The 115,343-nt window shown below is 63.5% G+C and carries 90 protein-coding genes, 2 tRNA genes, 3 rRNA genes and 3 pseudogenes (2 of these 98 running past the window's edge); 51 read left to right on the top strand and 47 right to left on the bottom strand.

The genetic code is table 11. The features are described from left to right. Nucleotides 1–750, bottom strand: the 5' portion of a protein-coding gene (locus tag JYG36_RS26925; RefSeq protein WP_371128661.1) for a methyl-accepting chemotaxis protein. 30 nt of this gene lie to the left of the window's left edge; 750 of the gene's 780 nt are visible here — the first part of the coding sequence; the start codon lies at nt 748–750; its stop codon lies beyond the left edge, outside the window. Nucleotides 751–2,040: 1,290 nt separating this feature from the next. Then, complete coding sequence (locus JYG36_RS24340) at nt 2,041–3,657, bottom strand: diguanylate cyclase (protein WP_093376519.1); 1,617 nt, start codon at nt 3,655–3,657, stop codon at nt 2,041–2,043. A 283-nt stretch (nt 3,658–3,940) separates the two neighbouring features. Here JYG36_RS24340 and JYG36_RS24335 point away from each other — a divergent pair, with 283 nt between their 5' ends. The 4 genes from JYG36_RS24335 (at nt 3,941) to speA (ending at nt 8,187) form a co-directional block, all read left to right on the top strand. Beyond that, complete coding sequence (locus JYG36_RS24335) at nt 3,941–5,014, top strand: DUF2333 family protein (RefSeq protein WP_045197016.1); 1,074 nt, start codon at nt 3,941–3,943, stop codon at nt 5,012–5,014. Between the two features lie 3 nt (nt 5,015–5,017). Continuing rightward, on the top strand, nt 5,018–5,554 hold the full coding sequence (locus JYG36_RS24330) for an NUDIX hydrolase (RefSeq protein WP_213602563.1): 537 nt from the start codon (nt 5,018–5,020) through the stop codon (nt 5,552–5,554). A gap of 194 nt (nt 5,555–5,748) precedes the next feature. Continuing rightward, nucleotides 5,749–6,120, top strand: coding sequence for a translation initiation factor Sui1 (locus JYG36_RS24325; RefSeq protein ID WP_010221702.1), 372 nt, complete (start codon nt 5,749–5,751; stop codon nt 6,118–6,120). 153 nt (nt 6,121–6,273) lie between these two features. After that, complete coding sequence (speA, locus tag JYG36_RS24320) at nt 6,274–8,187, top strand: arginine decarboxylase (protein WP_045197019.1); 1,914 nt, start codon at nt 6,274–6,276, stop codon at nt 8,185–8,187. A 78-nt stretch (nt 8,188–8,265) separates the two neighbouring features. Here the strand turns inward: speA and JYG36_RS24315 are convergent, their stop codons facing one another. Continuing rightward, nucleotides 8,266–9,609 (bottom strand): MATE family efflux transporter, encoded by a 1,344-nt coding sequence (locus tag JYG36_RS24315; RefSeq protein WP_093376511.1) that lies wholly within the window; start codon nt 9,607–9,609, stop codon nt 8,266–8,268. A gap of 147 nt (nt 9,610–9,756) precedes the next feature. Here JYG36_RS24315 and JYG36_RS24310 point away from each other — a divergent pair, with 147 nt between their 5' ends. Further along, a complete protein-coding gene (locus tag JYG36_RS24310; protein ID WP_045197023.1) occupies nt 9,757–14,706 on the top strand; it encodes an alpha-2-macroglobulin family protein in 4,950 nt (1,649 codons plus the stop codon). Between the two features lie 50 nt (nt 14,707–14,756). Here JYG36_RS24310 and JYG36_RS24305 read toward each other — a convergent pair whose 3' ends face one another. Then, a complete protein-coding gene (locus JYG36_RS24305; protein ID WP_038997361.1) occupies nt 14,757–15,050 on the bottom strand; it encodes a hypothetical protein in 294 nt (97 codons plus the stop codon). A gap of 104 nt (nt 15,051–15,154) precedes the next feature. Between JYG36_RS24305 and pbpC the strand changes: the two genes are divergently transcribed. Together pbpC and JYG36_RS24295 are read left to right on the top strand one after the other, a co-directional pair. Continuing rightward, the gene (gene pbpC, locus JYG36_RS24300) at nt 15,155–17,509 is read left to right on the top strand and encodes a peptidoglycan glycosyltransferase PbpC (RefSeq protein ID WP_249744381.1); all 2,355 of its coding nucleotides are present in this window, start codon (nt 15,155–15,157) and stop codon (nt 17,507–17,509) included. Between the two features lie 98 nt (nt 17,510–17,607). Further along, nucleotides 17,608–19,275, top strand: a complete 1,668-nt coding sequence (locus JYG36_RS24295; protein WP_213602561.1) for a ShlB/FhaC/HecB family hemolysin secretion/activation protein — start codon at nt 17,608–17,610, stop codon at nt 19,273–19,275. A gap of 34 nt (nt 19,276–19,309) precedes the next feature. Here the strand turns inward: JYG36_RS24295 and JYG36_RS24290 are convergent, their stop codons facing one another. Both JYG36_RS24290 and JYG36_RS24285 read right to left on the bottom strand, forming a co-directional pair. Further along, nucleotides 19,310–19,717, bottom strand: a complete 408-nt coding sequence (locus tag JYG36_RS24290; RefSeq protein WP_045197030.1) for a response regulator — start codon at nt 19,715–19,717, stop codon at nt 19,310–19,312. A gap of 61 nt (nt 19,718–19,778) precedes the next feature. After that, entirely contained in the window at nt 19,779–20,000 is a 222-nt protein-coding gene (locus JYG36_RS24285) for a Flp family type IVb pilin (RefSeq protein WP_093376494.1), read from the bottom strand. A 319-nt stretch (nt 20,001–20,319) separates the two neighbouring features. Between JYG36_RS24285 and cpaB the strand changes: the two genes are divergently transcribed. The 8 genes from cpaB to JYG36_RS24245 are packed head-to-tail and all read left to right on the top strand — an operon-like array spanning nt 20,320 to nt 27,741. Beyond that, nucleotides 20,320–21,249 carry a Flp pilus assembly protein CpaB gene (cpaB, locus tag JYG36_RS24280; RefSeq protein ID WP_213602559.1) on the top strand — a complete coding sequence of 310 codons (930 nt, stop codon included), beginning with the start codon at nt 20,320–20,322 and terminating at the stop codon, nt 21,247–21,249. A gap of 20 nt (nt 21,250–21,269) precedes the next feature. Then, complete coding sequence (locus JYG36_RS24275; RefSeq protein ID WP_093376485.1) at nt 21,270–22,523, top strand: type II and III secretion system protein family protein; 1,254 nt, start codon at nt 21,270–21,272, stop codon at nt 22,521–22,523. Continuing rightward, entirely contained in the window at nt 22,520–23,710 is a 1,191-nt protein-coding gene (locus tag JYG36_RS24270; protein WP_213602557.1) for a CpaE/TadZ family protein, read from the top strand. Before JYG36_RS24275 ends, JYG36_RS24270 begins: the two co-directional genes overlap by 4 nt. Further along, nucleotides 23,707–24,975, top strand: a complete 1,269-nt coding sequence (locus tag JYG36_RS24265; protein ID WP_045197040.1) for a TadA family conjugal transfer-associated ATPase — start codon at nt 23,707–23,709, stop codon at nt 24,973–24,975. The genes JYG36_RS24270 and JYG36_RS24265 overlap by 4 nt, the downstream gene beginning before the upstream one ends. Further along, on the top strand, nt 24,972–25,853 hold the full coding sequence (locus tag JYG36_RS24260; protein ID WP_195885601.1) for a type II secretion system F family protein: 882 nt from the start codon (nt 24,972–24,974) through the stop codon (nt 25,851–25,853). The genes JYG36_RS24265 and JYG36_RS24260 overlap by 4 nt, the downstream gene beginning before the upstream one ends. 1 nt (nt 25,854) lies before the next feature. Next, the gene (locus tag JYG36_RS24255; protein WP_213602555.1) at nt 25,855–26,742 is read left to right on the top strand and encodes a type II secretion system F family protein; all 888 of its coding nucleotides are present in this window, start codon (nt 25,855–25,857) and stop codon (nt 26,740–26,742) included. 14 nt (nt 26,743–26,756) lie between these two features. After that, the gene (locus JYG36_RS24250; RefSeq protein WP_213602553.1) at nt 26,757–27,473 is read left to right on the top strand and encodes a tetratricopeptide repeat protein; all 717 of its coding nucleotides are present in this window, start codon (nt 26,757–26,759) and stop codon (nt 27,471–27,473) included. A gap of 7 nt (nt 27,474–27,480) precedes the next feature. Further along, the gene (locus JYG36_RS24245) at nt 27,481–27,741 is read left to right on the top strand and encodes a DUF3613 domain-containing protein (RefSeq protein ID WP_045197046.1); all 261 of its coding nucleotides are present in this window, start codon (nt 27,481–27,483) and stop codon (nt 27,739–27,741) included. A 19-nt stretch (nt 27,742–27,760) separates the two neighbouring features. Here the strand turns inward: JYG36_RS24245 and JYG36_RS24240 are convergent, their stop codons facing one another. Beyond that, nucleotides 27,761–28,543: a response regulator transcription factor gene (locus JYG36_RS24240; protein ID WP_045197049.1), complete on the bottom strand. Its 783-nt coding sequence runs from the start codon at nt 28,541–28,543 to the stop codon at nt 27,761–27,763. 138 nt (nt 28,544–28,681) lie between these two features. After that, nucleotides 28,682–29,152: an A24 family peptidase gene (locus JYG36_RS24235; protein WP_045197051.1), complete on the bottom strand. Its 471-nt coding sequence runs from the start codon at nt 29,150–29,152 to the stop codon at nt 28,682–28,684. A gap of 75 nt (nt 29,153–29,227) precedes the next feature. Between JYG36_RS24235 and JYG36_RS24230 the strand changes: the two genes are divergently transcribed. Both JYG36_RS24230 and JYG36_RS24225 read left to right on the top strand, forming a co-directional pair. Then, nucleotides 29,228–29,671: a TadE/TadG family type IV pilus assembly protein gene (locus tag JYG36_RS24230; protein ID WP_213602551.1), complete on the top strand. Its 444-nt coding sequence runs from the start codon at nt 29,228–29,230 to the stop codon at nt 29,669–29,671. Further along, nucleotides 29,668–32,364: a PAS domain-containing sensor histidine kinase gene (locus tag JYG36_RS24225; RefSeq protein ID WP_213602549.1), complete on the top strand. Its 2,697-nt coding sequence runs from the start codon at nt 29,668–29,670 to the stop codon at nt 32,362–32,364. Before JYG36_RS24230 ends, JYG36_RS24225 begins: the two co-directional genes overlap by 4 nt. Here the strand turns inward: JYG36_RS24225 and JYG36_RS24220 are convergent. The 7 genes from JYG36_RS24220 to JYG36_RS24190 all read right to left on the bottom strand — a co-directional run bounded on the left by JYG36_RS24220 (nt 32,349) and on the right by JYG36_RS24190 (nt 38,951). Then, entirely contained in the window at nt 32,349–34,286 is a 1,938-nt protein-coding gene (locus JYG36_RS24220; protein ID WP_249744380.1) for a pilus assembly protein TadG-related protein, read from the bottom strand. The genes JYG36_RS24225 and JYG36_RS24220 overlap by 16 nt on opposite strands. Before the next feature lie 103 nt (nt 34,287–34,389). Beyond that, entirely contained in the window at nt 34,390–34,950 is a 561-nt protein-coding gene (locus JYG36_RS24215; RefSeq protein ID WP_213602547.1) for a DUF4136 domain-containing protein, read from the bottom strand. A 19-nt stretch (nt 34,951–34,969) separates the two neighbouring features. Then, entirely contained in the window at nt 34,970–35,605 is a 636-nt protein-coding gene (locus JYG36_RS24210; RefSeq protein ID WP_213602545.1) for a DUF4136 domain-containing protein, read from the bottom strand. A gap of 23 nt (nt 35,606–35,628) precedes the next feature. Next, on the bottom strand, nt 35,629–36,378 hold the full coding sequence (locus JYG36_RS24205; RefSeq protein ID WP_093376449.1) for a methyltransferase domain-containing protein: 750 nt from the start codon (nt 36,376–36,378) through the stop codon (nt 35,629–35,631). Then, entirely contained in the window at nt 36,375–36,680 is a 306-nt protein-coding gene (locus JYG36_RS24200) for a MazG-like family protein (protein WP_045197063.1), read from the bottom strand. The genes JYG36_RS24205 and JYG36_RS24200 overlap by 4 nt, the downstream gene beginning before the upstream one ends. Before the next feature lie 61 nt (nt 36,681–36,741). Further along, on the bottom strand, nt 36,742–37,596 hold the full coding sequence (locus JYG36_RS24195; RefSeq protein WP_213602543.1) for a MaoC family dehydratase: 855 nt from the start codon (nt 37,594–37,596) through the stop codon (nt 36,742–36,744). Nucleotides 37,597–37,598: 2 nt separating this feature from the next. Further along, entirely contained in the window at nt 37,599–38,951 is a 1,353-nt protein-coding gene (locus JYG36_RS24190; RefSeq protein ID WP_213602541.1) for a 3-oxoacyl-ACP reductase, read from the bottom strand. A gap of 116 nt (nt 38,952–39,067) precedes the next feature. Between JYG36_RS24190 and JYG36_RS24185 the strand changes: the two genes are divergently transcribed. Beyond that, on the top strand, nt 39,068–40,345 hold the full coding sequence (locus tag JYG36_RS24185) for an acetyl-CoA C-acetyltransferase (protein ID WP_093376436.1): 1,278 nt from the start codon (nt 39,068–39,070) through the stop codon (nt 40,343–40,345). Here JYG36_RS24185 and JYG36_RS24180 read toward each other — a convergent pair. Then, on the bottom strand, nt 40,332–41,354 hold the full coding sequence (locus JYG36_RS24180; protein ID WP_213602539.1) for a bile acid:sodium symporter family protein: 1,023 nt from the start codon (nt 41,352–41,354) through the stop codon (nt 40,332–40,334). The two genes, JYG36_RS24185 and JYG36_RS24180, sit on opposite strands and share 14 nt — an antisense overlap. An 87-nt stretch (nt 41,355–41,441) precedes the next feature. Here JYG36_RS24180 and JYG36_RS24175 point away from each other — a divergent pair, with 87 nt between their 5' ends. Beyond that, nucleotides 41,442–42,230, top strand: coding sequence for an AraC family transcriptional regulator (locus tag JYG36_RS24175; RefSeq protein ID WP_213602537.1), 789 nt, complete (start codon nt 41,442–41,444; stop codon nt 42,228–42,230). Between the two features lie 3 nt (nt 42,231–42,233). On the opposite strand, the pseudogene JYG36_RS26920 reads toward JYG36_RS24175, so the two are convergent. After that, nucleotides 42,234–42,833: pseudogene (locus JYG36_RS26920) on the bottom strand (methyl-accepting chemotaxis protein); the annotation flags it as partial. Between the two features lie 306 nt (nt 42,834–43,139). Beyond that, nucleotides 43,140–44,024 (bottom strand): annotated as a pseudogene (locus tag JYG36_RS26915) (cache domain-containing protein); the annotation flags it as partial. A gap of 436 nt (nt 44,025–44,460) precedes the next feature. On the opposite strand from JYG36_RS26915, the gene JYG36_RS24165 reads away from it, so the two are divergent. Beyond that, entirely contained in the window at nt 44,461–45,354 is an 894-nt protein-coding gene (locus tag JYG36_RS24165; protein ID WP_045197075.1) for a PA4780 family RIO1-like protein kinase, read from the top strand. 5 nt (nt 45,355–45,359) lie between these two features. On the opposite strand, the gene cueR is transcribed toward JYG36_RS24165, so the two are convergent. From cueR to JYG36_RS24150, 3 genes are read right to left on the bottom strand one after another with little or no spacing between them, the layout of a single operon-like run. Continuing rightward, entirely contained in the window at nt 45,360–45,764 is a 405-nt protein-coding gene (cueR, locus tag JYG36_RS24160) for a Cu(I)-responsive transcriptional regulator (RefSeq protein WP_010221738.1), read from the bottom strand. After that, nucleotides 45,761–48,163 (bottom strand): heavy metal translocating P-type ATPase, encoded by a 2,403-nt coding sequence (locus JYG36_RS24155; protein ID WP_213602533.1) that lies wholly within the window; start codon nt 48,161–48,163, stop codon nt 45,761–45,763. The genes cueR and JYG36_RS24155 overlap by 4 nt, the downstream gene beginning before the upstream one ends. A gap of 54 nt (nt 48,164–48,217) precedes the next feature. Continuing rightward, the gene (locus JYG36_RS24150) at nt 48,218–48,604 is read right to left on the bottom strand and encodes a hypothetical protein (protein ID WP_045197115.1); all 387 of its coding nucleotides are present in this window, start codon (nt 48,602–48,604) and stop codon (nt 48,218–48,220) included. A 147-nt stretch (nt 48,605–48,751) separates the two neighbouring features. Between JYG36_RS24150 and JYG36_RS24145 the strand changes: the two genes are divergently transcribed. Both JYG36_RS24145 and JYG36_RS24140 read left to right on the top strand, forming a co-directional pair. Further along, nucleotides 48,752–48,949 carry a heavy-metal-associated domain-containing protein gene (locus tag JYG36_RS24145; RefSeq protein ID WP_045197079.1) on the top strand — a complete coding sequence of 66 codons (198 nt, stop codon included), beginning with the start codon at nt 48,752–48,754 and terminating at the stop codon, nt 48,947–48,949. Nucleotides 48,950–49,063: 114 nt separating this feature from the next. Beyond that, nucleotides 49,064–50,245 (top strand): multidrug effflux MFS transporter, encoded by a 1,182-nt coding sequence (locus JYG36_RS24140; RefSeq protein WP_123565040.1) that lies wholly within the window; start codon nt 49,064–49,066, stop codon nt 50,243–50,245. Here the strand turns inward: JYG36_RS24140 and JYG36_RS24135 are convergent. Both JYG36_RS24135 and JYG36_RS24130 read right to left on the bottom strand, forming a co-directional pair. Then, nucleotides 50,229–50,393, bottom strand: a complete 165-nt coding sequence (locus JYG36_RS24135; protein ID WP_176794194.1) for a hypothetical protein — start codon at nt 50,391–50,393, stop codon at nt 50,229–50,231. The two genes, JYG36_RS24140 and JYG36_RS24135, sit on opposite strands and share 17 nt — an antisense overlap. Nucleotides 50,394–50,518: 125 nt before the next feature. Beyond that, entirely contained in the window at nt 50,519–51,532 is a 1,014-nt protein-coding gene (locus JYG36_RS24130; RefSeq protein ID WP_195885616.1) for a zinc-binding alcohol dehydrogenase family protein, read from the bottom strand. A gap of 117 nt (nt 51,533–51,649) precedes the next feature. Here JYG36_RS24130 and vimR point away from each other — a divergent pair, with 117 nt between their 5' ends. Next, the gene (vimR, locus tag JYG36_RS24125; protein WP_045197085.1) at nt 51,650–52,567 is read left to right on the top strand and encodes a transcription regulator VimR; all 918 of its coding nucleotides are present in this window, start codon (nt 51,650–51,652) and stop codon (nt 52,565–52,567) included. 432 nt (nt 52,568–52,999) lie between these two features. Then, entirely contained in the window at nt 53,000–53,716 is a 717-nt protein-coding gene (locus tag JYG36_RS24120; protein ID WP_045197087.1) for an ArsR/SmtB family transcription factor, read from the top strand. A gap of 209 nt (nt 53,717–53,925) precedes the next feature. Here the strand turns inward: JYG36_RS24120 and JYG36_RS24115 are convergent, their stop codons facing one another. Further along, nucleotides 53,926–54,879 carry an adenosine deaminase gene (locus JYG36_RS24115; protein WP_045197089.1) on the bottom strand — a complete coding sequence of 318 codons (954 nt, stop codon included), beginning with the start codon at nt 54,877–54,879 and terminating at the stop codon, nt 53,926–53,928. A gap of 146 nt (nt 54,880–55,025) precedes the next feature. Here JYG36_RS24115 and JYG36_RS24110 point away from each other — a divergent pair, with 146 nt between their 5' ends. Further along, entirely contained in the window at nt 55,026–56,114 is a 1,089-nt protein-coding gene (locus JYG36_RS24110; protein WP_213602531.1) for a calcium:cation antiporter, read from the top strand. A 4-nt stretch (nt 56,115–56,118) separates the two neighbouring features. Here the strand turns inward: JYG36_RS24110 and JYG36_RS24105 are convergent, their stop codons facing one another. From JYG36_RS24105 to JYG36_RS24080, 6 genes are all read right to left on the bottom strand, one after another. Then, nucleotides 56,119–57,474, bottom strand: coding sequence for an 8-oxoguanine deaminase (locus tag JYG36_RS24105; RefSeq protein ID WP_093376407.1), 1,356 nt, complete (start codon nt 57,472–57,474; stop codon nt 56,119–56,121). A gap of 115 nt (nt 57,475–57,589) precedes the next feature. Continuing rightward, nucleotides 57,590–58,270, bottom strand: a complete 681-nt coding sequence (locus JYG36_RS24100; protein WP_213602529.1) for an SDR family oxidoreductase — start codon at nt 58,268–58,270, stop codon at nt 57,590–57,592. A 337-nt stretch (nt 58,271–58,607) separates the two neighbouring features. Beyond that, nucleotides 58,608–59,192 carry an IMPACT family protein gene (locus JYG36_RS24095; protein ID WP_093376399.1) on the bottom strand — a complete coding sequence of 195 codons (585 nt, stop codon included), beginning with the start codon at nt 59,190–59,192 and terminating at the stop codon, nt 58,608–58,610. A gap of 9 nt (nt 59,193–59,201) precedes the next feature. Beyond that, nucleotides 59,202–59,864 (bottom strand): TetR/AcrR family transcriptional regulator, encoded by a 663-nt coding sequence (locus JYG36_RS24090; protein ID WP_093376396.1) that lies wholly within the window; start codon nt 59,862–59,864, stop codon nt 59,202–59,204. Nucleotides 59,865–59,926: 62 nt separating this feature from the next. Next, nucleotides 59,927–60,841 (bottom strand): LysR family transcriptional regulator, encoded by a 915-nt coding sequence (locus JYG36_RS24085; RefSeq protein ID WP_093376392.1) that lies wholly within the window; start codon nt 60,839–60,841, stop codon nt 59,927–59,929. A gap of 48 nt (nt 60,842–60,889) precedes the next feature. After that, nucleotides 60,890–61,909 carry an AbrB family transcriptional regulator gene (locus tag JYG36_RS24080; protein WP_093376388.1) on the bottom strand — a complete coding sequence of 340 codons (1,020 nt, stop codon included), beginning with the start codon at nt 61,907–61,909 and terminating at the stop codon, nt 60,890–60,892. Nucleotides 61,910–62,146: 237 nt separating this feature from the next. Between JYG36_RS24080 and aptA the strand changes: the two genes are divergently transcribed. The 13 genes from aptA (at nt 62,147) to yfiB (ending at nt 82,669) form a co-directional block, all read left to right on the top strand. Further along, a complete protein-coding gene (gene aptA / locus JYG36_RS24075) occupies nt 62,147–63,493 on the top strand; it encodes an omega-aminotransferase AptA (RefSeq protein ID WP_093376384.1) in 1,347 nt (448 codons plus the stop codon). 72 nt (nt 63,494–63,565) lie between these two features. Then, nucleotides 63,566–65,059, top strand: a complete 1,494-nt coding sequence (locus JYG36_RS24070; RefSeq protein WP_093376381.1) for a CoA-acylating methylmalonate-semialdehyde dehydrogenase — start codon at nt 63,566–63,568, stop codon at nt 65,057–65,059. A gap of 631 nt (nt 65,060–65,690) precedes the next feature. Continuing rightward, nucleotides 65,691–67,227 (top strand): 16S ribosomal RNA (locus JYG36_RS24065). 85 nt (nt 67,228–67,312) lie between these two features. Beyond that, a tRNA-Ile gene (locus JYG36_RS24060) sits at nt 67,313–67,389 on the top strand. A gap of 10 nt (nt 67,390–67,399) precedes the next feature. After that, nucleotides 67,400–67,475 (top strand) — tRNA-Ala (locus JYG36_RS24055). Nucleotides 67,476–67,697: 222 nt separating this feature from the next. Further along, nucleotides 67,698–70,587 (top strand): 23S ribosomal RNA (locus JYG36_RS24050). A gap of 134 nt (nt 70,588–70,721) precedes the next feature. Continuing rightward, a 5S ribosomal RNA gene (rrf, locus tag JYG36_RS24045) occupies nt 70,722–70,837 on the top strand. The 16S, 23S and 5S rRNA genes sit together here with 2 tRNA genes alongside, the layout of an rRNA operon. 127 nt (nt 70,838–70,964) lie before the next feature. Further along, on the top strand, nt 70,965–74,444 hold the full coding sequence (recC, locus tag JYG36_RS24040) for an exodeoxyribonuclease V subunit gamma (protein ID WP_213602527.1): 3,480 nt from the start codon (nt 70,965–70,967) through the stop codon (nt 74,442–74,444). Further along, nucleotides 74,441–78,130: an exodeoxyribonuclease V subunit beta gene (recB, locus tag JYG36_RS24035; RefSeq protein WP_213602525.1), complete on the top strand. Its 3,690-nt coding sequence runs from the start codon at nt 74,441–74,443 to the stop codon at nt 78,128–78,130. The genes recC and recB overlap by 4 nt, the downstream gene beginning before the upstream one ends. Then, complete coding sequence (gene recD / locus JYG36_RS24030) at nt 78,127–80,208, top strand: exodeoxyribonuclease V subunit alpha (protein WP_213602523.1); 2,082 nt, start codon at nt 78,127–78,129, stop codon at nt 80,206–80,208. Before recB ends, recD begins: the two co-directional genes overlap by 4 nt. 113 nt (nt 80,209–80,321) lie before the next feature. Further along, a complete protein-coding gene (yfiR, locus tag JYG36_RS24025) occupies nt 80,322–80,897 on the top strand; it encodes a regulatory sequestration protein YfiR (protein WP_045195814.1) in 576 nt (191 codons plus the stop codon). Continuing rightward, entirely contained in the window at nt 80,894–82,165 is a 1,272-nt protein-coding gene (gene dgcN, locus JYG36_RS24020; protein WP_045195816.1) for a diguanylate cyclase DgcN/YfiN, read from the top strand. Before yfiR ends, dgcN begins: the two co-directional genes overlap by 4 nt. Before the next feature lie 12 nt (nt 82,166–82,177). After that, the gene (gene yfiB / locus JYG36_RS24015) at nt 82,178–82,669 is read left to right on the top strand and encodes an outer membrane lipoprotein YfiB (protein WP_371128691.1); all 492 of its coding nucleotides are present in this window, start codon (nt 82,178–82,180) and stop codon (nt 82,667–82,669) included. On the opposite strand, the gene JYG36_RS24010 is transcribed toward yfiB, so the two are convergent. Then, complete coding sequence (locus JYG36_RS24010) at nt 82,670–83,617, bottom strand: LysR family transcriptional regulator (protein ID WP_045195818.1); 948 nt, start codon at nt 83,615–83,617, stop codon at nt 82,670–82,672. It lies immediately after the preceding gene. 136 nt (nt 83,618–83,753) lie between these two features. Here JYG36_RS24010 and JYG36_RS24005 point away from each other — a divergent pair, with 136 nt between their 5' ends. Together JYG36_RS24005 and mmsB are read left to right on the top strand one after the other, a co-directional pair. Then, entirely contained in the window at nt 83,754–85,280 is a 1,527-nt protein-coding gene (locus JYG36_RS24005; RefSeq protein ID WP_213602521.1) for a CoA-acylating methylmalonate-semialdehyde dehydrogenase, read from the top strand. Between the two features lie 10 nt (nt 85,281–85,290). After that, on the top strand, nt 85,291–86,178 hold the full coding sequence (gene mmsB, locus JYG36_RS24000) for a 3-hydroxyisobutyrate dehydrogenase (RefSeq protein WP_045195822.1): 888 nt from the start codon (nt 85,291–85,293) through the stop codon (nt 86,176–86,178). Nucleotides 86,179–86,279: 101 nt separating this feature from the next. Here the strand turns inward: mmsB and JYG36_RS23995 are convergent, their stop codons facing one another. Beyond that, entirely contained in the window at nt 86,280–86,624 is a 345-nt protein-coding gene (locus JYG36_RS23995; protein WP_045195824.1) for a cupin domain-containing protein, read from the bottom strand. 105 nt (nt 86,625–86,729) lie between these two features. Beyond that, the gene (locus tag JYG36_RS23990; protein ID WP_213602519.1) at nt 86,730–87,638 is read right to left on the bottom strand and encodes a LysR family transcriptional regulator; all 909 of its coding nucleotides are present in this window, start codon (nt 87,636–87,638) and stop codon (nt 86,730–86,732) included. Between the two features lie 102 nt (nt 87,639–87,740). On the opposite strand from JYG36_RS23990, the gene JYG36_RS23985 reads away from it, so the two are divergent. Then, entirely contained in the window at nt 87,741–88,499 is a 759-nt protein-coding gene (locus JYG36_RS23985; RefSeq protein WP_045196566.1) for a sulfite exporter TauE/SafE family protein, read from the top strand. 3 nt (nt 88,500–88,502) lie between these two features. Here JYG36_RS23985 and JYG36_RS23980 read toward each other — a convergent pair whose 3' ends face one another. The 7 genes from JYG36_RS23980 to JYG36_RS23950 are packed head-to-tail and all read right to left on the bottom strand — an operon-like array spanning nt 88,503 to nt 95,216. Beyond that, nucleotides 88,503–89,435, bottom strand: coding sequence for a phosphatidate cytidylyltransferase (locus tag JYG36_RS23980; protein ID WP_213602517.1), 933 nt, complete (start codon nt 89,433–89,435; stop codon nt 88,503–88,505). A 1-nt stretch (nt 89,436) separates the two neighbouring features. Beyond that, on the bottom strand, nt 89,437–90,060 hold the full coding sequence (locus JYG36_RS23975) for a lysophospholipid acyltransferase family protein (RefSeq protein WP_093387795.1): 624 nt from the start codon (nt 90,058–90,060) through the stop codon (nt 89,437–89,439). Between the two features lie 11 nt (nt 90,061–90,071). Beyond that, complete coding sequence (locus JYG36_RS23970; protein WP_093387797.1) at nt 90,072–90,530, bottom strand: hypothetical protein; 459 nt, start codon at nt 90,528–90,530, stop codon at nt 90,072–90,074. Continuing rightward, on the bottom strand, nt 90,527–91,846 hold the full coding sequence (locus JYG36_RS23965; protein ID WP_213602515.1) for a phosphatase PAP2/dual specificity phosphatase family protein: 1,320 nt from the start codon (nt 91,844–91,846) through the stop codon (nt 90,527–90,529). Before JYG36_RS23965 ends, JYG36_RS23970 begins: the two co-directional genes overlap by 4 nt. Next, on the bottom strand, nt 91,846–93,600 hold the full coding sequence (locus tag JYG36_RS23960; protein ID WP_213602513.1) for a bifunctional alpha/beta hydrolase/class I SAM-dependent methyltransferase: 1,755 nt from the start codon (nt 93,598–93,600) through the stop codon (nt 91,846–91,848). The genes JYG36_RS23965 and JYG36_RS23960 overlap by 1 nt, the downstream gene beginning before the upstream one ends. A 30-nt stretch (nt 93,601–93,630) precedes the next feature. Beyond that, a complete protein-coding gene (locus JYG36_RS23955) occupies nt 93,631–94,236 on the bottom strand; it encodes a CDP-alcohol phosphatidyltransferase family protein (RefSeq protein ID WP_045195837.1) in 606 nt (201 codons plus the stop codon). 47 nt (nt 94,237–94,283) lie between these two features. Then, on the bottom strand, nt 94,284–95,216 hold the full coding sequence (locus JYG36_RS23950; RefSeq protein WP_213602511.1) for a LysR family transcriptional regulator: 933 nt from the start codon (nt 95,214–95,216) through the stop codon (nt 94,284–94,286). A 77-nt stretch (nt 95,217–95,293) separates the two neighbouring features. Here JYG36_RS23950 and JYG36_RS23945 point away from each other — a divergent pair, with 77 nt between their 5' ends. Beyond that, on the top strand, nt 95,294–96,058 hold the full coding sequence (locus tag JYG36_RS23945) for a sulfite exporter TauE/SafE family protein (protein ID WP_213602509.1): 765 nt from the start codon (nt 95,294–95,296) through the stop codon (nt 96,056–96,058). Here the strand turns inward: JYG36_RS23945 and JYG36_RS23940 are convergent. Next, nucleotides 96,048–96,362 carry a putative quinol monooxygenase gene (locus JYG36_RS23940; protein WP_093387814.1) on the bottom strand — a complete coding sequence of 105 codons (315 nt, stop codon included), beginning with the start codon at nt 96,360–96,362 and terminating at the stop codon, nt 96,048–96,050. The two genes, JYG36_RS23945 and JYG36_RS23940, sit on opposite strands and share 11 nt — an antisense overlap. A gap of 191 nt (nt 96,363–96,553) precedes the next feature. Between JYG36_RS23940 and mdaB the strand changes: the two genes are divergently transcribed. From mdaB to ggt, 3 genes are all read left to right on the top strand, one after another. Continuing rightward, nucleotides 96,554–97,144 carry an NADPH:quinone oxidoreductase MdaB gene (gene mdaB / locus JYG36_RS23935; protein WP_045195845.1) on the top strand — a complete coding sequence of 197 codons (591 nt, stop codon included), beginning with the start codon at nt 96,554–96,556 and terminating at the stop codon, nt 97,142–97,144. 67 nt (nt 97,145–97,211) lie between these two features. Beyond that, nucleotides 97,212–98,108 (top strand): LysR family transcriptional regulator, encoded by an 897-nt coding sequence (locus tag JYG36_RS23930; protein ID WP_045195847.1) that lies wholly within the window; start codon nt 97,212–97,214, stop codon nt 98,106–98,108. A 117-nt stretch (nt 98,109–98,225) separates the two neighbouring features. Next, complete coding sequence (ggt, locus tag JYG36_RS23925) at nt 98,226–99,893, top strand: gamma-glutamyltransferase (protein WP_045195849.1); 1,668 nt, start codon at nt 98,226–98,228, stop codon at nt 99,891–99,893. Nucleotides 99,894–99,962: 69 nt separating this feature from the next. Here the strand turns inward: ggt and JYG36_RS26910 are convergent, their stop codons facing one another. The 3 genes and pseudogenes from JYG36_RS26910 to ypfJ all read right to left on the bottom strand — a co-directional run bounded on the left by JYG36_RS26910 (nt 99,963) and on the right by ypfJ (nt 102,965). Further along, entirely contained in the window at nt 99,963–100,667 is a 705-nt protein-coding gene (locus tag JYG36_RS26910) for a methyl-accepting chemotaxis protein (RefSeq protein ID WP_502937523.1), read from the bottom strand. Between the two features lie 198 nt (nt 100,668–100,865). After that, nucleotides 100,866–101,747, bottom strand: a pseudogene (locus tag JYG36_RS26905) (methyl-accepting chemotaxis protein); the annotation flags it as partial. 333 nt (nt 101,748–102,080) lie between these two features. Next, on the bottom strand, nt 102,081–102,965 hold the full coding sequence (gene ypfJ, locus JYG36_RS23915; protein ID WP_093387823.1) for a KPN_02809 family neutral zinc metallopeptidase: 885 nt from the start codon (nt 102,963–102,965) through the stop codon (nt 102,081–102,083). Between the two features lie 200 nt (nt 102,966–103,165). Between ypfJ and pcaH the strand changes: the two genes are divergently transcribed. Further along, nucleotides 103,166–103,885: a protocatechuate 3,4-dioxygenase subunit beta gene (pcaH, locus tag JYG36_RS23910; protein WP_045195856.1), complete on the top strand. Its 720-nt coding sequence runs from the start codon at nt 103,166–103,168 to the stop codon at nt 103,883–103,885. A gap of 11 nt (nt 103,886–103,896) precedes the next feature. Beyond that, a complete protein-coding gene (gene pcaG, locus JYG36_RS23905) occupies nt 103,897–104,502 on the top strand; it encodes a protocatechuate 3,4-dioxygenase subunit alpha (RefSeq protein ID WP_045195858.1) in 606 nt (201 codons plus the stop codon). Nucleotides 104,503–104,557: 55 nt separating this feature from the next. Here pcaG and JYG36_RS23900 read toward each other — a convergent pair whose 3' ends face one another. Together JYG36_RS23900 and JYG36_RS23895 are read right to left on the bottom strand one after the other, a co-directional pair. Next, entirely contained in the window at nt 104,558–107,308 is a 2,751-nt protein-coding gene (locus JYG36_RS23900; protein WP_213602506.1) for a beta-eliminating lyase-related protein, read from the bottom strand. A gap of 107 nt (nt 107,309–107,415) precedes the next feature. Beyond that, nucleotides 107,416–109,128, bottom strand: coding sequence for an FAD-dependent oxidoreductase (locus JYG36_RS23895; RefSeq protein ID WP_213602504.1), 1,713 nt, complete (start codon nt 109,126–109,128; stop codon nt 107,416–107,418). A 172-nt stretch (nt 109,129–109,300) separates the two neighbouring features. On the opposite strand from JYG36_RS23895, the gene JYG36_RS23890 reads away from it, so the two are divergent. From JYG36_RS23890 to JYG36_RS23880, 3 genes are all read left to right on the top strand, one after another. Further along, on the top strand, nt 109,301–110,077 hold the full coding sequence (locus JYG36_RS23890) for an IclR family transcriptional regulator (RefSeq protein WP_045195862.1): 777 nt from the start codon (nt 109,301–109,303) through the stop codon (nt 110,075–110,077). A gap of 111 nt (nt 110,078–110,188) precedes the next feature. Then, complete coding sequence (locus JYG36_RS23885) at nt 110,189–110,995, top strand: sugar phosphate isomerase/epimerase family protein (protein ID WP_213602502.1); 807 nt, start codon at nt 110,189–110,191, stop codon at nt 110,993–110,995. An 18-nt stretch (nt 110,996–111,013) separates the two neighbouring features. Further along, complete coding sequence (locus JYG36_RS23880) at nt 111,014–111,892, top strand: DMT family transporter (RefSeq protein WP_045195866.1); 879 nt, start codon at nt 111,014–111,016, stop codon at nt 111,890–111,892. Here the strand turns inward: JYG36_RS23880 and JYG36_RS23875 are convergent. Next, complete coding sequence (locus JYG36_RS23875) at nt 111,889–113,229, bottom strand: MFS transporter (protein WP_045195868.1); 1,341 nt, start codon at nt 113,227–113,229, stop codon at nt 111,889–111,891. The two genes, JYG36_RS23880 and JYG36_RS23875, sit on opposite strands and share 4 nt — an antisense overlap. A 209-nt stretch (nt 113,230–113,438) precedes the next feature. Here JYG36_RS23875 and quiC point away from each other — a divergent pair, with 209 nt between their 5' ends. Further along, nucleotides 113,439–115,343, top strand: the 5' portion of a protein-coding gene (quiC, locus tag JYG36_RS23870; protein ID WP_213602500.1) for a 3-dehydroshikimate dehydratase QuiC. 6 nt of this gene lie beyond the right edge of the window; 1,905 of the gene's 1,911 nt are visible here — the first part of the coding sequence; the start codon lies at nt 113,439–113,441; the stop codon falls past the right edge of the window.

The following is a 115,343-nucleotide window of genomic DNA, read 5'->3' as shown; positions in this document are numbered from 1 at the left end:
CAACTCGCCACCCAGGCGAAGCAACTGCTCACCCTGCTCACGCCCTTCACCAATACGTTGCAAGTTGTCTTCACCCAAGCCATGAATCCGCTCGCTGTGGTCACGAATCTCGCTCACCGCGCCGCTCTGCTGGGCGGTGACATCGGCAATCCGTACCGCTGTGGCCGAGATGGTCTGGATTGCCGCGACAATTTCATCCAGCGCGCCATCCGCCGCCTGGGCCTGGTCAGCGGTGGCCTCGGCATGTTCGAGTTGCGCGCGCATGCCTTCAACCGATTCGCGGGCCGCCTGCTGCAGGCGCCCGATCAAGGTCTGGATCTCACCGGTAGCGCCGGTAGTGCGCAGGGCCAGGGAGCGTACTTCTTCGGCAACCACGGCAAAGCCACGGCCCATTTCCCCGGCCCGCGCCGCTTCGATCGCGGCATTGAGGGCCAGCAGGTTGGTCTGTTCGGCAATCGAGCGGATCACCGTCAGCACGCCGCCGATGGTCGCCGATTCCTCGGCCAGCTGTTCGATCATCTGCGCGTTGCCCTGCACCTCGTCGACCAGCGCCCGCAGCCCGGTCAGGCTCTGGCCTATCACTGCCTGGCCTTGCTCGACCGCACGCCCGGCGTCGTGGCTGGCGTCGGCCGCCTGGCTGGCGTCGCCGGCGACCTGGAGGATGGTCGCCTCCAGCTCGCCGAGGGCATCACGGATTTGCGCGGTGTCGCCGGCCTGGCGTTCGGCGCCATCGTGCAGGGCGCTGCTCATGCCGGCCAGGGCGTGGCTGCTGCCAGCGACCTGCTCGGCGTTGTGGCGGAGGGTGCCGACCAGCTCGACCAGGTAGACCCGCAGGCGGTTGAGCGAGTCCTGGATATCATGCATTTCACGGTTGCTGCGGCCCAGGGCAATGGCCTGGCTGAAGTCGCCCTCGGCCCAGCGCGAGAGTGCCGGCGCGAGGTTGGTCAGCACCCGCGCCAGGCGCCGCTGCAGGGTGTCGATAAGCAGTGCGATCAGCAGGATCAAACCGATCATCAGGCCCTGGATCACCCGCACTTCGCCCTGGATGGCGGCATGCTGGCTACGCACACTGGGTTCGAGCTCGGCGATGGCCTGCTGCACGGCGCCGATGCGCTCGAAGGTGCTGCTGGCCAGGGCGCTGCGTTGCTGGATCTGCTCGCGGGTGCGCTGCAGCTCGCCGGGGTAGCGCTTGATCAGGCTGTTGAGTTCGCGTTTGAGCGTCACCCCGGTGTCTTCGGTCGCTGTGCTGGCCTGGGTCTCCAGGCCCATCAGCGCGGCAAAGTCGTCGGCGCTCGAAGCGCTGCTGGCGGTCACCCCCAGCAGCGGCAATTGTTCGAGTAACTGCGCCTGGGCGGCGATCTGCGCAAGTTCGCGCTCGACTTCATCGGCCAGTTCGCTGCGGCCGCTGCTGACCATTTTGTCCCGCGCCAGGGATAGCCGCGACAGGTGCAGGGAGGCGTTGAACAGCAGCGGCGAATAGCGCCCGGCATCGCTGCTGGTGCTGCTCTGGGCATAGTTGGCCAGTTGCTCGAGGCTCGCACCCAGTTCGCGTTCGGCCTGCAGCAACAGGGCCTGCGGGTCGCCGGCCAGCTTGCCGGCGCCCAGCAACTCGTTGGCGGTGAAGCGCTGCAGGTTGTCCAGGCTCGGGCGCAGGCGCTCGGCAAGCTCTGCCGGCAGTTGCTCCAGTTCACCCTGCAGGGCGGCGGTGGTCTGCAGCGCCGTGGCGTGGCGCAGGGCGTCGCCGCTGCTCAGGTAGTCCTGGATATTGCGCGCCGCCTGGTTCTGGAATTGCTGCGACAGCGACAGATAGCGCTCCATTAATAAATAGGGGCGCTCCAGGGCGCGCTGCGACCACCACAGGGTCGCGCCCAGGGCGATGCACACGGTAACCAGCAACAGGGTATTGAAATTGGTGAGCAGCTTCAGGCGCATGTCCGGTGTCTACCAACGGCCGAATGGTAAGCGCCTGAAGTTATTGCGTTTTTATGACCGGGTTATGACGGGGCGGACGGTTCGGTGAAAAAAACTGGCACTTTGCCTTTATGCTTCGACCCGTTGCACGCAGTTGCGCCCGGCACCCTTGGCGCGGTACAGCGCCTCGTCGGCGGAGGTGGCCATGCTCAGGGCGTCCAGGCCTTCGCTCAGTTGCACCACGCCGGCACTGAAGGTGCAGGACAAGTCGCGCGGCTGGGCCGGGTAATGGATCTCGGCAAAGCGCCGGCGAATTTCGTCGAGCACCTTGTGCGCCGAGCCCAGGTCGGTGTTGGGCATGACGATGGCAAATTCTTCACCGCCGTAGCGGCCAATGAAGTCGGTCTTGCGCAGGCGCTGCTTGAGGAACAGCGCCAGGCTCTTGATCACCCGGTCGCCCATGGGGTGGCCGTGGCTGTCGTTGACCTTCTTGAAGTGGTCGATGTCGAGCATGGCGAAGCTCAGTGGCTGCGCTTCGCGGCGCGCACGGAAGCTGCAGTCTTCGAGCAATTGCAGGATATGGGTGTGGTTGTACAGCCCGGTGAGGCTGTCGCGCACCATCCGCGCCTTGAGGTTGCGCGCCCGGGCCGCGCGGTTGCGCACGGTGGTGATCAGGTGCCGCGAGCGGATCGGCTTGGTCAAAAAGTCATCACCGCCCTCGCTCATGGCGTCGAGCTGTTTGTCCAGATCGTCCTCGGCCGACAGGTAGATGATCGGCACGCTGACATAACGGTCGTTGTGGCGGATCACCTTGGCAAGCTCGGTGCCGGTGCAGGCCGGCATGTACATGTCGAGGATGATCAGGTCGGGCTGGAAGTCGGCAAGCTCGGCCATGGTCTGGATCGGGTCGATCAGGGTGCGGGTGACGATCCCGGCGCTGTTGAGCAGGCGCTCGGTGTGCAGGGCCTGGGCCCGCGAGTCGTCGATGATCAGCACCTTGAACGGTTCGTACTGGGTGACGCTGGTCAGCAGCTCGACCTTTTCCAGCAGGCTCGAGGCTTCCAGGGTGCCGGTAAGGAACTCCTGGCCACCGGCGCGCACGGCGGCCAGGCGCGTCGGCGTGTCGGTTTCGTGCAGGCTGAAGAACAGCAACGGCACCCGCTGCTCCAGGCCCTGCTGGGCCTGGGCGGCCAGTTGCAGGCCGACACCGGGGCCGGTGAAGTCGACGTCCATGACGATTGCCGAGGGCAGCCGTTCGCTCATGGTCGCCTGGAACGCGGCGGCGCTGTACAAGGCCTGTACACCGAGGCCGAAGAATTCCAGTTGCTGGGCCAGACGCTCGGCGCGGTCGTGGTCCTGGAGCATGATGTACACCGGCTTGCGCAGCGGCGGCAGCGGCACTTGCTCAAGTTGGTCGCCCTGGCGCAGGCCGGTGCGCGACAAACGTTGCATCAGCCGGTTGAGGTCGCTGATCAGCTGGCTGCTCAGGCGCGCGCTGTTGGCTTCGACCGCCTCCAGGGCATGGCCGATGGCCTCGGCCAGCTGGCTGTGCTCGGGCTGCTCGAAGCGCTCGGCATAGCGTTGCAGGCGCAGGTTGGCTTCGCACAGCTCACCCAGGTCGCCAGTCGACCACTCGCTGCGCTGCAGGCGCTGCCAGATCTCGAGGATTTGCCGGGCCTGATGAATGACCCGCTGGGCAAAGTGTTGCTTGAGGCGCTCACGATTGGGGTCTTCTGGCTCGGTCATGTCCTGACTACTTATAAGGGGTGAGGCTGAGTTCGAGTGATGGCTCTATGCTAGCACCACTTTCCCGGCAATCGAGTGCCTTGTATCAATTAACTGTACAAGTCCGTTTATTCATTTGCTGACCCAATAGTCGCTTATGCGAAGCGCCGTGCTTGATTTATAGTGCAGCGATACTTGCCGACCCCGGCAGGTGGCGCGCGGCATTAAAAGCCCATCGCGCTGGCACGAAGCCCGGGGGTTGCGGTCGAACCCCTTGAACCGACGTGACTGAAAGGACAACGCCATGCTGGACTGGAAAAACCGTACAGGCAAAGCCGAGGCGCGTGAGCGGGTCGAACCGCGCACCGCTGCCACCCGCAGTTATTTTGGCGGGTTGTTCTTCAGCCGCGCCCTGGGCTCGCTGATCGGCCTGTACCTGCTGGTGTGCGTGGGCCTGGGCTGGTACTGGAGCGCCGAGCCCGACCTGTTCCCGGTGCAGCAGAACGCCCAGGCGGCCGCCGAGAAAACCGGCAAGCAGATGGTCGTCGGCTACACCACCATCGAAACCCTCAAGACCGTGGCCGGCACCCTGCTCAACAAGCCCGGCGGCTATATTTCCAACGACCGCTTCCCGCCTGGCCTGTGGATGGACAACATGCCCAGCTGGGAGTACGGCGTGCTGGTCCAGGTGCGTGACCTGAGCCGCGCCCTGCGCAAGGACTTTGCCCGCTCACAGTCGCAGTCCACCGAAGACGCTGACCTGGCCAAGGCCGAGCCGCGCTTCAACTTCGACAACAAGAGCTGGATCCTGCCGTCGAGCGAATCGGAGTTCCAGGAAGGCATCAACTCGCTGACCCGTTACCAGAACCGCCTGGCCTCGCCGGATCAGCAGGGCGCGCTGTTCTACACCCGCGCCGACAACCTCAACAACTGGCTGGGCGACGTCGCCACCCGCCTGGGTTCGCTGTCGCAGCGCCTGTCGGCAAGTGTCGGCCGGGTCAAGCTCAACAGCACCCTGAAGACCGAGTCGGTGCTGCCGGGCCAGGTGCCGCAGCTTGACGAAGAAGTGGTCGAAACCCCGTGGCTGCAGATCGACAACGTGTTCTACGAAGCCCGCGGCCAGGCCTGGGCGCTGTCGCACCTGCTGCGCGCCATTGAGGTCGACTTCGCCGATGTGCTGGCGAAGAAGAACGCCACGGTCAGCGTACGGCAGATCATCCGTGAGCTGGAAGCCTCGCAGGAGCCGCTGTGGAGCCCGATGGTGCTCAATGGCAGCGGCTTTGGCATGTGGGCCAACCACTCGCTGGTCATGGCCAACTACATCTCGCGGGCCAACGCTGCCGTCATCGACCTGCGTCAACTGCTGACTCAGGGCTGATCGGTGTCGATCTCCGAGCAGGAGGCAGCGCACCGCGCCGCCTCCGACCGCGAACTGATTGCCTGGGTCGACGAAAGCGACCGCCTGCTCGGCGCCGTGGCCCGCGCCGAGCTGCGCGAGCGCGGGCTGATTGGCCGCGGCACCTACATCCTCTTGTTTAATTCCGCTGGCCAGCTGTGCGTGCACCGACGCACCCAGAGCAAGGCGATTTACCCCGGGTACTGGGATGTCGCCGCCGGTGGCATGGTCCAGGCCGATGAGAGCTATGCCGAATCGGCGGCCCGCGAACTGGAAGAAGAGCTGGGGGTCGGTGGGGTCGAACTCACCGCGCATGAATGTTTTTTCTTCGACCAGACCGGCAACCGGCTCTGGTGCGCGGTGTTCTCGGCGGTCTGGGACGGGCCTTTGTGCCTGCAGCCCGAAGAGGTCAGCGAGGCACGCTTCATCGCCGTCGAGCAGGCCCTGGCCGACAGCCAGCAACAGCCATATTGCCCCGATTCACTGGCTGCCTTGCGGCGCTACCTCGACCGTCGAGCCTGACGTCGCTAAACACATGCAAAATGGCGCAGTTTTGTACTTAGCATTCGCGACTTTTATCGTTACACTGCGCGGCCTTTAAAGGCTGCCGCACGCTTCATGCGGCAGTTGCGCTGCCCCTGCCAGAGTGGGGCTTCGCGGTCGGTGCCCCGCCAGGGGCGTCGACCAGTTTTTATCCTCACCGTAGAGGATCAAAAGTGGCCAAGAAAGCCGCATCATTCGCCGCCCTCGGTGGCCTGGTGTTCTCCACTGATGCAGGCCGGCATTGCCCGGACTGCAGCAAACCCATAGATGCCTGCATCTGCAAACAGACGCTCATCCCCGAAGGCGATGGCATTGCTCGCGTGCGTCGCGAAAGCAAGGGCCGTGGCGGCAAGACGGTGACGACCATCAGCGGCGTGCCGCTGCCCCTGGAACAGCTCAAGGATCTGGCCAGCACGCTCAAGCGCCGCTGCGGAACCGGCGGCGCGTTGAAAGACGGGGTCATCGAAATCCAGGGCGATCATGTCGAGCTGCTGCTGGCCGAACTGATCAAACAGGGCTTCAAAGCGAAAAAGTCCGGCGGCTGAAGACTGCATCGCGATTTTTTGCAATTCGCTTTCTAAACTCGTTCCCGTAGGAAGGGTCTATCCCTGAACACGGATAATCGTCACTTTCAGGTTTTACACTGCGCCCGCCCCATGCAGGCCGGTGTTTTTCGACTTTCTATATAGGGGACTTCAATGTCCGTACGACGCACACGCAAAGACGATGGCAGCCAATGGACAGTTGCGGACAGCCGCAGTGTTTACGGCATTCGCCATTGGGGGGCCGGCTACTTCGCAATCAACGAGGCCGGGCGCGTCGAAGTCCGCCCGAACGGGCCTGGCAGCGCGCCGATCGACCTGTTCGAACAGGTCGACGAACTGCGCAAGAGCGGCCTGTCGCTGCCGCTGCTGGTACGTTTCCCGGACATTCTCCAGGACCGCGTGCGCCAGCTGACTGGCGCTTTTGACGCCAACATCGCGCGCCTGGAATACCAGAGCCAGTACACCGCGCTGTACCCGATCAAGGTCAACCAGCAAGAAGCGGTGGTGGAAAACATCATCGCCACCCAGAACGTTTCCATTGGCCTTGAAGCCGGCTCCAAGCCTGAGCTGCTGGCCGTGCTGGCGCTGGCACCGAAAGGCGGCACCATCGTCTGCAACGGTTACAAGGACCGCGAGTTCATCCGCCTGGCACTGATGGGCCAGAAACTCGGCCACAACGTCTTTATCGTCATCGAGAAAGAGTCGGAAGTGGCCCTGGTGATCGAAGAAGCCGCCGAGCTCAAGGTCAAGCCGCAAGTTGGCCTGCGCGTTCGCCTGTCGTCGCTGGCCTCGAGCAAGTGGGCCGATACCGGTGGCGAGAAGTCCAAGTTCGGCCTGTCGGCGGCGCAACTGATCTCGGTGGTGCAGCGTTTTCGCGATGCCGGCCTGGACCAGGGCATCCGCCTGCTGCACTTTCACATGGGCTCGCAGATCGCCAACCTGGCCGACTACCAGCACGGTTTCAAGGAAGCCATCCGTTACTACGGCGAGCTGCGCGCGCTGGGCCTGCCGGTCGATCACATCGACGTCGGCGGCGGCCTGGGTGTGGACTACGACGGCACCCACTCGCGCAACGCCAGTTCGATCAACTACGACATGGATGACTACGCCGGTGTCGTGGTCGGCATGCTCAAGGAGTTCTGCGATGCCCAGGGCTTGCCGCATCCGCATATCTTCTCGGAGAGCGGCCGCTCGCTGACCGCGCACCACGCCGTGCTGGTGGTGCAGGTGACCGACGTCGAGAAGCACAACGACGAAGTGCCGCTGATCGAGAACAAGGAAAGCCTGCCCGAGACCGTGCAGTGGCTGGCCGACCTGCTCGGCCCGACCGATATCGAGATGGTCACCGAAACCTACTGGCGCGCCACTCACTACATGAGCGATGTGGCCGCCCAGTATGCCGACGGCAAGATCACCCTGGCCGAGAAAGCCCTGGCCGAGCAGTGCTACTTTGCCGTCTGCCGGCGCCTGCACAACTCGCTCAAGGCCCGCCAACGCTCGCACCGCCAGGTGCTCGACGAACTCAACGACAAGCTGGCCGACAAGTACATCTGCAACTTCTCGGTGTTCCAGAGCCTGCCGGACACCTGGGCCATTGGCCAGGTCCTGCCGATCCTGCCGCTGCATCGCCTCGACGAAGAGCCGCTGCGCCGCGCCGTGCTGCAAGACCTGACCTGCGACTCGGACGGCAAGATCAACCAGTACGTCGACGAGCAGAGCATCGAGACCAGCCTGCCGGTGCACGCGATCAACGAAGGTGAAGACTACCTGCTGGGTATCTTCCTGGTCGGTGCCTACCAGGAAATCCTCGGTGACATGCACAACCTGTTCGGTGATACCGACTCGGTGAACATCTACCAGAACCCGAACGGCAGCGTGTACCACGCCGGTATCGAGACCCATGACACCATCGAAGACATGCTGCGCTACGTGCACCTGTCGCCGGAGGAGTTGATGACTCACTACCGCGACAAGTGCGCCAGCGCCAAGATCACCGCCCGTGAGAAGACCCAGTTCCTCGACGCCCTGCGTCTGGGCCTGACCCGTTCGTCGTACCTGTCGAGCTGATCAGTGGTGCGGGTCGCGTGCAGTCGCTGGCTGCGCGTCGACCCTATCGCGGGTCAAGTCGGGTCGCGATGCTTTCAACTACCGACGCACAAACCACCCATCCCGCCGCTGCAACCGCCAGCCCATCACCCCCAGCGTTACCCCGCGCAAGGCCATGAACAGCAGAAAGCCCAGCCACAGGCCGTGGTTGCCCAGATCGCGAGCCAGATAGGCAACCGGCAGGGCGATGAGCACGCTGAGCAGCATGCCGTTGCGCATCTCCCGCGCCCGCGTGGCGCCGATGAACAAGCCATCGAGCAGATAGCTCCACACCGCGATTAACGGCAGCAAGGCCAGGTACGGCAAGTACTGGTAGGCGGTTTCGCGCACGTTGGCGATGTCGGTCTGCATGTTGATGAACAGATGCCCACCGAGCAAAAACAACACGGCAAAGCCGCTGCTGGCCAGCAGCGACCAGCCGCAGGCGACGGTCAGCGAGCGGCGCAGCGCCTGGCGATCGCCAGCGCCGATGGCGTGCCCGCACAGCGCTTCGACCGCATGGGCCAGGCCATCAAGGGCGTAGGCGGTGAGCAGCAGGCCATTGAGCAGCAAGGCGTTGGCTGCCACGGTCGCTTCACCCAGGCGTGCGCCTTGCACGGTAATCAGGAAGAACACCGCTTGCAGCGCCAGGCTGCGGATGAAGATGTCGCGGTTGACGCTCAGCAGCGGCCGCCAGCTCTGCCAGCGTGCCAGCAGTGCCCAGGCGATCTGCCCGGGGTAAGCGCGCAGGGCCGGGCGGGTCAGGGCCAGGCCGAGCAGGGCGGCGCTCCATTCGGCAATCACAGAGGCCCGCGCCGAACCGATCACGCCCCAGTCCAGGCCGAGCACGAACCACAGGTTGAGGGCGATGTTGAGCAGGTTGGTGGTCAGCAGGATCGCCAGCGGCGCCCTGGCGTTCTGGGTGCCGAGGAACCAGCCGACCAGGGCGAAGCTGGCCAGCGCCGCCGGCAGGCCAAGCAGGCGGGTCTGGAAGAAGTCGTGGGTCGACTGCTCCAGCGCTGCCGAGGGCTGCATAAGTTGCAGCGCCAGGTGGCTGAACGGCAGGGCCAGAACACCCAGCAGCAGGGCGAAAAACAGCGCCAGCAACAGGCCCTGGAGCAACACCTGGCGCAGTGCTGCGCCGTCGGCACGACCCGCCGCCTGGGCGGCGAAACCGGTCGAGCCCATGCGCAGAAAGCCCATCACCCAGGCCAGGAAGGTGTACAGGCTGGCGCCCACCGCCACCGCACCGAGCTGATGAGCATGGGGCAGGTGGCCAATCACGGCGCTGTCGACCAGGGCCACCAGCGGTACGGAAATGTTCGAAAGTATCATCGGCGCGGCCAGCGCCCAGACCTTGATATGGGTCGGGCGGTCGCGCCAGTCGGTCAGCAAACGGGACATGAAAGCTCCTGGCAAGCCGGCATTGTAGCCGCTGCGGGCACCAAATCGTGCGAAGGCGGTCTCACATCCGCTCGCCGCATCACTGTTGCGGCGCGGTTGATATATAGTGCACCCCTAAGATTCCGCTGCCCGAGAGTTACTACTCCCATGCTCAACAAAGGATTGTTGCTGGCCTGCGCGCTGGCCTTGCTCAGTGCCTGCGATTCGTCTGCCCCGGACAAACCGGCCCCCGCGGCCCCGCCTGCGCAGACCCAGGACCAACCCGCAGCCCCGGCCCCGGCCGCTCCGGCTGCACCCGCAGACGCGACCAAGCCCGCTGCGGCCAAGGACGATGCCGCGACCCTGGCCAAGCGTTATGCCGGTCGCGAGCTGAGCGTGGTGGATGTCTCGGAAGTGCAGGTCGATGGCGCCAGCGCCCTGGCCCTGACCTTCTCGGTGCCGCTGGATGACCAGCAGAACTTCGCTGACAAGGTGCACCTGGTCGATACCGTCAAAGGCAAGGTCGACGGCGCCTGGGAGCTTTCTGCCAACAAGATGGAGCTGCGTCTGCGCCACCTGGAGCCCCAGCGCAAGCTGGTGCTGACCATCGACGCCGGGCTGCTCGCGGTCAATGGCAAGCGCCTGCCCGCCGAGTCGATCAGCCGCCTGGAAACCCGCGACATGCAATCGACCATCGGCTTCGCCAGCCGTGGCTCGCTGCTGCCGACGCGACTGGCCGAAGGCCTGCCGGTGATCGCCTTGAACGTCAACAAGGTCGATGTCGAGTTCTTCCGCATCAAGTCGGACAAACTGTCGCCGTTCCTTGCTACCTGGGGCCGCAACAGCAGCCTGTACTACTACACGTCCAAAGAAATCCTGGACATGACCGAGCTGGTTTACAGCGGCCGCTTCGACCTCAACCCGGCGAAGAACACCCGCGAAACCGTGCTGCTGCCGATTGCCGGCATCAAGCCGCTGCAAGAGCCAGGCGTGTACCTGGCGGTAATGCGCGCCTCCGGAACCTACGACTACACGCAACCGGCGACGCTGTTCACCCTCAGTGACATCGGCGTCTCGGCGCACCGTTACCAGAACCGCCTGGATGTCTTCACCCAAGGCCTGGAAGGTGGCAAGGCGCTGAGCGGTGTCGAGCTGGAACTGCTCGACGGCGAAGGCCGCGTGCTGGCCCAGGCCAAGACCGACAGCGACGGCCATGCCCAGTTGCCGACGCCACCCAAGGCCGAAACCCTGCTGGCCCACCAGGGCGTGCACACCACCATGCTGCGCCTCAATAGCGCTGCCCTGGACCTGGCCGAATTCGACATCACCGGCCCCCAGGCCAACCCGCTGCAGTTCTTCGTGTTCGGCCCGCGCGACCTTTATCGCCCGGGTGAAACCGTGCTGCTCAACGGCCTGTTGCGTGACCAGGATGGCCGCCCGCTCAAGCCGCAACCGGTGACCGTGGAAGTGCGCCGTCCGGATGAGCAGATCAGCCGCAAGTTCGTCTGGGAAGCCGATGCCAATGGCTTCTATCAGTATCAGCTGCAACTGGCCGATGAAGCGCCGACCGGGCGCTGGCAGTTGCTGTTCGACCTCGGCGGCGGCAAGAAGCAGGTGTTCGAGTTCCTTGTCGAAGATTTCCTGCCCGAGCGTCTGGCCCTGGAGCTCAAGGGCAGCGACAAGCCGCTGAGCCCGGACCAGACTGCGCAGATCAAGGTCAACGGTCGCTACCTGTACGGCGCCCCGGCTTCGGGCAATCGCCTGAGCGGCCAGGCCTATGTGCGCCCGCTGCGTGAAGCGGTGCCGGCACTGCCGGGCTATCAGTTCGGTTCGATCACTGAAGAGGAACTGAGCCAGGACCTGGAGCTGGACGAAGTCACCCTGGACAGCAACGGCAAGACCACCCTGAACATCGAAAGCAAATGGTCCGAAGCCCGTTCGCCGCTGCAACTGACCGTGCAGGCCAGCCTGCAGGAGTCCGGTGGCCGGCCGATCACCCGCCGCCTTGAGCAACCGATCTGGCCGGCCGGGCGCCTGCCTGGCTTGCGCGGTCTGTTCGAGGGTGAAGAAACCGATGGCGAAGGCCCGGTGGAGTTCGAAGTGCTGGTGGCCGATCCGCAAGGCAACAAGCTGGCGGTCAACAACCTCAAGGTGCGCCTGGTCCGCGAGCGTCGCGACTACTACTGGAACTACTCGCAGAGCGACGGCTGGAGCTACAACTACAACGAGAAATTCCTCATCCAGAGCGAAGAGACGGTCAACGTCAAGGCCGGCTCCACCGCCCGGGTCAACTTCCTGGTTGATTGGGGCCCGTACCGCGTCGAGGTCGAAGACCCGCAGACCGGCCTGGTGTCGAGCGGGCGTTTCTGGGCCGGCTACCGTGCCCAGGACAACGCCGACGGCGGCGCCGTACGTCCGGACCAGGTCAAACTGGCCCTGGACAAACCGTCGTATGCCGATGGCGCTACCGCCAATATCACCGTCACTCCGCCTGCCGCAGGCACCGGCTACTTGATGGTCGAGTCCAGCGAAGGCCCGCTGTGGTGGGAAGAAATCGATGTACCGGCCGAAGGCAAGAGCTTTGCCGTCAAGCTCGATCCGAAGTGGGCGCGCCATGACCTGTATGTCAGCGCCCTGGTGATTCGCCCGGGCGAGCGCAAGGTCAATGCCACGCCGAAACGTGCCGTGGGTGTGCTGCACCTGCCGCTGGATCGCCACGAGCGCAAGCTGGCGGTAACCCTCAATGCCCCGGAAAAAATGCGTCCCAAGCAGCCGCTGACCGTCAAGGTGCAAGCGCGCAACGCCGACGGCAGCGTGCCCAAACAGGTGCATGTACTGCTGGCAGCAGTGGACGTGGGCATCCTCAACATCACCGAGTTCGAAACCCCCGACCCGTTTACCGGCATGTTTGGCCGCAAGGCCTATGGTGCTGACCAACTGGATATCTATGGCCAGTTGATCGAAGCCGGGCAGGGCCGTCTGGCCAGCCTGGCCTTCGGTGGTGATGCGGCCATGGCCAAGGGCGGCAAGCGCCCGAACACCACGGTGACCATCGTTGCCAAGCAAAGCGCCCCGGTAACCCTCAATGACAAGGGTGAAGGTGAAGCGACGGTCGATATCCCTGACTTCAACGGTGAGCTGCGGCTGATGGCCCAGGCCTGGACCGACGAGCGCTACGGCATGGCCGAAGGCAAGACCGTGGTCGCCGCGCCATTGATTGCCGAGCTTTCGGCGCCGCGCTTCCTCGCCGGCGGCGACCGCACGACCCTGGCCCTGGACCTCTCCAACCTGTCGGGCAAGGCACAGAACCTGACCGTGCGCCTGAGCACCGAAGGCCAGCTGAATCTGCTCGGCGCCGCCGAACAAACCCTGAGCCTCACCGAAGGCAAGCGCGTCACCCTGCTGGTGCCGGTGCAGGCCAGCGGTGGCCTGGGCCAGGGCAAGGTCAAGGTCGAGGTGCAAGGGCTGCAACTGCCAGGCGAGTCGGCCACGGCCTTCAGCCGCGACTGGACCCTGGGCATTCGCCCGGCCTACCCGGCAATGCTGCAGCACTATCGCGTCGCTCTCAAAGACCAGCCCTGGACCCTGCCGGAAGCTGACCTGGCGCTGTTCGAGCCGGTGGGTCTTGAGGCCTCACTGGCGCTGTCGAGCCGTCCGCCGCTGAACCTGGCCGAGCAGATCCGCGCCCTCGAAGCCTACCCGTACGGCTGCCTGGAACAGACCACCAGTGGCCTGTACCCGTCGCTGTACGCCGATGCCGCGACGCTCAAGCGCCTGGGCATCAAGGGTGAGCCGGCGGACGTGCGCAAGCGCAAGATCGAGATGGGCATCGAGCACCTGCTGGGCATGCAGCGCTACAACGGCAGCTTTGGCCTGTGGAGCGCTGATGACGAGGAAGAGTACTGGCTGACCGCCTATGTCACCGACTTCCTCCTGCGTGCACGCGAGCAAGGTTATGCCGTGCCGCCCGAGGCCCTGAAAAAAGCCAGCGAGCGCCTGCTGCGCTACCTGCAGGAGCGCAACCTGATCGAGATCAGCTACAGCCAGAACGCCGAGCACAGCCGCTTTGCCGTGCAGTCCTATGCTGCCCTGGTGCTGGCGCGTACCCAGCAAGCGCCGCTGGGCGCCCTGCGCAGCCTGTTCGAGCGGCGCAGCGATGCGCGTTCCGGCTTGCCGCTGGTACAACTGGCCATCGCCCTCGACAAGATGGGCGACAAGCCGCGTGCGCAACAGGCGCTGCAGGCTGGCCTGGCGGTCACCCGTAGCGAGAACAGCTGGCTGGCCGACTACGGCAGCCCGGTGCGTGACCAGGCGCTGATCCTGTCGTTGCTGACCGAGAACAACCTGGCCAGCGACAAGCTCGATGCACGGCTGTTCGAGCTTTCCGACCAGATGGCGGGTAACCGCTGGCTGTCGACCCAGGAGCGCAACGCGCTGTACCTTGCCGGTCGTGGCCTGCTGCGCAAGCCTGAAGGCAACTGGTCGGCACGCCTGGACAGCGCCGGTGAAGTGCGCGAATTCAACAACGAGCAATCGGGGATGAAACTCGAAGGCCCGCTGCTGGCCTCGCCGCTGACCATCCAGAACGAAGGCAGCGAGACGCTGTTCCAGCAACTGACCCTGTCCGGTTATCCGCGCCAGGCCCCGGTTGCCCGCGGCAGCGGCATGACCATCCGCCGCGAGTTCCTCGGCATGAATGGCCAGGCCCTGGACATCAAGGCGCTCAAGAGCGGTGACCTGGTGCTGGTGCACCTGGCGGTGACGGCCAATACCCAGGTGCCGGACGCGCTGGTGGTCGACCTGCTGCCGGCGGGCCTGGAGCTGGAAAACCAGAACCTGGCGCAAAGCGCGGCAAGCCTTGAGAACGCCAGCAGTGCAGTGAAGCAATGGCGCGAGTCGATGCAGAACGCCGCGGTCGTGCATCAGGAGTTTCGTGATGACCGCTACGTGGCGGCGCTGAGTATCGACCAGTACTCCACCACCCACCTGCTGTACCTGGCCCGCGCGGTAACCCCGGGGACCTACAAGGTACCGCCGCCGCAGGTCGAGTCGATGTACCGGCCGAACTACAACGCGGTGGGCGAATCGCCTGCCGAGCTGGTGGTTAAAGGCCGCTGACACAGGGCGTTGTGGGAGCGGGCTCATCCGCTCCCACACCTTCTATTTAGTCAGTGAATGATCCAGCTCAGCACCCACAAACCCAGCACCAGCCAGATGATGCCGAGTATGATCGAGGCGCGCATGAAGGCGCGGATCGCCGAGTACAGCAACATCAGGCCGATGATCAGGGCGAGGATGCTGACCAGCGAAGTGTCCATGCCCAGGGTGCGTGACAGGCCCTCGATGAAATTGCCACCGGCGTTGGCCAGCAGGTTGAACAACCCGCTCAGGCCGTCGACGATAAACCGGATCACCGCCCCCAGCGCCTGGCCGAGCCACTCGAAAAAACCTTCTACATGCATAGTTGCTTCCTGATGATCAATTCGGCGAATGCGCCGTTGCCAAGCCTTTGGCCATGCCAGGGCCGGGTCGGTTCCCTGCGTAGCTGCTACGCCAGGAGGGCCTGATGCACATCTTAGCTCGCCTGCGTGGCGTCATCGGCAAACCCCTGGGTTTGCTGCTCGCCATCCCCTTGCTGCTGATTGCCTTGCTATGGCTTGCCGACCGCATCTGGCCGTTGCCGATGCCGGCCGATGACCTCGCCCGGGTAGTCCTGGCCGAAGACGGCACGCCGCTGTGGCGCTTTGCCGATGCCGACGGGGTGTGGCGCTACCCGGTCACTGCCGAGCAGGTTTCGCCTTATTACCTGGAGGCGTTGCTGACCTACGAGGACCGCTGGTTCTACCATCACCCCGGTGTCAACCCGCTGGCCCTGGGCCGCGCGGCCTGGCAGAACCTGCGCGGTGGCCGGGTGCTGTCTGGTGGTAGCACCCTGTCGATGCAGGTCGCGCGCCTGCTCGACCCACACTCGCGCACGCTGCCTGGCAAGCTGCGCCAGCTGTGGCGTACCGCGCAACTGGAATGGCACCTGTCGAAGGCGCAGATCCTCGAAATCTACCTCAACCGTGCGCCGTTCGGCGGCACCTTGCAGGGTGTCGCCGCGGCCAGCTGGGCCTATCTTGGCAAGTCGCCGCTGCACCTGACGCCTTCAGAGGCGGCCTTGCTCGCGGTGTTGCCCCAGGCGCCCAGCCGCCTGCGCCCGGATCGGCACCCGGAGCGCGCCCAAGCGGCGCGGGACAAGGTCTTGCAGCGCCTGGCCGAGTACCAGGTGTGGCCGCAGCAACGGGTCGCCGAAGCAGAAGAGGAACCGCTGTTGCTGGCACCACGTCAGGAGCCGGCGCTGGCGCCATTATTGGCGCGACGGCTGAACCGCCCGCACAGCCCGCCGTTGATTCGCACCACCCTCGATGCCTCGTTGCAACGGCGCCTGGAAGACTTGCTGCTGGGCTGGCGTGCGCGCCTGCCCGAGCGGACCTCGGCGGCGATTCTGGTGGTCGAGGCGCAGAACATGGCAGTGCGCGCCTACCTGGGGTCGGTGGACCTGAATGACGAGCGCCGCTTTGGCCACGTCGACATGATCAGCGCCCTGCGTTCCCCCGGCTCGACCCTCAAGCCGTTCCTCTATGGCATGGCCATGGACGATGGCCTGATCCATTCCGAGTCATTGCTGCAGGACGTGCCGCGCCGCTACGGCGACTATCGCCCGGGCAATTTCTCCATGGGCTTCAGCGGGCCGGTTGCCGCCAGTTCCGCCCTGGCCCTGTCGTTGAACCTGCCGGCGGTGCAACTGCTTGAAGCCTACGGGCCGAAACGCTTTGCCGCGCAGATGCGCAGTGGCGGCGTGCCGTTGATCTTGCCGCCGCTGGCCGAGCCTAACCTGTCGCTGATTCTCGGCGGCGCCGGTAGCCGCCTGGAAGACCTGGTGGGCGGCTACGCCGCGTTTGCCCGCGATGGCCTGAGTGCGCCGATCCGCTTGCAACCCAATGACCCGCTGCTTGAGCGACGCCTGCTGTCGCCCGGCAGTGCCTGGATTATCCGGCGGATTCTCAGCGGCCAGGCGCGCCCGGACCGCGACCCTCACGCAGAGCTAGTGCAGCGCCCGCAACTGGCGTGGAAGACCGGCACCAGCTATGGCTTTCGCGATGCCTGGTCGATTGGCGTCGGCCCGCGTTACCTGATCGGGATCTGGATCGGCCGCCCGGATGGCACGCCGGTGCCCGGCCAGTTCGGCCTGGCCTCGGCGGCGCCGTTGATGCTGCAGGTGCATGATGTGCTGAGCAACCGCGACAGCCAGCGCGGGATTGCCACACCCGTGGCGGCGGTGCCGGCCAACGTCGGGGTTGCGGCGATCTGCTGGCCGCTCGGCCAACCCATGGCCCGCCAGGACCCCAATTGCCGGCGCCAGCGTTTTGCCTGGACCCTGGACGGTACCACGCCGCCAACCCTGCTGGCCCAGGACCAGCCCTTGAGTGTCGGCTTGCGCGAGACGGTCTGGGTCAACGATCAGGGCTTGCGTGTCGACGCTACCTGCGCCGGCGCCCAGGCCCGGGAAATCGCCCTCTGGCCGTCGCCACTTGAACCGTGGCTGCCAAGGGTGGAACGCCGCGAGGCGCGCTTGCCCAAGGTCGACCCGCAATGCCCGCCGCAGGTGCCGGCCAGTGCGCCGCCGCTGTCAATCGTCGGCGTGCGCCAGGGCGATCAGCTACGCCGCCCGGCCACCAGCAGCGAACCATTGCGTTTCAAGGTCTCGGCCCTTGGCGGTAACGGACGCCACTGGTGGTTCCTCAACGGTGCGCCGCTGGGCGAAACCAGCGGTCAGGAGAACCTCACGGCAAGCTTCGAGCAGGCCGGGCGCTTCGAGCTGAGCGCCCTGGATGAAAGCGGCGAAACCGCCCGGGTCGAATTCCAGGTCAATGACTGACGCTCTCTATTAGACGATGACAGGGCCAGCACCTACGCTTGGATTGACGAGGCCGCCGCCCTGGCGGCCTTGTACTGTTCGGGATCATGGAGTGTCCGATGCGTGCGTTGGCCGTCGCGATAGTGGGGTTGTCCTGGGTGAGCGTTGCCAGCAGCGAACCCCTGCCGCGTTTTCTCGACAGCCACGAAATCGAACGCAACCTGCCGGCCCCCAATCTGCCGGCCGATGCCTACCGGCCAAGCAACCCGGGAGTGCTGGTGCCGGTGCCGGTAACCCAGGCCCGGCCGTTGCTGCGCGACACGCGGATCTTTCTGCGCAAAGTGCGCTTCGAAGGCGGCAGCATCTACCCCTTGAGTGACCTGCGCGACAACTACCAGAGCCTGGTCGGCCGCGAGGTCAGCCTCGGCGAGCTGATCGACGCCACCCAGCGCCTGACCCAGCGCTACCAGCAGGACGGCTACCTGTTGTCGCATGCCTACCTGCCCGAGCAGGACTTCGCCGATGGCCGGGTGCGGGTGGTGCTGGTCGAAGGCTACATCGATGAACTCGAGCTGCACGGCGAGGTGGGCCCGGCGGCGGCCTACGTTGAGCAACTGGTGGGCCGGCTCAAGGCCGAACGGCCGCTGACCCGCGACACCTTCGAGCGCTACGTCGCGCTGATGAGCCGCCTGCCCGGCTTCAGCGTGCAGGCAAGCCTAGCGCCTGCCAACCCTGTCAGTGGTACCAGCCGGCTGATCGTCGAGGCCAGGCGCCGGCCGTTCAGCGGCAACCTGACCGTCACCGATGGCACCCGCGATGACCCCCAGGCCTTGCTCAGCGTGAGCAGCAACGCGCAGACGGCGCTGGCCGAACAGTTCAGCGTCACCGCTCTGGCGCCGCGCGGGGAAGATCACGAAAGCTATTTTCGCCTGGACTACTCCCAGTACCTGGACGATCAGGGCAGCCAGTTGCACCTGTCGGCCTCGCGTTACGACAGCGACCCCAGTGCCCAGGTGCTGCTCGGCGATGGCACCCAGCTCAAGGCCCATCGCGAGAACGACCGCTTTTCGGCGGGCCTCAGCCAGGTGCTGCTGGCCGCGCCCGGTGAGTCGCTCAACGTTGCTGCGCGTTTCTACATGGTCAATGACGATGTTGAGTATCGCGCGGTCGACGCGCCCTTGCGGCTGAGCAATCGCACCGATGTGCGTGCCCTGGGCTTTGAAGGCGAGTGGCGCAAGGCCGATGCCGACCAACTGCGGATTGTCAGTGGTGGCGCCTATCAGGGCCTGGATTACCTGGGGGCGAAAAGCAACAGCGATTTCGACCTGGATTTCCTCCGCCTGCGTTTGTCCGGTTTGCAGAGCGATCGCCTGTTCGGCAATTGGCAGGGGGTGGCGTCGGCGGCCTTGTACTGGAGCCGCGACAGCCTGCCCGACAGCGAGCGGGTGGTGTTCGGCGGGCAGAGCTTTGCCCGCGGTTACCCCGCCGACCAGGCCCTGGGCGACAAGGGCTGGGGCCTGGCCTATGAGCTCAATTACAGTTTCAACGGCGATGGCCGCTGGGTAAAGTTGCTGCAACCTTATGCCGTACTGGACACCGCGCGCACCTGGTTCAACGAGGTGGACCTGCGCGATGCACACTTGAGTTCAGTGGCTTTGGGGCTGCGCATCGGTGACGGGCGTTTCTACAACCTGGCACTGGAGCTGGCCAAGCCGCTGTCGGATGTTGCCCTCGACAGCTTTGACCGCGAGCCACGGCTGAGTGTGAGTTTCAGCGTGCAGCTGTGAACCGGCTCCTACAGGGGCCGTAGCCCCCGCAGGTTCATTGCACCAGTTGCATCCGCGGTTTGGGGAACAGGTTGTCGAGGGTTTCCAGCAGGCGGTTGTGGTAGATCGGCTTGCGGAACAGGTCCAGCACCTGCAGGCGCAGCAGGTCGCTGATGTCGTCCATGTCGGCATGCCCGGAGGTGACGATCACCGGCAAGTGCTGGCGCGAGGTGTGCTCGCGCAGGCGCCTGATCAGTGATATGCCGCTCTCCTCCGGCATGCGCAGGTCGGTGATGACCAGGGCCACGTCCGGGTGGCGGGTGAGTTGTTGCAGGGCGAGTTTCACCGAGGTGGCGGTGTAGCAGCAAAAACCCTCGCCCTCCAGCAATTCGGCAAGTTCCAGCAAGGCGTCCTCTTCGTCATCCACCAGGAGTAGCTGTTGACGGGGGGAAGAGGTCGGCATGGGGCGGTCCTGTGATGGGGGAGTTGATCAGTGCATTGGCGTGAACCGATGAAGCCACTCGTCAGCTACCACTGCCACCACTGCCACCGCCCGAAGCAGGCGGCGCTTTTAGCGCGTTTTCAATCTTGGTCATGACCCCAGACACATTGGTAGAAATGGGCGTAATGAACGCTGTCAGCGCTACAGCAACCATGGCCGCGACAATCGCGTACTCGATGCCCGAGGCACCATCCTTGCGGTAGAAGAATTCTTTGCAGCTCTTGAGGACTCGGGAAAGACGCATGGCATTTCTCCTTGCGCCGGAGGCGCAGATGGCAGGGGTATTCAGTGATTCCCCTTTGCCACCACAGCATCGTCAACGGGCCAAATCTCGGCAAATGTAAGAAGGTATTAATACTAAAGTTATAACCAAATACCGACGCCAATAAGCTGTTGTTTTATGGGGGTGTCGGCTTTGCGACGGAAAAAAATCTGACGGGTAATGGCATTTTGTCCTAGCTGCGCTACCGTCAAATAGCGAAATAGTTGTTTCCGACTGCAGTGCTGTGGGCCATTTCACAAAAGTGAGCCTGAAGGACAGCTTGGGGAGAAGGAGGGCCAGCATGAGCAGTCGCATTACCATCATCCTTGCAGGCCTCTTTTTGATCGGTGCGCTGCTGGCCGGCTACTGGGGGCTGATGCTCAGCCAGCCGCCAAGCGAGCCGGCGCCGGCAGCCGCCGTCGAACCCGCGCAGGCTCCGGTGACCCGGGTGGTCACGGAAGCAACAGACGAACTGCGCAAGCCGGTTGTCGTGCTGCGTCGCGATGTCAGTGCATATACCCCGCTGGTGGCCGAAGACCTGCTGATCGAACGCCTGCAGGTGGCGCCGCCGGGTAGTTTCCAGACCCTTGAACAAGTGCTCGGGCGCAGCAGTTGGCGCGCCTTGAGCGCCGGCACCTGGCTGGAGCAGGGCAGCTTCGAGGCCGGTGGCCCGCTGGCACGGATGATTCACCCCAGTGAGCGGGCGCTGGCGGTGGCGGTGGACGAAGTGGTCGGCGCCGCCGGGCAACTGCGCCCGGGTGACTATGTCGATGTGCTGGTGTTCCTGCGTGAAGACAACAGCAACCCGCAAGCCTCGGCCCAGGTAGTGTTGCCGGCCTTGCGCCTGCTCAGTGTCGGTGCGCAGCTGGGCCTGGCCAACGATGGCCAGCCTGCCGAGGCGCCCATGGATGACAAGGCCCGTCAGGAACAACAGCGCAACCCGGTGCGCACTGTGGTGCTGGCGGTCCCCGAAGCATTGGCCAGCCGCCTGCTGCTGGCCGCTCAGGCCGGCAGTCTGCGCCTGGCGGTACGCAGCGCCGAGGAGAAGCGCCTGGCCCAGTACTGGACTGACCCGAATGCCAGCGCCAAGGCCGTCGACAACGCCAACCGTGAACTCTATCGCTTCAGCCAGCTCGCCCAGGTACCGGCCGCCCGACCTGTGGCCAGCGCAGCGCCGCCACGCGGCATGGAAATCATCCGCGGTAATCAAGCCAACACGCCAACCCCCTGACCAAGCAAGGATGCCCTTCAATGAGCAGTCGTTCCGAGCGGGTAATCAAGCAGATGCTCTGCGCCCTGTTGTGCGCCGTGCCGCTCGCCCCAACGGCGATGGCGGCGTCCGGCTGCGCGGCGCTGGAGCAGGTGCCGGGCGTCATCGAGATCGATCAGGGCCTGCAGCAGGAGGTGCGCCTGCCGGTGGCAATCACCCGCGCGGCGATTGGCGAGCCGAAGATTGCCGACGTACATGCCAGTGGCACTGACGCGGTGCTGCTGACGGCGGTCGGCCCCGGCGCCACCAGCCTGATGCTGTGGACTGCCTGCGCCAAGACACCGCGCCAGGCCATGGTGTTCGTCAAGGGCATTGCCAGCAGCGAGATGGCTGCCAGTGCGCTGCCGCCGTCCGAAGATCCGCTGCTGCCCAGCCAGGTGCAGGCCGATATCCGCTTTGTCGAAGTCAACCGCACCAAGTACAAGGAGGCCGGCGCGCGGCTGTTCTTCAAGGGCTCCAACAACACCCTGATCGGCTCACCGAGCACTGTGCCGAACACCACCGTAAGCCCGGGGCAGGTGCCCACCGTGCCCGGCACGCCAAACATTCCCCTGGACAACGGCGTGTTCAACATCATCTGGGGCGGTGGCAGCAGTCGCTTCCTGGCCGCGATCAATGCCCTGGAAACCAGCGGTTTCGCCTACACCCTGGCGCGCCCCAGCCTGGTGGTGCTCAGCGGCCTGACCGCAAGCTTTCTGGCCGGCGGCGAGATCCCCATCCCGGTGCCCAGCAGCGGCAGCGACAGTGTCTCGATCGAATACAAGGAGTTCGGTATCCGCCTGACCCTGTCGCCCACCGTGGTCAGCCGCAATCGCATCCTGCTGAAAGTCGCGCCGGAAGTCAGCGAACTGGACTACAACAAGGCGGTGAATATCGCCGGTACCCAGGTGCCCGGCCTGACCGTCAGGCGTACCGACACCAGCATCTCCCTGGCCGATGGCGAGAGCTTCGTCATCAGTGGCTTGATCAGCAGCCAGTCGCGCTCGACCGTCGACAAGTTTCCAGGCCTTGGCAACCTGCCGATCATTGGCGCGCTGTTTCGCCAGTCCTCGGTGCAGCGCGACGAGACCGAACTGCTGATGATCGTTACCCCGCACCTGGTCCAGCCGCTGGCGGCCGATGCCCAGTTGCCGTCGCTGCCGGGTGAGGGCCTGCGTAACTACGACCCGAGCTGGGGCCGGCTGTTCTTTCTGGAAAACGGCGACTTTGAACGTCGCAGCGGGTTATCCCAATGAGTGAAAGCCTGAGCCAGACCTTCCTTGCCATCACCCGCAACGATGGTGACCTGCAGTGGTTGCAGGGCGCATTGGCGCCGCTGGGGCAGGTGGTGGGTGCCGGCAGTGGCAGCCTTGACGAGTTGCTGGCGCTGGTCGATGTCACCTTCGCCAGCCTGGTGTTCGTCGGCCTCGACCGCGAGCAGGTGGTCCACCAGTGCGCGCTGATCGAGGGCGTGCTGGAAGCCAAGCCGATGCTGGCGATCGTCGCCCTCGGCGATGGCATGGACAATCAACTGGTGCTCAACGCCATGCGTGCCGGGGCGCGGGATTTTGTCGCCTACGGCTCGCGTTCCAGTGAAGTCGCAGGCTTGGTGCGGCGCTTGAGCAAACGCCTGCCGCCGGTGACCAGCAACCCCAGCCTGGGCGGGCTGACCGTGCTCTATGGGGCCCAGTGTGCCGCCGACGGCGCCTTGCTGACCACGCACATGGCGCGGGTGGTGCAGACCAGCGGCCAGCAGACCCTGCTGCTCGACCTTGGCCTGCCGCGGGGTGACAGCCTGGCGCTGCTCGGCCTGGAAGCCTCGTTTCATTTCGGCGATGCCCTGCGCCACCTGCGCCGGCTCGACAACACCTTGATCGACAGTGCCTTCACCCGCGAAAGCTCGGGCCTGCGCCTGCTGGCTTATGCCGAGACCGACGAGCCGCTGGAGCGCACCAGCGCGGCAGAGCTGTACATGCTGCTCAGCGCCTTGCGCCAGCACTTCCAGCACATTGTCGTGAACCTCACCGGCCAGGCTGACAGCGAAGCCCTGCGCACCTTCGTCAGCCACTGTGACAAGCTGATCTGGTACACCGACCAGAACGTCCTCGATTGCCGGCGCAACCTCGAAGTGCTGACCCAGTGGCGCGAGAAGGGCATGAAGCTCGAACACGCAAGCCTGTTGGTCGACCGCTACCTGCGCGGTGTCGCGCCGGATTCCGAAGCCTTGGGCAAGCGCTACGGCCTGCCGGTTCTGCGGGTCTTGCCCTATAGCCCGGAGGTGCGCCTGAACGCCAAGAACCAGGGCCTGACCCTGTTCGAGCTGGCGCCGCGCGAGCCGCTTACGCAACAGCTGAAAAGCCTCGGTGAACGCCTGGCGCGGCGCTCGGAAAACAACCCGCCGGTGGTCGCCACCTGGCTCAATCGGCTGTGGGGGCACAAGTGAGCGGCGACGAGTTGTTCGGTGGCCCACGGCATAACCTGGGGGCCGACCCACAGGCGCTCAAACGCGCCCTGCACCGTTACATCATCGACGCCATCGAGGACAGCGGCCGCAACCTGCTCGAAGGTTCGCGCCCGGCCCTGGCGCAGTTCGTGGTGGAACAGGTCGGCGATTACATTGCCCGCCTGCACCTGGCGTTGTCGCGCTACGAGATGGAACGCCTGGCCGAGGAAATCGTCGACGAGCTGACTGGTTTCGGCCCGCTGGAAGTGCTGCTGCGCGATGCCAGCGTCACCGAAATCCTGGTCAACGGCCCGCACCGGGTGTTCATCGAGCGGGCCGGGGTGCTGCAACAGACCGACCTGCGTTTTATCGATGCCCATCATGTCGAGCGGGTCATGCAACGGATTCTTGCGCCCCTGGGGCGGCGCCTGGACGAGTCCTCGCCGATGGTCGACGCGCGCATGCCCGATGGCAGCCGGGTCAACGCCATCATCCCGCCGGTGGCGCTCGACGGCCCGTGCCTGTCGATCCGCAAGTTTCGCAAGGACATGCTCAAGAGCGCCGACCTGCTGGCCACCCGCACCATCGACCAGGGCATGCTCGACTTCATCCAGCTGGCGGTGGCGCGGCGCTGCAACATCCTGGTCAGCGGCGGTACCGGCACCGGCAAGACCACCCTGCTCAATATCCTCAGTCAGCTGATCAGCCCCCACGAACGCCTGGTGACCATCGAGGACGTGGCCGAACTGCAGCTCGATCACCCGCACGTGGTGCGCCTGGAAACCCGTCCGCCGAATGCCGAAGGGCATGGCGAGATCAAGGCCAGCGAGCTGATTCGCAACGCCTTGCGGATGCGCCCCGACCGTATTCTGCTTGGCGAGATTCGCGGCGTCGAAGTGCTCGATGTGCTGACGGCGATGAACACCGGCCACGATGGTTCGATGAGTACCGTGCATGCCAACACTGCCCAGGATGCCTTGCTGCGCCTGGAAACCCTGGTCGGCCTGACCGGTCGCCAGGTGGCCGAGAAAACCCTGCGGCAGATGATCTGCGCGGCGCTGGATGTGGTCATCCAGCTGACCCGCCTGGCCGATGGCCGCCGCTGCGTCAGCGAGGTGCTGGAGGTGGTCGGGGTGCGTGATGACGTGTACGTCACCAATACCCTGTTCCGGCTCGATCGGCGCACGGGCGAAGGCTTTTTGCGCGAAGCGCCGAACCCGGCCGGCGACAAGCTGCGCCGCGATTACTCGGAGCTCCAGCCGTGATCGCCGCGCTCCTCGGGCTGATTTGCCTGGCCTTGCTCGGCTTGTCGGTGCACCTGTTCTACCGCGGCATGCGCAAGTCTGCCCAGGAGCGCATCCTCCGGCGTCTGGGTCAGGTCGAGCAAGCCGCTGCGCTGGCGCCGGTCGGGCACGACTGGCTGGACCGCCTGCTGCAGCGTGCCGGTATCGAGCGGCGTAACGAGCTGTTGTGGCTTTGGCTGGCCCTCTGGCTGCTGGCCGCGCTGTTGACCGGGCGGGTCGTGGGCTGGGTGGCAGGCCTTGGCCTGTTGCTCATCGGCCCGCTGCTGGCCTGGTTGTACCTGGGCTGGCGCTATCGGCAGCGGCTGCAACGGATGATCGAGCAACTGCCGGTGCTGCTCGATCACAGCGTGCGCAGCCTCAAGGCCGGGCGCACCCTCAGCGATGCCGTGCTCGGTGCCATCGATGCTTCCCGCGAGCCGTTGCACGGCGCCTTGCAACGGGTGCGGCGCAATGTGCAGATGGGCGTCAGCCTCGACGATGCCATGGCTGAACTGGCCGAGTTGTATGACCAGGACGAACTGCGCCTGTTTGCCCTGGGCCTGCGTATCAACCATCGCTATGGCGGCAACGCCAGCGAGCTGCTGGAGAACCTGATCAAACTGATTCGCGAACGCGAGCAGGGCGCGCGGCAGTTGCGCGCCATGACCGGCGAAACGCGCATGACGGCTATGGTCCTGGGCCTGTTGCCGGTGGGCATGGCCGGTTACTTCCTGATCAGCAATCCCAACTATCTGCTGACCATGTGGCGCGACAGCAACGGCCAGTTCCTCCTGCTCGGGGCCTTCCTCCTGCAGGCCTTGGGCTGCCTGGCGCTGTGGCGCATGTTGCGGAGTATCTGAAATGGCCCTGTTGCTCAGTGCCCTGATGCTGTTTGCCGCCTTTGCCTTGCTGCTGGCTCAGTTCCTGCGCCAGCGGCATCGTCAGCGCCTGGTCGCCCAGCGCTTGCAGGGCCAGCTGGGCGCGGACAACCGCTTGGGCAACTGGCTGCAGCAGCTCGGCGCCAGCCGCCTGGGCCAGCGTTCGTTGAGTCTGGACGGCGAGACACGTTTGCTGCTTGATCGCATCGGCTGGCGGCGTAGCCGGCAACGGGCGCTGTTCGCTGCCTGCCAGGTGGGGGCGCCGCTTCTGGCGCTGGGAGTGGGGGTGATCGCGCAGGAAACCCTGTACCACACCAGCCAGACCCCGTGGCTGGTACTGCCGCTGTGCGCCATGGGCGCCGGTTACCTGTTGCCCAAGCGCTTGCTGGCCTGGGCGGCGGCGCGCCGTCAGCAGCAGGTGGCCCGGGAGGTGTCGACCTTTATTCCGCTGCTGCGGATCCTGTTCGAATCGGGCCTGGCGGTGGAGCAGGCCTTGCGCGTGCTGAGCCAGGAATCACGGCAACTGTTGCCGGTGCTGAGTGAGGAGCTGCGGGCGATTCTGCTGCGGGTCGACTCCGGCCTGGCCCTGGCCCCGGAGCTGGAAAAAACCGCGCAATTGCTCAGCGTCGATGAGTTCAGCGACAGCTGCGTGATCCTCCAGCAGTTGCTGAGCCAGGGCGGCGGGGCGATGAAGTCGTTGCTGGCACTCAAGCAACTGCTCGATGACCGGCGCCTGACGCGCATGCAGGAGCGAATTTCGAAGATGTCCGGGAAGATGTCGATAGTGATGATGGTGTTCCTGTTTCCGGCCTTGCTAATTGTGTTGGCCGGGCCCGGTTTTACGGCGTTGGCCAAGGCCTTGGGTTCATGAGCGGAGGGATGTGCATGAAAGCAGTCATGGTGATCATGAGCCTGGCGCTGCTCGCTGGCTGTACCACTCAGGACGGCGCGCAGTGGCTGGCCTTGCCGGGTATGCCGGTCAGTTGCAGCAAGCCGGATTCGGCCCAGGAGCTGGCCTTGAGCATGGCCGACGAGATGCTCGCCGAGGGCCGCCCGCATGCCAGCCTGGCGCACCTTGAGGCGTTGCCGGCGGACATGGCCCAGGTGCGCTTGCGCAAGGCCCGGGTGTCGCGCCTGCTCGGGCGCAGCGAAGCCGAGCCGTTGTACCGTAGCCTGCTCGGTGGCTGCCTGGCAGCAGAAGGCGAGCATGGCCTGGGGCAACTGGCCTCGGCCCGGGGTGACAACCTCCAGGCCCAGCGCCATTTGCTGCGTGCAGTGCGCCTGGCGCCGACCGACGAAAAGGTGCGCAACGACCTCGGCGTGGTTTACCTGAACCAGGGCAATGTCGAGCAAGCGCGTTTCGAGTTCCTTACCGCCATCGAGCTCAAAGACAACAACGCCCTGGCGGCGGTCAACCTGGTGAGCCTGCTGCTGTACCAGGACAAGTTCCAGCAGGCCGCCGACCTGGTCAGTCGCCTGCACCTGACGCCGGCGCAATTCAGTGAAGCCCGGGCGCGCGCCGAGCAACTGAAGAAACCCGCGGCGCGGACCGACCAGGTCGCGGTGATAACCCCAGAAGCCTCAAGCGTCACCCAACAGTGAGGTCGTGATGAACAGGTCATTGCTCCTGCTTGCCCTCAGCGCACTGCCCCTGGCCGCCCTGGCGCTGGAGGGCGGGCCTTCGTCCAAGGCCCAGCAAACCACCGAAGCCTGGCTGCAGCTGCAGGCACGCAACCTTGAAGCCTCGAAGATCCCGCAGACGGCCACGCCCAAGGAGCGCGACCAGAGCATGCAGCGCTGGCTCGACAGCTACAAATATGTGATCCCGGACTTCTACCGCTGGGAAAGTACCGGCGCGTCCGACAAGTGACTCAGCCGCCAAAGCGCACTCAGTGCGCCGTGACTCGCTGATGCAGGGGCGAGGAGCCGGGTGACAACGCCAGCGCCAGCTGGGTGCGGTTGTGCATGTGGGTCAGGCGCAGCACCTGCGACACGTAGAGTTTCACGGTGTTCTCGGTGATGCCCAGTTCGCAGGCGATCTGGTAGTTGGTCTTGCCCTTGCTGACCAGTTTGGCCACGTCCAGCTGGCGCGGTGACAACTTGTCGAACAGCGCTGGCAGGTTGTCGCTTTCAGCTTCCGGCTCGATATCGCTGGCGCGCCGGTGCGCACCGAGCCCGCGGGCCTTGTCCAGGTCCTGGTAGAGATCGTCGATCGACTCGGCGAGAAACTGCAGTTTCTGGTTCAGGTCACCCAGGTGCTGGTAGCTGCGGCGCCGCTCCAGCACGGCGGCCTCCTGGCGTTGTACCCCTTCAAGCAGCTCGTTGAGGTCGACCGGTTTTTGATAGTAGTCGGCAAAGCCTTCGCGCAGCGCCTTGATCACGTCCTGCTTGGCCGCGCGCCCGGTGAGCATGATCGCTTCGAACTGACGCTGCGGCCCGGCAATGGCCTTGAGCGCGCGCATCAGTTCGAGGCCATCGCAGTCGGGCATGTGCAGGTCGCACACCACCAGGGCAATCTCCTGATCGACACTGAACTGCTCGATGGCCTGGGTACTGGAATGACAGGGCAGGCAACGGTAGCCGCTGCCCTGGAGAAATTCGCACAACTCTTCGACTATCAGTGGCTGGTCGTCCACGACCAGCACCTTCAACTCACTGACTGGCTTGCTCACATGCAACTCCCTGCGCTATTCGCCTTGGTGTTCCCGCGGCCAGGTCGAGCCTGGATCCATTCCTGGCACACACTAGAAAGTAGTCGCACTTTTTGACTATGTACAAGGTTTGTACATCCTTTTGCGTGCGGTATTCGGCTAATTGATCCAGACCGCCGCCAGTAGAAAACCGACCAGCAGGAATGGCGCGAACGGCTGTTTTTTTGACGATTCTTCGCTCAATTGCTTCAGACGGTTCTTAACCTTCTGACTTAAAAGGGACCACAGCCAACGGCGGCTGAGCAGCCAGGCGACAACTGCGACCCCGGCACCGATAAATGTCCCCAACAGGTGCATGCGATCAGTGGCCAGGGCCAGGGCACCGAGCAATTTCACGTCGCCGGCGCCGAGGCGGCCAAGCATGTAGCCGGGCAGGGTCAGCAGCATGACGATGGCCAGCGCCAGGCCGCCTTCACTGGCGTCGGCGCCAATCCAGGTGTGTCCGGTAACGAACAGGTAGCCCAGGGCGCAGGCGGCGGCGCCGAGGGTCAGGGTATTGGCGATCTGGCGTTCGCGCAGATCTTGTTCAGAGCACAAGGCAAGCCACAGCAGCAGAACAATGCTTTGCATTGGCGAAAGGCCATCCCTTTGTGGTGAATGATTCTATGCTGTCTTTCAGGTGTCACTGTCAGGGTAGACGCGATCATGCAAGCAAGCCTGTGCAAGCGGCAAAAAGGCGCGGCAGCCCTCGAGTTTGTCGCGGTATTCGTGATCTTCTTCGCGGTCTTCTACGGGGTGGTCAGCTACGGTCTGCCGATGCTGATGCTGCAATCGTTCAACCAGGCCAGCAGTGAAGCGGTACGCCGCTGTGTGGCGCTGGATCCTGCCAGCGCCACTTACGGCGCTGATGTCGAGGCGCTGGCCAAGCGCGTGCTCGGCGAGCAACTGGCGTGGATGCCAGCGCCGTTGGCTTTCAAGGTCAACAGCGATGCCACGGTTGTCCTTACCCCGGGCAAGCTGCTGACGGTGAAGATCAACTACGCCAAGAGCAAACTGACCGCGGTATTGCCGGTACTGAAACTGCCGGGCATCGGTGAGGTGCCGCGCCTGCCCGACAGCCTCAAGGCCGAAGCGAGCCTGCAGCTGTGAGTGGCGGGCAAAGCCTGTTCGAGCGCTGGCGCGGGCGCGCGGCGCCAGTCGAAGAGCCCGTGGCGCAAGCCCCCGAGGTGCCGGCGGTGGGCCTGCAACTGTGGCTCGATGGCGCGGCCAGGGTGTTGCGCCAGGCCGGCCCGCTGCGCGCGGCGCTGGCGCTGCCGACCCAGGCCGGGGTACGTCTGCACGACTACGTACAGCCCTACAGCCTGCTGGTGCTCGAAGGCGAGCCGGCAGACTGGCAGGGGCAGCTTCTGGAACTGGACTTCAAGGCGGCCGGTGGCCACACCTTGCACACCCGCGGCTGGTTGCAAGCCCAGGGCGATGGCTGGTTGTTGCAACTATTCGATATCGGCGACCTGTTGCTGCACCGCCAGCAAGCCCTGGCTGCCGAGCGCCAGCAACACCTGACTGCGCACCTGGCCTGCGCCTTGCGCGCCTGCAGCATCGAACGCCTGCAAGCGGTGGCCGAAGAACAGCTCAACTGGCTGGTACGCCACTGGCGGGCCCGTGGCGCGGGGGTGCTGGTGCAAACCGAGCAGGGCTGGCAGATCTACGCCTGCAGTGGCGATGCGCTGCACTGGCTGCGTGACGAACAGCTTGCGCCGTTGCTCGATCGGCAGTTGCCGGCGAGCATGCTCAGCAGTGCCAGTGAGCCCGCGCTACAGGCCCTGTTTCCAGGGCTGGCGACTTACCTGTTGGCGTTTGCCCAGGGCCAGGTCAATCAGGCCTGGCTGATCTGCATCGAGCCGCAAGAGGTGCTGCAGGCCGAGGATGCCCTGCTGGTCGCCGCCGCCTTTGTCGAACCGCTGCTCGCTCGCCTGGCTGCGCACCAGTTGCACCAGCAGAGCGAGCGCCTGGACAGCCTGCAGCTGCAGTTGGGGGCCGGCTGGTGGCAATGGCGTCTGGACGAGCCGCAGTTGCATCTGGACCCGGCACTGGCCCAGAGCCTGGGCGTTCCGGCGGCGCTTACCCTTAACCAATGGCTGAGCCGCGTGCACCCGGCAGACCGCGAGGCGGTCCAGCTGGCGTTTGCCGAGCTGCAGCGCCAGGGCTGCGCCTTGCAACTGAGCCTGCGCCTGCTTGATCACAGCACCCAGGCGCAGCCGCGCTGGTATCGCTTGTGCGGCCAGGTGCACGGCAGCGGCGGCAATCGCCGGGTGCAGGGTTTTATGCTCGACATCAGCGACATCAAGGCGCAACAGCTGCAGGCCAGCGCTGCCCAGGCGCGCCTGGAAAACCTGATCGCCAGCTCGCCAGCGGTGATCTACATCCAGCGCTACGCCGAGGGCGCATTGCTCACCGAGTTCTGCAGCGCCAGCCTGACGCCGATGCTCGGCTGGCAGCCGCTGGCCGGCGAGCCCCTGCAACCGGGGCAGTGGCTGCACGCCGATGATCAGCTGCTGTGGCTGGAGCGCACGCGCATGCTCTTGCAGCACGGCCAGAGCCGCAGCCGCTATCGCCTGCGTGATCAGCATGGCGGTTATCACTGGGTACTGGATGAAGCGCGCCTGCTGCGCGATGACCTCGGTTTGCCGGTGGAGGTGGTGGGCATCTGGCTGGACGTCAGCGAGGCCACCGAGGCTACGGAAAAAATGCGCCAGAGCGAGGAGCGCTACCGGGTGCTGGTCGAGGATTCACCGGCGATGATCTGCCGCTACCGGCCGGACCTGAGCCTGGTGTTCGGCAATCAGCCTTTGGCGGATTACCTGGAATGCCCGCCCGCGCAACTGGCCGGCGTGAACCTCGGCCAGTGGCTGTCCGCGACCCAGCGCCAGGCCTTTGTCGAACGCCTGGCGGGCTTGACCCCGGAGCAGCCGGTGAGCAGCGCCGAGATCTGCCTGCAACTGCCAGGGCGCGAGCATGCCTGGTGGTTGTGGTCTGATCGTGGGTTATTCGACGAGCACGGCCAGTTGCAAGAAATCCAGGCGGTGGGCCGCGACAACACGCAAGTGCGGCGCACCCAGCAGCAACTGCTGCAAAGCGCGAAAATGGCCACCCTCGGCGAAATGGCCACCGGCCTTGCCCATGAGATCAACCAGCCGCTCAACGTCATGCGCATGGCCGTGGTCAACGCGCTCAAGCGTCTGGAAAACGGCAATGCCGAGGTCGACTACCTGCAAGACAAACTAAAACGTATCGATGCCCAGGTGCTGCGCGCCTCCAAAGTAGTCGACCACATGCGCGTGTTCGGTCGGCGTTCGGAGCTTGAGCAGCAACCGTTCGTGCCCTGGCAGGCGGTGGAGGGCGCCCTGTCGTTGCTGGCCGACGGCTTGCGCGGCAAGGGCGTGGAATTGCATGTGCAGGCACCTGGGCAGCAGGTGCAGGTCAGTGGTCATCAGGATCAGCTGGAACAGGTGCTGATCAACCTGCTGGTCAACGCCCGCGATGCCCTGTTGGCCCGACGCGAGCAGCACCGCGAGCTACAGCCGTGGATTGCCGTGAGGCTAGAGCAGGATGCCCGGCAGGTGCGGTTGCTGGTCGAGGACAACGGCGGCGGCATCGAGCCGCGTTTGCTCGAACGCATCTTCGAGCCGTTCTTCACCACCAAGCCGGTGGGCGTTGGCACTGGCCTGGGGCTGTCGGTGAGCTACGGCATCATCGACACCATGGGCGGCAGCCTGAGTGTCGAGAACGCCGAGCTGGGGGCGCGGTTCTGTATCGAGTTGCCGGTCTACAGCACCAGTTGAGCGCGGGAGCTGGAGCAGGTCAGGTTGGCACTGACCTCGACCGTGTTCAAGTCGATGCCGAGGACCTTGAGCAAGGCGTTGAGCAGGGGATCGACCAGCGGGCTGAGCAGGTTCTTGATCATCGGTTTGAGGATATTCGTCACCCCGGTCAGCACGCTGCTGGCAACACTGAGGATCTCGCCCAGCACATCACCGTTCTGTGGTTTGTAGACCTGCAAAGGAAGGGTATCGATGGTGGTGCTCAGGCTTTGCACCACGTTGATCGGTTGCATGCTCAGGTAAGGCGCAGGCTTGCCGATCTCCGGCAGGTTGGCGCCACTGAACAGCAGGTTCTCGTGGCGTGACAGTACCTGCAGCGGATCCGGCTTGATGCCCACGCCCCCGCCTACCCAGGGCACCCGGGTTGCGCATTTGGGAAACAGCCCGAGCACACTGGTGCAGATGTTGGTACCGATATCGATCAGCGGGATCGGGGTGACCGTGCCGCTACCGGTGCTGAAGAAGGTCGCCGGGTTGTCGATCTTGCCGATGGTGACCGTGGCTGCCGCGCTGTCGGTTGACGCAGTCAATTGCTTGTCGGGGCTGCAGCGGTAGGCGCTGACACGGCTGGTCGCCTTGACCGTGTCGATGCTGATATCAATGCGCGCAGCTTTGCTCAGGGCTTCGATGTCACTGACCTTGCACGGCACGCCGAGTGCGCAGGTCAGGGACTGTACGGTGCCCAGCAGGTTCAGGTGCAGCAGGTTGTTAAGGATATTGGTCAGCGGTGCGGCCAGCTTCAGCACCTCCGTGACGATACCGCCGAGGGTATCGACTACCGGCGTATTCAGCGACACCAGGGTGCGGATCTGTGCAGTCTGCACGCTGATGTCGTCGGTCTGCGGATTGCCGATGGCGGAAATTCGCGGCGGCTCGATGACCTTGATCTGCACCTTGCCGCTGACCAGCCCCAGGGCATTGAAGGGCAACTCGACCGAAGCGGCATTGTACTTGTCGGCCAGCAGGATCACCCCTTGCACCAGTTGCAGCAATTGCAGGCTGGTGTCCAGCCCGGCCTTGGCGGTGCCGGCCTGGATATCGAGGATTTCGTTGAGCTTGAGCACGCGGTTGTCATCGGTGGCGACGGTGAGCTTGCCCAGGTTGGTGGCGACGTCGATGGCGGTGTTGCTGCCTTGTTTGAATACGTCGATTGCCGCCTGGATCAGTTGCGTGGCCGACAGCTGCTTACCCAGCAGCTCGTCGTAGTTGCCGGCTTGTACACTGACGTTAATTGCCAGTTGGTCCAGGTACTTGAGCAGGTTGATATCCGTGTTGGCCAGGCCTTGCCAGCCCAGGGCATCCAGTTGCACCCGCCCACCCAACGGATCGAGCAGGGCATTGAGCAATGCCGATTTGCGTGAGTCGATGTCGGCCAGGGTTGTACGGATGCGCAATACGGCCAAGGGTGGCTTCGGCGTCGCCGCCACGGCCTGGGCCGTGAGGTTGGTGGTGGTAGGCAGGGTATTGCCGCGAACCAGCGCCTGCACCCCGGCGGCGATGCTGGTGGGCACGCTGTTCTGGGCGATAACCCTGATCGCATCGTTGCGTGCGGGGTTGACGGTAAAACGGCGCAGGCTGTCGACGCCGGTCTGCAGGGTGCCGCAAGCGGTGGCCAGGGTTCGCCCTTCGGCCAGGGTAAAACCATTGCGGCTGGCGCTGGTTTGGGCCAGGGCCGCGGCCTGGGGCCCGGGGCCGCTGCACACGGCGCTTTGCCCGGCTGCCTCCAGTGCCGCCATATCGACCACCCGCTGCAACTTGCGCTGCTCCAGGTAGAGCCGCCCGCTGTCGACCACCAACAGCCCGAACAATAAGGCCATGCCCAGGGTCAGGGCGGCGATCAAGCCGATGGCGCCACGTTGCCGTGCTGGAAAGCGAGTAGACACGAGCACTCCTTTGCCGGCCCAAGGCCGCGCGGGGCAGCAGCAGTGCAAAGGAGTGTAGACAAGATAATGGCCAGTCGCCTGCATGGCGACTGGCGGGTGGGGTTCAGCGTGGCGGGTAGTTGCCCATCAGCTTGGCGACGGTGTTCTGGATTGCCGAGTTGCGCTCTTGCGGGCTTGGCGGGTAGTTGTTCATGATCTGCTCGGCACTGCCGCGCCACACCAGCTTGCCGTCGCGGGCGTCGAACAGGTCGACCTGGATGGTTGCCACCTTGTAGTCGACGCTGCGGGTTTCGTTGTACATCGGCCCACCCCAGTAGCCGCCCCAGTAGCCACCCCAGGCGCCGCCATAATTGGTCGTGACTTGTTGCTGGCGGTTCTCGACGATCAGGTAGGACTGCACCCTGAGGTCCGGGCGGCTGTTGCCCTGGGCCGGGCGCAGGCCACGCTGGTCAAGCTGGCCGGCCACCGCCTGGCGGATGCGTTGTTCGGTGAGGTCGCTCTTGATCCGCGGGTCATCCGGGCGGTATTGCAGCCCCGGCTCCTGCCAGGCCCAGCTGCGGTAAGCGGCGAAGTCGCGGCTGGCGTCGAAATCCTGGGTGACATTGTTGCTCTGGCAGGCGCCGAGCAGCAGCGCGAGCGAGAGTAAAGCGAGACGGCGCAACATGATGGTTCTCCGATTACCTTTAACTGGGAGGATAGCTGGCCAGGGCCTTTTGCACCGATTCGCGCACCGCGTCCGCGCGCTTGCCCTGGGAGTCCTGGCTGGCGGTCTCGGCGCTGGCGCTCCAGACTGGCTGGCCGTCGCGGGCGTCATACAGCTCGACGTGCACCACCATCACTTCGACCTCGTATGTGCGCACCAGCGGCACGCTGGCGTAGGCCCCGTAGCCATTGTGATAGCGGCCAAAACTGCCGTAGCCGCCGTAACCACCATAGGGGTAGTTGTCGTAGGGGTAGTAGTCTTCGCGCACCTGGCGCAGGCGCCGTTCCAGGCGCAGGTCGGCGCTCACCAGCAGGTCGCCTGCCTGGCCATTGCGCGCCGGGCGCAGGCCGCGCTGGTCGAGGGCGTTGCTGACCGCATCGGCCAGCTGTGCAGGCTCTGCATAGGTGCTGCCCGCCGGCAACTGGCCGTTGAGCCAGGCCCAGCTGTGGTAGCGGGCGTAGTCGCGCGGCGCGGCCGGGTAGGCGCTGGCATCGAAGGTCGTGGCGGCCTGTGCGGGGGCCGGGGGCAACGGGCGGGAGCTGGCCACATACGGGTTGCTGCCCTGGCAGGCGGCCAAGGCCAGGCACAGCAGGCCCAGGGTCAAACGGTACGGCATGTCACCCTCCCGGCGGGTGCGCTTCAGCGCGGTCGGCAGATCCAGTGCAGGTAGCGGCCCAGGCCGGCGAAGGCCGGGTGACGACGATGCGCCAGCTCCATTTCCAGCAGGTCGAGCAGCTCGGCCTTGGCCTGGAAATCGCGGGGCATGTAGTCGTGGAAAACCCGCACGCCACTTTCACTTTCGACCTGCCACAAGCCTTCAAGTTGCGCCTTGAGCGTGCGTGGATCAAGTGGTTTTTGCGGGGTCAGGCTCTGCTTTTCACCGGCCAGCTCGTTGCTGCGCAACTTGCGGAAATGGCCCTTGAGCAGGTTGCGGTACACCAGCGCGTCGCGGTTGTAGAACGCCAACGACAGCAGGCCATCGGTGCGGGTCAATTGATGCAGCACCGGCAGGATGGCCTCAGGTTCGGCCAGCCATTCCAGTACCGCGTGGCACAGCACCAGGTCATAGGGCTCGGTCAACTGGCCGAGCAGGTCCTGCCACGGTGCCTGGATGAAGGTGGCTTGCTGGCCGGCTTCGGCAAAGCGCTCTCGGGCGCCGTCGAGCATCGGCGCGGCGGGTTCGGCCAGAGTCACCTGGTGCCCGCGCTGGGCCAGCCATAGCGACATATGACCCAGGCCCGCGCCGATATCCAGTACCCGCAGCGGGCGATCAGGGAGCGCTTCGGCGAGGTCCGCCTGGAGTACTGCCAGGCGGATCGCGCCTTTGGCACCGCCATAGATTTTTTCGGCAAAACGGGTCGCCAGCTCATCGAAGTGACGGTCGTTCATTTGGCAAAACGCCTTTCGCTGTCGGCCAGTTTGCTTCTGACCACCTGCTCCATGTCCAGGCCCAGCTCGCTGCACAGCAGCAACAGGTAGAGGACGATATCGCCGACTTCCTGGCCGGCGTGTTCCAGCTGCTCGGGCGGTAACTGGCGCGACTGGTCTTCAGTCAGCCACTGGAATATTTCCACCAGCTCGGCCATCTCGACGCTGGCGGCCATGGCCAGGTTCTTCGGGCTGTGAAAGCCGCGCCAGTCGTTGTTGTCGCGGATGCGGTGCAGGCGTTCGGTCAGTTCTTGCAAATTCATCGGGGCTCTCCTCAAGCGGCATAGCTTCAGGCGGGCGCCGTCGCAACGCAAGAGGATGCTGTCAGCTCAGTGGCTGCCAGGCGCCGCGCATGTGCACCAGCTCGCCATGGCCGTCGAGCTGCAACTGGCCCTCGGCCGCGGCCGGGCTGGCATTGAGGATCACCTCGCTGGGCAGGCGCACCGGTTTAACGAAGCCCACCCCTATCTCATAGCCACTGACCGGCAGGTGCCCGCGCAAGGCGGCCAGGGCCATGGCCTTGCTCCACATGCCATGGGCAATGGCGGTAGGAAAGCCGAATAGCCTGGCGCTGGCGGCACTGAGGTGGATCGGGTTGTAGTCGCCGCAGACTTTGGCGTAACGCCGGCCGATATCGCTGTCGGCGTACCAGCGGGTCAGTTCGCTCAAGGGCAGGGTTTCGGGCTCGTCTACCGCAGGCGCGTCGCCGCTCAGTTTCAGCCCTCGGCAGAGCATGCGGCTGGTTTCGGACCAGATCAGGCCGAGGCCGTCTTCGGCTTCGGTGATCAGGTCGCAGGTGGCGCCTTTTTCATGGGGCTGCAGGTTCTCTACATGCACGCTAAAACGCAGGCGACTGATGCCGCCCAGCGGGCGCAGCACACGAATGCTGTTGTGCAGGTGCACCAGCCCCAGCAGCGGCAAGGGAAAGTCCTTTGCGGTCAGCAACTGCATCTGCAGGGCGAAGGCCATGACATGCGGGAAGGTCGGCGGCAGGCGCCCGTCGTCGCTGAAATGGCAGAGTTTGCGGTAAGCCTCAAGCTGCTGCGGGTCGACGCTCAAGTGGCAGCGCAAGCCAGTGCCGGGCAGGCGGTCGCCGCTGATCTTGCGCTTGCGCGCGGCGCGCAGGTACAGCCCGGAAAGCGCCGCCGTGCTGCCCAACTCGATCCATGTGCGGCTCATGTTCAGGCCCCCATCACGGCTTGGCCGCAAACCCGCAGCACCTGGCCATTGACCGCGCCGCTGCCCGGTTGCGCCAGCCACGCCACCGCTTCGGCGACATCCTCGGGCAGGCCGCCCTGGCCCAGCGAACTCATGCGTCGCCCCGCTTCGCGCAGGGCGAAGGGAATTGCCGCGGTCATGCGTGTTTCGATAAACCCGGGGGCCACGGCGTTGATGCTGGCGCCGCGCTCGGCCAGCTTCGGTGCCCAGGCCTGGGCCAGGCCGATCAGCCCGGCTTTGCTGGCGGCGTAATTGGCCTGGCCACGGTTGCCGGCGATGCCGCTGATTGAAGCGAGCAGCACGATACGTGCGTTGTCGTGCAGGGCGCCGCTGTCGAACAGCGCCTGGGTCAGCAGTTGCGGAGCCTTGAGGTTGACCGCCAGCACTGAGTCCCAGAATTCCGGGGTCATGTTGGCCAGGGTCTTGTCGCGGGTAATGCCGGCGTTGTGCACGACGATGTCGATGCCGTCGGGCAGTCCTTCAAGCAACTGTGCCGCGGCGTCGGCAGCGCAGATGTCCAGGGCCAGGCTACGCCCGCCCAGGCGCGCGGCCAGGGCCTCAAGGTCGGCCTTGGCCGGCGGTACATCGAGCAGGATCACTTCGGCGCCATCGCGGGCCAGGGTTTCGGCAATCGCCGCACCGATGCCACGGGCGGCGCCGGTGATCAGCGCCTTGCGCCCGGCCAGCGGCCGGCTCCAGTCCTGGACCGCTGTGCCGCAGGCCTCCAGGCGCAGGACCTGGCCAGAGATGAACGCGCTTTTGGGCGAAAGAAAGAATCGCAGGGCGCCTTCGAGTTGATCTTCGGCCGCTTCGTTCACATACAACAGTTGCAGGGTGCCGCCGGCGCGCAGTTCCTTGGCCAGCGAGCGGCTGAAGCCTTCGAGGGCACGCTGGGCAACCTGCGCCAGCGGGTCATCGAGTTGTTCCGGGGCGCGGCCGAGAATGACGATATGGGCGCTGGGCGCCAGGCTGCGCAGCAGCGGCTGGAAGAATTCGCGCAATTGCTTGAGCTGGTCGATATCGTCCAGTTCGCTGGAATCGAACACCACCGCCTTGAGCTTGGGCCCCAAGCCCGCCACCCATTCGCTGGCCTCAAGGTCGGGGCTGGCAAAGCTGTACAACTCATCGGTCAGGCGCTTGGCGAAGGTTTCGACGGTCTTTGCCAGCGACCCGCCACCGAGCAGCAGGGCGCCCTCGATCGGCCGCAGGCGGCCGGCTTGCCAACGTTCCAGGCGCGCCGGGCTGGGCAGGCCGACGGCACCTACCAGACGGCGGCCAAGGTCGGAGTTGGCGAAGTCGATATAGCGGTCGCTCATGTGCGGTTCTCCCTGAAATAGCTTCAAAGTGTGGACCATGATTGGCCATTGGTCGTTCGACTGGGAAAAAAACACCTACGCTGTAGCGGACCGTTTCGTAAAAGAGGATGTTACGTATGCGCTCATTGCGCCGGGTCGCGATCATTGGCGGCAATCGAATTCCGTTCTCCCGCTCCAACGGCCCTTATGCCAAGGCCAGCAACCAGGCAATGTTCACCGCTGCCCTCGAAGGGCTGATCGAGCGCTACAGCCTGCATGGCCTGCGTTTGGGCGAGGTGGTGGGCGGCGCGGTGCTCAAGCATTCGCGTGACATGAACATCAGCCGCGAAAGCGTGCTCGGCTCGCGGCTATCGCCGCAGACACCGGCCTACGACGTGCAACTGGCCTGTGGCACGGGGCTGGAAACGGCGCTGCTGGTGGCCAACAAGATTGCCCTGGGGCAGATTGACAGCGCCATTGCCGGTGGCGTCGACACCACCTCCGATGCACCGATTGCGGTCAATGAAGGGCTGCGCCAGATACTGCTGCAAGCCAACCGCGCGCGCAGCACCGCCGACAAGCTCAAGGCCTTCTTGCACCTGCGCCCCGGGCATCTGAAGCCCGAGTTACCGCGCAATGGCGAAGCGCGCACCGGCCTGTCCATGGGCCAGCACTGCGAGCTGATGGCGCAGACCTGGCACATCCCCCGCCAGGATCAGGACGAACTGGCCCTGCGCAGCCACCACAACCTGGCCGCGTCGTTTGCCGAAGGCTGGCACGACGACCTGCTGACCCCGTTCCTGGGCCTGACCCGCGACAACAACCTGCGCCCGGACCTGACCCTGGAGAAACTCGCCAGCCTCAAGCCGGTGTTCGAGCGCAGTGACAAGGGCACGCTGACACCCGGCAACGCCACACCGCTGACCGACGGCGCCTCGGTGGTGCTGCTGGGCAGTGAAGACTGGGCCCGCGAGCGCGGCTTGCCGGTGCTGGCCTATCTGGTCGATGGCGAAACCGCCGCAGTGGATTTCGTCAAAGGCCATGAAGGGCTGCTGATGGCCCCGGCCTATGCCGTGCCCCGCTTGCTGGCGCGCAACGGCCTGAGCCTGCAGGATTTCGACTACTACGAAATCCACGAAGCCTTTGCCGCGCAGGTGCTGTGCACCCTCAAGGCCTGGGAAGACCCCGAGTACTGCAAGACCCGTCTGGGCCTGGATGCCGCACTGGGCTCAATCGACCGCAGCAAGCTCAACGTCAAGGGCAGTTCGCTGGCTGCCGGGCATCCCTTCGCCGCCACCGGCGGGCGCATTCTGGCCAACATGGCCAAGCTGCTGGCCAATGCCGGCAAGGGCCGTGGCCTGATCTCGATCTGCGCCGCCGGCGGTCAGGGGGTAACGGCGATCATCGAGCGTTGACCAGCGCCGCCGGGCTGGCTTGCCGGGCCGGGCGACTGGCGTAGTGCTCGGCCATGATCGAGCAGACGATCAGCTGCAACGGGTGGTAGATCATGATCGGCAACAGGATCAGCCCCAGCCCCGGGTGCCCGGCGAAAATCAGCGCGGCCATCGGTGCGCCAGCAGCGAGGGATTTTTTGCTGGCACAGAACACCGCCGCAATCTCGTCCGCCGGGCTGAAGTTCAGGGCCCGCGCGGTGCGGGTGGTCAGCAGCAGAATCAACCCCAGCAGCACGGCGCTGCCCACCAGGGCCATGGCGATTACCGAGGCGCCTTGCTGCTGCCACATGCCCGAAACCATCGAGTTGCAGAACGCCGCATACACCAGCAGCAGGATCACCAGCTTGTCCATGACATTGGTGTAGCGCTTGTGCCGGGCGAAAAAGCGCCCGAACCAGGGCCGCAGCAACTGGCCGAGCAGCAGCGGCAGCAACAGGAGTGCGCACAGGTCGAGCAGGGTTGCGCCCAGATCAATGCCGTCGCTGCCGCTGCCGAGCACCAGGCTCACCAGCCAGGGGGTGAGGAAGATGCCTAGCACGCTAGACAGGCTGGCATTGAGGATCGCCGCCGGCACGTTGCCGCCGGCACTGCCGGTCAGTGCCACCGACGAGGAAATGGTTGAGGGCAGGGCACACAGATAGAAGAAACCCAGCATCAGCAGCGCCGGCAACTGGCTGCCGAGCACTTTATTGCCCAGCCACCACAGCAGCGGGAAGACCAGGAAGGTAAAGCCCTGGACCATCAGGTGCAGGCGCCAGTTCTTCAGGCCGTGGCGGATCTGTTCACTGGACAGGTTGGTGCCGTGCAGGAAGAACACCAGGAACACGCCGACATTGATCACCACCTCGGCATGCAGCGCTCCGCCGCTACGGCCGAACTGCGGGAACAGCCAGGCGAGGAAGGTGGCGAGGAACATGCCGCAGAGGAACCAGTCGGTTACTACGCGTTTGAGGTGTTTGAGCGCTTGCATAGGCGGGCCTGCGAATCATTTTGTATTCATCGAGCCCAGAGGCTACGCTCGGCAAGTGCTTACCGTCTTGCGACATAAGGCCAACTGATGCCGAGTAACGGACAAAAACTCAACGCTCGGGCGATTCCCCAATTGGAGCGCTTGCCCCGGCCCCTGTATGCCCGCGCCGAAAGCCTCGGTGCCGGCTCGTGGACGCCACGCCACCGGCATGACTGGGTGCAGTTCTCGTATGCGATCAGCGGCGTGCTCGGGGTCTATACCGCTGACGGCAGCTACTTTGCCCCACCGCAGTGGGGGGTATGGATTCCGGCCGGAGTCGAGCATGAGGTGCTGACCTCGATGCAGGCCGAGATGCGCAGCCTGTATGTTCGCCGCGAAGAAGCCAGCTGGGCCCCGGGGCAGTGCCGGGTGCTGGAGGTGACACCGCTGGCCCGCGAGCTGATCAAGCAGTTCTGCCTGTTGCCGGTGGACTATGCCGAGGGCGACAGCGCCGAGGCACGGCTGGTCGCGGTGTTGCTCGACCAGTTGCGGGCGCTGCCGGAGGTGGGCTTTTCGCTGCCGTTGCCGCAGCACCCGCGCTTGCTCGAGCTGTGTAACGAACTGCTCGAACAGCCCGAGCAGGGCCAGACGCTCGCGCAGTGGGCGCAGCGCCTGAACACCTCGGAAAAAACCCTGACGCGCCTGTTCCAGCGCGAAACCGGCCTGAGCTTTCGCGGCTGGCGCCAGCGCATGCGCCTGTTGTCATCGCTGACTGCGCTGGAGGCCGGGCAGAGCGTCACCGAAGCCGCGCTGGGCTGCGGTTACGACTCCACTTCGGCCTACATCGCCGCCTTCAAGGGCCTGTTCGGCTTTACCCCGGGCGAGCTGCGCCTGTAGCCCTCAGGTGCGAAAGCGCCGTACCAGCGCATCCAGTTCGTTGGACAAGCCGGCCAGGCTCTGCGAGTCCTGGCGCGCCGAATTGGCCAGCTCCGCCACCAGCTGTGCATCACCATGGATCTGGCTGATATGGCGGTTGATGTCCTCAGCCACCTGGTGCTGCTCTTCGGCGGCGGTGGCGATCTGCGTGTTCATGTCGCGGATGATGTCCACCGACTCGCGGATCTGCCCGAAGCTGTTGCGCGCCTGGCCGATACGGCTGACCGACTGTTGCGACACTTCCAGGCTGGCGTGCATCTGCTGGGCCACTTCACTGGTGCGGTTGGCCAGGTTGCCGAGCAGGTGGTCGATCTCGGCCGTGGAGTCGGCGGTGCGCTTGGCCAGCGCCCGCACTTCGTCGGCGACCACGGCAAAGCCGCGGCCCTGTTCACCGGCGCGCGCAGCTTCGATGGCGGCGTTAAGGGCCAGCAGGTTGGTTTGCTCGGCAATCGAGCGGATGGTGCCGAGGATCGACTGAATGGCATTGCTGTCGCGCTCCAGTTGCTGCATCGACTGCGCCGACTGTTCGATCTCCTGACTCAGGCGATCAACGCTTTGCACTGCCGCGTCGATCTGCTGTTGGCCTTCGCGGGCCTGCTGCTGGCCGCTGTCGGCGGAATCGGCGGCCTGGCTGCAGGAGCGGGCGACTTCGTTGGCGGTGGCGACCATTTCGTGGAAGGCGGTCGAGACCATGTCCACCGCTTCGCGCTGGCGCCCGGCGGCTTCGGCCATGTCATGGGAAACCTGGGTCGAGCTGCTGGAGGTGGCGAGGATTTTGTTCGCCGCCTGGCCGATGCTCTGGATCAGGTTGCGGATCGCGGCCAGGAACTGGTTGAACCAGTTGGCCAGTTGCGCGGTTTCGTCGCGCCCGCGCACCTCCAGGCTGCGGGTCAGGTCGCCTTCACCCTGGGCGATGCCTTCCAGGCCGCTGGTGACGCTGTGGATCGGGCGCACGATGAGCTTGGCAAAAGTCGCACCGACCAGGGCGAACACCGCCGCCAGCACGATGGCGATAGCGGCGACCAGCCAGGTCAGCTGGGTGGCGGTGTGCATCACTTCGTCATGGCGGATCAGGCCGATGAAATTCCAGCCCAGTTGCTCCGAAGGCCAGATGTTGGCCATGTAGCGTTCGCCGTCCAGCTCGACTTCGACCAGGCCCTTGCCGGCCTTGGCCAATTGCGCGTAACCCTCGCCGAGGCTGCCCAGCTGCTTGAAGTTGTGCCCCGGATCGCGTGGGTCGACCAGCACGTTGCCGTTGTCTTCGAGCAGCATCAGGTAGCCGCTTTCACCGAGCTTGATCTGCTTGACGATCTCGGTCAGCTGCTTGAGCGAGACGTCGATATTGACCACGCCGCCGGGGTTGCCGAGCTGGTTGGCGACAGCGCGCACGGTGCTCACCAGCACGGCGTCATCGCCGGCCCAGTAATAGGCGTCGGTGCGCAGGGTCTTGCCCGGGGTGGCCATGGCCGCCTGGTACCAGGGGCGTTGGCGCGGGTCGTAGTTGGCCATTTTCGCATCGCCCGGCCAGAACGCGTAACCGCCATCGCTCAGACCGTAGGACACGTAGGAGTAGGCCGGATGACTGGCGGCGAGGCTGGCAAAGAAGTCGTAGAGTTTCTTGTCATGCTCGCCCAGGGCGATTTGCGCGGCATCGGCGCCCAGGTACTTTTTCACCTCGCCGCCGGTAGCGCTGACCAGTGGCTGGGCGGCCAGGTAGTCGACGTTCTGGCTGATGCCTTCGAAGAACAGTTGCATGGCGTTGGCCACCTGGCGGATCTCGCGGCTGCTGCCGTCGACGAAGCCTTCGCGGGCTTCACTGCGCAGGTTGAGGACCACCAGGGTGGCGACCAGAATCACCGGCAAGCCGGCGATTACGGCGAAGGCCCAGGTCAGTTTTTGTTTTATGTTCATCCGCGCTCCAGAATTTTTCTTGTAAACGTACGAGGCTGCTGCAGACTACATCGGCCGTGTGCTCTGGAAATAAAGTGTTACTTGGGGGAAATCCCCCGTGTTTATTGGTAATTGCCGAATTTTGTGACCGTTTGGTCGCCTTCGGGCAGAAAAAGAATGGCAAGTCAGGCTGATTGCCGTTACAACGCAGTGCGGTCTTGCTTCAGCGACAAGCAGGTTGCAGAACCTGTGACCTATAACAATCCCGTGTTTGGCCAGACAGGACCCCCGACAGAAACCGATGAAGACTCCAAAACGCATTGAACCGCTGGTTGAAGATGGACTGGTCGACGAAGTACTACGACCGCTGATGAGTGGCAAGGAGGCTGCGGTGTATGTGGTCCGCTGCGGTCGGGAGCTACGGTGCGCCAAGGTCTACAAAGAAGCCAACAAGCGCAGTTTCCGCCAGGCCGCCGAGTACCAGGAAGGCCGCAAGGTACGCAACAGCCGCCAGGCCCGGGCCATGGCCAAGGGCTCCAAGTTCGGCCGCAAAGAGGCAGAAGACGCCTGGCAGAACGCCGAAGTGGCGGCGCTGTTCCGCCTGGCCAACGCCGGTGTGCGGGTACCCAAGCCGTATGATTTTCTCGATGGCGTGCTGCTCATGGAGCTGGTCGCCGATGAACATGGCGACGCCGCGCCACGCCTGAACGACGTACACCTGGAGCCTGAACAGGCCCGCGAATACCACGCCTTCGTGATTCGCCAGATCGTGCTGATGCTTTGCACCGGCCTGGTCCATGGTGACCTTTCGGAGTTCAACGTGCTGCTCGGGCCAGACGGCCCGGTGATCATCGACCTGCCGCAAGCGGTCGACGCTGCTGGCAACAACCACGCGTTCAGCATGCTCGAGCGCGATGTCGGCAACATGGCCGCCTACTTCGGCCGTTTTGCCCCGGAGCTCAAGCAGACGCGCTATGCCCGTGAAATGTGGGCCCTGTACCAGGCCGGCAAGCTGTTGCCGGAAAGCCCGTTGACCGGGGTGTTCGCCGATGACGAGCACAGTGCCGACGTTGACGGTGTCATGCGCGAGATCGACGCGGCGCGCATCGATGAAGCCCGCCGGCGTGCGGCCAAGGCCGACGCCGAGCGGGGTACGGTCAAGGACGAAGAACCGGCGCCGCCCTGGCTCCAGTAAACGCGTCAGTGACAGCAACTGCCGCCGGCTGCCAGGTCCTTGAGGATCGGGCAGTCCGGGCGGTCGTCGCCCTGGCAGTGGGCAACCAGTTCGCTCAAGGTGTCACGCAAGCTCACCAGTTCCTCGATGCGCCGGTTGAGGTCATCGATATGCTGGCTGGCCAGGGCCTTGACGTCGGCGCTGGCGCGCTGGCGGTCCTGCCACAGGGTCAGCAGGCGGGCGACTTCTTCTAATGAAAACCCCAGGTCCCGCGAGCGCTTGATGAATGCCAGTTGGTGCAGGTCTTCCTGCTGGTACAGGCGATAGCCGCTGTCGCTGCGCAGGGCCGGCTTGAGCAGGCCGATCGACTCGTAGTAGCGGATCATCTTCGCGCTCAGGCCCGAGCGGCGGGCGGCTTGGCCGATATTCATTGGGCATCGTCCTCAGGCGGGGTGGTCGGCTTCCAGGTTTTCAGCAATAGCGCGTTACTCACCACGCTGACGCTCGACAGCGCCATGGCGGCGCCGGCGAGCACCGGGTTGAGCATGCCGAAGGCGGCCAGGGGAATGCCGATCAGGTTGTAGATGAACGCCCAGAACAGGTTCTGGCGGATCTTGGCGTACGTCTTGCGGCTGATCTCCAGGGCCGCCGGTACCAGGCGCGGGTCACCGCGCATCAGGGTGATGCCTGCCGCCTGCATGGCCACGTCGGTGCCGCCGCCCATGGCGATGCCGATGTCCGCAGCGGCCAGGGCCGGGGCGTCGTTGATACCGTCGCCGACCATGGCCACCACCCCGGACTGCTTGAGCGTGGCAACCGTGGCGGCCTTGTCGGCAGGCAGGACCTCGGCATACACGTCAGTGATGCCTAAGGCTTCGCCGACCACCTTGGCACTGCCGCGGTTGTCGCCGGTCAGCAGGTGGCTGCTGATGCCTTGCCCGGCCAATTGGCGAACCGCTTGCCCGGCGCCAGGCTTGAGGCTGTCGCCGAAGGCGAACAGGCCCAGCACCTGCGGCTGCGGGCTGCGCTCGAGCAGCCACGACAGGGTCCGGCCTTCGGCTTCCCAGGCCAGGGCATCGACGGCCAGCTCACCAGGCTGCAAGCCGCTTTCATCCAGCAGGCGGCGGTTGCCCAGGGCCAGCTCGCGACCGTCGAGGCTACCGGCGATACCCCGGCCGGTCAGCGACTGGCTGTTGCTGATATCAGCGACCCGCAGGCCTTGCTCTTCACAGGCATCGAGCACCGCCTTGGCCAGCGGGTGCTCGCTGCCGCGCTGCAGGGCGCCGGCCAGTTGCAGCAGCTGTGCCTGGTCACCGACCAGCGCACGGCTGTGGACGATGCGCGGGCTGCCGGAAGTCAGGGTGCCGGTCTTGTCGAACACCACGCGATTCACTGCATGGGCGCGTTCCAGAGCTTCGGCGTCCTTGATCAGGATGCCGTGGCGGGCCGCGACGCCGGTGCCGGCCATGATTGCCGTCGGTGTGGCCAGGCCCAAGGCGCACGGGCAGGCAATTACCAGCACGGCGACGGCGTTGATCAGCGCGGTTTCAATCGGCGCGCCGCTCAGCCACCAGCCCACCAGGGTAATCAGCGCCAGCACCAGCACGGCGGGGACGAACACCTGGCTGACCCGGTCGACCAGTTTCTGGATCGGTGCTTTGGCCGCCTGGGCGTCTTCGACCAGGCGAATGATGCGTGCCAGCACGGTTTCCGTGCCCAGCGCCAGGGTGCGGACCAGCAGGCGGCCTTCGCCGTTGATCGCGCCACCGGTGACCTTGTCGCCCGGTTGCTTCGGTACCGGCAGGCTTTCGCCGCTGATCAGTGCTTCGTCGGCGTGGCTCTGGCCCTCGACGACTTCACCATCGACCGGAAAGCGCTCGCCGGGCTTGACCAGCACCAGGTCATGCAGGCGCAGCTCGCTGATGGCGACATCGCGTTCCTGGCCGTCGACCAGCAACAGCGCGCGCTCCGGGCGCAGGGCCTCCAGGGCGCGGATGGCACTGGCGGTCTGGCGCTTGGCGCGGCTTTCCAGGTACTTGCCCAGCAGAATCAGGGCAATCACCACCGCCGATGCTTCAAAGTACAGGTGCGGCATGACCCCGGCGCTGGCTGTGGCCCATTCGTAGAGACTCAGGCCGTAACCGGCGCTGGTGCCGATGGCCACCAGCAGGTCCATATTGCCGGCCCCGGCGCGCACGGCTTTCCAGGCCGCGACATAAAAACGCGCACCGAGGATGAACTGCACCGGGGTGGCCAGCACGAACTGCGCCCAGGCCGGCAGCATCCAGTGGATGCCGAAGGGTTGCAGGACCATTGGCAGCACCAGCGGCAGGGCCAGCAGCACCGCCAGGGCCACCGACCAGCGCTCCTTGCGCAGGCGGCGTTCGGCGTCGGCCTGGTTGACCTTGGCGCTCTGCGGCAGGCTGGCGCTGTAGCCGGCCTGGCTGACGGCATCGATCAGCACGTTGCTGTCGACCTGGCCCCGCAGCTGCAGGTGGGCGCGCTCGTTGGCCAGGTTGACGGTGACTTGCTGCACGCCCGCGACCTTGGCCAGGGCGCGCTCGACGCGCCCGGCGCAGGAGGCGCAGGTCATGCCGCCGATCTGCAGTTCGAGGGTTTGCGCGGGCACGCTGTAGCCGGCTTGTTCGACGGCTTCGACCAGCGCCGGCAAGCTGTCGGCCGGGGCCTGGATGCGGGCCTGCTCGGTGGCCAGGTTGACACTGACCTGTTCGGCACCGACGACCTTGCGCAGGGCGCGCTCGACCCGGCCAGCACAGCTGGCGCAGGTCATGCCGGCAATCGGCAGGTCGAACGTGGTAGATGCGGACATGGGGCACTCCTCCTTGGACAGGCCTCAAGCATCAACCTTGCCATGCGGGGAAGGTCAATAGCCCAGGCCGGCCCTGATCAGCTTGAGGCCATTCTGGTCCACGGCGATGCGGTATTTATTGATCTCGCCGGCCTTAAGCGTGAGCTTCTGGTTGCGCTGGTTCTCCAGGCCGTTCTGGCAGCCCGGCATCTGTGCCGGCAGCAGGCGCAGGCGCACCGCGACCTTGCCCGGCGGCAGGTTGAACGAGGTCGACTGTTCCTGGAACAGCCGCGCCGAAAGCTGGTCATTAAGGTACACGCCGATCTCGCACGAGGTCGCCACTTCCAGGCGCTCGCGGGAAATGGTCAGAATGCTGTAGTCGGCGTTGCCCTCGGCACTGGCCGCGGGCACCAGGCCCATTACTCCCAGCAGGCCGAAAAGGCCCAAAGCTGCCCTGCGCATGAATTCAAACTCCTGCAAATCGATTCTCAGGCTTGCAGCTTGGCGGAGCGGCGCGCTGATTTCCAGCCCGGCAGGCAATCCTCGCACTTGACCTTGCCCCGATGGCAAGCTTGAAACTGCGCTCAAACCCCACAGGAGGCTGTTGCAATGCAAGTATTCACTGTTCAAGGAATGACCTGCGGCCATTGCGCCAAAGCTATCACGCGTGCCGTTCGCGAGCATGATGATGAGGCTGTGGTCGAGATCGATCTGGCGCGCAAGCAGGTCAAAGTGCAGAGCGATTTACCGGCAGACAATATTCTCAAGGCAATTCGTGCCGAGGGCTACGGCGCCGAGCCAGCCTGACCGCCGACGCCCGCGCGATGGATAAAAGATTCATCGCGCAGGCGTAACTCTGTCAGCGAAACCCCGGCAGGGCGGTTAGACTAGCGGACTTGCTTAGCCTGCTACGGATTTCCGATGAACCTGCGAACCATCCTGATTCTCGGCGCCTTGAGTGCGTTCGGGCCCCTGGCGATCGACTTCTACCTGCCCGGTTTCCCGGCCATGGCACTGGCCTTTGGCACCGACGAGAAGCACATCCAGACCACCCTCGCGGCATACTTCCTTGGCCTGTCGCTGGGCCAACTGGCTTATGGGCCGGTGGCCGACCGCTTTGGCCGGCGCATTCCGCTGCTGGTCGGGGTGACCCTGTTCACCCTGGCGTCGCTGGCCTGCGCTTTCGCCCCGAGCCTTGATGCATTGATTCTGGCGCGTTTCGTCCAGGCCCTCGGCGGTTGCGCCGGGATGGTGCTGTCGCGGGCAATCGTCAGCGACAAGTGCGATGCGGTGGGATCGGCCAAGGTCTTCTCGCAGCTGATGTTGGTCATGGGCCTGGCGCCGATCCTGGCGCCTATGCTCGGTGGCCTGATGGTCAACCTGTACGGCTGGCAGTCGATCTTCATTGCCCTGACCCTGTTCAGTGCCCTGTGCACCCTGGCCGTGGCCCTGGGCCTGCCGGAAAGCCTGCCGGCCAACCAGCCACGCCCGCCGTTGTCCGGTTCGCTGCGCCAGTACGGCCGGCTGTTCAAGGACCGTATCTTCCTCGGCCACGCCTTGACCGGCGGCATCGCCATCGCTGGCATGTTTGCCTACATCGCCGGCTCGCCGTTCGTCTTCATCAAGCTCTATGGGGTGCCGGCCGAGCACTATGGCTGGCTGTTCGGCAGTAACGCAGCGGGGTTCATTCTGGTGGCGCAGGTCAACGCACGGCTGCTGGCCAAGCGTGGCCCGGCCTTCTTGCTGGCCCGGGCGGTGTGGGTTTACCTGGCGGCGGGCCTGACCTTGCTGGGCATCAGCGCCCTGCACCCGGCAGCGCTGTGGCCATTGCTGATTCCGTTGTTCATTTGTATCGCCAGCCTCGGCTGCATCATCCCCAATGCCTCGGCCTGCGCCATGAGCGGGCAGGGCGCCCGTGCCGGCAGCGCTTCAGCCCTGCTCGGTTGCCTGCAGTTCAGTGTGGCGGCCGCGGCGGCGGCGCTGGTGGGGGTGCTGCACGACGGCACGGCGGTGCCGATGGCCATCGTCATCAGCCTGTGTGGCCTGGCGGTGGTGAGCGTGGCGATGCTGACCCGCAGGCTGAACCTCAGCCGCTCCGTTTGAGCGGGTGGGGTGCCTGGAGACGGGTTTGCAGGGTGTTGACGAAGGCGCGGGCCTCGGCCTCGCTGCGAAAGCTGACCACGTGCTGGTCGAGCTGGACCTGCCAGGGGCAGCCGGGCTTTTTTGCTGATGCACTGACCTGGATATTCATATCTGCATACCTGAGGTTGGCGTTGGCTGATGCATTGTAGCGCCGGCCACGGGCAGCGGAATGACCTGGGTCAGTTGTCGGACTGACGGTCGCGCCCACCCCGTAAACGAGGTGGGCGCGCCTTTTCAGAAGCCTTCGAGGACGATCTTGCCCTTGGCCGCACCGCTTTCCAGCAGGGCATGGGCGCGGCGCAGGTTGGCGGCATTGATGGTGCCGAAGTGCTCGCCGAGGGTGGTTTTCAGCGTGCCGCTGTCGATCAGTTCGGCCACCCGGTTGAGCAGCTTGTGCTGTTCGAGCATGTCGGCGGTTTCGAACAGCGAGCGGGTGTACATGAACTCCCAGTGCAGCGACAGGCTCTTGCGCTTGAGTTTGGTCACGTCCAGCTGTTTGGGATCATCGATCAGCGCCAGTTTGCCTTGCGGTGCCAGGGCTTCGACCAGTTGATCAAGGTGCTGGTCGGTCTGGGTCAGGCTGGCCACGTGGGTGACCTGCTCGATGCCCTGGGCCTTGAGTGCGGCGGCCAGCGGCTGGCTGTGATCGACGACGTTATCGGCACCTAGCTCACGGACCCAGTCCTGGGTTTGCGGGCGCGAGGCGCTGCCAATCACGCTGAGGCCGGTGAGTTTGCTGGCCAGTTGCGTGAGGATCGAGCCGACCCCGCCGGCGGCACCGACGATCAACAGGCTCTGGCCCAGGTCCTGCTGGCCTTCAGCGATTTGCAGGCGTTCGAACAGCAGCTCCCAGGCCGTGATGGCGGTCAACGGCAGCGCCGCCGCTTCGGCAAAGCCGAGGGTTTTCGGCATGTGGCCGACGATGCGCTCATCCACCACGTGCAGCTCGCTGTTGCCGCCGGCACGGGCGATGGAGCCTGCGTAGTAGACCTTGTCACCCGGCTGGAACAGGCTGACCTCGCTGCCCACCGCCTTGACCACCCCGGCCACGTCCCAGCCCAGCACCTTGGCGGCGCCAGCCTCTGGCTGCACGTTCTGGCGCACCTTGGTATCCACCGGGTTCACCGAGATCGCCCGCACCTCCACCAGCAAGTCGCGTGGGCCAGGCTCCGGGGCTGGCAGTTCGATGTCCTGCAGGGCTGCTGCATCGCTGATGGGCAGGGAGTGATAGTAGGCAATGGCTTTCATGGAGATTCCTCGGTGGGGTGGTCAATGCGGGCCATGATTGGTGCTTTCACTTGCGGTTAAAAGCCGCTAAAACTACAGATACTTTCAATATTATTTTGATAATGGCGGGTGTGTTGGGTGCGTATCGATGATCTGCAGTTGTTCGTTCGTGCCGCCGAACTGGGCAGCCTGTCGGCGGCGGCGCGCCTGCTCGACTTGTCACCGGCGGTGGCCAGCGCCTCGCTCAAGCGTCTGGAGCAGCAATTGGGCGTGCGCCTGCTGGCGCGTTCGACCCGCAACCTGCGGTTGACCGCCGAGGGCGAGGGATTTTTGCAGCATGCCCGTTCCGCCCTGGCGAGCCTGGAGGAGGGCCGGCGAATCCTGGCCCATGGGCAGGATCAAGTCAGCGGTACCTTGCTGTTGTCGGCACCGTCCGATTTTGGTCGCAACGTACTGTTGCCGTGGCTCGATGAACTGCAGCACGAACATCCGCAACTGAACCTGCGCCTGTTGCTGGGCGACCGCAATGCCGACCTGTTTCGCCAGCCGGCCGATATCGCCCTGCGCTATGGCGCCCCGGAAGACTCAAGCCTGGTGGCCTTGCCAGTGTGCGCGGACAACCGTCGGGTGCTGTGTGCCTCACCCGCCTACCTGGCCCGGTACGGCGCGCCGATGGAAGTCGCGCATCTGGCCCAGCACAATTGCCTGCTGTACCAGCTTGGCAACCGCGTGCATGACCATTGGCGCTTTGGCGAGGGCGCCAATGAGGTGGGCGTGAGCGTCAGCGGCGATCGCTTTTGTGACGATGCCGATGTGGTTCGGCGCTGGGCGCTGGCGGGTGTCGGCATCGCTTACAAGTCCTGGCTGGATGTGGCCTATGACGTGCAGGCCGGGCGCTTGAGGTTACTGTTGCCTCACGTGCATGGTGAAGCCGCGCCGTTGAACCTGATGTGCACGCACCGGGCGCAACTGGGCAAGCCGGTGCAGTTGTTGCGAAATATGCTTCGAGCTCGTTGTCAGGCATTGTTTGAGAAGTTGCCTGGTATTACAGGCTAAAGTAATTTGAATTTCCCACATTCCTACGTGGTTAGCAGGTAGCATTTGTGAGTTACAGTAAAATTTATTGTAGGTTTTATCTGGCGATATAACGTCAAGAATAATCCGCCAGTTGCGGGCAAGATATGTAACGTGGGGCTTGGGCTGCAGATGTGCAAACGTCTCTGCAGAGCCTTTGAAGACGGCCCCTGCCAAGGTTGCCCATACCATGGAGATCCGCCGGATTAAGTTCGCGCAACGCGGCTTATAATGGATCCAGCAGTCATTTCCAGCGAGAGATACTTCCATGTCCAGGGCGGCAACTGACGCCTCTCACACGACGTTCTGATAACTTCCACTTCCTGCTTTTCTGGCATCGGACACCTCGCAGTAAATGCTGCCGACATGGTTAATCAATCGATATCAGACATGATCTCGCAGGGAGTTTGAGATATGAAGCCAGTAACAAGTATCAGCCAGATCGCCAGCTTGTTGGCCGACCCGAAACGCAGTGCAATGCTATGGGCCTTGATCGATGGTATGGCCCGTCCTTCCGATGAGCTTGCCAGCATGGCCGGGCTGACGCCTTCTTCGGCCTGTGCCCACCTGGCCAGGTTGTCGGCCAGTGGCTTGTTGAAGCTGGAGCCGCGGGGGCGCAAACGTTATTTCAGGCTGGCCGCGCCGGAGGTCGGCGCGGCTGTCGAAGCGCTGGCCAGTGTTCAGGTCAAAACCCCCGAAGACAGCCGCGAACAAGAGGTGGGCGGCATCCCGTTGTCCATGCGCCGGGCGAGGCTGTGCGGTGATCACCTGGGGGGCGAGCTGGCGGCGGACCTTTATCAGCGCCTGTTCGATGCTGGCTGGCTGGAGGGCAGCGAGCAGCACATCGAAGTCACCCAGTATGGACGTAGCCAGTTCGCCACCTACGGCATTTTCATCGAGGCGCTGGCCCAGCATCAACGTCGAAGCTTCAGCAGTTGCCGCTGTTGCAGTGAGTGGAGTGATCATCGCCCGCATCTGGGCGGCGCGCTGGGCAGTAGCCTGCTCAAGCTGTTCTTGCAGTCTGGCTGGATCCGCGAGAGTGAAACCTCGCGCATGCTGCAGATCAGTGCCGCAGGTCTGGCTCACATCAACCGTATGGCCCAGGTTGCCGTGTTGAAGACTGCTGGCTGAACCCAGGAGGTACGGTGTCTGGCGAGGTCGCTGCTGACAATGCGCCCGAAGGCAGATGCCGTGACACTCGGGGTTGGCACAACTTCCGGGGGGCGGAGTGGGAGCAGATTCACCGGTACGTCGGATCGCCGCGAAGGACTGCATCGCAGTCCGGTCTGTGGGGCCGCTGTGCGACCCTTCGTGGCGAATCCGTTCCCACCTTCCGCCCGTCAGGGTTTGACCAACCGCGCATCCAGGCTGTTCTGCGCCAGGCGCCGTGCCTGTTCCTGGGTCATGCCCAGGTGTTCATGCAGGGCTTGGAAGTTCTCGGTGACGTAGCCACCGAAGTACGCCGGGTCATCGGAATTGACCGTGACCTTCACGCCACGCTCGAGCATGTCGAGGATGTTGTGCTGGCTCATATGGTCGAACACGCACAACTTGGTGTTGGACAGTGGGCAGACGGTCAGCGGGATTTGCTCGTCGATGATCCGCTGCATCAGCCGCTCGTCCTCGATGGCGCGCACGCCGTGGTCGATCCGCTGGATCTTGAGCAGGTCGATCGCTTCCCAGATGTACTCGGGCGGGCCTTCTTCACCGGCGTGGGCAACGGTCAGGAAGCCTTCACTGCGGGCACGGTCGAACACGCGCTGGAACTTGCTCGGCGGATGGCCCATTTCCGAGCTGTCGAGGCCGACGGCGATGAAGGCATCGCGAAACGGCAGGGCCTGGTCGAGGGTCTTGTGCGCTTCTTCTTCACTGAGGTGGCGCAGGAAGCTGAGGATCAGGCCGCTGCTGATGCCCAGTTGTTGCTGGCCATCCTTGAGTGCGCCGCTGATGCCGTTGAGCACCACTTCGAAAGGGATACCGCGATCGGTGTGGGTCTGCGGGTCGAAGAACGGCTCGGTGTGAATCACGTTCTGCGCCTTGCAGCGCTGCAGATAGGCCCAGGTCAGGTCGTAGAAGTCCTGCTCGGTGCGCAATACGTCGGCACCCTGATAGTAGAGGTCGAGAAATTCTTGCAGGTTGTTGAACGCGTAGGCGTCGCGCAGGGCTTCGACATCATTCCAGGGCAGGGCGATCTTGTTGCGCTCGGCCAGGGCGAACAGCAACTCGGGCTCCAGCGATCCTTCCAGGTGCAGGTGCAATTCTGCCTTGGGCAGAGCGTTAAGCCAGTCGTACATAGTGGTGAAATCTCATCAGGTGCGGTTGCCGCCATTCTACAGAGCTTGCGCTGCCCGCGCGGAGAAAGCTGACCAGGCGGTTGGCCGGGGAAACCTTCTACAGTGACTACAGTCACTAGCCAGTACCCACCTGCGCAGGGCCGCCGATGCTTGCACTTCTTAATCAGGAAAAGCCGCTGCTGCTCGCAGTGCTGCTGGCCGCGCTGGCCTGGCCGCTGCAGGGCCAACTGCTCGGACATGGCCATGGCGTGGCGCTGTTTGCCGGCGCGGTGCTGGTGGCGGCGATCATCTGTGCCTCGATGCGCGTGGCCCAGCACGCCGAGCTGCTTGCGGAAAAAGTCGGCGACCCTTACGGCACCATGATCCTGACCCTGTCGGCGGTGCTGGTCGAGGTGTTGATCCTGGCGATCATGATGAGCAACCAGGCGTCGCCGACCCTGGTGCGGGACACCATCTATTCGGCGGTGATGCTCGACATCAATGGCATCCTCGGCCTGGCCGCGCTGATGGGCGGGCTCAAGCATGGCGAGCAGTCGTACAACGATGATTCGGCGCGCACCTATAGCGTGATGATCATGACTGCCATGGGCGTGTCGATGGTGGTGCCGGAGTTCATTCCGCGGGCCGACTGGAAGCTCTATTCGGGGTTCACCATCGCCGCGATGGTGGTGCTCTATGCCTTGTTCCTGCGCATGCAGGTCGGGCCGCACAGTTACTTCTTCAGTTACAGCTATCCACAGAAAAAGCGCCGCGACCCGCAGGGCGGTACACCGGCGCCGGTGAATAAAGTCCGCTCGATCGCGATTCTGGTCAGCGGCGTGGTGATCATCGGCCTGCTTGCCGAAGTCATGTCGCACACCCTGGACTACGGCCTCGAAGGCAGCGGCGCGCCGCCGGTGCTGATGGCTATTGTGGTGGCGGCCATTTCTGCCGCCCCGGAGATTCTCACTGCCTTGCGCGCAGCATTGGCCAACCGCATGCAGTCGGTGGTCAATATCGCCCTGGGCGCGTCGCTGTCCACGGTGATATTGACCGTTCCGCTGATGGAGGCGATGGCGCTCTACACTGGCCAGCCGTTCCAGATGGCCATGACACCGGTGCAAACGGTGATGATCTTCATCACCCTGATTGTCAGCGCGATCAACCTGAACGATGGCGAAACCAACGCGATCGAGGGCATGACCCACTTCGTGCTGTTCGCCACCTTCATCATGCTGGCATTGCTCGGCCTTTGAGCCTTCAGCCAGCGATCAACTGGGCGGCGGCCTGACGGTGATCGGCGATCAGTTTCTGCACGTCGAGGCCTTCGATCTGGCCATCGGTCACCCGCCACTGGCCGCCGACCATGACCCGGTCAGCGCGGTCGGCGCCGCATAGCAGCAGCGCCGAGAGTGGATCGTGGCTACCGGAGAAGCGCAGTTCATCGAGTTTGAACAAGGCCAGGTCAGCCTGTTTGCCCACCGCCAGTTCGCCGATGTCGGTACGCCCGAGCAACTGCGCCGAGCCGCGGGTGGCCCAGCCCAGCACCAGCTCCGGGGTGATCGCCTCGGCGCCATAGCGAAGCCGTTGCAGGTACAGGGCCTGGCGCGCTTCGAGGATCATGTTCGACGCGTCGTTGGAGGCCGAACCGTCCACGCCCAAGCCCACTGGCGCGCCGGCGCCGGTCAGTTCCAGGGTCGGGCAGATGCCCGAAGCCAGGCGCATGTTTGAACTCGGGCAATGGCAGATGCCGGTGCCGGCGGCGCCCAGGCGGGCGATCTCGTCCGGATTGAAATGGATGCCATGGGCCAGCCAGGTGCGCGGCCCGAGCCAGCCGACGCTGTCGAGGTAATCGACCGTGCGCAGGCCGAAACGCTGCAGGCAGAAGTCTTCTTCGTCGAGGGTTTCAGCCAGGTGGGTGTGCAGGCGCACGTCCAGCTCTGCGGCGAGGTCAGCGCTGGCGCGCATGATCTCAGGGGTGACCGAGAACGGCGAGCAGGGGGCCAGGGCGATCTGGATCTGCGCACCGTCGCCACGCTCGTGGTAGCTGTGGATAAGTCGCTGGCTGTCGGCCAGGATCACTTCGCCCTGTTGCACTGTCTGTTGCGGCGGCAGGCCGCCGTCGGCTTCGCCCAGGCTCATGGAGCCACGGGTGAGCATGGCGCGCATGCCCAGTTTGCGCACCGCTTCGACCTGCACGTCGATGGCGTTTTCCAGGCCATCGGGGAACAGGTAATGGTGGTCGGCGGCAGTGGTGCAGCCCGACAGTAACAGCTCGGCCAGGGCCACGCGGGTCGCCAGTTCAAGCTTGGCCGGGGTCAGCCGGGCCCAGACCGGGTAGAGGGTTTTCAGCCAGGGGAACAAAGGCTGATTGACCACCGGCGCCCAGGCGCGGGTCAGGGTCTGGTAGAAGTGGTGGTGGGTGTTGATAAGCCCCGGCAGCACCACGTGTTCGCGGGCGTCGAAGACTTGTCCACAGGGGCGGGCCGGGGCTTGCCCTAGGCCGAGAACTTCGTTGATACGGCCGTCTTCGATGACCAGGCCGCCACGGGCGTCGAGGGTGTTGGCGGTGAAGATGGCCAGGGGGTTTTTCAACCAGATACGGGTCGCAGGCATGGTGCCGGCTCCTCTGAAAGTGGGTTCAGGTTAGCCAGCTCAGTGTTGCCCTGTCTGCTGATCCAGGTCCGCCGCGGTGGGCGAGGTGTCGAGTCTACACCCACCGCGCAAGGTTTCACCAGATCAGGTTTTCGCCTTTGTAGTTGATGAATTGCAGGCCGCCTTTGCCGGCATTGGCCTTGATCTGCTCAAGCATGCCGCGGGTGCTGGTGAGCACGTCGATCTCGGCGTTTTCCCCACCCATGTCGGTTTTCACCCAGCCCGGGTGCATGGCCAGGACGGTTTGCTGTGGCTGTTGCAGAGTAACGAAGCTGTTGATCATCGAGTTCAAGGCCGCCTTGCTGGCCTTGTACAGGCACATCTCGCTGCCGTCGGGAATGGCGACGCTGCCAAGGATCGAACTCATGAACGCCAGCACGCCGTCTTCGCGCAGTCGCGGGGCCAGGCGCTGGGCCACGCGAATGGGCGATACGGCATTGGTCAGGAACAGCTCGCCCACATCGGCCAGTTGTGCGCGCTCAGGGTTCTGGTCACCCGGGCCCATGACCCCGGCATTGACGAACAGCAGGTCAAACACCTGCCCCTGCAAACGTTGCTGGAGGGCATCCAGTTGGCTGCCACTGTTCATTTCCAGGGTTTCGACCTGCACGCCGGGCAGGGCGCTGAGGATATCGGCCTTGGCCGGGTCGCGCACGGTAGCGATCACGTTCCAGCCGTCTTCCACCAGGCGTTGCACCAGGCCAAGGCCCAGGCCGCGCGAGGCGCCGATGATCAGGGCGATTTTATTCGTGGACATGGAGAACTCCTTTCGAGGGTTATCAAACGTTGATCAAAGAATAACCAGTCTAGCCAAGCCGTGGCCCGGCAAGCCGTTGGCGCAGGGGTGCACGGCTTATCCACAGCTTGCTCCACAGTATTTGTGTGCAAGCATGCAGGCTGGGTACAAGCCGTGTAGTGGTGGCTTGCATGCGCAATAACTGGGGATAACTTACTGATTTTTCGCCAGTTCAAGCGCTGTCATGAAATCTTGATCAAAATATGATCGTTCTTCTGCAGGCCCCGTGGTTAAAGGCTCGCAGGCGAATGCCCAGAGCTTATCCACAGCCGGGCCCACAGTGAATGTGGGCAAATGTTCAGGCCCGTTCCAGCAGGATGCGGCCACGGCTGAGGTCGGCCAGCTGGCGTTGCAGCGCCTCGATCTGTTCCTCGCCCAGGGCCAGACGCAGGTCGACGCCATTGGCGGTGAACTGTTCGTCCAGCACCAGGCCATCAGCCTCGGCCACGCGCAATTTGAGCAGTGCCAATTCGCTGAAGCTGCAACTGCAGGTCAGTTCGCTGCGGCTGACCAGCAAGCGCTTTTCTGCCTGCTGCAGGCACTTGTTGGCGCCGCCGCCGTAAGCGCGGGCCAGGCCGCCGGTGCCCAGTTGAATGCCGCCGTACCAGCGGATCACCAAGACTACCACCTGGTCGCAGTCCTGCGCCTCGATGGCCGCCAGGATTGGCCGCCCGGCGGTGCCGCCGGGTTCGCCGTCGTCGCTGCTGCGGTATTGCCCGCCCAGTTTCCAGGCCCAGCAATTGTGGGTGGCGGCGAGGTCGCTGTGGCGTTCGATGAAGCTCATGGCTTCGGCCGGGCTGCTGATTGGCGCAGCCAGGGTGATGAAACGGCTCTTGCGAATCTCTTCGCGAAACTCGCAGGTGTCGAGCAGGGTAAAAGGCATAAGGCAGGTTCAGTCGCGAGGTGTCAGGCCACAGCCTTTAAGAATGATTTGGATAAGATTGTTGCTGGCATCTTCCATGTCCTGCTTGGTCAGGCGGCTGCGGCCGGTGACCTGGCAGATCTGGGTGGCGAAGTCGGCATAGTGCTGGGTGCTGCCCCAGAGCAGGAAGATCAGGTGCACCGGGTCGACCGGGTCCATCTTGCCGGCGTCGATCCAGGCCTGGAACACCGCGGCACGGCCCTTGAACCAGGCACGGTAGTCTTCGCTGAAATAGTCGCTCAGGCACTGACCGCCGCTGATGATCTCCATGGCGAAGATCCGCGAGGCTTGCGGGTTGCGCCGGGAGAATTCCATCTTGGTGCGAATGTAGCTGCTCAAGGCCAGGGCCGGGTCGTCGTCGACGGTCAGGGCGTTGAAGGTGCTGTCCCACAACTCGATGATGTTGCTCAGCACCGCCACATACAGGCCGAGCTTGTTGGTGAAGTAGTAATGCAGGTTGGCCTTGGGCAGCCCGGCCTTGAGGGCGATGGTGTTCATGCTGGTGCCCTTGAAACCGTGGCGGGCGAATTCGTCCTCGGCGGCCTGGATGATGGCCTGCTCGTTCTTCTGGCGAATGCGGCCGGCGGGCTTGCCCGAGGCTTGGAGGCGATGCGCAGGGACTTCAAAGGTCATGAACGATTCCAGACAAGGCAATGGGTATCTCTTATGACTGGCTAACCTACCAGCATTAGCCCTCAGCGAGTAGCCGCCAGGCTTTCGAGGAAGCTTTCCAGGACCAGGTGCGGGCGCCGGCCCTTGCGCGTTACCCAGCACAGGCTCAGGTCATAAAAGCGCTCGGCGGGCTTGAGTGCCCGCAGCCGGCCTTGTTGTACCCAGAAGGTCGCGTAGTGGTCGGGCAGGTAGCCGATGTAGCGCCCGGTCAGAATCAGGAAGGCCATGCCTTCGCGGTCCGAGGCACTGGCGGTGCAGTTGAGCGCCTGGTAATGGGCCTGGACATCGGCGGGCAGGCGGAAGGTCGGGGCGATGGCGTCCTGGCTGTTGAGGCGCTCATCGTCCAGTTGCCGGTCGTCGGCGTAAAACAACGGATGACCGACCGCGCAGTACAGCAGCGAACGTTCGCTGTACAGCGGCTGGTACTCAAGGCCCGACAGCGGGCTGGTCTGCGGCACCACGCCAACGTGCAGGCTGCCATCGAGCACGCCTTGCTCGACCTGGCTGGGGGCGATCATGCGGATCTGGATCCGCACGTCCGGGCCGCGGTCCTTGAGCTGGGCCAGGGCGTGGGTGATGCGCATGTGCGGCAGGGTCACCAGGTTGTCGGTCAGGCCGATGTTCAGTTCGCCACGCAAATGCTGGTGCAGGCCGTTGACCTCGGTGCGAAAGCTTTCCAGGGCGCTGAGCAATTGCAACGCCGATTGATACACCTCGCGGCCCTCCTCGGTCAGCGAAAAACCGGCGCGCCCGCGCTGGCACAGGCGCAGGCCCAGGCGCTGCTCAAGGTCGCTCATCTGCTGGCTGATGGCCGAGCGGCCGATGCCCAGGACGTTCTCGGCGGCCGAAAAGCCGCCGCACTCCACCACGCTGCGGTAGATCTTCAGCAGGCGGATATCGAAATCGCTGACCTGGGCCAGGGGTTGTGGACGTTTCACGCGATGCCTTTGCGTTGAGGAACATGAAAGGCAGACAACATACGCTGATCAGACATTCTCGCGCCAGCGGCGCGCCTGGACGAGCAGGGCCGGGGCAAAGTGCAACAGCAGCATGCGCACCAGGTGGTGCGACAGCACCAGCACCACGTTCAGCCCACCGCTGAAGGCGACGATGGCAATGGTTTCGATGGCCCCGGGCATGTAGGCCAGCCACAAAGTGAATGGATCACTGCCTAGCACCTTGGCGGCCACCCCGGCAAAGACGGCAGCGACCAGCAGCATCAGGCCCACCGACATCAGCCCGGCGCCGCCGTGACGGACCAGCTCCTTGAGGCTGATTTCCCTGAACCTGGCGCCGATCAGCACACCGAGGATCAGCGCGGCAAAATCGACGCTCCAGCCGGGCAGATGAAACGCCTGGAGCAAGCCCATCTTTACATAGGCCGCCGTGGCGATGATCGCCGTGAGCATGAAGGGCGCAGGAACACCAAGCTTGAGCAGCAGGCGCCCGAGCAGGATGCACAGGGCAAGCAGCGACGCCAGGGTCAGCAACAGGCCTGGATTAAGCGCGGTGCTCGCGCTTGCAGGGACATCGCTACCGGCGCGAATGCTCAGGCTGACCAGCAGGGTAATCGACACCAGGCGCATCAGGTGCACAACGATCACCTTGCTCGAAGCCCGTTCCGACTCGAGCAAGTCGAACACCGCAGCCAGGGCGCCGGGGTACACCGCCAGCAGTGAATCCTTGAGGTTCCAGCCGCACCCCCTGAACAGCCACAGGCCGGCGATGGCAATCTGCGCACTCAGGCACAGCAGCAGAAAACCCAGGCTCGGCAGGATGCTGGCCACCGTGTCGCTGTCCCAGGCTTCGAACATCAAGCCGGTGGCGATACCCATGACCAGTTGCACGTATTCCAGACCAAAGCGCAGGTCGGGGGTAAAGCGCAGCCGGCTGACCAACATGGCGCTGGCGACGATGGCGCCCAGCAACAGCCCGTGAGGCACACCGGCAAACTGTACGGCGGCGCCAACCAGGGCGCAGATCAGTAAACACAGGATGGTTTTCATGGTGAGTGTGCTTGCGCGTCCTGCGCCAAGTCTCCTGAAGGGGCCGCCCGCATCATGCGCCTTGCCGGGGTGCATGGAAACACTTTGTAACATCGTTGCGGCTGGATGTTGTGAATTAATGTTTAGCCGGTGGTGATCTGAAGATTAGAAAAGCCAGATTTTCCAAACCTTAAGCCCATGCCAATTTAGGCACAACAACACTTGTCGCTGCCCAATTGCCTTGCGAGGACTTGTCCGATGAATCTGCCTGAAAACGCTCCTGTCGGTCTGGCCAGCCAGCTCAAGCTGGACGCCCACTGGATGCCCTACACCGCCAACCGCAATTTTCAGCGCGATCCACGGCTGATCGTCGCCGCCGAAGGCAGCTACCTGACCGACGACAAGGGCCGCAAGATTTATGACGCCCTGTCCGGCTTGTGGACTTGCGGCGCCGGTCACACCCGTAAGCAGATCCAGGAAGCAGTATCGCGCCAATTGGGCGTGCTCGATTACTCGCCGGCTTTCCAGTTCGGCCACCCGCTGTCGTTCCAGCTGGCCGAGAAAATCACCGACCTGACCCCGGGCAACCTCAATCACGTCTTCTATACCAACTCCGGTTCCGAGTGCGCCGACACCGCGGTGAAGATGGTCCGTGCCTACTGGCGCCTGAAAGGCCAGGCCACCAAGACCAAGCTGATCGGCCGTGCCCGTGGCTATCACGGGGTGAATATCGCCGGTACCAGCCTGGGTGGCGTCAACGGCAACCGCAAGCTGTTCGGCCAGTTGCTCGACGTCGATCACATTCCGCACACCCTGCTGCCGGGCAATGCCTTCACCAAAGGCATGCCGGAGGAGGGCGGTATCGCCCTGGCCGATGAAATGCTCAAGCTGATTGAGCTGCACGATGCTTCGAACATCGCCGCGCTGATTGTCGAGCCGCTGGCCGGTTCCGCAGGTGTACTGCCACCGCCGAAGGGCTACCTGAAGCGTCTGCGGGAAATCTGCGACCAGCACAACATCCTGCTGATCTTCGACGAAGTCATCACCGGCTTTGGCCGCATGGGCTCGATGTTCGGTGCCGATGCCTTCGGCGTCACCCCGGATCTGATGTGCATCGCCAAGCAAGTCACCAACGGCGCCATCCCGATGGGCGCGGTGATCGCCAGCAGCGAGATCTACCAGACCTTCATGAACCAGCCGACCCCGGAATACGCGGTGGAATTCCCCCACGGCTACACCTACTCGGCGCACCCGGTCGCCTGCGCCGCCGGTCTCGCCGCGCTGGACCTGCTGGAGAAAGAAAACCTGGTGCAATCGGCCGCCGAACTGTCGCCGCACTTCGAGAAGGTGCTGCACGGGGTCAAGGGCGCGAAGAACATCATCGACATCCGTAACTACGGCCTGGCCGGCGCCATCCAGATTGCCGCCCGCGACGGTGACGCCATCGTGCGTCCATACGAGATCGCCATGAAGCTGTGGAAAGCCGGCTTCTATGTACGCTTCGGCGGCGACACCCTGCAGTTCGGCCCAACCTTCAACAGCCAGCCGCAGGAACTGGACCGCCTGTTCGATGCGGTCGGCGAGGCCATCAACCAGGTCGATTGATTGTCCCTCTATATATAAGCAGCGGGCGCGAGTGATCTCGCGCCCAGGCATACCCTCTTTCTGGAGTTCTGCATGAGCACTGTTCAACACCTGATCAACGGCGAACTGGTTGCTGCCGACACGCGCACCGCCGATGTCTTCAACCCGTCCACTGGCCAGACTATCCACAAGGTTGCCCTGGCCAGCAAGCAAACCGTGCAGCAGGCCATCGACTCGGCCAAGGCCGCCTTCCCGGCTTGGCGCAACACGCCGCCGGCCAAACGCGCCCAGGTAATGTTCCGCTTCAAGCAACTGCTGGAGCAGAATGAAGCGCGTATCTCCCAGCTGATCAGCGAAGAGCACGGCAAAACCGTGGAAGACGCCGCCGGTGAACTCAAGCGCGGTATCGAGAACGTCGAGTTTGCCTGCGCCGCGCCGGAAGTGCTCAAGGGCGAGTACAGCCGCAACGTTGGCCCGAACATCGATGCCTGGTCCGACTTCCAGCCGCTGGGCGTAGTGGCCGGTATTACCCCGTTCAACTTCCCGGCCATGGTGCCGCTGTGGATGTACCCACTGGCAATCGCCTGCGGTAACTGCTTCATCCTCAAGCCATCGGAACGTGATCCGAGCTCGACCCTGCTGATTGCCCAACTGCTGCATGAAGCCGGCCTGCCTAAAGGCGTGCTCAACGTTGTGCACGGTGACAAGGAAGCGGTGGATGCGCTGATCGAGGCGCCAGAGGTCAAGGCCCTGAGCTTCGTTGGCTCGACGCCGATCGCCGAGTACATCTATGCCGAAGGCACCAAGCGCGGCAAGCGCGTTCAGGCCCTGGGCGGGGCGAAGAACCACGCGGTGCTGATGCCTGATGCCGACCTGGACAACGCGGTCAGCGCGCTGATGGGCGCAGCCTACGGTTCTTGCGGCGAGCGCTGCATGGCGATCTCGGTGGCCGTTTGCGTTGGCGACCAGGTGGCCGATGCGCTGATCGCCAAACTCGAACCACAGATCAAGGCGTTGAAGATTGGTGCCGGTACCTCCTGCGGCCTGGACATGGGCCCGCTGGTTACCGCCGCAGCCCGTGACAAGGTGGTTGGCTACATCGACCAAGGTGTGGCTGCTGGTGCGCAGCTGGTGGTCGACGGCCGTGGCTACCGGGTTGCCGGTAATGAAGACGGCTACTTTGTCGGCGGTACCCTGTTCGACCGCGTGACGACCGAGATGAGCATCTATAAAGAAGAGATCTTCGGGCCGGTACTCTGCGTGGTACGCGTCGACAGCCTGGAAGAGGCCATGCGCCTGATCAACGAACACGAATACGGCAACGGCACCTGCATCTTTACCCGTGACGGTGAAGCGGCGCGCCTGTTCTGCGACGAGATCGAAGTGGGCATGGTCGGCGTCAACGTCCCGCTGCCGGTGCCGGTGGCTTACCACAGCTTCGGCGGCTGGAAGCGTTCGCTGTTCGGCGACCTGCATGCCTATGGCCCGGATGGCGTGCGTTTCTACACCCGCCGCAAAGCCATTACCCAGCGCTGGCCGCAACGTGCCAGCCATGAAGCGTCGCAGTTTGCCTTCCCGAGCCTTTAAGGCTTTAGCAGCGACTAGCTGCAAGCTGCAAGCTGCAAGTTGAAAGCGGTGCTGCCGCTTTTACTTGCAGCTTGCAGCTTGTGGCTAATAGCCAAAACGCCCCCGCTGAAACAAAGTTGAAATAAGTCCTTGACGCCCCCGCGGATGTGTCTATAATTCGCCCCACTTCCGGCGCAGTCGGAACTGAAAACTCCTTGAGTTTCAAAGAGTTAGCGGTTCCAGGGTCATCCGGAGGTGCTTCGATCGAAAGATCGGCAGCGGTGAAAAAGGCAGTTGACAGCGGTTTGAAACGCTGTAGAATTCGCCTCCCGCTGACGAGAGATCGCAGCGAGTCAAGTGGTTGAAGTTGAAAGGCTTTTTAATCGAAAGCAACTGAAAAACTTCAAAATAAACGCTTGACAGGCTCTGAGGAAAGCGTAGAATGCGCGCCTCGGTTGAGACGAAAAGTTCTTAACCAACCGCTCTTTAACAACTGAATCAAGCAATTCGTGTGGGTGCTTGTGAGCTCAGACTGATAGTCAAAAAGATTATCAGCATCACAAGTGGCTACACGAAAATCGAAAGATTTGAAAGTAAGTCATTTGAGATTGCTGAGCCAAGTTTAGGGTTTTCTCAAAACCCAAGCAGTATTGAACTGAAGAGTTTGATCATGGCTCAGATTGAACGCTGGCGGCAGGCCTAACACATGCAAGTCGAGCGGATGAGAAGAGCTTGCTCTTCGATTCAGCGGCGGACGGGTGAGTAATACCTAGGAATCTGCCTGGTAGTGGGGGACAACGTTTCGAAAGGAACGCTAATACCGCATACGTCCTACGGGAGAAAGCAGGGGACCTTCGGGCCTTGCGCTATCAGATGAGCCTAGGTCGGATTAGCTAGTTGGTGAGGTAATGGCTCACCAAGGCGACGATCCGTAACTGGTCTGAGAGGATGATCAGTCACACTGGAACTGAGACACGGTCCAGACTCCTACGGGAGGCAGCAGTGGGGAATATTGGACAATGGGCGAAAGCCTGATCCAGCCATGCCGCGTGTGTGAAGAAGGTCTTCGGATTGTAAAGCACTTTAAGTTGGGAGGAAGGGTACTTACCTAATACGTGAGTATTTTGACGTTACCGACAGAATAAGCACCGGCTAACTCTGTGCCAGCAGCCGCGGTAATACAGAGGGTGCAAGCGTTAATCGGAATTACTGGGCGTAAAGCGCGCGTAGGTGGTTTGTTAAGTTGGATGTGAAATCCCCGGGCTCAACCTGGGAACTGCATCCAAAACTGGCAAGCTAGAGTAGGGCAGAGGGTGGTGGAATTTCCTGTGTAGCGGTGAAATGCGTAGATATAGGAAGGAACACCAGTGGCGAAGGCGACCACCTGGGCTCATACTGACACTGAGGTGCGAAAGCGTGGGGAGCAAACAGGATTAGATACCCTGGTAGTCCACGCCGTAAACGATGTCAACTAGCCGTTGGAATCCTTGAGATTTTAGTGGCGCAGCTAACGCATTAAGTTGACCGCCTGGGGAGTACGGCCGCAAGGTTAAAACTCAAATGAATTGACGGGGGCCCGCACAAGCGGTGGAGCATGTGGTTTAATTCGAAGCAACGCGAAGAACCTTACCAGGCCTTGACATGCAGAGAACTTTCCAGAGATGGATTGGTGCCTTCGGGAACTCTGACACAGGTGCTGCATGGCTGTCGTCAGCTCGTGTCGTGAGATGTTGGGTTAAGTCCCGTAACGAGCGCAACCCTTGTCCTTAGTTACCAGCACGTTATGGTGGGCACTCTAAGGAGACTGCCGGTGACAAACCGGAGGAAGGTGGGGATGACGTCAAGTCATCATGGCCCTTACGGCCTGGGCTACACACGTGCTACAATGGTCGGTACAGAGGGTTGCCAAGCCGCGAGGTGGAGCTAATCTCACAAAACCGATCGTAGTCCGGATCGCAGTCTGCAACTCGACTGCGTGAAGTCGGAATCGCTAGTAATCGCGAATCAGAATGTCGCGGTGAATACGTTCCCGGGCCTTGTACACACCGCCCGTCACACCATGGGAGTGGGTTGCACCAGAAGTAGCTAGTCTAACCTTCGGGAGGACGGTTACCACGGTGTGATTCATGACTGGGGTGAAGTCGTAACAAGGTAGCCGTAGGGGAACCTGCGGCTGGATCACCTCCTTAATCGACAGACATCAGCTGTCTTATGAGCTCCCACACGAATTGCTTGATTCATTGAAGAAGACGATATCGGTAACAGCTCTTAACTGGGTCTGTAGCTCAGTTGGTTAGAGCGCACCCCTGATAAGGGTGAGGTCGGCAGTTCGAATCTGCCCAGACCCACCAGTTTCTTGTTGGGGCCATAGCTCAGCTGGGAGAGCGCCTGCCTTGCACGCAGGAGGTCAGCGGTTCGATCCCGCTTGGCTCCACCACCCCTTGCTACCGTGTCAAAGCTTAGAAATGAATATTCGCCTCGAATATTGATTTCTGAACTTTTTCAGAATCGTTCTTTAAAAATTTGGGTATGTGATAGAAAGATAGACTGGACAGCACTTTCACTGGTGTGTGTTCAGGCTAAGGTAAAATTTGTGAGTAATTACAAGTTTTCGGCGAATGTTGTCTTCACAGTATAACCAGATTGCTTGGGGTTATATGGTCAAGTGAAGAAGCGCATACGGTGGATGCCTTGGCAGTCAGAGGCGATGAAAGACGTGGTAGCCTGCGATAAGCTTCGGGGAGTCGGCAAACAGACTTTGATCCGGAGATCTCTGAATGGGGGAACCCACTCAGCATAAGCTGAGTATCTTGTACTGAATACATAGGTGCAAGAGGCGAACCAGGGGAACTGAAACATCTAAGTACCCTGAGGAAAAGAAATCAACCGAGATTCCCTTAGTAGTGGCGAGCGAACGGGGACTAGCCCTTAAGTGGCTTTGAGATTAGCGGAACGCTCTGGAAAGTGCGGCCATAGTGGGTGATAGCCCTGTACGCGAAAATCTCTTAGTCATGAAATCGAGTAGGACGGAGCACGAGAAACTTTGTCTGAATATGGGGGGACCATCCTCCAAGGCTAAATACTACTGACTGACCGATAGTGAACCAGTACCGTGAGGGAAAGGCGAAAAGAACCCCGGAGAGGGGAGTGAAATAGATCCTGAAACCGTATGCGTACAAGCAGTGGGAGCCTACTTGTTAGGTGACTGCGTACCTTTTGTATAATGGGTCAGCGACTTATATTCAGTGGCGAGCTTAACCGAATAGGGGAGGCGTAGCGAAAGCGAGTCTTAATAGGGCGTTTAGTCGCTGGGTATAGACCCGAAACCGGGCGATCTATCCATGGGCAGGTTGAAGGTTAGGTAACACTGACTGGAGGACCGAACCGACTACCGTTGAAAAGTTAGCGGATGACCTGTGGATCGGAGTGAAAGGCTAATCAAGCTCGGAGATAGCTGGTTCTCCTCGAAAGCTATTTAGGTAGCGCCTCATGTATCACTGTAGGGGGTAGAGCACTGTTTCGGCTAGGGGGTCATCCCGACTTACCAAACCGATGCAAACTCCGAATACCTACAAGTGCCGAGCATGGGAGACACACGGCGGGTGCTAACGTCCGTCGTGAAAAGGGAAACAACCCAGACCGTCAGCTAAGGTCCCAAAGTTATGGTTAAGTGGGAAACGATGTGGGAAGGCTTAGACAGCTAGGAGGTTGGCTTAGAAGCAGCCACCCTTTAAAGAAAGCGTAATAGCTCACTAGTCGAGTCGGCCTGCGCGGAAGATGTAACGGGGCTCAAACCATACACCGAAGCTACGGGTATCACTTAGGTGATGCGGTAGAGGAGCGTTCTGTAAGCCTGTGAAGGTGAGTTGAGAAGCTTGCTGGAGGTATCAGAAGTGCGAATGCTGACATGAGTAACGACAATGGGAGTGAAAAACTCCCACGCCGAAAGACCAAGGTTTCCTGCGCAACGTTAATCGACGCAGGGTTAGTCGGTCCCTAAGGCGAGGCTGAAAAGCGTAGTCGATGGAAAACAGGTTAATATTCCTGTACTTCTGGTTATTGCGATGGAGGGACGGAGAAGGCTAGGCCAGCTTGGCGTTGGTTGTCCAAGTTTAAGGTGGTAGGCTGAGATCTTAGGTAAATCCGGGATCTTAAGGCCGAGAGCTGATGACGAGTTGCCATTAGGCGACGAAGTGGTTGATGCCATGCTTCCAAGAAAAGCTTCTAAGCTTCAGATAACCAGGAACCGTACCCCAAACCGACACAGGTGGTTGGGTAGAGAATACCAAGGCGCTTGAGAGAACTCGGGTGAAGGAACTAGGCAAAATGGCACCGTAACTTCGGGAGAAGGTGCGCCGGTGAGGGTGAAGGACTTGCTCCGTAAGCCCATGCCGGTCGAAGATACCAGGCCGCTGCGACTGTTTATTAAAAACACAGCACTCTGCAAACACGAAAGTGGACGTATAGGGTGTGACGCCTGCCCGGTGCCGGAAGGTTAATTGATGGGGTTAGCTAACGCGAAGCTCTTGATCGAAGCCCCGGTAAACGGCGGCCGTAACTATAACGGTCCTAAGGTAGCGAAATTCCTTGTCGGGTAAGTTCCGACCTGCACGAATGGCGTAACGATGGCGGCGCTGTCTCCACCCGAGACTCAGTGAAATTGAAATCGCTGTGAAGATGCAGTGTATCCGCGGCTAGACGGAAAGACCCCGTGAACCTTTACTATAGCTTTGCACTGGACTTTGAATTTGCTTGTGTAGGATAGGTGGGAGGCTTTGAAGCGTGGACGCCAGTTCGCGTGGAGCCATCCTTGAAATACCACCCTGGCAACTTTGAGGTTCTAACTCAGGTCCGTTATCCGGATCGAGGACAGTGTATGGTGGGTAGTTTGACTGGGGCGGTCTCCTCCTAAAGAGTAACGGAGGAGTACGAAGGTGCGCTCAGACCGGTCGGAAATCGGTCGTAGAGTATAAAGGCAAAAGCGCGCTTGACTGCGAGACAGACACGTCGAGCAGGTACGAAAGTAGGTCTTAGTGATCCGGTGGTTCTGTATGGAAGGGCCATCGCTCAACGGATAAAAGGTACTCCGGGGATAACAGGCTGATACCGCCCAAGAGTTCATATCGACGGCGGTGTTTGGCACCTCGATGTCGGCTCATCACATCCTGGGGCTGAAGCCGGTCCCAAGGGTATGGCTGTTCGCCATTTAAAGTGGTACGCGAGCTGGGTTTAGAACGTCGTGAGACAGTTCGGTCCCTATCTGCCGTGGACGTTTGAGATTTGAGAGGGGCTGCTCCTAGTACGAGAGGACCGGAGTGGACGAACCTCTGGTGTTCCGGTTGTCACGCCAGTGGCATTGCCGGGTAGCTATGTTCGGAAGAGATAACCGCTGAAAGCATCTAAGCGGGAAACTTGCCTCAAGATGAGATCTCACTGGAGCCTTGAGCTCCCTGAAGGGCCGTCGAAGACTACGACGTTGATAGGTTGGGTGTGTAAGCGCTGTGAGGCGTTGAGCTAACCAATACTAATTGCCCGTGAGGCTTGACCATATAACACCCAAGCAATTTGAGCGAAAGCCAGATTGCGGTGTTGTGAAGACTGCACAGCCGAAGATTTGTAACTCACAAACATCACATACCCGATTCGCTGGAGTGTCTAACAAGACCTTCTGGCAACAGAATTTCTTGACGACCATAGAGCATTGGAACCACCTGATCCCATCCCGAACTCAGCAGTGAAACGATGCATCGCCGATGGTAGTGTGGGGTTTCCCCATGTGAGAGTAGGTCATCGTCAAGATTAAATTCCGAAACCCCTATCTGCGCATGCAGGTAGGGGTTTTGTCTTTCTGGCTGTTGCACAACACAGTCAGGCTCGCCGAGCATGATAAGGTTTCCCTCTGCCCGCACAGCCTCAAGGATGCCCAATGCCGCACACAAACCCACTCCTACCAGGTTTCATGGTGGTTCACGGCAACCGCCTGGATGAACTGCGCAGCCTGGTGGTGAGCTGGATGCGGCGTTACCCGCTGGCACCGTTGGAAAACGAAATCGCCCTGGTGCAGAGCAACGGCATCGCCCAGTGGTTGAAGCTGGCCCTGGCCGAAGATCCTGAAGATGACGACCAGGGCGGCTGCGGCATCGCTGCGGCGGTCGAGGTGCAGCTGCCCGGCAGTTTCATGTGGCAGCTGTACCGCAAGGTGCTGGGCCGCGAAGAAATCCCCGAGGTGTCGCTGCTCGACAAGGCGCCGCTGACCTGGCGCTTGATGCGCCTGCTACCAGAGGTCATCGACAAGCCGCACTTCGAGCCCTTGCAGCGCTTTCTCACCGACGACAGCGACCTGCGCAAGCGCTACCAGCTGGCCGAGCGCCTGGCCGACCTGTTCGACCAGTACCAGGTGTATCGCGCCGACTGGCTCAAGGACTGGGCCGCTGGCCGTCATGTGCTCAATACCGCCCGTGGCGAATCCAGGCCGCTGCCGCCCGCCAACTGCTGGCAGGCCGAGCTGTGGCGCGCCTTGTTGCTGGATGTCGGCGAAGAGGGCATGGCCCAGAGCCGCGCCGGTGTGCACCAGCGCTTCATCGAACGGATCAACAGCCTGGAGCAGGCGCCCGCTGGCCTGCCGTCCCGGGTTATCGTTTTTGGTATTTCGTCGTTGCCTGCCCAGGCGCTGGAAGCCCTCGCCGGCCTGGCGCGTTTCAGCCAGGTGCTGCTCTGCGTGCACAACCCCTGCCGTCACCATTGGGCCGACATCGTCGCCGACAAGGACCTGTTGCGCCATCAGTACAAGCGCCAGCAACGCAAGCAGGGCATGCCCAGCCTGATCGACGCCGAAACCCTGCACCAGCACGCCCACCCCTTGCTGGCTGCCTGGGGCAAGCAGGGCCGCGACTACATCAACCTGCTCGACAGCTACGACGACCCTGGCAGTTACCGCGCAGCCTTCAGCGACGGGCGTATCGACCTGTTCAGCGAAAGCGAGCCCAAGACCCTGCTCAACCAGTTGCAGGACGACATTCTCGAGTTGCGCCCGCTGGCCGAAACCCGCGAGCTGTGGCCTGACGTCGACCCCGGCAAAGATCGCTCGGTGCGTTTTCATATCGGCCACAGCCCGCAACGTGAAGTGGAAATCCTCCACGATCAGTTGCTCGCCCGCTTCAGCGCCGATCCGGCGCTGCGCCCCCGCGACATCATCGTCATGCTCCCGGACATCAACACCTACGCGCCGCACATCCGCGCCGTGTTCGGCCAGCTCGACCGCAACGACCCGCGTTTCATCCCCTTCACCCTGACCGACCAGGGCCAGCGTGGCCGCGACCCGTTGCTGATCGCCCTGGAGCACCTGCTGAAGTTGCCCGACAGCCGTTTCGCCGTCAGCGAGATCCTCGATCTGCTCGATGTGCCGGCCTTGCGCGCGCGCTTCGCGATCAAGGAAAGCGACCTGCCGACCTTGCACCGTTGGATCGAAGGCGCGGGCATTCGCTGGGGGCTGAACGCCGAGCAACGCGCCGGTCTCGGTTTGCCGGCGGACCTTGAACAGAACAGCTGGCGATTCGGCTTGCGACGCATGCTGCTGGGTTACGCCGTCGGTGTCGGCGAAGGCTGCGACGGGATCGAGCCGTTCGATGAGATTGGCGGCCTGGATGCCGCCTTGATCGGCCCGTTGGTGGCCCTGCTCGATGCCCTGGAAATTGCCCACGAGCAGCTCTCCCAGGCGGCGACGGCTGCCGAGTGGGGCGAGCGCCTGCATGCCTTGCTGCAAGTGTTCTTCCTCGCCGAAACCGAGCATGACGACTACCTGCTGGTGCAACTGCAGACCCTGCGCGAAACCTGGTTGCAGACCTGTGAGTCGGTCGGCCTGCAAGACTTGCTGCCGCTCACCGTGGTCCGTGAAGCCTGGTTGGCCGGGCTCGACCAGGGTCGGCTGTCCCAGCGCTTTCTCGCAGGTTCGGTGAACTTCTGCACCTTGATGCCCATGCGCGCGATCCCGTTCAAGGTGGTCTGCCTGCTGGGTATGAACGATGGCGACTATCCGCGTGCGCAGCCGCCGCTGGACTTCGACCTGATGGGCAGTGACTACCGTCCAGGTGATCGCTCGCGGCGCGAGGACGATCGCTACCTGTTGCTCGAAGCGCTGCTGTCGGCCCGTGATCAGTTGTACGTCAGTTGGGTCGGGCGCAGCATTCGCGACAACAGCGAACGCCCGGCCTCGGTGCTGATCGGCCAGCTACGCGATCATCTGGCGGCAGGTTGGCGCCTGGCCGGTGCCGAGGTGGGCGGCAAGCTCAACGCCGGTGAGCAGTTGTTGCATGCGCTGACCGTGGAGCATCCGTTGCAGCCGTTCAGCGCCCGCTACTTTCACAAGGGCAGCAGCCTGTTCAGCTATGCCCGTGAGTGGCGCTCCCTGCATCTGCCTGGCGAACAACAGCTCAAGCCTGAGGATGAGCTGCCGGCTTACAGCAGCGATGAACCGCTGACCCTGACCTTGCTGCAAGACTTCCTCCGCCATCCGGTACGACACTTCTTCAGCCAGCGTTTGAAGGTGTTCTTCGAGTCGGTGGAAGCGCCCCTGGCCGATGAAGAGCCATTCGTGCTCGATGCCCTGCAGCGCTACAGCCTGAGTGAAAGCCTGCTGGCAGCAGCCCTGGCCGACCCGCAAGACAGCGAGCGGGCGTTGACCACCCAGGCCAGGCGCCTGCAGGGCTACGGGCTGCTGCCGCTGGCAGGTTTCGGTGAATGCCTGCAGGCCGAACTGATCGAGCCGTTGCCCGACCTGCTGCAGCGTTATCAACAGCTGCTGCAGCAGTGGCCGTTGCCTGTGGATAACGCCGTGCCGATCCGCTTCGAGTATCGCCAGCTCAAGCTTGAAGGCTGGTTGGGCCGGGTCTACCAGCGCGAAGACGAGTCCTTGCTAAGCATCACCACCTTGCCCAATGGCATCAGCAGTGGCCGCACCCTCAAGTGGCACCGGCTGACGCCAACCTGGGTCATGCACCTGGCCGCCTGTGCGGTGGACCTGAAGCTGCACAGCGCCGTGGTCGCCACCGACGTTACGCTATTGTTGGCGCCGCTCGAACAAGCCCGTGCCGCTGAACTGCTGGGCGACCTGTTACTGGCCCGGCAAACGGGCATGAACGCACCGCTGCCGGTGGCGGTGAAAACGGCCTTTGCCTGGCTAGCCCAGAGCGATGCCGACAAAGCCCTGGCCGCAGCGGCCAAGGCCTACGACGGCGATGGCCAGAACAGCTTTGGCGAGCGCAGCGAAAGCACCGCGCTGGCCCGGCAGTTCAGCGATTTTGCTGCACTCAGTGCCAGTGAAGAATTCGAAGGCTGGTGCGAGGCCCTGTACCGCCCCATGTTCGAAGCGCCCTGGCAGACGCTGGGCAAAGAGGAGAGTGCTCGATGAGCCTTGGAGTTGCCCCTGCCCCCCTGGCCCTGACCTTTCCCCTGCACGGCAGCCAGCTTATCGAAGCCAGCGCCGGTACCGGCAAGACTTTCACTATCTCGGCGCTGTACCTGCGCCTGGTGCTCGGCCATGGCGGCGAGCAGGGCTTTGGCCGCGAGCTGTTGCCGCCGCAGATTCTGGTGGTGACCTTCACCGACGCCGCCACCAAGGAGTTGCGCGAACGCATTCGTACTCGCCTGGCAGAAGCTGCGCGCTATTTCCGTGGCGAGTTGAGTGAAGCCGACCCTTTGCTTGAGCAACTGCGCGATGACTATGAGCCGTCGCTGTGGGCAGCGTGCGCCAATCGCCTGGACGTGGCCGCGCAATGGATGGACGAAGCCGCGGTGTCGACCATCCACAGTTGGTGCCAACGCATGCTGCGCGAGCACGCTTTCGACAGCAGCAGCCTGTTTACCCAGACCCTGGAAACCGACCACAGCGACCTGCTCGGCCAGGTCATGCGTGATTACTGGCGGCGCTTCTGCTACAGCATGCAAGGCGATGCGCTGGCCTGGGTGCGGGCCCATTGGGTCAGCCCCGAAGCATTGTTGCCACGGGTGCGCGCGCTGTTCGGCCGCCAGCGCATCGAGAGCGACGAAGAAGAGCCCCAGGCCCTGATAGAAGCGGTGCTGCAACAGCGTACCGAGTTGCTGCAAACGCTCAAGGCACCCTGGGCGCAATGGTCCGACGAGTTGCTGCAGATCTGCCGGGACGGCCTGGCCGCCAAGCAGGTCGATGGGCGCAAGATGCAGGCACGCTATTTCGAGCCCTGGTGCGAGAAGCTCAAGGCCTGGGCCGAAGACCACCAGGCACTGGAGCTGGACCTGGGCACCGGCTTCAGCCGCTTTACCCGCGCCGGTATGGCCGAAGCCTGGAAGGGCGAACCGCCAGCGCACCCGGCATTGCAGGCAATGGAGGCGCTGCGCGACCAGCTTCAGGGCCTGCCCACGCCTGATGCCTGTCTGCTTGAGCACGCTGCGGCCTGGGTTGGCGCCCGCTTCGAGCAGGAAAAGCGCCGCCGCGCCGAAATGGGCTTCGACGACATGCTCCTGCGCCTCGACCATGCGCTGCACGGTGACGCCGGCGAGCGCCTGGCCGGGCTGATTCGCGAGCAGTTCCCGGTGGCGCTGATCGACGAATTCCAGGACACCGACCCGGTGCAGTACCGGATCTTCCAGCGCATCTACCGGATTGAAGAGAACGTCCGCGACACCGGCCTGTTCCTGATCGGCGACCCCAAGCAGGCGATCTATGCCTTCCGCGGCGCCGACATCTTCACTTACCTGGGGGCACGCCGGGCCACGGCCGGGCGCCTGCACAGCCTGGATACCAACTACCGCTCCAGCCAGGCCATGGTCACGGCGGTCAACCATGTGTTCATGCAGGCTGAAGTGCGTGAGTCGGGCCGTGGCGCTTTCTTGTTCCGTGACGGCAATGACAACCCGGTGCCGTTTCTCGAGGTCAAGGCCAAGGGCCGCAGCGAGCAGCTGCAGGTCGATGGCGTGCCGGTGCCAGCACTCAACCTCTGGCAACTGAGCAGTGAAGAACCGGTTTCCGGCGCCGTTTACCGGCAGCAGCAGGCTGCCAGCTGTGCCAGCCAGATCGTCGCCTTGCTCAATGGCGGACAGCAGGGGCGCAGCGGTTTCATGCAAGCCGATCAGTCGCTGCGTGGCTGCCTGCCTTCGGATATCGCCATCCTGGTGCGCGATGGCCGTGAGGCGCAGCTGATTCGCGGCGAACTGGCGGCTCGCGATGTGCGCAGTGTGTACCTCTCTGACAAGGATTCGGTATTCGCCGCCCAGGAGGCCCATGACTTGCTGGCCTGGCTCAAGGCCTGCGCCGAGCCGGATGCCGAGCGCCTGCTCAAGGCGGCACTTGCCAGCATCACCCTCAACCTGCCGCTCAGCGCCCTGGCGCAATTGAACCAGGATGAGCGGGTATGGGAGCGCTGGGTCATGCAGTTTCGCCAGTACCGGCTGATCTGGCGTAGCCAGGGTGTGCTGCCGATGCTGCGGCGCCTGCTGCACGATTTCGACTTGCCTCAAGTGTTGATGGCCCGCAGTGATGGCGAGCGGGTGCTGACCAACCTGCTGCACCTGGCCGAACTGCTGCAACAGGCGGCCACCGAGCTGGATGGCGAGCAGGCGTTGATTCGCCACCTGGGCGAGCACCTGGCCAGCTCGGGTCAGGCTGGCGAAGAGCAGATCCTGCGCCTGGAAAGCGACGAACAACTGGTCAAGGTGGTAACCATCCACAAATCCAAAGGCCTTGAATACCCCCTGGTGTTCCTGCCCTTCATCTGCACCAGCAAGCCGGTCGATGGCTCGCGCTTGCCCCTGGCCTGGCACGACGGCGAAGGCCAGGCGCACCTGACCCTGACCCCGGATGCCGAACAGATCGCCCTGGCTGACGACGAGCGCCTGGCCGAAGACCTGCGCCTGCTGTACGTGGCCTTGACCCGCGCCCAGCATGCTTGCTGGCTCGGTGTTGCCGACCTCAAGCGTGGCACCGGCAAGGCCTCGACCCTGCATCGCTCGGCCCTGGGTTACCTGTTGGGTGGCGGCACGCCCCTGGCGGCTTCGACCCAACTGGGTGATTGGCTGCAGGCCTTGCAGTCCGGCTGCCCGGCCATCGCCAGCATCGAATTGCCAGCGCCGGATGAACAGGCCTACAGCGCCCCGCGCAACCAGGCCGAACTGCTGCCTGCACGCCAGCCCAAACGCCGGGCTGCGGAGAACTGGTGGATCGCCTCCTACAGTGCTTTGCGCATCGGCGAAGAGGCCATGACCCTGGCAGCCGACAGCTCTCAGGCGCAACAACTGCTCGATGACGAGCGGCCTGACGCGCAGCAGCTGCGTGAAGTGATGCCCGGTAGTGGCGACATCCACCGCTTCCCGCGCGGGCCGAACCCCGGCACCTTCCTCCACGGCTTGCTTGAGTGGGCCGGGCACGAAGGGTTCGCCCAGGTCAGCGCCGACCCCGAGCAATTGACCCGCACCGTCGGCCAGCGCTGCAACCGCCGCGACTGGACCGGCTGGATCCCGACCCTCAGCCAGTGGTTGCAGCAACTGCTCGCACAGCCCATGGCCCTGGCACCTGATAGCTCACCGTTGTCCTTGAGCCAGCTAAGCCAGTACCAGATCGAAATGGAGTTCTGGTTCGCCAGCCACAAGGTCGATGTCGGCCGGCTCGACCAGCTGGTGTGCGAATACACCCATCAGGGCGTCGCGCGCCTGGCTGCGCAACCGGCGCTGCTCAATGGCATGTTCAAGGGTTTTATCGACCTGGCCTTCGAACACGACGGCCGTTATTACGTGGCGGACTACAAATCCAACTGGCTGGGGCCTGATGACCTGGCCTACAGCGAACTGGCCATGGAAGGCGCGATCCTCAGCCACCGCTATGACCTGCAATACGTGCTCTACCTGCTGGCCCTGCATCGCCAGTTGCGCGCGCGGCTGCCGGGTTATGACTACGACCTGCATGTCGGCGGGGCACTGTTCATCTTCCTGCGTGGCGTCGATTCGGCTTCTCGCGGCCTGTATTTCGTCAAGCCACCGCGTGAGCTGATCGAGCAGCTCGATGCGCTGTTCCGCGGCGTCAGCGCCCCGCAGCAACACGACCTGTTTTTCGGAGACGCCCCATGAGCCGTAGCCTCGACGACCTGTTGCCGACGCCGCTGGATGCCGGCCACCTGGCGGCACTGCAGCCGCTGAGCAAGGGCGCAGACCTGCTGGCCTTGCTTGATCGCTGGGTCGAGCGTGGCTGGTTGCGTGCCCTGGACCGGGCCTTTGTGAGTTTCCTCGGTGAGCGCGACCCTGGCGGCGAGCCCTTGGTGCTGCTGGCGGCGGCCCTGGCCAGTCATCAGCTGGGCCACGGGCATGTCTGCCTCGACCTGGGTGAAACTTTGGCCGAGCCGGATTTTGCCCTGTCGCTGCCGCCGGAGGGGGACGCCCTGGCCGGGCCATTGCTGTTGCCCTCGCAACTGCTCGAGCGCCTGACCCTCGACACCTGGCTGCAGCAACTGGGCCGCAGCCGGTTGGTGGCCCATGGCAGCAACAGCGAAGACAGCGCCCGCCCGCTGGTGCTCAATGGCCAGCGCCTGTACCTGCGCCGTTACTGGGCCTACGAGCGGCGTATCGACAACGCCTTGCGCGAGCGCCTGCAGCAGGTCGAGCCAACCCCGGCGGACCTCTCGGCGCGGCTGGCGCAACTGTTCGAGGGTGGCGTTCCTGGCGCTCAGGTGGACTGGCAAAAGCTGGCCTGTGCCCTGGCCACCCGCAGCGCCTTCAGCATCATTACCGGCGGCCCGGGTACCGGTAAAACCACCACGGTGGTGCGTTTGCTGGCCCTGTTGCAGGCGCCTGCGGTGGAGGCGGGGCGACCGCTGCGCATTCGCCTGGCGGCACCCACCGGCAAGGCCGCCGCGCGTCTGACCGAGTCCATCGGCCAGCAGGTCGAGCGCCTGGCGGTGGCTGCCGAGGTCCGAGACAACATTCCCACCGACGTCTCCACTGTTCACCGACTGCTCGGCAGCCGCCCGGGCTCACGGCATTTCCGGCACCATGCCGGCAACCCGCTGCCGCTGGATGTGCTGGTGGTCGACGAAGCCTCGATGATCGACCTGGAGATGATGGCCAACCTGCTTGGCGCCTTGCCGCCCCATGCGCGCCTGGTGCTGCTGGGCGACAAGGACCAGCTTGCTTCGGTGGAAGCCGGCGCGGTACTCGGTGACCTGTGCCGCGATGCCGAGGCCGGGCGCTACAGCCCCGAGACCCAGGCCTGGCTGGAGCAGGTCAGTGGTGAAACCCTGGCGGGCAGCGAACTGCTGCCGGGCAGCGCCGGGCAGTATCCGCTGGCGCAGCAAGTGGTGATGCTGCGCTACTCGCGGCGCTTTGGCGAAGGCAGCGGCATTGGCCAGCTGGCACGCCTGGTCAACCGCCAGGAGGCCGATCAGGCCCGGGCCCTGCTCAACCAGAAACAGGACGATGTGTTTGCCCTGACCCTGCGCGGTGAGCAGGACCGCAACTTCGATCGCTTGCTGCTCGAAGGCCTGGGCCGTGGCAGTGATGGCCCCCAGGGTTATCGCAGCTACCTGCAGACCCTTCGCCAGCGGCGCCCGCAACCTGGTACGCCGGTGGATGATCCACGCTGGGAAACCTGGGCCATGCAGGTGTTGCAGGGCTTCGAGACCTTTCAGTTGCTGTGTGCCGTGCGCAAGGGGGCCTGGGGTGTCGAAGGCCTGAACCAGCGGGTCAGCCGGGTGCTCGGCGCGGCGGGGCTGATCGACAGTGAGCAGCCCTGGTATGAAGGCCGCCCGGTACTGATGACCCGCAACGACTACAGCCTGGGTTTGATGAACGGTGATATCGGCATCGCCCTGCGCCTGCCCGATGAGCAGCATGAGGGGCAACAGGTACTGCGCGTGGCTTTTGCCCGCAACGACGGGCACGGCGGCGTGCGTTTCGTCTTGCCGAGCCGGCTCAATGAAGTCGAAACCGTGTTCGCCATGACCGTGCACAAGTCCCAGGGCTCGGAGTTCACCCACACCGCGCTGGTGCTTCCAGACGCCCTGAACCCGGTTTTGACCAAGGAGTTGATCTACACCGGTATCACCCGGGCCAAGACCTGCTTTAGTTTGATCGAGCCACGCCAGGGCGTGTTTGAAGACGCGGTGCGGCGTAAGGTCAAACGTATCTCGGGGCTGATGCTGGAGCAGGTTTAAGCACGGCGATTCGGCCTATTACCGGATCGCCGGGGAGGTGCTCCCTCGCTGGAAAATCGGCCTCTGTGCTATCGTTGCGGCATCATCCTGCGTGGTTTTAAGAGATTTCCCTCATGAATGTGGCCGCCCCGACATCGGGACGTGTGACGAGCCTGACGCGTTCGCTGCTGGCCGCGATGCTGTTGCTGTTCGCCGCGCAGGCCGGTGCCGAGGCTGAGGTCACGTCGAACCTGGCCGAGCAGCGAGCCAAGGCAGTCACCCAGGTTGTGCTGGGTATCCTCAGTTACGCACGCTGGCCGGTTGAGCCGGCACAACTGCGCCTGTGCCTGATCGGCCCGACCGAATATGCCGACGATCTGGTCAAAGGCACCACCCAGGCCACCGGTCGCCCGGTGCTGGTGCGCCGCTTGCTGGCCAGCGACCCGCGCATCGCCAATGAGTGCGATGCGATCTATATCGGCAAGCTCAGCCAGGACGAACGTAGCCGGTTGTTCACGGCGTTGAGCGGTCATCCGGTGCTGAGCATGAGCGAGGCCGATGACCCGTGCACGGTCGGCAGCCTGTTCTGCCTGCGGGTCGGCGATCGCCAGGTAGCGTTCGATGTCAACCTCGACTCGGTGGCGCGCAGCGGCGTGCGCATCCACCCCAGCGTGCTGCAGCTCTCGCGGCGGCGGGCGGCGCAACCATGATCGGCTTTGGCAAGGGGCGCGAGCGCCCGACCCTGCGTGCCGTGCTTGGTCGCCGCCACCTGAGCGTGGCGCTGCTTGCCGTCGGCCTTGCCGGGGTCTCGCTGACCCTGCTCGGCGTGCTGGCCTTGCGCGTTTACGCCAATCACAACCTGCACCTGATTGCCCGTTCGATCAATTACACCGTGGAAGCGGCAGTGGTATTCAACGACGCCGGAGCGGCCAACGAAGCGCTGGCGTTGATTGCCACCACGGAAGAAGTCGCCGACGTCAAGGTGTTCGACGACAATGGCGAGCTGCTGGCGCGCTGGCAGCGCAATGACAGCGGCCTGCTGGCGCAGACCGAGCAACTGATCGCCCGCAGCCTGCTGGAAGAGCCGATCATTCTGCCGGTGCTGCACCAGGGCCAGCAGGTCGGGCGTATCGAACTGGTGGGGCAGGGCGGCAGCCTGGTGCGCTTCCTGCTCAGCGGCCTGGCCGGGATCCTGTTGTGCACGGCGCTTAGCGCTTTCAGCGCGCTGTACCTGTCGCGGCGCATGTTCGGCGACATCGTCGGGCCGCTGCGCAGCCTGGCCAATGTCGCCCACGCCGCGCGCCGCGAGCGCAGTTTCGACCGCCGCGTGCCACCGGCGCAGATCGCCGAGCTCAACGAGCTGGGCAACGACTTCAACGCCTTGCTTGACGAGCTGGAGTCGTGGCAGAGCCACTTGCAGAGCGAGAACGAAAGCCTGGCCCACCAGGCCAGCCACGACAGCCTCACCGGCTTGCCGAACCGGGCGTTTTTCGAAGGCCGCCTGAGCCGCACTCTGCGCAATGCGCAAAAGCACAATGAACACCTGGCCTTGCTGTTTCTCGACAGCGACAACTTCAAGGAGGTCAACGACAACTTTGGCCACGCCGCTGGCGATGAAGTGCTGATCAGCGTGGCCACCCGGGTGCGTGCGCAGCTTCGTGAAAATGATCTGGTGGCTCGCCTGGGCGGTGACGAATTCGCCGTGCTGCTGGCGCCACTGCACGCGCACGAAGACGCCCGGCGCATCGCCGAGAAGATTGCCGCCAGCATGAAACTGCCAATCCGCCTGAGCGAAGGGCAGATCATCGTCACGTCGCTGAGCATCGGTATTGCCTATTTTCCCGACGACGGCGGTAATCCTTCCGACCTCCTCAATGCCGCTGATGCGGCGATGTATCAGGCCAAGCGCAACTTGCGTGGCCAGGGGCAAATGGCAGAGCCGGAGCGCTCTGCTCATCATGTAAAAAACAGGAGCTGAACCGTGATTCACTTGAGCCAACGACTACGTTTTCATTTTATCTGCCTGGCCCTGGCCTTGTTCGCCCTGGGCGGCTGCCAGAGCGTGCCACCCAAAGGGTTGACCGCCGAACAGATTGCCCTGCTCAAGCAGGAGGGCTTTCAGCTCACCGATGAAGGCTGGGAGTTCGGCCTGTCGAGCAAAGTGCTGTTCGGCAGCGATGTCGACACCCTCAACGCCCAGAGCCGGACGATTGTCGAGCGCATCGGCAAGTCGCTGCTGTCGGTGAATATCCAGCGCGTGCGGGTCGACGGCCATACCGATGCCTCGGGCCGCGCGGCCTACAACGAACAACTGTCCAAGCGCCGCGCACAGAGCGTGGCCAATGTGCTGGTCGGCGTCGGCATGCGCCCGGAAAACGTCGAAACCCGCGGCCTGGGCAGCAGCGAGCCGGTGGCCAGCAACGACACCCGCGCCGGACGCCTGGAAAACCGCCGGGTGTCGATCGTGGTCGCCTCCGACTGATCAGTCGGCAAAGCTCATCGCGCGCGACTCTCCCATCAGCAGCGGGGTGTTGCGCTCGGTGACATCGCGGATGTAATCCCACAACAGGGTGATCCGCTTCAACTTCCTCAAATCCTCCCGGCAGTACATCCAGAACTGCCGGGTAATCTCTACCTCCTCCGGCAGAATCGCCACCAGGCGCGGGTCTTGTGCGGCCAGAAAACACGGCAGGATCGCCAGGCCACGGCCCTGCTGCGCCGCTACATACTGGGCGATCACGCTGGTACTGCGCAGGTTGGCGCTGGCGGCCGGAATCAGGTTGGCCAGGTACAGGAGCTCGGAACTGAAGGCCAGGTCGTCGACATAACTGATGAACTGATGGCGGGCCAGGTCGCTGCTGCGGGTGATCGGCTCGTGGCTGTCCAGATATTCCTGGGTGGCGTACAGGCGCAGGCGGTAATCGCACAGCTTGCAGCACACGTAGGGCCCGTGTTCCGGGCGCTCGAGGGCGATGACGATGTCGGCCTCGCGCTTGGACAGGCTGATGAAGTGCGGCAGCGGCAGGATGTCCACCGAGATCGCCGGGTAGGCATCAACGAAATGGCTCAGTTGCGGGGTGACGAAGAAGCTGCCAAATCCTTCGGTGCAGCCCATGCGTACATGCCCCGACAACGCCACGCCGGAGCCGGAAACCTGCTCGCAAGCCATGTGCAGGGTGCTTTCGATGGATTCGGCATAGCTGAGCAGGCGCTGGCCTTCGGCGGTGAGGACAAAGCCGTTGGTCCGCGACTTTTCGAACAACAGAGTGCCCAGCGCCACTTCCAGCGAACTGATCCGCCGCGACACCGTGGTGTAGTCGACGCCCAGGCGTTTGGCCGCGCTACTGGCCTTGCGGGTACGCGCCACTTCAAGGAAAAACTTCAGGTCATCCCAGTTCAGCGACCCCAGGGAGGTGATGTTTTTTTGCATGTTGGTCCGGCTTTTATGTGCGTTCTTATTAGATGTTTGCACATCTATACTCCAAAAAAGCCCTGGACCCAAGCGCTCGCCGTGGCTGACCCGGTGGCGTCGATCTCTCCCTAACAACAATTTCAGGAGAACGCACATGAACGCATCCCTTACTCCCGGCCAGACCAAGGTCGAGCAGGTCAAGCTGCTGATCGACGGCCAATGGGTCGAATCGAAAACCAGCGAATGGCGCGACGTGGTCAACCCGGCCACCCAGCAAGTGCTGGCCCGCGTCCCCTTCGCCACCGCCGAAGAAGTCGACGCCGCCATCGCCGCCGGCCAGCGTGCGTTCAAGACCTGGCGCGACACCCCGATCGGCGCGCGCATGCGCATCATGCTCAAGCTGCAGGCGCTGATCCGCGAACACTCCAAGCGCATCGCCGTAGTCCTCAGCGCTGAACAGGGTAAGACCATTGCCGACGCCGAAGGCGATATCTTCCGCGGCCTGGAAGTGGTCGAGCATGCCTGCAGCATCGGCACCTTGCAGATGGGCGAGTTCGCCGAAAACGTTGCCGGTGGCGTCGACACCTACACCCTGCGCCAGCCGATCGGCGTCTGCGCCGGTATCACCCCGTTCAACTTCCCGGCGATGATCCCGCTGTGGATGTTCCCGATGGCCATCGTCTGCGGCAACACCTTCGTGCTCAAACCGTCCGAACAGGACCCGCTGTCGACCATGCTGCTGGTGGAGCTGGCGGTCGAAGCCGGTGTGCCGGCCGGCGTGCTCAACGTCGTCCATGGTGGCAAGCAGGTGGTCGATGCGCTGTGCACCCATACCGATATCAAGGCGATCTCTTTCGTTGGCTCCACCGAGGTTGGCACCCACGTCTATAACCTGGCGGGGCAGCACGGCAAGCGCGTGCAATCGATGATGGGCGCCAAGAACCACGCCGTGGTGCTGCCGGACGCCAATCGCACGCAAACCCTCAATGCCCTGGTTGGTGCCGGTTTCGGCGCGGCCGGCCAGCGCTGCATGGCCACCTCGGTGGCGGTGCTGGTGGGCAAGGCCCGCGAGTGGCTGCCGGAGCTCAAGGAGCTGGCTTGCAAACTCAAGGTCAACGCTGGCAGCGAGCCGGGCACCGATGTCGGCCCGCTGATTTCCAAGCGCGCCAAGGAGCGGGTGCTGGGCCTGATCGAAAGCGGTATCAAGGAAGGCGCCACGCTCGAGCTCGACGGCCGCGAGGTCAGCGTGCCGGGCTACGAGCAGGGCAACTTCGTCGGCCCGACCCTGTTCTCCGGGGTGAACACCGACATGCAGATCTACACCCAGGAAATCTTCGGCCCGGTGCTGGTGGTGCTGGAAGTCGACACCCTCGACGAAGCCATCGCCCTGGTCAACCGCAACCCCTTCGGCAACGGCACCGGCCTGTTCACCCAGAGCGGCGCGGCGGCGCGCAAGTTCCAGAACGAGATCGACGTCGGCCAGGTCGGCATCAACATCCCGATCCCGGTGCCGGTACCGTTCTTCAGCTTCACCGGCTCGCGCGGCTCCAAGCTCGGCGATCTGGGCCCGTACGGCAAACAAGTGGTGCAGTTCTACACTCAGACCAAGACCGTCACCAGCCGCTGGTTTGATGATGACAGCGTCAACGATGGCGTGAACACCACCATCAGCCTGCGCTAAGGAGCTCATCATGCGTATTGCATTCATCGGCCTTGGCAACATGGGCGCGCCCATGGCCCGCAACCTGATCAAGGCCGGGCATCAGCTGAACCTGTTCGACCTGAACAAGACCGTGCTGGCAGAGCTTGCCGAGCTCGGCGGGCAGATCAGCAGCTCGCCGCGCGATGCCGCGCAGCAGAGCGAACTGGTGATCACCATGCTGCCGGCCGCCGCCCATGTGCGCGGCGTGTACCTCAACGAAGATGGCGTGCTGGCCGGGGTAAAGGCCGGGACCCCGGTGGTCGACTGCAGCACCATCGACCCGCAGACCGCCCGTGACGTAGCGGCCGCAGCGGCCAAACAGGGCGTTGACCTTGCCGATGCGCCGGTGTCCGGTGGTACCGGCGGTGCCGCAGCCGGCACCCTGACCTTCATGGTCGGCGCCAGCGACACGCTGTTCGCCACCTTGCAGCCGGTGCTGGCGCAGATGGGCCGCAACATCGTCCACTGCGGCGAAGTCGGCACCGGGCAGATCGCCAAGATCTGCAACAACCTGCTACTGGGTATCTCGATGATCGGCGTGTCCGAAGCCATGGCGTTGGGCAACGCGTTGGGGATCGACACCAAAGTCCTGGCCGGGATCATCAACAGCTCGACCGGCCGTTGCTGGAGTTCGGACACCTACAACCCGTGGCCGGGCATCATCGACACGGCCCCGGCATCGCGCGGCTATACCGGTGGCTTTGGTGCCGAGCTGATGCTCAAGGACCTGGGCCTGGCGACAGAAGCCGCACGTCAGGCACACCAGCCGGTGATTCTCGGCGCGGTGGCCCAGCAGCTGTACCAGGCCATGAGTTTGCGCGGCGAGGGTGGCAAGGATTTCTCGGCGATTGTCGAAGGCTATCGCAAGCCCGAGTAAAAGAGCATCGCCAGCAAGGCTGGCTCCCACAGGTACTGCGCACACATCATTCTGTGGGGGCTGGCCTTGCCAGCGATGGGCTGCCAAGGCGGCCCCAACGGTCAGGCAAAAACGAAGTACTTGCGCACCGTCTCCACCACCTCCCAGGTGCCTTTCATCCCAGGTTCGATGACGAACACGTCACCGGCCTTCAAATGTACCGGCTGCTCACCTTCCGGGGTGATCACGCAGTAGCCGTCGAGGAAGTGGCAATACTCCCACTTCTCGTAATGGACCTGGAACTTGCCCGGCGTACAGATCCAGGTGCCCATGATCTTGCTGCCATCGGCCGACACATAGGCGTTGAGGTTGACGGTGTGCGGGTCGCCGCCGATGCGTTGCCACTTGGTCGCATCCAGCACGGGGGTAGGGCAGGTCTCGCGCAGCACGGTGATGAAATCGGACATTCCAGGCTCCAGAGGATGACTCAAAGGTCCATTACCATAGGCGCGATCGGCGCCGGGCAGATGTCTGGTCTCGACCTTTGGCTGTCTGGGAGCGCAAACCTTCGATTAGCGCTCGAGGCTGTCACCAAAACCGCGGATCACTTCCAGCAACGCCTTGACTCGCTGCGGCAAGCTGCCGGCCGGGTACACCGCGTGCATTTGTGGGCTGTCGCCGTTGCTGGCGGTCAGCCGGTACTCGGCACAAACCCGCTGCAAGCGCCCGGCCTGCACTTCGGGTTCGGCCAGCCAGTCGGCCAGGCGGGCGATGCCGACGCCGGCCAGGGCGGCCTGGAATACCGCGATCCCGGAGCTGAAGCGAAACCTCGGATGCACCCGCAGGCTGACGGCCTGGTCGGCGCTGCGAAACTGCCATTCCTTGAGGATCCGCGGCGCGGTATGCAGGATCAGCGCGTGTGCTTCCAGCGCCTCGATTGAGGCGGGCATGCCGTGTTTTTGCAGGTAGGCAGGGCTGGCATACAAGGAGCGCGAGTAGCGCCACAGCGGATAACCGATCAGTTCGCTGTCCTGGGCAAAGGCGCCACGAATGGCGAAGTCCAGTTTGCTCTTGGCCGGGTCGATCGGCTCGTCGCTGAAGATCACATCGACGTTCACCTGCGGGTAGCGTTCGCCATATCGCGCAATCAGACCAGGCAATACCGGCGCCAGTGATTCGGGGGCGCAGAACCGCACCCAGCCGGAGGCCAGGCCGCTGAGCCCGGCCAGCTCCTCATCGGCCTCACGTTGCAGATCAAGCATTTTGTCGGCATAGGGCAGCAGGCGCTCGCCGGCCTCGGTAAGGCTCACGGCATTGGCCGAGCGGTTGAACAGCTTGGCCCCGGCGTTTTCCTCAAGGGCCTGCACAGCGCGGGTTACAGCACTGGGCGAGCGCCCCAGAGCGCGTGCCGCAGCGACGAAGCTGCGCTTGCGGGCAACCATTGCGAAGGCTTCCAGCTCCGCGAGCATATCCAGGGCCATGCACTACCTCGTTGCAGTTTTTGCAATATGGCATTGCAACACAAAACCCGGCCGTTGGTTAACCTTGGCGCGCCCTTCTTTGACTGCCAGAGCCTGAAACCCATGGTCGATATCGTTGTGCTTTGCGTGTTTGCCTTTGCCGCCGGGCTGATCGATGCGGCAGTCGGTGGTGGCGGGTTGATCCAGATTCCGGCGCTGTTCAACGTGCTGCCAGCATCGCCCCCGGCTGCCTTGCTGGGCACCAACAAGGTTGCCTCGGCCTGCGGCACGGCGTTTGCCGCCCGCTCGTTCGTGCGCAAGGTGGTGATCGACTGGGGGCTGGTGGTTCCGGCGGCCTGTGCGGCCTTTGCCATGGCCTTCGTCGGCGCCGCCACGGTATCGCTGGTGCCGCAAGGGCTGATGCGCCCGGCGGTACTGGTGTTGATCGTGCTGATGGCGATCTACACCTTCTGGAAAAAGGACTTCGGTGCCCTGCACAAACCGATGCGCATCGGCACCCGCGAAAAATTGCTGGCGATCGTCATCGGCGGCGCCATCGGTTTTTACGATGGCCTGTTCGGACCGGGCACCGGCAGCTTTCTGATCTTCCTGTTCATTCGCTGCTTCGCCTTCGACTTCCTGCATGCCTCGGCGTCGGCGAAACTGGTGAACATCGCCACCAACGTCGCCGCACTGATGTTCTTCATTCCCACCGGCAACGTGCTCTACCTGATCGCCATTCCCATGGCCGCCTTCAACATCCTTGGCGCGCTGACTGGCACCTGGCTGGCAGTGCGCAAGGGCGTACCCTTCGTGCGCGCGCTGTTCCTGGTGTTGCTGCTGATACTGATCGGCAAGCTGTCCTACGATCTGTTGGTATAACGCTTACGCCCACCAGTAACGCACGAAGTGGAAGAACACCGGCGCGGCGAAGCATACCGAGTCCATGCGGTCGAGCATGCCGCCGTGGCCTTCGATCATGTGGCCCCAGTCCTTGACGCCGCGATCGCGCTTGATCGCCGACATCACCAGGCCGCCGGCAAAGCCCATGAGGTTGACGGTCAAGGCCATCAGCGCCGCTTGCCAGAAGCTGAACGGCGTGATCCAGCACAGGGTGGCGCCAATCAGGGTGGCCAGGGCCACGCCGCCAACCAGGCCTTCGACGGTCTTTGACGGCGACAGCTTCGGCGCCACCTTGTGCTTGCCGAACAGCTTGCCGCAGACGTACTGCAGCACATCGGAGATCTGCACCACGAGGATCAGCCAGGCGATCATCAGCAGGTTGCGGCCTTCGTATCCGGGGATGTCCAGGGTCATCAAGGCCGGTACCGAAGACAGGCAGTAGACCGCGATCATCAAGCCCCACTGCACCTTCGAGGCACGCTCGAGAAAACGCGTGGTGTCGCCGCCGAAGCTGGCGAGAATCGGCAGCAGCAGGAACAGGTAGACCGGGATGAAAATGCTGAACAGCCCGTACCAGTCCATGGCGATCAACAGGTACTGCACCGGCAGGGCGACGTAAAAGGCCGCGACCAGTGCCGGGTAGTCGCTGCGCCGGGTGGGTGTCAGGGTGAGGAATTCACGCAAGGCGTAAAACGACACGCAATAGAACAGCAGGATCACGCCCAGCTTGCCGAACAGAAACGCCAGGCCGATGACCAGGACCATCACCCACCAGGCGTTGATCCGCGCGTTGAGGTTGTCGATTACCGCGTGGGGGGCGGGGCCGGCGCGCCATTTGAGCAGGCGGCCGATCAGGCTGGCGAGCAGCAGCAGGCCGCCGATGCCGGCGAACAGCGAAAGAGTGTTGTTGTCCATCTCAGGATTCCTTCGGGGCCAGGGCCAACAGGGCCTGGCGGGCCCGGTCGAGAAACGCGTGCTTGCTTTCGTCCGCTTGCAGGTGCAGCGGCTCACCAAAGCTCAGGGTGCACAGCAAGGGCAGCGGCAGGGCGCGGCCCTTGGGCATGACCCGGTTGAGGTTGGCGATCCACACCGGGATCACCTCGACCTGCGGGTGGGCGCTGGCCAGGTGGAACAGGCCGCTCTTGAACGCCAGCAACGGTTCGTCGCTGAGGTTGCGCGTGCCTTCGGGGAAGAAGATCAGCGAATCGCCCTGGGCCAGCGCATCCTGGATAGGTTGCAGGGGATTGCTTTGGGCGTCGTTGTGCTGGCGATCGATCAGCACGCCATTGAACACCCGCTTGATCAGGAATTGACGAATGCCGGGTTTTTGCCAGTAATCGGCACCGGCCACCGGCCGCGTGTGCTGGCGCAGCGGCTGGGGCAGCGAGGCCCAGATCAGCACGAAGTCGCCGTGGCTGCTGTGGTTGGCGTAGTACAGCCGTTGCACCGGTTGCGGCGTGCAGCCCAGCCACAAGGCGCGGGCGCCGGTGATCAGGCGGGCGACCGAGGTGATGGCAAAGGCGGTGAGGGCAGCAAGCATGGGCAAGGTCCTTATCCGGCGAAATGAAGCAAGGGCAAAAGCAAAATGCCGACCAGCGCCAGCACGGCCTGTACGGCAAAGCACAGCAGTTGTTTGCGCAGCAGGCCCAGCGTCGCCAGGCCGCGTGCCTGCCAGTCGCGGTTATCGGCCGGGTTGGCTTTCAGGCCCAGGCTGAACAACGACTGGTCCAGCGCCTGGGTGTGTTGCCCAAGCTGATCGCTGCGCGTGGCCAGGTGCGCAAACAGGTCGGCGTCCAGCGCGACGCGCATGGCAAAGAACTTTTGCAGCAAGCCTGCCAGCAACAACAGGCCGCTCAGTACTGCGCAGTATCCCGGGGCAGGCGAGCCGATCAGCAGCGCCGCCAGGCCAAGCAGCACCGCCAGCAGGCTGATGCCGTCGGCCAGGCGCTCGACCTGGCGGCCGCGCTTGAGCAGGCTGGCAACCACGGCCAGGTGGATTTCATCGCTCACAGGCAAGGCTCCGTTTGCAGGCGTTCGATTACCCGCAGGTGCTGCGGGTGCAGGACCACCCCAGGGCGAGCCTGGCTGATGCGCTGTTGCGCTTGCCCGGCATCGGCGCAACGGCCGCTGAGCACCAGCCAGGCGGCTACGGCGCTGGCGCTTCGCGAATAACCGAGCGCGCAACAGACCAGCACCGGGCCCTGGGCACGCAGCTGTTCGATGGCCGCCGCCGCTTCCCGGCAGCGCTCGGCCGTGGGCACCACCAGGTCGAGGCTGGGCAGCGCACGATAAGCCTGGCCCGGGGCAACCGAGGCGGGTAGTTCGGCGCACAGGTCGACGATGGCGGCGAACTGCGCCGCTTGCCCCTTGCCCGGAATCCGCCCCAGGTACACGCCGTCGCAAACTTCATCCGCTTGCGGATGTCGCCGGGTCCACCAGCGCGAATTGAGCCAGGCGCCGATCAGGTAGGGCGCCAGCAGCCAGCGCGTGGCGTACGACAGCTGGCCGTCGGCGCCTTTCTGAAAACCTTCGGCGCCCAGTTGCGCGTAGTTGAGTGCCACCACCAGCAGCGCCACCGCCGGCCACAACAACCACAGGGCAACGCCTGCAAGGTACAACGCCAGACCACCCAGCAGGGCGGCGCCGGCGAAGTAACGCAAGGCCAGGCGCCAGCGCTGCGGATCACGGGCAAGTTGCATAGGGCGCAGTACCGGCTGACCCGCAACCGGCCACAGCCAGCAACACAGCACCCCCACCAGCGCGCCGCTGGGCAGGTCGATAAAGTGGTGTTGCCAGGTGGTCAGCACCGACACGCCGATCAACGCCATCCAGCCATGCACCAGCAAGCGCGGCAGCCTGGCGTGGATATGCCGGGCAAACATCGCCCAGATGATCACCAGCAAGGCGATGTGCAGTGATGGCGCCTGGTTGAAGGGTTTGTCAAAGCCCATCAGCACATCGAACAGCCAGCCGAACAGGCCATCCAGCGCGGGCCGCTCGACGGTAAAACGCAACGGCCAGAGCAGAAACCCGAGGATGCAGATGACTTGCGCACTGAGCAGGCGCAGGGCGTGGCGGTCCATCTCCAGGCGACTTAGCGGCAACAGGAACGACAGCCCGTAAAGCAGGTCGATCGACCAGTAGGGGATGATGGTCCAGGGCCACAGCGGGATATGGCCTTCCCAGGCGAACACCAGGCTGCCGACGTCGCTGCGCCCGGCGGTGTAGGTGTTGGTCAGGCCGTAGCTGAGAAAGAACAACGGCCCCAGCAACAGCAGCCAGAGCACCCCGCGCTTGATCAAGCCTGGCTCGCGTGCCGTGCTCATCAAACGACCCGCTGGGCCAGGCTGACGCTGAAGATGCCCCACTCATCAATACGCTGGCAGACCTTGCGAAAGCCGGCCGCCTCGATCAGTTGGTCCATTTCCACCTGGCTGCGCCGGCGCATCACCCAGGCCTGGCCGGCGCGGTGGCTGGTCAGGGCGCGGGCGATCATCTCCAGCTGCGGGTGCCAGGGCTGGCCGGTGTACACCAGGTAACCACCCGGCTCCACCGCCTGGGCCAGGCCGCTCAGGGAGTCGCCAACCATCTGGTTGCTGGCGAACAGCTCATACAGGCCCGAAACCACCGCCAGGGTCGGGCGTGGATCGAGGCTGGCCAGGCTCTGGGCATCGAAGGCATCACCCTGGACGAAGCGGGCAATGTCGGCCAGGCCCTTTTCGGCGATCAGCGCGCTGCCCTGCTGGACATTGAGCTCGCTGTAGTCGCGCAGCAGGATCGACTCCGGCTTGCGTTCCAGGCCCTGCAATGCTTCGAGGATGTAGCGGCCATGGCCGGCAGCGATATCGACGATATCCACCGGCTTGCCCTGTTCGCGCAGGCGTTCGATGGCCAGGCGCAGCAGCTCTTCGACATGCAGTTTGCGCTGGCGGATGCCGCGCCAGCCGATGGCGTTGAGGTAGTTCTGGTCGATCATGCGCCCGATCGCGCCCTTGCCGGTGGGCTGGTTGCGGTAGATGTAGTCCAGCGTGCTGCCCGAGTCGAAGCCGGTGTCAAAGCCCAGCTTGACCCCGTCCGACAAACCCTTGCCCAGCCGCAGGCCGGCGCGGGTGGCGCGCCAGTAAAGATCGGCCGGCGAGTTGCGCAGCAGCGGCGCGGCCAGGCTTTCGGCTTCGGCGCAGCTGGCGCCCAGTTGGTCGGCAGCGAGCAGAGAAGGGCGCTGCGGCGCCAGGCTGAAGCAGTGCTCGATAAACCGCCGGATCCGCGCCAGGGCATGGCTGCGGTCACGCTCGCCAAGGGTGTCGTGGAAGAATCCGGGGAGGATGTGTTTCTCTTTGTGCACGCTGCCCAGGCGTTCGAAGAACTGCTCCTGGGGTTTGCGCTTGACCACGAAATCGGCGCCGGAAATCAACAGCTGGGTCGGCACCTGAATCGCCTGGGCATCGGCCACCACGCGGTCGGCGGCTTCATACAGGCCAAGCAGCATGGTCACCGAAATCGGCCGGCTGATCAGCGGGTCGCTTTCGTACGAGGCGATGCGCTCGGGGTCGTGGCTGAGCAGGCGCGGCTTGACGTAGCTGTTGACGAAGAAGTTGCCGCGCCAGGCGCGCATCAGCTTCAGCCCCGGGCGGGCGAAAGGCACGTAGAGCTTGACCTTGAAGGCCGGCGAGGCCAGTACCAGGCAGCGTACCTTGGGCGCGTAGTCGTGGGCCCAGGTGGCGATCAGTACGGCGCCGACGCTTTGCGCCAGCACCGCCATGTCCTCTTCGGCGATGCCGTGCTCGCGGGCGATGTGCTCGATGAAAGTCTGCACGTCGCGCACGCTGCAGGCAAAGCTTGGGCTGTCGCCACGGGCGCCGGGCGACTGGCCGTGGCCACGGGCGTCCCAGGCGAAGAAGTCGTGGTCGGGCAGTTGCAGCTCATCGGCCAGATGGGCCATGCGCCCGCCGTGTTCGTGGCCGCGGTGGAACAACACCACGGCACGCCGTGGCTGGTCGTCAGCGACCTCGGCGGGCCAGTGGCGGTAATGCAGTTCGACGCCGTCGTGGGTGGTGAAGTGCAGCGATTGCGCGTTGCGCATGGCAAATATCCTTATCTGGCACAAAGTGCTTCAGCGGGTTTGCGCCAGACCGCGGCTGACCCGGTTGTAGAGGGTATAGAGCGAGAGCAGCAAGATCACCAGCAGCACGCCGTTGAGCCAGCTGGCCGGCAACAGGCCGCTGGCAACGCCGGCGCCGAGCACGCCGAAGGCAAAGGCCCGGTCGCTTTTGCCCATCGGGCCGTCGTAGCGGCGTTCAGCGCCGACCAACGGGCCCATGACCCCGGCGTATTCGCTGATCAGCGCCGCCAGCACGACGATCACCACCAGCGCCGACGACACCCCCGGCAGCAGCGCGAAGGGCAGGTACAGGGCGCTGTCGGCGACCAGGTCGCAGAGTTCGTTGTAGTAGGCGCCGAGCTTCGATTGCTGGCCGAATTCGCGGGCGAGCATGCCGTCGATGGCATTGAGGGCCATGCGCAGCAGCATCCATACCGGCACCAGGGCGAACAGCCAGGTGAGGTGTGGCAGCCAGGCCAGCAACAGGCCGAGCAGAACGGAAACCACGGCGGCGCTCAGGGTTACCTGGTTGGCAGTGACGCCGCGTTGGTACAGGCGCTCGACCGTCGGGCGCAACAGCGCCTGGAAGCGGGGTTTGAGCTGGTAGATCGACGGCACGGTGAAACTCCCTTTTACGACTCGGTTGGCGATCAGTGCAGCAACAGCTAGGTCCGCGGGGGCGATTGTCGGTGGATTGCCCCTGCCGGAGCAATAGCGCTGGCACTCAGGCAGTCGATCAAAGCCTGGGCATGCCCGGGCAGGCTGGCAAAATCCCGGCTGCACAGGCGCAGCTGGCGTTTTGCCCAGGGCTCGTTCAGCGCCAGGCTGTGCAACGGCAATAGCCCCTGCCAGCGCTGCACCGCGGCCATCGGCACGATGCCCAGGCCAGCGCCGTGGGCGACCATGCGGATCACCCCGTCAAACCCTTCGGCGCGCACCCGCACCTGCAGGCGCCGGCCCAGATGCAGGGCTTGTTCTTCAAGGTGCAGGGCCAGGGCGCAGTCGGCCTGCAGGCCAACGTAGCCGTGGCCGAGGGTGTCGGCAAAGCGCAGGTTGGGGTTGACGGCCAGCGGGTGGGCGGGCGGCATGATCAGCATCAGCGGGTCGTCGCGAAACGCCAGGGTTTGCAGGTGTTCGCTGGCCACCGCGCTGGAGATGATGCCGATATCGGCCACGCCCTGGGTGATGGCCTGGACGATGCGCAGGCTCGGCAGTTCGTGGATGTCGATATCGATGGCCGGGTATTGCCGGAGAAACCCGGCGAGCAATTCCGGCAGGTATTCGGTCAGCGCTGCGGTATTGCACAACAGCCGCACCTGGCCCTGCAGGCCCTGGGCGTATTGCCCGAGGTCGAACTGCAGGCGCTCGACCTGCTGGGCGATCAGCCGCGCATGCTGCAGCAGCGCCTGCCCGGCAGGCGTGGCCTGCACCCCGCGACGGTTGCGTTCAAGCAGCGGCGTACCCAGCGAACTTTCCATGGCGCGGATGCGCGCGCTGGCGGCGGGCAGCGACAGGTGGCTGCGCTGGGCGCCGGCGGTGATGTTGCCGCACTCCAGGGTGTGCTGGAACAGGCGCAGGTCAATCAGGTCGAAATGCATCAGCCTCTTCCTGGTCAATAGTCTGACTGAGTATATGGCAGATTTTCAGCCTGGGTGGCAGGGTGCAGGATAGTGCCATGACTACCTTCTTTGGCTTCTATCAGGATATCGGTCCAGCGCTGTCGCTGCTGGTCATTGTCACCTTCGTACTGGCCGGTGCGGTCAAGGGTGTGATCGGCCTTGGCCTGCCGACCATCGCCATGGGCCTGCTCGGCATGGCTATGTCTCCGGCGCAGGCAGCGGCCTTGCTGATTGTGCCTTCGACCCTGACCAACCTCTGGCAACTGGCCTTTGGCGGGCACCTGCGCGCCTTGCTGAAACGGCTGTGGCCGATGCTGGCGCTGATCTTTATCGGCACCTTGCTCGGTAGCGCCTGGCTGGGCATCAACAGTGGCGCCTGGGCGGCACATGCCTTGGGAGGGGCGTTGCTGGTGTATGCGTTGTACGGCCTGCTCGGCCGCGGGATGAGGCTTGCGCCTGCGCATGAGTCCTGGATCGGGCCGTTTTGCGGGCTGATCACCGGGGTGATCACGGCGGCCACCGGAGTCTTTGTGATTCCCGCAGTGCCTTATCTGCAAAGCCTGGGCCTGAGTCGCGAGGAAATGGTCCAGGCCCTGGGCCTGTCATTCAGCGTCTCGACCGTGGCCCTGGCAATCGGCCTGGCCGGCCAGGATGCGCTCGGCGCCCAGGCCCTGGGCGCGTCAATGCTGGTGCTGGCGCCGGCGCTGCTGGGCATGCTCGGCGGCCAGTGGCTGCGTCAGCGCATCAGCGCGGTGCTGTTCAAGCGCTGCTTCTTTATCGGCCTGGCGCTGCTTGGCACGCACCTGTTGCTCAACGGCTAGCCGAGGAGGGGCTGAGCATTTCGATCAGCTGGATATCGAAGTCGCGCTCCAGGTAGTCCATGCGTTTTTCGAAGAACGCCGCCATGTGCGGCAGGGCCGAGTGCACATCCAGTGCGGCCTTGCTGGCCCAGATCTCGTAGAACACAAACAGGCTTGGGTCCTGCTGGTCGCGCAGCATGTGGTATTCGATGCAGCCCGGCTCCTGGCGGCTGGGTTCGACGTAGGCGCGAAACAGCGTTTCGAAGGCTTCGGACATTTGCGGTCGGGTCTTGGCTTTGAGGATGAAACCGTACTGCTCGCTCATGGAGATGCCTCTGAATGGAAGAAGTGAAACGATTCTATGGCAACAATAAGCGTTTGATTCGTGCTTTTTAGGCAAATGTATTTTGCCCCGGCACGGCTGTTTCCCCGCGAGGCCTGCCTCTAATCTGCCGCCATCAAATTCACTCGGTCACAGGCTTCTTTGCCCCTGATCGAACATAGATGAGGCACCCCATGAAAAAAGTCCTGTTGCTCAACGGTGGCAAGAAGTTCGCCCACTCCGATGGCCGCCTGAACGAAACCCTGCACGAAGCCGCGCTGGCCTTCCTGGACCGCGCAGGGTTCGATGTGAAAACCACCTACATCGATGGCGGCTACGACAACGCCGAAGAAGTGCAGAAATTTCTCTGGGCCGACGTCATCATCTATCAGATGCCCGGCTGGTGGATGGGCGCCCCCTGGACCGTCAAGCAGTACCTGGACGAAGTCTTCACTGCTGGCCATGGCAGCCTCTACGCCAACGACGGCCGTACCCGTTCCGATGCGTCGCAAAAGTACGGCAGCGGTGGCCTGATCCAGGGCAAACAGTACATGCTGTCGCTGACCTGGAACGCACCGCAGCAGGCGTTTGACGACCCGGCCGACTTCTTCGAAGGCAAGGGCGTGGACGCGGTGTACTTCCCGTTCCACAAGGCCAACCAGTTCCTCGGCATGAGCGGCCTGCCGACTTACCTTGCGGTGGATGTGATGAAGCGCCCCAACGTCGAGGCCGCTGTGGCCGCCTACGAGCAGCACCTGGCCGAGGTTTTCCAGACCCAGGCCTGATGAAGCCTTGCGCAAGCCGCGCCAAGCGGCTATCTATCACGGCTGTTGCCAACCCCGGGGTACAGCCGTGAAAGCCAGGTCCGATGAATTGCAGGTGTTCGTCTCGGTGATCGAGTGCGGCTCGATTTCCGCGGCCGCCGAGCAGGGCGGGCAGACGCCGTCGGCGATCAGCCGCACCCTGTCGCGCCTGGAAACCAAGCTCGGCACCACCCTGATCAACCGCACCACCCGGCGCATGGACCTGACCGAAGAAGGGCGGTTTTTCTTCGAGCGGGCCAAGTCGATCCTGCAGCAGATGGACGAGCTCGAAGAGCACCTGTCGGTGCACCACCAGACGCCGTCCGGGCGCTTGCGCATCAACGCCGCGCTGCCGTTCATGCTCCACGCCATCGTGCCCTGGGTCGGTGAGTTTCGCGCGCTGTACCCGCAGATCCAACTGGAGCTCAACACCAGCGACCTGATCATCGACCTGATCGAGCAGAGCACCGACGTCGCCATTCGCATCGGCGAGCTGGCCGACTCCAGCCTGCATGCCCGCGCCCTCGGTTGCAGCCCGTTGAACCTGCTGGCCAGCCCCGAGTACCTGGCCCGGCATGGCACGCCCGAGCGGGTTGAAGACCTGCAAGGCCACGCGCTGCTTGGCTTTACCCAGACCGAAACCCTCAACCACTGGCCGCTGCGCCATGCCGAAGGCGACCGCCTGCTGATCCGCCCGGCGCTGTCGGCCTCCAGCGGTGAAACCCTGCGCGAACTGGCCTTGGCCGGTGAGGGCATCGTCTGCCTGTCGCACTTCATGACCCATGAAGACATCCGCAGCGGGCGCCTGCAGGTGCTCCTGGCTGAGCACAACAGCGGCTATCGCCAGCCGATCAATGCGGTGTACTACCGCAACACCCAGCTGGCGCTGCGCATCCAGTGCTTTCTCGATTTCATTCAGAACAAGCTGGCGATCTACGCCTGCTGAAGCGTCCATCTGCGACAGCTTCTGCCTATGCGCGGCGAAAACTCCTACGGTGTTTGATAACTCGTCTGACATCAGCCTTAATGGCTGTTCAACGAAAACAACACTAAGGAAGCTCTCATGCGCGTTGTGATGTTCCGATCCCTGGCCCTCGGCGCCGCGATCCTCGCCAGTAACGCGGCTTACGCGGTTACCCTGGAGGGCGGTGCAGTTGCGGCACCCGATCAATATGGTGCACAGGTCGCCGCCGATATCCTGAAAAAAGGCGGCAACGCGGTGGATGCGGCCGTGGCCACCGCCTTCACCCTGGCGGTCACCTACCCCGAGGCGGGCAACATCGGTGGTGGTGGTTTCATGACCCTGTATGTCGACGGCAAGGCCTACTTCCTCGACTACCGCGAAACCGCGCCGAAGGCCGCCAGCCGCAACATGTACCTGGACGACAAGGGCGAGATCATCGAGAACCTCAGCCTGGTCGGTTCCCGCGCTGCCGGCGTGCCCGGTACGGTGATGGGGCTGTGGGAGGCGCATCAGAAATTCGGCAAGCTGCCGTGGGCCGAACTGCTGACCCCGGCGGTCGGTTATGCCAAGAACGGCTTCAAGGTCGCCTCCAAACAGTACCAGTACCGCGAAGACGCCCTGGGCCTGTTCAAGGACAGCACCAACTTCAACGACTATTTCGGCAGCATGAAAGTCGGCGAGACTTTCAAGCAGCCGGAGCTGGCGCAAACCCTGGAGCGCATTGCCGACAAGGGTGTCAGCGAGTTCTACCAGGGCAAGACCGCCGACCTGCTGGTGGCGCAGATGCAGGCCGACAAGGGCCTGATCAGCAAGGACGACCTCAAGGACTACAAAGCCGTCTGGCGCGAGCCAATGAAGATCGACTGGCGCGGCAACACGGTCTATACCGCGCCGCTGCCAAGTTCGGGCGGCATCGCCCTGGCCCAGCTGCTGGGCATCAAGGAAGCGCGCGCCGCCGACTTCAAGGGCGTCGAGCTGAACTCGGCGCGCTACATCCACCTGCTGGCCGAGATCGAAAAACGCGTGTTCGCCGACCGCGCCGACTACCTTGGCGACCCGGCGTTCTCCAAGGTGCCGGTCGAGCAACTGATCGCCAAGGACTACATCGCCAAGCGCGCCCAGGAGGTCAACCCGACGGCCATCTCGGACACCGAGAAAGTCCGCCCTGGCCTTGAACCACACCAGACCACGCACTTCTCCATCGTCGACAAGGACGGTAATGCGGTCAGCAACACCTACACCCTGAACTGGGACTACGGCAGCGGTGTGGTGGTCAAGGGCGCAGGCTTTTTGCTCAACGACGAAATGGACGACTTCAGCTCCAAGCCGGGCGTGGCCAACGCCTTTGGGGTGGTCGGTGGCGACGCCAACGCGATCGAGCCGGGCAAGCGCATGCTGTCGTCGATGAGCCCGAGCCTGGTGACCCGCGATGGCAATGTCACCCTGGTACTGGGTACCCCCGGTGGTTCGCGGATTTTTACCTCGATCTTCCAGGTGTTGAACAACCTCTATGACTACAACCTGCCGCTGGAAAAAGCCGTGGCTGCGCAGCGCGTGCATCACCAGTTGCTGCCCAAGGACACGATTTACTTCGATGCTTTTGCACCGCTTAACGGCAAGGTTGCTGAAGAGCTGAAGACGATGGGCTACACCCTGGAAGATCAGGGTTGGGAGATGGGCGACATCCAGGCGATCCGGGTTAATGGCACGGCGCTGGAAACCGCTTCCGATCCGCGTGGGCGGGGGGTGGGGCAGATCGTTAAATAGGTGTTGAGTTGATCGCGGGTCAAGCCCGCTCCTACAAACCTGTAGGAGCGGGCTTGACCCGCGATGCGTTTAAACGCGGAAGTGGCTGACCATGGTCTGCAACTGGTTGCCCAGCCGCGCCAGTTCAACACTCGACGCCGCGGTCTCGTCACTGGCCGCGGCGGTCTGCTCGGACACATCGCGAACATTGAGAATGCTGCGGCTGATCTGTTCGGCCACTGCGCTCTGTTGCTCCGCCGCCGCCGCAATCTGCTGGTTCATCGACTGAATGTTCGACACCGTACGCGTGATGCTTTCCAGCGAAGCACCGGCCTTGCGGGTCAGCTCGACGCTGCTGTCGGTCAGGTTGCGGCTGCCAAGCATGACATTGGCCACCTGCTGGGTACCGCTCTGCAGGCCGGCGACCAGCTCTTCGATCTCTTCGGTGGACTTCTGCGTACGCTGGGCCAGGCCGCGAACTTCGTCGGCGACCACGGCAAAACCACGCCCTGCTTCACCGGCGCGGGCCGCTTCGATGGCAGCGTTGAGTGCCAGCAGGTTGGTTTGCTCGGCCACCGACTTGATCACGTCCATGACGCTGCCGATCTTCTGGCTTTCCTGTTGCAGCAGGCCCATGGCCTCGGTGGAGCGGTGCACTTCTTCGGCCAGGCGTTCGATCTGGCTGATCGCTTCGGCGACAACCTGGTCACCGGCACGGGCCTGACCATCAGCTTCGGTGGCAGCCTCGGAAGCATGCTCGGCATTGCGCGCAACTTCCTGCACGGTGGCGGCCATTTCGTGCATGGCGGTGGCGACCTGGTCGGTTTCAACTTTCTGGCTGTTGACCCCGGCGCTGGTCTCTTCGGTAACAGCCGAGAGTTCTTCGGCAGCGCTGGCGATCTGCGTGACGCCGTCGCGGATGCCGGTGATCAGGTCACGCAGGGTCGAGCCCATGCGCTGGATGCCTTGCTGCAACACGCCCAGTTCGTCACGGCGGGTGACGCGCATGTTATGGGTCAGGTCGCCGGCGGCGATCTTCTCGACCACGGCCAGGGTTTCACGCAACGGGCGAGTGATCTGACGGGTGATGATTACCGCAGCCAGGACGCCGACCAGCAGTGCCAGCAAGGTGGCCGTCAGCTGCAGGGAGCGGGCCTGGGTGCTCTCGCTGTCGCGGCGGTCCAGCTGGATCTGGTACAGGGCGTCGCTGGTCTTGACGATATCGGCGCCTTGAACGGTCATTTCCTGACGCGCTACGGCGATATCGGCAGTGGCGTCGCGGAACTGGCGTACAGCGTCACGGTAGGCCATCACTGCGGATTCAAACTGCTTGATGCGCGTCACTTCGCCTGGCATCTGGCGGTTCAGGCCGGCGATTTCGGCCAGGGCGGTATCGAGCTGACGCAGGGCCAGTTGCTCGGTCTCGCTGCTGATGTCGGCGATGTAGCTGCGCACGGCCAGGCGAACCAGCAGCAGTTGCTCCTTGGCCTGGGTGATGGTGCGGAACTGCTCCAGGCGGCTGGCGTCACCCTCGGGCAGGGCCAGCACGTCGCGGTTGATCGCTTCGATCAGTTCGATAGCGCGGGCTGCGGCCTGGTTCATCGAGTCGCGTGCGGCCAGGCTGGTCTTGTAACCGGCGCGCATCTTGTTGATCGACACCTGGTATTCGCTGATGGTCTGGCCCAGCTCCTGGAGCAGCTTGATGTTCTCCGGGCTCTTGAAGCTCTTGAGCAGTTTTTGCTGCTGCTCGCTGAAGGCATTGAGCTTGACCTGGACGTTGCCGGCCGCGGCGTCGTCGCCATTGGTCAGCATGTACTGCAGGCGGGTGATGCGCAGGTTGGTCAGGTCACTGTTGAGCTGGGTAATGTCGCTCATCCAGTTGCTGCGATCGATCAGGCTGCCCAGGCTATTCCAGCCGGTCAGGGCCAGCAGGCCGGTCAGCAACAGCACCAGGCCAAAGCCCAGGCCGAGTTTCAGGTTGACGCTGATGTTGGCAAACCAGCTATTCATGCAATCCCTCCAGGAACGTTGTGCTTCTTGATCCGAATCGGTGGAAGGTTGTTGTTATTGATGGCCAGCCGATGTTCTGAGCAGGGTTTATCGGCGGCTTGCGCCGGAGCTGAAACGCTTTTTCAGCAAAAATGATCAGCGGTAGGTAACAGGGGATTTCTGCGGCCAGCCCGAGGCTTCAGGCGGCCGCAAAATGGCTCAGAGCGAGCGTGCGCCGAAGGTGTCGCACTGGTTGATATCGCCCTTGGCGAAGCCGGTCTTGAACCAGCGCTGGCGCTGTTGCGAGGTGCCGTGGGTGAACGAATCCGGTACTACGCGGCCCTGGCCCTGCTGCTGCAGGCGGTCGTCACCGATGGCGTTGGCGGCGTTCAGGGCTTCTTCGATATCGCCCGGTTCCAGCCAGTTCAGGCGTTTTTGCGCCTGGTAGGCCCAGACCCCGGCCAGGCAGTCGGCCTGCAGTTCCTGGCGTACCAGCAAACCGTTGTCGCCTTCCATGCGCTCACCGCGCTGGCGTGCGGCCTGGACCTTGGCCGAAACGCCCAGCAGGGTTTGCACATGGTGGCCGACTTCGTGGGCGATCACGTAAGCCTGGGCAAAATCGCCGGCGGCCGAGAAGCGCTGTTCCATTTCACGGAAAAAGCTCATGTCCAGGTAGACCTTCTGGTCGGCCGGGCAATAGAACGGCCCGACTGCCGAAGAGGCAAAGCCGCAGGCTGAGTTGATCTGGCCGCTGAAGAGGATCAGGTTGGGGTCTTTATACTGGCGGCCGGCCTGGGCAAAGATGGCCTTCCAGGTGTCTTCGGTGTCGCCCAGCACCGACCTTACGAATTCCGCCTGCTCGTCATTGGCCGGTGGTGCCTTGCCGGTGCCGGTGGTCACTGGCGCGGTCTGTTGCTGGCCCATCTGCCCGGCCAGCTGGCCGAGGATCTGCAGCGGGTCCTGGCCGGTGATCCAGCCAATCCCGACAATCAACAGGATCGCGCCGATGCTCAGGCCCTTGCCACCGCCGAAGCGCATGCCGCCACCGCCCTCGCCACGGGCATCGACCACATTGTCGCTACGCCTGCCTTTTCGCCATTGCATGAGTGCTCTCCGGAGCTTGGAAACATGAGGACAAAGATTAGTTCACGGCGCGGGGCTCTGTCAGATTCCTGATTTATACATAACCATTTGGTTATGAATGGCGCTGTTCTTTTCAGTATTCGCCGGACCCTGCATACCGGAAACTGCAAGCTCGCCTGCCACGCCCAGGCCCTCCAATAATTCCAAGACAGGAGAACGGCATGTCTGCACAAGACAACAGTCGCTTCGCTATCCGTGATCGCAACTGGCACCCGAAAGCCTTGACCCCAGATTACAAGACCTCCGTCGCGCGCTCGCCGCGCCAGGCCCTGGTGAGCATCCCGCAGTCGATCAGCGAAAGCACCGGTCCGGATTTCTCCCACCTGAAATTCGGCCCTAACGATCATGACCTGCTGCTCAACTTCAATAACGGCGGCCTGCCGATCGGTGAGCGCATCGTCCTTGCCGGGCGCGTCTGCGACCAGCACGGCAAACCAATCCCGCACACCCTGGTAGAGATCTGGCAGGCCAACGCCGGTGGCCGCTACCGGCACAAGAACGACCGCTACCTGGCGCCGCTGGACCCCAACTTCGGCGGTGTCGGCCGTGCGCTGACCGACAGTGAAGGTTATTACAGCTTCCGCACCATCAAGCCGGGCCCGTACCCATGGCGCAATGGTCCCAACGACTGGCGCCCGGCGCATATCCATGTGTCGATCAGCGGTCCGTCGATTGCCACGCGGCTGATCACCCAGCTGTATTTCGAAGGCGATCCGTTGATCCCGATGTGCCCGATCGTCAAGTCGATTGCCAACCCTGACGCGGTGCAGAGCCTGATCGCCCGGCTGGACATGAGCAATGCCAACCCCATGGATTGCCTGGCCTATCGCTTTGACATCGTGTTGCGCGGACAGCGCAAGACCCACTTCGAAAACTGCTGAGGAGGCGCCCCATGCCTATCGAACTGCTGCCGGAAACCCCTTCGCAGACCGCCGGCCCCTACGTGCATATCGGCCTGGCCCTGGAGGCCGCCGGCAACCCGACCCGCGACCAGGAAATCTGGAACTGCATGGCGCAAGCCGACGCGCCGGGCGAACACATCCTGGTGTTTGGCAACGTCTATGACGGCAACGGCCATCTGGTGCGCGACTCGTTCCTGGAGTTCTGGCAGGCCGACCACAACGGCAATTACCAGGGCGATTTCAACCTGGAAAAACCCTTCAACAGCTTTGGCCGTACCGCCACCACCTTCGATGCCGGTGAGTGGACCCTGCACACCATCAAGCCGGGCGTGGCCAAGAACGCCGCCGGCGTGCCGATGGCGCCGCACATCAACGTCAGCCTGTTTGCCCGGGGTATCAATATCCACCTGCAGACGCGCCTGTACTTCGATGACGAAGCCCAGGCCAATGCCCAGTGCCCGGTGCTCAACCTGATCGAGCAGCCGCAGCGGCGCGAGACCTTGGTGGCGACCCGCTGTGAAGTGGACGGCAAGCTGGCGTATCGCTTTGATATCCGCATTCAGGGTGAAGGCGAGACGGTGTTCTTCGATTTTTGAATGTCGAAGCGAGTGGCATGAGCAAAGCCCGCCATTGGCGGGCTTTTTGTTCGGATCAGCGTGGTGTCGTAACGCCAATGGATTCGGACTTCAGCAGTTTCAAGCCTTCATCGGCGTTGTAGCCATGAATCTCTTTCACGTCGAGCTTGCGCATGAACGAGAGCGTTTCAGCAGTGATTACCTGGCCTGGTACCAGGATCGGAAACCCCGGCGGATAAGGGATCACGAAGTTTGCTGAAATCAACGGCGGGCCGTTTTCCAGGCGTTCGTCGATGGTTTTGTCGAACAGGCGAATATGCTCGCACGCTGCACTGTCATAGGCTTTGTAGTAAGCACTGCGAATGTCTCCTTCTGCCGTACTGCTGTTCGCCGACTCACGAAAAGCGGGGTAGAAATGGCTGAAGTCGGGCAGGTCCGGCACATCTTCCATAAGTGACGTGACGCGTGCATTAAAGGCTTCACGCAGGTTGTCGTCACTGGTGCCCAGGCGATCCTCCAGTTCGCGGCTGATACGTACCAGCACCCGGATCAGGTGTGCCACGTCACTGCGAGTGTTGTTGATGTTGGTTTGCAGCAGCACGCTGTTGCGAGAGGTTTTGTTCAACTGAACATCGTAGCGGTTGGTCAGCAAATTCTTGAACGTGGTGCCGTCAAAGCCTGCATGGCCACAGACCAGCGTCAGGCGGGTAGGGTCCAGGGCGACTTCATCGGTGTTCAGGGCATCGACGACGGTGGACCACGCAGTGCCCTTGGCCAGGTAATCCTGCAGCCCTGAAGCCCGATAGACCGTTGGCACCAGGTCCTCGATCGTGAGTATCTTGAAATACTTGGATATCAGCGGGTGGCGGCCGACCTCCCGACGGATGTCGAAGGCCAACTGGGTTGCCGACATCACCAGTTCATAGCCTTCCAGCTCCATTTGCCGGCGGGCAACATCCAGGGACGCAATGATTTGCTGATTGGGGGAGGTGGACGTGTGGGTAAATACCGCCTCGCGGAACGATGCTTCGACGTGATGGAAGTCCTGATCGTCGACCAGGATCATCGAGCCCTGGCGCAGCGCCGACATAGACTTATGGGTGGAGTTGGTCTGGTAGACGCGCACGCGGGTGGTGTCCGGGTCCATCAGCAGGTGTTCCTGCAGCAGCGCAGGGTCATCGGCAGCAAGCGCTTGCAGCCGTTCGCGCTGGCATTCGAAGGCGTGCCGGTACTGCGGGCAACTGAGCGCCTGCTTGAGTTGTGCGGCGGCGCCCATGCCGGTTCGACGACGCAGCAGGGGTGAAAAGCGTGCAAAACCAAACCAGGCTTCATCCCAGAGAAAGGCCAGGTCCGGTTTGATTGCCAGGCATTCTTCCATGACCCGGAAGGTGTTGTAGACGTGCCCATCGAAGGTGCAGTTGGTCAACACCAGCAGTTTGACCCGATGCAGTTTTCCTTCTTTTTTCAGGTCGAGTAGCGCTTGCTTGATAGCGCTCAGTGGCACTGCGCCGTACATCGAGTATCGGGGCAGCGGGTAGGCTTCGACATACAGCGGATAGGCGCCGGTCAGCACCATGGCGTAGTGGTGTGACTTGTGGCAGTTACGATCGACAATGACAATGTCACTGGGCGCAAGCAGGGCTTGTTCAACGATCTTGTTCGAGGTCGAGGTGCCATTGGTGACGAAAAACGCCTGCTGTGCGCCGAACGCATGGGCTGCCCGGTCCTGGGCCTTTTTGATGTTGCCGGTGGGCTCTAGCAGGCTGTCGAGCCCGCCCGTGGTGGCAGAGCTTTCGGCCAGAAACAGGTTGATGCCATAGAATTCGCCCATGTCGCGGATCCAGTTCGACTTGAATATCGATTTTCCGCGGGCAATGGGCAGCGCATGGAAGGTGCCGATAGGACGTTGAGCATAGTGTTTCAGGTTGTTGAAAAACGGCGTTTCATAGCGCTTTGCAACGCCTTGCAGCAGGCTCAGGTGGATCTCCAGCGGCTCCTCGACTTTGTAGAACACCCGGCTGATGAACGCGTAGTCTTCATCACCGGCAATTCGCTCAACCTGACGATCGCTGAGCAGCAGGATATCGAGCTCTGGCCTGATGGACTTGATCGCTCGGGCCAGTGGCAAGGCCAGGTTCGTGGAGTCTTCGCCGTCCGGGCTGTTGCCCAGGTGTGGCGCCAGCAGCTCACGCACCCAGGCGGCGCGACAGCTCGATGTAAAAGCGAAACCTTCGTAGATCACCACCGCTTGCAGGTTGACGTTGAGTATCACCGCGAGCAACGCATCCTCAAAGGAGCCGGTCATGACGGGCTCGTAGATGAAGGGGTCCTGGTGGCGGCGCAACTGGCGAATGGCCTGACGGTGCTGCGGCCATGTCGAGATTGGCGCGGGGCTGACAATCAGAGTTTCGAAATACGGACGATGTGCGGACGCAGCGGCGAAACTACGGGGCGCGGGTGCGTCGGGCAGGTCCTCGCTGGCCTCCCAGTCGTTTGCGTCTTGCTTGTAACTGCGGTCGAGCAGCGAACTGCTGATGCGCTGAGCCAGATGCAGGGCTCCGATGCCATTGCCCGCTGCTACGCGTTCGACCAGCAGGGCCAGCAGGCGAGGGCCCGGGTAAGCCTGATAAGCCTCCAATTGCGCAAGCTGCTCGAGTTGGGCAAGGCATTGCTGCTGGACCTTCGCGCTAGCGGGCTGATCTTTGCAGTTGCGCCAGCGGCGACACAGGGCGTTGAGTTCACGCCACAAGTCAACGCGGGCAGTGGTACAGGAAAACAGTTGATCGATTGGCTTTGCGTCGCCATCGGGCAGGGTCAGGTTGTTCACGGTTCAATTCCTTTTGAACGGTCGCCGGAGCCGTGAAGTATTCGCGTTGCGGATAATCGTGAGCAGCCTGTCTGCTTTCCCTGTGATGCAATGCTGCAAGGTACGCCTTACTCGTAGTCTGTCACCCCGGCAATATGCCGCCCGGCGATATAGCCGAACGTCGCCGCCGGCCCCAGGTTGATCCCGCCCGCCGGATAGTGCCCGCCCATGATGCTGGCCATGTCGGTGCCCACCGCATACAACCCGGCAATCACCTCACGCTTTTCATCCAGCACCTGCGCGTGGGTGTTGGTCCTGAGCCCGGCGAAGGTGCCGAAACAGCCCGGTTCGACCTTTACCGCATAGAACGGCCCGTTCTCGATCGGCGCCACGCACGGATTTGGTCCGTGCAGGGCATCGCCCTGTTTGCGGTTGTAAGGGGTGGAGCCGCGGCCGAAGTGCGGGTCTTCGCCGTTGCGGGCATGCCGGTTGTACTCGGCGACCGTTGCCACCAGGCCTTGAGGGTCAATGCCGCAGGCCCGCGCCAGGGCTTCGATACTGTCGCCGGTCTTCAGGTAGCCGGATTTGATCAACGGCTGCAGCGGCAACGGAAACGGCCGTGAAATGCCCAGGCCATAACGGCGCTGGAAGGCATGGCTGCAGATCAGCCACGATTCGACCTTGTCCCCCGGCGCCTTGGCGACCATGGCGCTGACATAGTCGTAGTAGCCGTCGGCCTCGTTGACGAAGCGCTTGCCGTCGGCGAGCACGCCGATGATGCCGGGCTTGGCCCGTTCGATGATGTGCGGGAAATGCCCGCTGCTGCCGTCCTTGTAAGGCACCCGCGATACCGGCGCCCAGGCCACCGGGCTGTGCAGGTCGTCAGCCACCTGGCCGCCAACGCTTTCGCCCAGGCGCAGGCCGTCACCATTGGCGCCCAGCGGCGGCAGCGCCAGGTGTTCGTGGCCGGTGGGTGTACGCGGGAACAGCGCCTTGCGCCGTTCGATGTCGTTGGCAAAGCCGCCGGCGGCCAGCACCACGGCCTTGCGCGCATTTATTTGGATCGGCCCGCGCGCGGTTTCAATCAGCGCACCGCTGACCCGGCCATGCTCGCGGAGCAACTGCCGAGCCGCTGCCGATTCCCAGAGCAACACGCCAAGGTCTTCAGCCGACTTGGCCAGCCGAGCGACCAGGGCTACGCCGTTGACCAGTTGCAGGGCCCGGCCGTGGGTTGCCAGATCGAACAGGTGGCGGCTCAAACGCTTGCTCACATACAGCAGCGAGCGCCAGGAACGGGTGAGGCTGAGGAAGGCGCCGAGGTCCTTGCCGGCCATGATCGGCATGCCCATGAACGAGGTTTCGCGCATGGTTTTGCGCAGGCGCTTGAGCAGCTTTTTGCCCAGCTGGCGGCCATCGTAGGGGGCGGCAATTACCGAACGCCCGCCGGTGCCGGCGCCAGGAGTATTGCCGTGAATGTCGGCGATGCCATTGCCGTCGGCAAATTGCAGGGCGGTATGGCGCTCGAAGAACGACACCATGTTGGGCGCCGCGTCGAGAAACGCATCGATCATCGGCCCATCGAAACGTTCGCCCAGTTCATGCTCCAGGTAAGTGCGCGGCTGCGAGCGCTGCTCGATGATCCCGGCGCGCTGCGCCAGCGGGTTGCACGGTACCCACATCCAGCCACCGGACCAGGCCGTGGCGCCGCCGAACACCGGGTCCTTTTCGACCACGATGACCTTCTGGCCATGCCAGGCGGCGGTCACGGCGGCGGCCAGCCCGGCGGCGCCGGAGCCGATAACCAGTACATCGCATTCGACCAGCGGGGTATCGACGGGCATGAGCAGTATCCTCCAGGCAGTTTTGTTATATTTTGGAACTGTATTCCATATTTTATGGTTTGATCTGTCGCCCAGCCAAGGCGTGCCACGACAAAGTGGGCGAAGATCGGACAGTGATTTGCGCTTTCGCCGGGGCTCTTTAGAATCGGCACAAATTTTAGGGACCATGACCATGGCCGGCAGTCAGATCGAACGCGCGTTCAGCCTTCTCGAACGCCTCACCAGCGACCCGCGCGGGCTGCCCCTGCAGACCCTGGCCGAAGAGCTGGACATCCCCAAGAGCGCCACCCATCGCATGCTCGCCGAGCTGATGCGCCTGGGCTATGTGCGCCAGAACGCCGAGAGCAGCCGCTATCACCTGAGCACCCGCCTGGTGGCCATGGGTTTTCGCTATCTGGCCAGCAGTGGCGCCGATATCGTCCAGCCGATTCTTGATCAACTGGCCCAGCAGACCGGCGAGCTGGTGCGCCTGGGGGTGATCGACGGCGAACGCCAGACCTGGATCGCCAAGGCCCAAGGCGCCCGCTCCGGCTTGCGCTACGACCCGGACATGGGCCGTGATGCGCCGTTGTTCTACACCGCCTCCGGGCATGCGTGGCTGTCGAGCCTGAGCGATGCCCAGGCCTTGTTGCTGGTGGAGCGCCAGGGCATCGCCGACCCGGCGCAGTTCGGCCCCAACGCACCGAAGTCCAATGCCGAGCTGCTCGAACGCCTGCGCGTTGCCCGCGAGCATGGCTATGCCTGGGTGGTGGAGAGTTCGGCAGTGGGGATGTCGGCGCTGGCGGCGGTGGTGCGGCACCCGCTGGATGGCCATGCGGTTGGCGTGCTCAGCGTTGCCGGGCCCAGTGCGCGGATGAGCGAGGCACGCATGCACGAGCTGGCGCCGGTGTTGCTGGCGGCGGTGGCGGAGTTGTCGGCGGCAAGTCCTGCTTCTGAGTTGTTTGTCTAGAAGCATCACGGGTCAAGCCCGCTCCTGCACTCGCGATCCGTTTTTTCGCTTGCATTGAAATTGGAACTAAGTTCTAAATATTTCCAAATTCAATTCGCCGAGAAAACAACAATGAGCCAACGCGTGATGTCCCTTGCCGCCCTGACGGTACTCGAGCTGTCGCCTGTCGACATGGTCGAGGTTGCTGCCCGCGCAGGCTACAGCCATGTCGGCCTGCGCCTGGAACCGGCCACGGCCGAGGAGCATCACTTCCCGCTGGTGGCCGACGCCGGCCTGCGCCGGCAGACCGCCGCGCGCCTGCGCGATACCGACATCCAGGTGCTGGATGTGGAGATTTTGCGGCTCAAGCCCGAGACCTGCGTGGCCGACTTCGAAGCCCTGCTGGCGGTCGGCGCCGAGTTCGGCGCCAGCGAGCTGCTGGTGGCCGGCAACGATCCTGACGAGCAACGCCAGAGCGACAATTTTGCGGCCCTCTGCGACCTGGCCGCAGATTACGGCCTGCATCCGCACCTGGAGTTCATGCCCTGGACCGACGCCAAGAACCTCACCCAGGCCTGGCGCATCGTCGAGCAGGCCGGGCGCGACAATGGCGGGGTGCTGGTCGATGCCTTTCACTTTGACCGCTCCGGCTCGTCGCTGGATGAGTTGCGCCAGGTGCCGGCCTCGCGGCTACGCTATGCACAGTTGTGCGACGTGGCCGGGCCGCGTCCGCACGATATGGCCGAGATCTTGCGTCAGGCGCGCAACGAGCGGCGGTTTCCCGGCGATGGCAATTGCGATTTGCCCGGCTTGTTGCGTAGCCTGCCGCAGAACATTGCGCTGAGCCTGGAAATTCCCGTTCGCGACCAGGGCCTGAGCGCCTTGCAGCGGGCACAGATGGCCCTGGACAAGACCTGTCAGTTGCTCCGTCAACTCTGAACCTGCGAGCTTTTATCGATGCCCCGTCCTACTGCGCTCGACGCTGTCAGCCAACCGCTCAAGGGCATTGCCCTGGTGGTGCTGGCGACCTTTCTGTTCGCCAGCCACGACGCCTTGTCGAAGTACCTGGCGGGGTTCTATCCGATTCTCTGGGTGGTGTGGGCGCGCTACCTGGTGCACACCCTGCTGATGATGGTGATCTTCCTGCCGCAGTCGGGCCTGCGCGTGTTGCGCACCCGGCGACCGGGGCTGCAGACCTTGCGCGCGCTGTGCCTGCTGGGCACCAGCCTGTTGTTCACCACCGCCCTGCAGTACATACCGCTGGCCGAGGCGACGGCGGTCAACTTCCTCGCGCCGTTGCTGGTCACGGCGCTGTCGCTGCCGCTGCTGGGCGAGAAGGTCACGCGCGGGCAATGGGTGGCGGTGCTGGTGAGTTTTGTCGGGGTGACGGTGATCATCCATCCGGGCGGGGCCTTGTTTACCCCGGCGGTGTTGCTGCCATTTGGCTCGGCCTTGTGCTTCTGCTTCTACCAGTTGCTGACGCGCAAGCTCAGCGGCACCGACAGCCCGACCACCAGCAACTTCTTCACCGGCCTGCTCAACACCTTGGTGATGAGCGCCGTGGTGCCGATGTTCTGGCAGACCCCGAGCTTCATCCATGGCCTGATGGCCGTGGCCCTGGGCACCTGCGGGATGACCGCGCACCTGTTCCTGACCCAGGCGTTCCGGCATGCGCCACCGGCCATGCTGGCGCCGTTCAGTTACTGTCAGATCGTGTTCGCCGGTGTTCTCGGCCTGGTGTTGTTCGGACACAGCCCGGACATGGCCGGGCTGGTGGGGATTGCCTTGATCTGCCTCAGCGGCCTGGGCGCCGCCTGGTTGCAACGGCGGCGTTAGGCCTCGACCTTCGGCACCTTGCGCGGGGCCATGAAGTACATCCAGGTCAGGGCGATGAAGTACATGGCCGGGATCATGGTGAACAGCAGGGTGTAATTGTTGTTGGTGGTGGTCAGGATGTAGCCGACCAGCTGGGTCATGAACATGCCGCCGATGGCCGCGCACATGCCGCCGAAACCGAACACCGTGCTCATCATGTGCTTGGGCGTGTAGTCCATGACCAGGCTCCAGATGTTGGCAGTCCAGGCCTGGTGCGCGGCGATGGCCAGGGAAATCGCCAGCACCGCGACCCACAGGCTGCTGGCGCCGGCGGCGAAGATCACGCCGATGATGGTGGTGGCGAACAGCAGCATCGACAGCAGCCGCGCCTTGACCGGGGCCATGCCGCGGCCGATCAGGAACGACGAAAGAATGCCACCGCCGACACTGCCGAAATCCGCGCTCAGGTAGATGACGATCAGCGGGATGCCCATCTGCGTGACGCTGATGCCCAGGCTGTATTGCTGGTTGAGGAACGGTGGCAGCCAGTACAGGTAGAACCAGAACACCGGCGCGGTCATCGAGTAAGCCAGGGCGAAGGCCCAGGTGCCGCGCATGCGCAGGATTCGTGAGAACGGCACGCGGGCTTGTTCCGGTTCCACTTCGCTTTGCACGTAGGCCAGTTCTTCTTTGCTGACGCTCGGGTGATCTTCCGGGTTGAAGTATTTCAGGCCCCAGAACACTACCCAGACCAGGCCCAGGGCGCCCATGCCGATGAACGCCGCTTGCCAGCCCCAGACGGTGAGGATCAACGGCAACAGCATCGGCGTGAACATGGCGCCGACGTTGGTGCCGGCGTTGAAAATGCCGGTGGCCACGGCGCGCTCACCGGCCGGGAACCATAAGCGGGTGGTCTTGACGCAGGCGGGGTAGTTGGCCGCTTCGGTCAGGCCGAGAATGAACCGGCAGACCATGAAGCCCACCGCCGAGGTGGCCAGGCCATGGGCGCCGGTAGCCAGGCTCCAGAGCAGCACGGCGCAGAAGAACACGCGCTTGACGCCGACCCGGTCGATCAGCCGGCCTTGCAGTACGAAGCCGATGGCGTAACCGACCTGGAACCAGAAGTTGATGTTGGCGTAGTCCATCGCCGTCCAGCTCATCTCCTTGGCCAGAATCGGCTGCATCACCCCGAGGGCGGCGCGGTCGATGTAGTTCAAGGTGGTGGCGAAGAACACCAGCGCGAGCATGACCCAGCGGGTCTTGCCGACGGCCATGGCGCCACGCAGCTTGTCGCCGATGCCGGCGTGCGCAGTAGTACCCAGGGGCTGGGCCATGCGGGTGGATTGAGAGTGGATCATCGCGGGTTACCCGTATTTTTATGTTTATGGGTCAAGCCTTGGTGTCGAAATGGTGCGCCTGTGGTCAAAAAAGGGTCAATTGACTGAACGCTATATTGGGCGATAATCGAACACAAAACTAACTAGTTCGTACCTTTTGCATTGAGCAAAATTTGCTCAACACCAATAATTCCTCCACCGGTTTTTGCCTGCCCATCGGAGCCAGAATAATGCAGCGTTCGATCGCCACCGTATCCTTGAGCGGTACTTTGCCAGAAAAACTCGAAGCCATCGCCGCCGCGGGCTTCGATGGGGTCGAGATCTTCGAGAATGACCTGCTGTACTACGCCGGCAGCCCGCGCGAAATTCGCCAGCGCTGCGCCGATCTGGGCCTGGCGATTACCCTGTTCCAGCCGTTTCGCGATTTCGAGGGCTGCCGCCGCGATCGCCTGGCGCGCAACCTGGAACGCGCGGAACGCAAATTCGATTTGATGCAGGAACTGGGCACCGATCTGGTGCTGGTGTGCAGCAATGTCGCCGCCGATTCCCTGGGTGAGCGCCAGGTGCTGATCGACGACCTGCGCCTGCTGGCCGAGCGCGCTGGGGCCCGTGGCCTGCGCATCGGCTACGAAGCCCTGGCCTGGGGCCGCCACGTGAACACCTGGGAGCAGGTCTGGGACATCGTCAAAACGGCTGACCACGCAAGCCTGGGGATGATCCTCGACAGCTTCCACACCTTGTCGCTCAAGGGCGACCCACGGGCTATCGCCCAGGTGCCGGGGGACAAGATTTTTTTTGTGCAGATGGCCGACGCGCCGCTCCTGGCCATGGACGTGCTGGAGTGGAGCCGGCACTTTCGCTGCTTTCCGGGGCAGGGCGAGTTTGACCTGGCGGGTTTTCTCGCGCCGATCCTGGCCAGCGGTTACAGCGGCCCGCTGTCGCTGGAGATCTTCAACGATGGCTTTCGCGCCGCACCGCCTCGGGCCAATGCCGCCGATGGCCTGCGCTCGCTGCTGTACCTGGAAGAAAAGACCCGCCAGCGCCTTGAGCAAGACCGCGTAGCGCCGGCCAGCGACGACCTGCTGTTCGCCCCACCACGTGCCAGCGCCTACGATGGCGTCGAGTTTCTCGAGTTCGCCGTCGACGACGCCCTGGGGGCCAAGCTCGGCAACTGTCTGGAGCGCCTGGGCTTTACCCGCGCCGGCGTGCACCGTTCGAAGAATGTCAGCCTGCTGCGCCAGGGCGATATCAACCTGATCCTCAACGCCGAGCCTTATTCCTTCGCCCATAACTTCTTTGAGAGTCATGGCCCGTCGCTGTGCGCCACGGCGATCCGGGTCAAGGACAGCGCCCAGGCCCTGGCCCGTGCCGTGGCCTACCATGGCCAGCCCTATCGCGGCCTGGTCGGCCCCAACGAGCGCGAGCTGGCGGCGGTGCGTGCGCCGGACGGCAGCTTGATCTACCTGGTCGACCAGGATGCCCAGGGCCGGACTATCTATGACACCGACTTCAGCCTGCAGCCACAAGCGGGCAGCAGCCTGGGCCTGACCCGCATCGACCATATGGCCCTGGCCTTGCCGGCCGACGGCCTGGACAGCTGGGCGCTGTTCTACAAGAGCGTGCTGGACTTTACTGCCGACGACGAAGTGGTGTTGCCCGACCCTTATGGTCTGGTCAAGAGTCGCGCCTTGCGCAGCCGTTGCAGCTCGATCCGCCTGCCGCTGAATATTTCGGAAAACCGTAATACGGCGATTGCCCATGCCTTGTCGCACTACCGCGGTTCCGGCGTGCACCACATTGCCTTTGACTGCGAGGACATTTTTACTGCGGTCAAACAGGCCAAGGAGTCGGGGGTGGCTTTGCTCGACATTCCGCTTAACTACTACGACGACCTTGCCGCACGCTTTGATTTCGACGACGAGTTCCTCAGCGAACTGGCTTACTACAACGTGCTCTACGACCGCGATGCCCAGGGCGGTGAGCTGTTTCATGTGTACACCGAGCCGTTTGAGGAGCGCTTCTTCTTCGAGGTGCTGCAGCGGCGTAACGGCTACAGCGGCTATGGCGCAGCCAACGTCGCCGTGCGCCTGGCCGCCATGGCCAAGGCCCGCGCCGGCGCGCCGGCCCAGGCCAAG

It is taken from the genome of Pseudomonas sp. SORT22 (assembly GCF_018417635.1).
GTDB lineage: Bacteria > Pseudomonadota > Gammaproteobacteria > Pseudomonadales > Pseudomonadaceae > Aquipseudomonas.
Note: the sequence above shows the minus strand (reverse complement) of the source record. Positions and strands in the feature narration are given on the sequence as shown.

Coding starts and splice junctions, on each gene's coding strand:
- ypfJ (WP_093387823.1), bottom strand. CDS start 102,965: ATGCAATGGCGAAAAGGCAGGCGTAGCGACAATGTGGTCGATGCCCGT.
- cpaB (WP_213602559.1), top strand. CDS start 20,320: ATGAGCAGTCGCATTACCATCATCCTTGCAGGCCTCTTTTTGATCGGT.
- JYG36_RS24205 (WP_093376449.1), bottom strand. CDS start 36,378: ATGAACGACCGTCACTTCGATGAGCTGGCGACCCGTTTTGCCGAAAAA.
- JYG36_RS24120 (WP_045197087.1), top strand. CDS start 53,000: ATGAAGCCAGTAACAAGTATCAGCCAGATCGCCAGCTTGTTGGCCGAC.
- JYG36_RS24145 (WP_045197079.1), top strand. CDS start 48,752: ATGCAAGTATTCACTGTTCAAGGAATGACCTGCGGCCATTGCGCCAAA.
- JYG36_RS24155 (WP_213602533.1), bottom strand. CDS start 48,163: ATGTCCGCATCTACCACGTTCGACCTGCCGATTGCCGGCATGACCTGC.
- mdaB (WP_045195845.1), top strand. CDS start 96,554: ATGAAAAAAGTCCTGTTGCTCAACGGTGGCAAGAAGTTCGCCCACTCC.
- JYG36_RS24165 (WP_045197075.1), top strand. CDS start 44,461: ATGAAGACTCCAAAACGCATTGAACCGCTGGTTGAAGATGGACTGGTC.
- JYG36_RS24335 (WP_045197016.1), top strand. CDS start 3,941: ATGCTGGACTGGAAAAACCGTACAGGCAAAGCCGAGGCGCGTGAGCGG.
- JYG36_RS26910 (WP_502937523.1), bottom strand. CDS start 100,667: ATGGCCGCCACCGTGCAGGAAGTTGCGCGCAATGCCGAGCATGCTTCC.
- aptA (WP_093376384.1), top strand. CDS start 62,147: ATGAATCTGCCTGAAAACGCTCCTGTCGGTCTGGCCAGCCAGCTCAAG.
- cueR (WP_010221738.1), bottom strand. CDS start 45,764: ATGAATATCGGCCAAGCCGCCCGCCGCTCGGGCCTGAGCGCGAAGATG.
- JYG36_RS24295 (WP_213602561.1), top strand. CDS start 17,608: ATGCGTGCGTTGGCCGTCGCGATAGTGGGGTTGTCCTGGGTGAGCGTT.
- JYG36_RS24305 (WP_038997361.1), bottom strand. CDS start 15,050: ATGCATGTAGAAGGTTTTTTCGAGTGGCTCGGCCAGGCGCTGGGGGCG.
- JYG36_RS24110 (WP_213602531.1), top strand. CDS start 55,026: ATGCTTGCACTTCTTAATCAGGAAAAGCCGCTGCTGCTCGCAGTGCTG.
- JYG36_RS24130 (WP_195885616.1), bottom strand. CDS start 51,532: ATGAAAGCCATTGCCTACTATCACTCCCTGCCCATCAGCGATGCAGCA.
- JYG36_RS24150 (WP_045197115.1), bottom strand. CDS start 48,604: ATGCGCAGGGCAGCTTTGGGCCTTTTCGGCCTGCTGGGAGTAATGGGC.
- JYG36_RS23975 (WP_093387795.1), bottom strand. CDS start 90,060: ATGCTTGCTGCCCTCACCGCCTTTGCCATCACCTCGGTCGCCCGCCTG.
- JYG36_RS24190 (WP_213602541.1), bottom strand. CDS start 38,951: ATGAGCGACCGCTATATCGACTTCGCCAACTCCGACCTTGGCCGCCGT.
- JYG36_RS24230 (WP_213602551.1), top strand. CDS start 29,228: ATGCAAGCAAGCCTGTGCAAGCGGCAAAAAGGCGCGGCAGCCCTCGAG.
- JYG36_RS23995 (WP_045195824.1), bottom strand. CDS start 86,624: ATGTCCGATTTCATCACCGTGCTGCGCGAGACCTGCCCTACCCCCGTG.
- JYG36_RS24080 (WP_093376388.1), bottom strand. CDS start 61,909: ATGAAAACCATCCTGTGTTTACTGATCTGCGCCCTGGTTGGCGCCGCC.
- JYG36_RS24195 (WP_213602543.1), bottom strand. CDS start 37,596: ATGAGCCGCACATGGATCGAGTTGGGCAGCACGGCGGCGCTTTCCGGG.
- pcaH (WP_045195856.1), top strand. CDS start 103,166: ATGTCTGCACAAGACAACAGTCGCTTCGCTATCCGTGATCGCAACTGG.
- JYG36_RS23940 (WP_093387814.1), bottom strand. CDS start 96,362: ATGAGCGAGCAGTACGGTTTCATCCTCAAAGCCAAGACCCGACCGCAA.
- JYG36_RS24310 (WP_045197023.1), top strand. CDS start 9,757: ATGCTCAACAAAGGATTGTTGCTGGCCTGCGCGCTGGCCTTGCTCAGT.
- mmsB (WP_045195822.1), top strand. CDS start 85,291: ATGCGTATTGCATTCATCGGCCTTGGCAACATGGGCGCGCCCATGGCC.
- pcaG (WP_045195858.1), top strand. CDS start 103,897: ATGCCTATCGAACTGCTGCCGGAAACCCCTTCGCAGACCGCCGGCCCC.
- JYG36_RS24275 (WP_093376485.1), top strand. CDS start 21,270: ATGAGCAGTCGTTCCGAGCGGGTAATCAAGCAGATGCTCTGCGCCCTG.
- JYG36_RS24210 (WP_213602545.1), bottom strand. CDS start 35,605: ATGCCGTACCGTTTGACCCTGGGCCTGCTGTGCCTGGCCTTGGCCGCC.
- JYG36_RS23890 (WP_045195862.1), top strand. CDS start 109,301: ATGGCCGGCAGTCAGATCGAACGCGCGTTCAGCCTTCTCGAACGCCTC.
- JYG36_RS24235 (WP_045197051.1), bottom strand. CDS start 29,152: ATGCAAAGCATTGTTCTGCTGCTGTGGCTTGCCTTGTGCTCTGAACAA.
- JYG36_RS24340 (WP_093376519.1), bottom strand. CDS start 3,657: ATGACCGAGCCAGAAGACCCCAATCGTGAGCGCCTCAAGCAACACTTT.
- JYG36_RS23875 (WP_045195868.1), bottom strand. CDS start 113,229: ATGATCCACTCTCAATCCACCCGCATGGCCCAGCCCCTGGGTACTACT.
- recD (WP_213602523.1), top strand. CDS start 78,127: ATGAGCCGTAGCCTCGACGACCTGTTGCCGACGCCGCTGGATGCCGGC.
- JYG36_RS24115 (WP_045197089.1), bottom strand. CDS start 54,879: ATGTACGACTGGCTTAACGCTCTGCCCAAGGCAGAATTGCACCTGCAC.
- JYG36_RS23880 (WP_045195866.1), top strand. CDS start 111,014: ATGCCCCGTCCTACTGCGCTCGACGCTGTCAGCCAACCGCTCAAGGGC.
- JYG36_RS24285 (WP_093376494.1), bottom strand. CDS start 20,000: ATGCGTCTTTCCCGAGTCCTCAAGAGCTGCAAAGAATTCTTCTACCGC.
- JYG36_RS24180 (WP_213602539.1), bottom strand. CDS start 41,354: ATGCAAGCGCTCAAACACCTCAAACGCGTAGTAACCGACTGGTTCCTC.
- ggt (WP_045195849.1), top strand. CDS start 98,226: ATGCGCGTTGTGATGTTCCGATCCCTGGCCCTCGGCGCCGCGATCCTC.
- JYG36_RS23950 (WP_213602511.1), bottom strand. CDS start 95,216: ATGCATTTCGACCTGATTGACCTGCGCCTGTTCCAGCACACCCTGGAG.
- JYG36_RS24215 (WP_213602547.1), bottom strand. CDS start 34,950: ATGTTGCGCCGTCTCGCTTTACTCTCGCTCGCGCTGCTGCTCGGCGCC.
- JYG36_RS23980 (WP_213602517.1), bottom strand. CDS start 89,435: ATGGACAACAACACTCTTTCGCTGTTCGCCGGCATCGGCGGCCTGCTG.
- JYG36_RS23965 (WP_213602515.1), bottom strand. CDS start 91,846: ATGAGCACGGCACGCGAGCCAGGCTTGATCAAGCGCGGGGTGCTCTGG.
- JYG36_RS23895 (WP_213602504.1), bottom strand. CDS start 109,128: ATGCCCGTCGATACCCCGCTGGTCGAATGCGATGTACTGGTTATCGGC.
- JYG36_RS24270 (WP_213602557.1), top strand. CDS start 22,520: ATGAGTGAAAGCCTGAGCCAGACCTTCCTTGCCATCACCCGCAACGAT.
- JYG36_RS23945 (WP_213602509.1), top strand. CDS start 95,294: ATGACTACCTTCTTTGGCTTCTATCAGGATATCGGTCCAGCGCTGTCG.
- JYG36_RS24315 (WP_093376511.1), bottom strand. CDS start 9,609: ATGTCCCGTTTGCTGACCGACTGGCGCGACCGCCCGACCCATATCAAG.
- JYG36_RS24135 (WP_176794194.1), bottom strand. CDS start 50,393: ATGAATATCCAGGTCAGTGCATCAGCAAAAAAGCCCGGCTGCCCCTGG.
- recB (WP_213602525.1), top strand. CDS start 74,441: ATGAGCCTTGGAGTTGCCCCTGCCCCCCTGGCCCTGACCTTTCCCCTG.
- JYG36_RS24010 (WP_045195818.1), bottom strand. CDS start 83,617: ATGCAAAAAAACATCACCTCCCTGGGGTCGCTGAACTGGGATGACCTG.
- JYG36_RS24095 (WP_093376399.1), bottom strand. CDS start 59,192: ATGCCTTTTACCCTGCTCGACACCTGCGAGTTTCGCGAAGAGATTCGC.
- JYG36_RS23960 (WP_213602513.1), bottom strand. CDS start 93,600: ATGCGCAACGCGCAATCGCTGCACTTCACCACCCACGACGGCGTCGAA.
- JYG36_RS24175 (WP_213602537.1), top strand. CDS start 41,442: ATGCCGAGTAACGGACAAAAACTCAACGCTCGGGCGATTCCCCAATTG.
- JYG36_RS24140 (WP_123565040.1), top strand. CDS start 49,064: ATGAACCTGCGAACCATCCTGATTCTCGGCGCCTTGAGTGCGTTCGGG.
- recC (WP_213602527.1), top strand. CDS start 70,965: ATGCCGCACACAAACCCACTCCTACCAGGTTTCATGGTGGTTCACGGC.
- JYG36_RS24185 (WP_093376436.1), top strand. CDS start 39,068: ATGCGCTCATTGCGCCGGGTCGCGATCATTGGCGGCAATCGAATTCCG.
- JYG36_RS24245 (WP_045197046.1), top strand. CDS start 27,481: ATGAACAGGTCATTGCTCCTGCTTGCCCTCAGCGCACTGCCCCTGGCC.
- JYG36_RS24100 (WP_213602529.1), bottom strand. CDS start 58,270: ATGTCCACGAATAAAATCGCCCTGATCATCGGCGCCTCGCGCGGCCTG.
- speA (WP_045197019.1), top strand. CDS start 6,274: ATGTCCGTACGACGCACACGCAAAGACGATGGCAGCCAATGGACAGTT.
- JYG36_RS23990 (WP_213602519.1), bottom strand. CDS start 87,638: ATGGCCCTGGATATGCTCGCGGAGCTGGAAGCCTTCGCAATGGTTGCC.
- JYG36_RS24090 (WP_093376396.1), bottom strand. CDS start 59,864: ATGACCTTTGAAGTCCCTGCGCATCGCCTCCAAGCCTCGGGCAAGCCC.
- yfiR (WP_045195814.1), top strand. CDS start 80,322: ATGAATGTGGCCGCCCCGACATCGGGACGTGTGACGAGCCTGACGCGT.
- JYG36_RS24005 (WP_213602521.1), top strand. CDS start 83,754: ATGAACGCATCCCTTACTCCCGGCCAGACCAAGGTCGAGCAGGTCAAG.
- JYG36_RS23885 (WP_213602502.1), top strand. CDS start 110,189: ATGAGCCAACGCGTGATGTCCCTTGCCGCCCTGACGGTACTCGAGCTG.
- JYG36_RS24105 (WP_093376407.1), bottom strand. CDS start 57,474: ATGCCTGCGACCCGTATCTGGTTGAAAAACCCCCTGGCCATCTTCACC.
- JYG36_RS24290 (WP_045197030.1), bottom strand. CDS start 19,717: ATGCCGACCTCTTCCCCCCGTCAACAGCTACTCCTGGTGGATGACGAA.
- JYG36_RS24200 (WP_045197063.1), bottom strand. CDS start 36,680: ATGAATTTGCAAGAACTGACCGAACGCCTGCACCGCATCCGCGACAAC.
- JYG36_RS24255 (WP_213602555.1), top strand. CDS start 25,855: ATGGCCCTGTTGCTCAGTGCCCTGATGCTGTTTGCCGCCTTTGCCTTG.
- JYG36_RS24070 (WP_093376381.1), top strand. CDS start 63,566: ATGAGCACTGTTCAACACCTGATCAACGGCGAACTGGTTGCTGCCGAC.
- JYG36_RS23985 (WP_045196566.1), top strand. CDS start 87,741: ATGGTCGATATCGTTGTGCTTTGCGTGTTTGCCTTTGCCGCCGGGCTG.
- pbpC (WP_249744381.1), top strand. CDS start 15,155: ATGCACATCTTAGCTCGCCTGCGTGGCGTCATCGGCAAACCCCTGGGT.
- JYG36_RS24250 (WP_213602553.1), top strand. CDS start 26,757: ATGAAAGCAGTCATGGTGATCATGAGCCTGGCGCTGCTCGCTGGCTGT.
- dgcN (WP_045195816.1), top strand. CDS start 80,894: ATGATCGGCTTTGGCAAGGGGCGCGAGCGCCCGACCCTGCGTGCCGTG.